Consider the following 110,461-nt stretch of genomic DNA (forward strand, 5'->3'; position numbering starts at 1 on the left):
CAGAGGCTAAAGCACTTCTCGATTTCGCGTTTTAGGCGCTGTATGCCATCGACAGGATAGTGATAGCTTCCGGACGGACCGCCCAGCCAGACGTAGAGCGCATTTCTGACAGTACGTCGATAGCGCCCCCGGGGATTGGCGTCGGGATTTCCATCGGCGCGGCCATGTCGGTGAACATCAGGGCGTTCGCCGCCAGAGACGGGCTAAGTTTGGCGAATTCGTTGGTGTTCACGGTGGAGTTAACCATCGGCACTTCCACTTCCGGGATGGTGATGACCACCGCGTCAGTGCCGCCAGCGCCGGCGCCGATCAGCGTGTCGTCGTATACCCAGTCAACCTGAACATTTGCACCGCGCAGAACCTCTTTCACAGTTCCGCCGACGGTATCAGTACCACCACCAGGACGCTGGTAAGAGGTCAGTTGAACGATCTGCTGAATCTCCATCGCGCCCAGCACACGCTGCGGCCCGAGGATAACGACACGCTGTTGGCGACCCAACTGCATGGTGCGGGTCAGTGCGGCCTGAACATGACCAAGCAGATAAACTGCCATCTGGCCATGATCGTAGGTCAGCACGGTGGTGTTGCTATTGCTGTCCGGCGGCAGGGTTTCAGTGGTCGCGCCTGCAGTGTTAAGCAATCCTTCGCCGCCCGCCGGGTTCATCCCGTACAGCAGCGCTGAGCGCAACTGCTGGAAGATACCCTGGCGCATGCCGAGGCGCTGAGCTTCTGGAAGAACCATGTTCCAGTTACCGGCTGCAGCGGTGTCGTGGTGATCGTAGATGCCACGGCAACGGAACAGATAGGTAGGGGTGGAGATCATGCGCGCTTCGAGCGCCACGCTCGGCAACTGGTTAGCGTTGCCGGACTGGCTGGAGGTTACCTGAGTGCGGATATCCAGACGGCGCATATAAACGTACTGGTCGCCTACACCAAGGCGAACCTGCGGGTTACCGCTGGCGATGGTTTCAAACGCACCGGACGCCTGCTGGTAACCGATGATCAACTCCGGCGCGATGTACGACGGGTTGACGATGGTGTAACTGGGGGTAATTGCAGCCATTTAAAGCTCCCGATTAAAGTAAGACCAGCGCGCAGGCGTCGTCGTTTTTCCAGGTAAGGAAGCCCGTCGTACTGTCATAGCTGACAGTTTTGGAATTCCCGTTCTCGATGGAGAGGACTTTCACCGGCAGCGTGATATCTGCCTGAGCCACAGCACCGATAGTGCCCTGCGTGGTCGCGGAGCCGCCCGGCGCGCTTGCCGGCGCATAGGTGAAGGTTGTCGCAGTCGGCACGGACAGCACAACGACGGTACCGTTATAGGCCGCCGGAGCTACGCCGCTAATCTTCACGTACTGGCCAGCGGTCAGTCCATGCGCTGAGGCGGTAGTGGCAGTGGCCACGCCGTTTGAGTAGGTAACCGAAGACGTCGCAATGTCAGAGCCGGCAAAAGCCGCCGCGGCTGCGGTGGTCACCCGATCATTGACAAAGTCCCACGCCAGAGCCGTTTTCACCGATGCGCCAGCGGTTCCCAGCGCGACCACCTGCACTGAAGCTTTCAGCGGAACGCGCATGTTAGAGCCAAGGCGATAGAATGAAACACTCATGCCGGACGCATACAGCGGAACCGGTGATTGTGGAGTAGTAAGGCCGTTGTGAGCCTGATTGAAGACGGTGAAGCCTTCAAGCTCAGCCAGCGACACAGCACGACGAATGGTCGAACCGCGAGGGCTGGATTTCACACCAGGCAGCAACTCGGCAACCGGCAGCCCGCCCCAGAGTGGTTTAGTTTCGGTGGCGGCGACGGTACCGGACGCCAGATTAAAGCGGTTTGCCGGATCGTCCAGGGCAACGCCCTGAATGAAGCCATCAGACTGCACACCGAAGGAACCAGCGGCATTCGTGGTCACCATCGGGTTAAGAGATAAATTAGCCATGCTTCAGAGCTCCCGTTAAGCCTGGTTGTTGAAACTGGTGACCTGACGCTTGCCAGACTGGAACGGCGCCCAGGTGACGGACGGATCGCCTTCAAAGGTACTAATCTCACGACCGGTAGCATCCTTGCGCTTAATCTCGCGCAGCATGCCCGGGCCAACCGACAGGCTGGCCGCCTTCTGGGCGTCGGCGTAGATGTGCTTTTCAGCCGCGCTCAGCAGTTGAGAGTCAGCGATAGCAGAGAGATCGACGGCTTTAAAGTCCGGCGAATGCTCCTGCAGTTGAATCATCAGCCGGCGGCGATACGCCATCGGTTTTTCACCGGACAGCGGGATCGGGGCGCGCTTGCCAAAGCTGGAGAAGACGCTATCGGCTTTCACCTGCGCTTCAGCAACTTCGTTGCGCTCTTCGTCGCTCAGTTCGGTAGGAATGCGGGAGCGAAGCTCGGCGATTTCCTGGCGCAGTTGAGAGTCGGCCTTTTCTTTTGCCATTTTCTCAGCCGCTTCGGCATCTGCCTTTTCTTTGGCTTCAGCGTCAGCTTTTTCCTTCGCGGCTTTTTCTTCCGCGCCGGCCTTGGCTTTTGCCTCTTCCGCCTCTTCATCCTCTGCGTCCGCCTTTTCTTTCTTGGCGGCTTCATCAGCATCAGCTTTGGCTTTCAGATCTGCTGCTTCTGAATCAGCCTTAGCCAAACGTGCATCGATCGCCTTATTAATCAGCGCTACGATTTTTTCCTCGTCCATCTTTTCAGCCTCTTTGGGAATGGAATCAGATTTAACACCGGTGGGGTTAAGGAGCTTGTCCCATACGCCCTGTTCACAAATTGCAACGTGGTCGAGCAACTCGGGGGATGGCTCCACCAATAGAGGCTGACCGTCGACAATGATTGATTGAGCAACCTCTGAGAACTTCACAGTAGGCGAGGTGCTCAATTGCCTTGTTGCCATAATTTCAGCAGCTTCGGCGTCGTACACACGCGCAACGGCCCACACTTCGCCCTTATCGGCAACCCAGGCATTTGTCAGGGTGCCAATAACGCGCCTTGAGAACTCGTCACTATCAAGTGTTCTTTTTTCGGGGTGAAGCCAGATAAGCGGGACGCCAGCTACCCGCTGGAGAAATTCAGGGGTGAGATAATCGTCCGGGTTACGGAAGGTCATCTCCTGATCTGCAGATCGCCAGGTAACTCCTGTTCCGGTCACTCGGATGGCGAACATCCACATGTTGTAAAAATATTGCGGGCTGCTGAGCGTTCCGTCAGCGATGAGCGCGGCCACGTCGGTTTCATTGAGCGCCTGCTGCGCCAGCATTTCAGCGAATGGCTGATGAAGCGGCTTAGGCAAATCGTCAATATGGAACCATCCGGCGGCCAGAGATTCGTCGTTTAACTTCGCTTCGAACTGCTCCGGCACGTCGGCGCGGTAGGTCAGATAGTCACCGTGTACGCTATGCGGTGTGAGCAAGCCATCGTACTGATAGCCAGTCTCCTCCAGCACCTCGCGCCGCGCGGCGTCTATGGCTAACTCTCCCGGCTCTATCGTCCCGCCCGGCTGGCACCATGTGCCATCATCCGAGCGCTGGATCAGGAAGACGAATTTCCCCTGACGGAACATTATCCCGCTGCCAAAAATAGACACGTTTCAATGCTCCTATGCTGCTTTCATGGACTCCAGAAACTTGCGGCCCTTCTGGGTTAGCATGTCCTCTGGAATGCTGCGGAGGTTATACAGATAGGTGACGTGGCACCGGCAGAAAACCTCTTCACCGGGCTGCGTGATTGCGTCGAGATAGCCGGCGGGGCCAGCCTTGACGTATCCATTTTTTTGCGCCCAGTTTCCGCGGATGAGATAGACCAGCTTATCCCGTTCCTTGTGGTCTTCCCGGTAGTCGTACCCTGCCTGGCGCCAGTGGCTATGCCACTCGGCAGCAATCGCGTTGTTGCTGGTTGCGATCACGTTGTCGATGTTGGCTATCAGTTTATGGTTTTGGTCAATCATCACGCGCCGCGCTTCATAGTCCACCTTCTCGGCAGCCTTCTGAATGTGGTCTGCCGTCTCCCGCATCGTTCCCTGAATACCGGTCAGCGCAATACTATCGGCAGAGGGTATGCTGCTGGCCCATCCGCTAAAACGAGACAGGGTAGTGTCGATGGCTTTTTTGCGGTTGAGCTGGATAAGGTCGGCACTGGCGAGGATCCTCCTGTCTAGCTCCGTCCTCATCTTCGGCTCAAGGTAGTTGAGCGTAAACCGGGATATGCCCGGGTGACGCTTCAGCGCGCCAGCACGGCCCACCTGCAGATCGTATGCTTTCGTCAGGTTGCGGGTGACCATCGCCATATAGTCATCGGCTGTTTCGCTTTCGGCTGCCTGGCGGATAATCGCCTGCCAGCGTTCCAGTTCTTCACGGGATGAATAGCCGTTGCGGAGAAAGAACTTCACCGCATCTCTCACTGTTCTGGTGAAAGTGTTCATAGCATCATCCCGCCGCCCGGCTCTTCAGCTTTCGGCGGCTCCGGTGGTGGGTTTTCTTTCAGCGATTCGTAATCGAGGTTAAGCCTCTGAGGGAAGAGGTTCTCATTGGCGTTGGCGTTTTCACACGCCCATTCGATCAGCGTCGCGCGGTTTTCCGGGTCAGCCGTGAGCTGCGGAAGCACTACCTCCAGCATGCTAACGATCGCCCTAAAGCGCGTCTCGTCGACCTTCACCTTCTCGCTTTCCGGCTCTTTCAGGGAGGACGGCCAGCGATATTCGAAGTTGTTTATCCAGCTCGCGAAATACACGCTGTGGGTGTTTTTCAGCTCCGGGAAGTCGGCACGCAGCGACTGGAAAAACTCAATGCTCCAGGCGCGGTACTGGCACACACGGATGAAGAACGCGTAAAGCTGGTCCAGCCACTCGCGGATGTTGTCGATGTACACCGCTACGGCGCGGGCATCTTCAGTGCCCTCTCCGAAACCTTGGGCGAACGTCTCCGAGTTGAGGATGATCGCCGGCATGTCAGCGGCGGCGGCCACGTTCTCCAGAATGTGCTTACGTGCAGAGTCTAGAGGCTTTTCCAGGTTGCTCAGGTCGATTGACTCGATTTCGTCGCTCTCGCCGATCTGGAGAACCTCTCCCGTCTTCCCGCGCTTCAGCATCATGCGCTTAATACCGCTGAGCTTCTGCATCATGTTGTTGACGACGGAGCTTGGCCCCTTGATTTTCGTCACCAGCAGGCCACCTTTCACCGCAACCATGTCGTCGGTGCGCATGGTCTGGATGAAAGATTTCAGCGGATAGAGCGCGCGCTGGTAAACGCTGCGCCCGGTGAAGCCGAACGCCGCGGGGTTGTATGCGAGGTAAATCGGATCCTCGTTCTGCACGACGACACAGCGCGATTTGTGATACGGCTTGCCCGCCACCTTTATGCCGTCGACTTTTTGGAAGTCATGGGCATTAGGGTCCTGATTCAGCACGATACTGCCAGCGGTGTTCAGCGGGTCGAGAATGTTGAAGCTGATGTTGTGCTTGTATAGCGTGCGGTAGTCCAGAGATTCATTCGGCGCATGGTTATCAACCAGCATTGCGATCGCTGATACACCGTAGATTCGGGCGAGGCGCGCGGCATTGGCGATGTGCTGGTTAGCACCCAGCGCTTTCCACTCGCGCTCGAACGCGTCGCGCAGGCGCTGCTCAAGTCCATAGGACTGGGCAACATGTACGGTGCGCGGCTCATTCATCGCCATTTTGATAGGGCGATCCACCATCTTTCCGCCCAGCGGGTGGTAGAGGTAAACCGTTTTGCAGGTCTGATAGCCAGCCGTTGACCCTGGCTGGATGTCGTCACTGTCCAGCAATGCCATCAACTCTGAGTGAGAGCAGCTGCCGATTTCGAAATCATCTTCGTTCATTGGTTCTCTCGTCAGATTGCGTCGCCGCTACCGAACGCGATGATCAGCCCGTAGGTGTAATCATCCAGCAAATCGTCGGCGCGCTTGTGCGCGTTCTTATCGGCAAGGTGGAATCGTGATACCTGCTTATGCAGATGATTAGCTGTTTCGCCCTTGAATACGGCTGTCTTCTCGTAGGCGTATCGGGATATTTTCGCCAGGCCGCGGTAGTGATAACCGGAGGCCATAATGGCGCGCTCGTCCTTCCCTTTGCTGGTCAGGGCGGACTCAATTTTGTTGACCGGCCATCCAAGGCTTTCACCTTTCTGCAGGAGAATGCTGCCCATACTGGCGTCTTCGATGAATACGCCCAGGCTGCCGTTGATGGATACACACTGGCTGGAAAGTTCGTTGAGGCGCTCGAATACCGATGGCATCCACGTTTCCAGCAGCGCCCCGTCGATCTGCACTACATCCCAGTCGAGTATCGTCAGGCGCTGAATGCCGGGCCTGGTATCGACGGCGTAGTAAACCACCGCCGTGCCGTCGTGCTCAGTACCGCCTTTAACGGCGGTGTCCATGACGGCGAATACGGCCTGACACATTTCAGGGTAATCGACAGGCTGATCCTGATTTTCACCCTCAAACCATTTTCGGACGTCGAACAGCGACGCAGCGGACCAGTCAACGAACTCGGCCAGAAACTCCTGGCGGAAAACACGAGGATCGTTATTCTCGCGCTCTTTCTCCAGTTCTTCGGGTGGTACGAACGGGTTAGAGGATGTTGGAGCATGATGCTCTATAAATCCCAGGGATTTGTTATTGCAGATGGCGTAAAAAAAGTTCTCTTCGTCCACACCGTCAGGCGTTGAGAACACGTAAGCCCGACCCTTTGTCGTCAGCAGCGTCGGCTTAATCGACTTCGGCCAAATCTCCTTCAGCATTTCAGGCGACTTGGTAAACGCCGCCTCATCGATCAGGATAATTTCGTATTCACGACCACGGCCAGCCAGTTTGTTGTCGTTGGTGACCCAGAAGTCAATCTTCCCACCGTTCTTCAGCAGCAGGCGTTTTTCCTGCCGGCTGAAGCTCTTTTTCAGCGGCAGCAGGATTTCTTCCAGCTTGTCGTAGATCTCCTGGTACTGGCGATACTCGGCAGTGAAGATACCGACCCGCCCGCCCAACTCAATGTCCATGCCCGGGCGGCGGAACTGTGACGTCGCATAGGTCACCGCGGCGCTCGACAGCATGAAGGTTTTACCCCAACGTCGACCGCAGCGAACCGCATTCAACTGGTGATGCCAGGAGTCAGACCAGACCGTCAACTGCCCGTCGTGTAGCGTGGGTAGGTAAATGTCGGCCATGATTTATCTTCCCGGGATAGGCAGCGAGTTATGCACGACGATCGCGGTATCCTTGTCGCCGTCTTTCAGCGCATCGATTTCGAGCTCAACCTTTTCGGTAGCAGCTTCCCGGTAAGCAGCATCGACGCGCTGTTTAATGATTGCCGCCTTGGTGTACTCCAGCGACTCAATGCGCGCGGTGTTGCGATGCATGGCTTTCTGCGCCTGAGAGATGAGGTCATGCAGGTCTTTGGCCTGCTCGCTGTCTGCTATCTCCAGCTCTGTCTGCCAGCGTCCGATATTCTCCGCGGCTGTCAGGCTCGCCGCCCGTAGCCAGAAAAGCTCATCGTCGAGCGTGAGCATCTGGGCATCTTCGGTGATGGCATCAGAGAGCAGCATCCGGCGGCCGTAGCCACCATGCTTTAATGCATTCTGGTTGCCAGGCTGGAAAGCGTTCGTCGGCGGCGCAGTGCGCGATCCGCGTATCGGTTTCGTTTCTGGAGATTTTGCGCGGTGGCCTGTTTCACTGGCGGATTTTTTCACCTTCCCGTTTTTACTGGCCCCGCCTTTCTCCTTCTGCGAATTCGCAGATTTATTCGCACTTTTTTTTTGCGAATTCGCACCGTAAGTCGTGACTTTGATATAGCGTTTCGCAGATGAGTAATTCAGTCCCTGCGCTGCGCACCAGTCTTTCGGGGATATTCCTGTTTTGGCATGCTCGGCGAGGAACTGGTGTTGCAGTGCTCCCCAGTCCGGTTTTGCCATGGTCCTTACCTCGTTGTGACATTATCGAGCCACCTCTTGAAGTGGCTCTGTAATGCCTATCGCGCGATCATTTCTTAACGCTGTCCGGCATCACCGCACCAACAACGCCAGCCAGCGCCACACCGCCAGCAATGACGGTTTCCTGAATGCCCGGAGGCATCTGATAGCCAAATACGCCAGCAATGACCAGGATGATGCCGCGCCAGGTTGACGGCTCTTTCAGCCGGTTGATGAGATAGTTCATAGGTTCCCCGTATTCACGATAAAAATACTTCTCTCTCTGCCTTGCGGCGATTGGTTAGTCCAGGCATGGATTTGCCGCCTGATTTATTCCAGCGAAGGAACTCATCAGCCGCGCCTTTCACATCCCCTGAATTCAGCTTTTTCATCAGCGTTGAGCTGGATAGCGCACGGGTTCCGATGTTGTAGGCCAGCGACACAAGCGCGTCGTACTGATTCTGAGTTACGGAAACTTTTAGCATCTTGCTTACTGCCAGGTCGAAGCTCACGATGCCAGTACGAAGCAGGCGATCCGCTGTCGCATCGTCAATCTTCATGCCGGGCTTGATGGGCCTACCGTCGACCTTGCCGGTCCAGCCAAAGCCGATAGTCCATGGGTCACCGCCAGTTCCCGGGTCCGGGTATGCGGTTAATCGACAGCCTTCGAACCCCTTAATCAGCGCGATGCCCTTATTGCTTATCTGCATTGCCACCTCCGAAGCGAATATTAATGATGTTGATAATCAGCTTTCGGAACTGTTCAACGCCAATAAAGCCGATGCCACCGCCGATGCCTACCGATAGGTTTTTGGGAATTGACAGATACTCAAGGCCAGACGCGACAGTTAATGTCAGTGCGCCGCAGAGAAGGCCCTCAAGAAGCATCTTTTTCCAGCCTCCGCCACCGTAGGCGATGCGTAGCCCAGCCATGATTACAGAAAGCAGCACAGCTCCCAGCGGCGTATCTCCGCGCCACCAACTATGCAGCAACTCCAGAAAGTCAGGCCATGAATGGGGATCGTTGTGCATTTTCATAGTCTCTCACCTCGCGTAGTTAGCGGGTGCTGTGTGAAGTGAGGAAAGGCCGCCAGATGGATTTACGACAAAGCACAGAGTGAATGACGTTCTGGCGGCACAAATAAAAAACCCGCTCAAGGCGGGAAGGAATACCAAGGGTAAAAATGACGGCGCGGTAGCCGTAAGGGTCCCAAGGCAGGGGATATGGTGGACTTTGGCGCTGTTACAGCAGCGCCCCTGATGGATTGGATTATGAGCCCGTCATCAGGTCAGCCCATTATCTGGCACTGCTGAGCTAAATCAGCAATCTGGCTCAGAGCTCTCGCGTATGAGCTTCAACGTGTAGTGCGGCACGCATTCACTCAAGAGCCCTGACCGGATTGCGGACATAAAAAAGCCCAAGGCGTTAACCTCGGGCTTGAATTTTTTTCGCCTCGGAACGACTGAACGGATTCCCAGCGTTAGAGATTAATCTAACCAGTTTTTCCGGCAATTGCAATATCTATTTTCCAAAAAAAATCTTTTTTATAGAAAATACTCATTATTTAGTCACCCGAGAGAGAATGACATCAGCGTATGATTCCTGTTTGTGACATTCGGATACCAGCTCCTCGAAGAACGGTTGCAGCTGCTCATAAGCTACCGTTTTCTTAATGTCAGTCACGGCCCTTACCCCTTCCAGCACCGTCGAAAACTTCATGCGCGCATAACCTCTTCCGCTACAGCGTTCGCATACTTTCATTACCGGTATCCCAATGCGCTCGCTGGCCTCCTTATCCAGTACCTTTCCTTTCCCATTGCAGCGACACGAATTGCTGATAACACCCTTTCCGTTACAGGTTGAGCATTTAACTTTGACAATCTCGCGGGCTTCGATCCAGCGCTCCCAGTGACTTGGGAGAACCGCGCGGGACATCTTTGCCCAATAAGGCGGCTTACCCCACGGATATGAGCATTTGTTGGTGAAAACCTGAGACTCTGTGAAGCCAGTCCCAACGCAGCAAGAGCATTTTCTAACGCTGGCAGCACTTCGTGTGTAATCCTGGTATGCAAAAGCACACAGAACTTCGAGAACTCTTTTGCGAACGTCATGGCTGAGTTCTGAAACGATGTTAAAGCGGATTGATAGTCGCTCTGCTGATTCATAAAGTAGCTCCATTGCTCGGTCAGGTGTACTTACCCCGATCTTTGCCAGATAGAGGTCGAAGCCGAATCCGCACTTGGCATTTACCAGCCCAAGAGCGGCCATGATGTCAGTGCCGGTTAGACCATCAGATGCAGTAGCCCGTGGCGAGTCGCTCAGCATTGGTGATTTAGGCGCGAAGTATTTGGCGATAGATTCGAGATTCATGCTGTCTCTCCCAAGGTCTGATAGATGCGAACGAAATTCTTGAGGATGCGGTAGTCAACCAGCACGGTGCCGCTGCTGCGTAAAAGACGGAGCTTTATCCAGCGGTCGCGGATGCGTTCGATAACGTCACGGCTCATTTGGCCTCCGCCATAAGCTGGTCATACGTCAGGTAAAGGCCCCAGCAGCTAAACAACACATATGCCTTAACGACGGCCATTTCCTCGTTGTTCCACCGACAGAACCATCTGATTGCGCCCATAACCTCGCTCTCTATCTGATGCGGTCCGTTCAGGTGGATGGGATAGACCACGTCATCAAAAACAGCAGCAGTGGACATTGGGTATTGGATTTTGCTCATGCGGCCTCCTGATGGCGGGCGCGGCGCTTCTCCAGCGCGCGGGCTCTGCGGGTGAATATGGATTTGATGCGCTGCAGGTAGGGAATATCGAACCGGCGCGGCTCGTTATCAGCCTCAAGGCGCTCTACGCGGTCCTGGCCAATGCGATCAATAAGGTGAATCCGGTACTCAACAGCGTTACCGCTCAACTGCCGGTTGCATCGGGTACAGGCGGAGTGGACATTGAATACGTTGAACTTCAGGTGCGACGCTGCACCGCGGGAACGGTAATGGCTGGCATCAATGGCGCTGCCGGTCAGGTAGTTACTTTTGCCGATGAGTGGATTGCCGCAACTGGCGCAGGGCTTACCTTCATCACGAATGCGAATGTACCGGTTAAAGGCTGACTGAGCCTCTTTATCCCATTGGGCCTTTGTCATGAATGACTCGCGCTTGGCCCGGCGACGCTGGCGCCCCTCCTTCTCGGATTCGCGCTGTAGCTTCACCGCCCTGGCCTTAGCCGATTCACGGGCTTTTGCTGTCTGTTTTTTGGCGATCGCGCTGGCGCATTCAAAGCAGCAAACTACCTGTCCATCCCGGGTAGGATGGAACCATTCGCGGCAGTGAGCGCATTTACGGCGTGCTGGTTTACGCATGTGGCCTCCTTGCTTTCAGGCAGAGCCACTTCTTATCGACCAGGCGGGCGGTATAGCCTTTCAGTGTCGGGATGTCGGAAGGCTTAACTTCGACCTTGCGCTTGCGGCGAGCGGGAGCGCGGAAGATGCCGCGATCCATTACTTTGGCGAGAAGACATTGCATACCCATCACCCCGCAAAGCTCAGCAGCTGACTGGCGGCATTTTCAGCCTCAGCCGGCGAGTGGAATTTGCGACGCAGAATGTAGTTCCAGAGCACATTCAGCACTGATTTGTAGACGCCGTTGAACTGGCTGTCGTCCATGCTGGCGAAGGAGATCGACTTTGCGACACGACGACGGCTACCGTCAGGCATCTGGTATTCGTCGTAAAAGCCAGCCTGAATGGTTGCCCACTCGCGGAAGGATTCGAAGTGTTTCAGAAGGGCCATATCTCGGGAGCGAGAAATACCGACCGATGAGAGATACATCTCGGAGGCGTTCTGGAGCGCAGCGCGCTGATCGAGGTCGGATGAAAGGAAGTCGATAAACCCGGATATGAGGGTTCGCTCCGCGGGCTCAATGAGGCCACCGGAAGGCGTCCAGTAGTGATACCCGAGAGTCAGAAGCTTGAAAAACTTCTTGTGGAATGCGTAATTCCGGGGCTTGCGGAACTCACCGCAAAGCAGTTGCCCTACGGGGATAAGTTGCAGGTATTCGCTGGTTCCCGGCTCTGCGGGAATCAGTACGTTTTGATAACTCTTCTCAAATTGCAGTGTCTGCGCCATGTGTCCCCACTTGGCGCCGGATAATCGTGTCAGTTGCTCAGGCTGACGAGGTAATTATCGCCCTTCACGGGGATAAAAGCAAAATGAGCATATACGATAAAACCCCTCAGGAGAGGGGTTTGATTTCAACTGGAGGATTTGCGTTCTGCGGGGGATTTAGGCATCAGTCGCCATCCTCTTCTGGCTCTTCCAGCGCATCATGGAACGCCACCGCGACAACCTTCCCGCCAAACACTTCCATGTGCGCGTGTACCGGCGGCTCTTTGCCATCTTCGAACTCAACGACGAAAGTTAGCCTGGGCATTACTTCGCCTCCTGCGGGGCGGCGGGCAGCGGCATCCAGTGGGTGATTACGTCATCCCACACAAAACCGGGGATAAACTGCTCGCCATCAAATGTTTGCACATCGAAATCACGACCATCAGTAACAAGATAATCCCCACGCTTTGGCATCTGCTCGCTTACCGGAATCCATTCCGGAATTACCGGAGAGTTGCCAGCCTGGAGCATGGCGGCGCGGCAGGCGTTCCATACTTCGGCAGCTATATGACGTTCGCGATTATTCAGGATAATTCCTTCTGGCTTCACCCTGCATATGATGTCGCTTTCTGGCGTAATGCGATCTGGAACTACCGGCGCTAGCTGCGCGTGGCGATAGAGCGGGATAACTTCCCCGCCCCACTGTTTGACGTTGCTTTCTGCGAAAAAAAGGTGCTCTGGGAAGTAAAATCCCGGCGCATCAATATCGTTTCTTTTGCTGTCCCACATGTACGCCACCGGCTCGCTGTCCATTGCGGCCAGCGCCATACGGGCCAGTATTTTGCTTTCGCCATGCTTCAGGAATCCATCTTCGGCGATTTCCTGCAGGCGCTCTCTGGTTATGGTTAATTTGCTGGTCATGGCCTAATCTCCGTTCTTCCGCCCAGAATTCGGATTGCGATTCTTTCCCGCAAAGTTAACTGCCGATGCTTGCCACGAGCATTTACGATTTCAGGCTTACCGGTTGGCGGGTAATTAACCCTGACTGATTGACCATCCAGTGCATGAGCCGCTTCAAGCAGCGTTGCCTTCAAATGTTTAGGGCACTCTTTCTGCACTTTTTCGCCGTCTGAAATGATGCCTGCAATGCCCTGCAGCAAGCTGGCTAAATCGCTAAGATAATTTTTCATGGTCACTCAGCCTCCACCTTGATGCCAGCGGCGTTGAGTCCATCCTGAAAAGCGCCAACAACATCAGCTACAATTCCGAAGTAAACAGTACGCGCTCCTACAGACATTGGCCCTGTAGGTTCTGGAAGCTTCACGGTGACGGTGCGGGACTCCAGCTCGGCGATGCGCTGCTGGCGCTCGAATGACTCCTGCGCCAGACCCGCATTCCATTCCCGCAATTCTTCGATATATCGCTGCGCCTTCTCCAGCGCCTCTACCAGCTCAGCGCCAGCCGCTTTCCAGGCGAAATACAGTTGGTCTTTGATGTATGGCCCGGTTTTGTCGGGATGAAATGACGACTTAAACCAAGCCTCGAATTTTTCTCTCTGCGCCAGTTCGGTGATATCAGTCATTGGCCTTTCCCTCGCTGCGGAACATCATGATTGTCAGGTCGCCTTTAGTGGCCAGGCGAACGGTAGAGCCAGGTTCCAGGCTGTTAAGCTCAAAGGCGTCATAAAACTCATTCACAGCTTTCTGGCGGCGAGATTCCTTACGACGCTTGTCCCACTTCCTCAGAGCATTTTTGGTAATCCACTGGCCTGTTTTAACCATGATGTATGCCCATCCAAGAATGGCTAAACCGGTATTGAGATAAGTGGCGATGCTCATTTCCCGGCCCCCCTCGCGTAGCTGCTTGGCGTAGTAGTCACGCAGCGCGCCGGCGGAAACGGAAATAAGCGTGTCAAAATCACAAACAACCGTATCGCCGTTGTGCTGTTCTGAATTTGCGATCACCTTAAGGGCACTAACCAGCGGTGCTGCAGCATCAGCCTTAATCCCGGCTACGATGCGATCGGTGGCTGGGGTTTTACGAGCTTGAAACTTGGCGTCCAACTCAATAAAACCAGTGTTTGGATGGTTAATTCTTGCATCAAGTGCATCATCGAATTCGTTGCACTCAAGCTCAGTGAGTTCCTCCCAACTCAACAATCCAGATTCATTATCTGATCCGAACATGTCCCTTTCTCTGATAAAACGATAACGCTGAGCATCCTTCGATAGCGCCACATTCTCCGCAGCCAACTGCTTAAACGCTTTCGCCAGCTTCAGGAACTTCTGCTCTCTGATCGACAGCTCGCCTGCGCTCTCAAGGGAGGCGATGAGCTCGTTTACTGCCTGTAGTGTGATAGTCATGCTGATGCTCTCCCGTAAACAGCCAGTACCCGCTTCATCGCCGGGCTTTGCCGACACTCGTTGAAAATCTGGTTGGTGCTCTTTCTGCCTGTAATTTCTTCTTCAGTGGCCAGCCGGTAGTAAACCGTCCGCCATACCCGAGCTTCAGCTACCAGCACGCCCTGTTTTGCCAGGATATTCGCAGCCTGGTTGATGCAGGTATGCGTCATTCCTGAAGCCGCGGCGACATCAGGCGAGCAGCAGGTTTTATGCGTTTTCAGGTAGTTCAGAATTGCGTCTTTGCCAGTCATGACCGATTCTCCCGATAGCTGTCCCAGGTAAACGAAATCGTGCAGCCGCCGCCGTCGTTCATGCGGTCGATGACGCGCTCACCGATAAACTGCGTCAGCTCATCCTTCGGGAGGTTGCTGATCAGGATCGTCGGCTTCAGGCGCTCGTAGCGGGTGTTGATGATTTCAAACATGATCATCTTCTCGGCTTCGCTGCCGAACTGAATGCCTACCTCGTCGATAATCAGCAGGTCCGGCTTGGTGAAGAAGCGGATCACGTCTTCCTCGGAGCGGGTCGCCGTCTTTGACCAGGTGGATTTAAACTCCCGGGCGATTTTCAGCGCAGTGGTGAACACGACCGGACTCTGGTGCTCTGCGATAACGCTTTTCGCAATGGCAAAGGCCAGGTGGTTTTTCCCCGTGCCGGGTTTGCCGCACATAACCAGGCCGCCACCGTTCTTCCGGCGATCTGGCCAGCGGCTGGCGTACGCTCGGCAGACTTTCAGCGCCCGCGCCGCTTCTTCGCTCACCGGCTGGTAGTTATCCAGAGTGCAGGCTTCGAACCGGGCCGGGACCTTGAGCTCCAGCATCAGGCGTTCAACATTCGCAGTGCGAGTTCTGTCATCCGTTTTAGCCTTCTCGTTTCGCAGGAAAACGAGCTCATCTTTCAGGCATCCCGGGCAGCTTGTCGGCGCCCCTGGCAGACGGACAAGGCCAGTTGATACGCGCTGGCGTTGCTCATAGTCACCGTGCTTTTCGCAGACCACTAACTGCTTAATGACTTCAGTGTTTGGGATGTCCAGCGCCGGCTGTGACAGCTCCTGCAGCTGTTTTTCGACCAGGGTGATTCGTTCGTCCAGGTTCATTGTTGATCCCTCATCCAGTCCGGAAGTTCGGTTTTTCCGTAGTCTTTGTCAGCGAATCGCTCGGTGACACGTGACTCCTGTCGGCGTTGCGGTCTGGCGCCTTTCGGCTCAAACAGGCCTTGCCAGCCATTAGCGATGCTCTGGTTAATAATTTCGTCAGGGGAGTAACCGTTCAGCCGGCAGCGGTCCAGCAGGTTGATAGCCTGGGTAACTGTCTGCTGAGACTTAATCGGCTTTTTCAGGTCACGACGGTATGCCACCCATGACGACCAGATTTCTGCAGAAAGCCAGTCAGGCAACTGAACAGCTGATGCATCGAACGAAACCGCCCGGGGGGATTTAGGGGGGTTATTAATATTGTCTTTATTGTCTTTTGTAATAGTGTCTTTTGTGTGTCCCTGTTCTGGTGACATCGCTGTAACCGTTTTGGTGACACTTTTTGTCACCGCCATAGGGACACTGTCACCACCGTGGTGACTGTCACTATCGTGGTGACAGTCTGCGTCACCACCGTAGTTACACTGAGGTCCCTTCTTGGTTTCAGGTAAAGCCCACTCATGGAGGTTTTTGTTAGGGCCAATGAGATCACCCTCTTCAACCAGAACATGCATTGAGAGAAGCTCTTTTTTGGCAACGTTGACCTTCTGACGTGGCAGCCTGGTCATCTTCGCGATCTGAGTGTCAGCGATACGGTCCATTTTTTTATTGAACCCGTAGGTTTTCCGGCAGTATGCATGAGCTACCTTGGCCTGATTTTTGGTCAGGTTCGCACCGATAAGCTCTTCATAAAGCTCGTTCGCCAGACGGGTGTAACCATCGTCTGTGTCGGCCACACGTTGCTCCTGTATCCCCATATCGGCCATGGGGAAGTTGAGTATTTCTGCGGTGTTCATGCTTCACTCTCCCAGCCGGCCTCTTTCAGGAATTCGCGATAGTTGTCCAGGATGGCGCGCGCATCAGCTGGAAGTTCAATGTCAGTCTGATCAGCGACTATCTGGAGAAACTGGCGCGCCTTTGCTGCGCTAAACTGCGGCAGCGCCGCGCTGCGGGTTAATTTCGATTTACCCGATGCTCTGGCCTTATCCATCTGGCGAACAGCTACAGAGGCCGCCTGGGGGCCGTGCTCGCGGGATAGTGCAACCGCGGTTGTCGGGGATACTTCGCCGGCACGAACCATGCTGATCAGCTCTTCTCCGCAGGTCAGCAAATGCAGGTGATAGTCGACGTCGGACAGAGAACGCTTAACCTTCTTCGCGATCTCATCCGGCTCCCACCCCTGATTTCTCAAACGCTGATATGCAGCTGCGCGTTCCAGAGCAGTGAGAGGCTTGCCCTGGTTCCGGGTAACCATGAAGGCGATCCGGTCAGCTTCGTTCCCGACGAAGTCTTTGCACTCAAGACGGATGATGTCAGCCCCTGATTTCGTCGCTTCAATGGCGCCGAAATAGCGGTGGTGACCGTCGATTACCTTCACGCCCTTCTCGGTAACCTGGACGTCCAGCGGCGGAACCGACTCGCCGGCGATAAACGCATCGCGGAACTCAGCGACGTGATCCTGGTCGATTTCGCGGATATTCAGTCCGGGTTCGACGTACAGCTCTTTCAGGGGAACGATAAACGTCCTGTTCACCTTGATGCCGGTTCCGTTTTTATCTTTTTGGTTGTAATGCTGGTAAAGTGAACTCATAATTACTCCTGTGAATTGATCCAGTTAATTCGCGAAGAAAGCCGTTAGTGTTTGCCCACTGCGGCTTTCCCTTCAAATCCAACATATCCTTCGTGCATTCTTTGCTTCGCAGCCAGATAGCAATTAATGGCCTCCTGTTTATCCAGAAATTCACCCAGTTGAATCATTCGTCCGCTCACTGATATGCGCGCAGCCCACTTCCCTGTTTTCTTGTTCTGCAGAATCCCAGGGTGCCCACTGGTGTTATGTTTTGGCTTTCTGGAGTTCTGCATGTTTACCGCATGAGTAACCAGGCGAAGATTGCTCCATTTGTTGTCAGAGCGATTTCCGTTGATATGGTCAACCTCTAGGTCGCCAGGTGGCAGCTCACCAGTCATGAAGTAAAACGCCAACCTATGCGCCTGAAATCCCATACCAAACATCATGATGCGCACATAACCTTGCTTATTAACGGTTCCCGCCTTATCACCTACCTTGAAGCGGTGACCGATTACTCTTATCCGGCTAAATTCGCCCGTCTCAGGGTCATATTTCAAAAATTCCGGTATGCGTTTTAAGTTTTGCTCTGAAAAGTTCTTAATTGCCCTCATGCCTCAAAGTCCCCCTTCTCTCCCGTTCGGTTAGAAATCAGGATGGCCAGCAGCAACGACATGTTCGGCAGCAGGCTTTCCCGCCAGCGACTTACCGTCGACTTATTCACCCCGGCCACTTTGGCGATATTCGTGGTTCCCAGTTCTGCTATCTGGCTGTGCAACCAGCTTTCTATCCTGCGAGCCTCCACTTTGTTGCGTGTCGTTGAACTCTCCATTTGTGATACTTCCTCTGGTGTTGTTTGGAATGGCCGCCGGTCAGGCGGCGCTATTGTTTGGTGGCGGAAAAATGGAAGGCAGATCAGGGCGAAACTCATGCGCCTTAATCTCTCCATTTACGGCCGCAACAAGGTCGGGAACATGCACAGGAGAAATCCTCTTTTTCCCGTTTAGCCAGTCGCAGATCGTCGACTGCGCTTTGCCGCATCGCTTGGCCAATTCTTTCTGACTGCCGGCGATGGAAATCGCTTTTTCTACTGCGGGGTTTTTCATAATCACCTCAGCTATTGGTTTTTGATGATTATGGTTATCGCAAAAGAGATTGTCAATCGCCTATGCGATTTTTTGCTAAGTAATCGCTGTGGCGATAGGATTAAAGGAGTTACTTTGAGGAGGTGTTATGGATTTCTCTGAGCGTCTTGCTCGAGCAATGTCATTAGCTGGGTATACGCAAGGCAGGCTTGCCAAAGCGGTTGGCATGGCGCAGTCGAGCGTGAACAAGCTGCTTAATGGCGCCAACGGATCTCGCAAGACAGTGGAAATAGCATCAGTGTTAGGTGTGCGTCCTGAATGGCTATCCACTGGCGCAGGTGAAATGCTTGCTGATTCCATACAGATTACGCAAGTGCAGACGCCAGTAACACCGCAAAATGGCATTTATCGTGTGGATGTCCTCGATGTAAAAGCCAGTGCAGGACCAGGTGCGCTTATCACGAACGATTTCATAGAGACGATTCGTGCGATCGAATACACATCGGAGCAGGCCAGATCTCTATTTGGCAATCGACCAGCTCATCACATAAAAGTAATCACCGTTACCGGTGATAGCATGGATACGACGATCTCACCCGGTGATGAAATTTTCGTAGACATCAGCGTTACCCATTTTGATAGTGATGGCGTTTACGTGTTTGTTTTTGGAAAAACCCTTCACGTCAAGCGCTTGCAGATGCAAAGGGACCGACTGGCCGTAATTTCAGATAACCCTATCTATGAAAAATGGTACGTAGAGCCAGGTGATGAAGACCAGTTCTACGTTATGGCCAGAGTCCTTCTCAGACAATCCATCGAATATAAACGATTCGCATAACCCGCTTCGGCGGGTTTTTTATCGCCTGCCGCCGTTAAACCATTCGTAAAAACGCCTGCCTAATTTTTTTTCTTAAAATAATCACTTTAATAATCACGCGCTTATCACTTTTCCGATTATTAATATCGTTTAAGCGATTGACCCAATCAATCGCCTTGGCTATTATCAATCCATCCAAACAACACCGGCAACGCCGGGTAATCGTAACAACGCTCAGCTGGCCGGCTTTAAGGCAAAGGTGAAGAGATGACATCAGTAAGATTGACGAATGCTTTACGCGAACAGATCGCTAAAAACGCGCTGGCAAAATCAGGGGTTATCACCGCTATTGAATCCCTTGACCTTAAACGCCAGGAAGTTGCAAGAGATGCTCGCATCGCTGCTTTTGGCGGCAAAGAAAAGGCCGACAAGGTCGATAAGCAATATGAAAAGCTTGAGAAATTAGAGGCAGAGCTTCGCAGTGCTGGCGCTTCGCTTCACATTTCCGGCAATCCGCAAAGCTCAATCAACATTGCAATTTCCGGTCGTCGTCTTGGCTGGTGCTCATACGGAAGAACCAGCGAAGGAAAAGAAATTTTTCTGGTTACTCCAAACCGTGATCTGTGTCTCTTTGGTGCCGAGCATGAAATTACCAAGCGGTTTGATTCAATTATCGACGAAGAGCAAAAGCTCAATTCCAGAAAAAAAGAAATTGAGGCGACTGTTTGGGCTGCTCTGAAATCCGTTACTACCCTGAGTCGCCTTGTAGAAGTATGGCCTGAAAGCAAAGAGCTTATACCTGAAAACGTTGACAGCGCCAAAGCTGCCCTTCCTGCGCTGAAGGTTGAGGACCTCAACCGGTTAATTGGTCTTCCAACTGAATCGGTAGAAGGCTAGCTCTTCTCTTCATGTGTTAAGGAGTGGCAAATGATCCGCGAAGAAGACAAGCCTGCATGGCGTAATTTTTGGTTAAAGGTCGTTCCGTTTTTGGTTGCAGTCCTCGTAGTTAGCATTCAGTGCTGGGGTGGAAAATGAGCAAACAAGGCATTCGTTCACTGATTTACTGCCTGCTGGTCTGCGGCTTTATCTGGGCAGCGGCGATTATCAAAATTCTGCACGTTACGGGGGTGTTCAATGGTTAGTCATCATTACGGGACACAGACCGTTAACCGCGGCGCCGTTCTGCCAGGGATGCTCGTTAAGCATCGGGAAAGTACCTGGACAGCATCAGCAAATAAACGCGGCCGCCTGTACCTGCATCGCGGGATTGAGCGGACTTACACAACCGATTTACTGGTTGAGGTTTATCTGAACGGGATTGGGCATGCTCTGAGCAATGGAGGTAAATGTGGAAATTAAAACCCCATCAAATCCAAGCAGAAAGGCAACAGCGAGAGTTAAAAATCCATTGCCAGTTCCGACGATATGCCATTTATGCGATAGCCGGATAAAGATAGCGACTCACGAAGAGGTATATGGCCGGAATTATAGCGACTGGCCTTATATGTACCTCTGCGAAGGATGCGGGGCATATGTAGGCCTTCATCCATTTACAGCAATCCCATTAGGGACGCTCGCGGATAAAAGAACCCGTGAAGCCAGAAAGCTCTGCAAAGAACCGTTTGAAAGGATCTGGAGAACTGGCGTGATGTCACGTTCTGAGGCGTATGAGTGGCTTGCGTCCAAGATGGGTATTACGCAGCAAGAATGCCATTTTGGCTGGTTCACAGCAGAACAGTGCAATTTGGCAATGGCCCATTGCAACGACTTTTTTAAACGATAAACAGCAAATTCAAACTTCAGGCAGCCATTACGGTGCCGGGCGTTTCACAACCAAATTTCAGGAGAAACCATGAGCGAAATAATGGATTTAGTCGTCATCGAGAAAAAGAACGCGATGGCGGTTTTCACCAATAACGACCAGCTCGACCCGCTTATCGAAGCGATCGAAAAAGAGGCTCGCAGCCTGGTGCCGGACGTGACCACCAAAAAAGGCCGTGACGCTATCGCATCCATGGCTCACAAGGTCGCGCGCTCTAAAACTTACATCGACAACGCAGGTAAAGACCTGGTCGCTGAGCTGAAGGCTCTGCCAAAGCAAATCGACGAAAGCCGCCGCGTTGCCCGCGAACGTCTCGATGCGCTGAAAGATGAAGTGCGGCGGCCGCTGACTGAATGGGAGGCAGAGCAGGAGCGAATTAAGGCCGAAGAAGCCATGAACGCGATGCACGCCGAAGCGCTGGAAATGAACATCAAGTTTGATCAGGAGTTGGCGGCCAAGTTCGAAGCGGACCACGAAATGGCCCTGCTGATGGATAAAGATATTGACCGCGAACGCGCAGATAAAGCAGCCGAAGCCGAACGCCAGCGCATTGCCCGCGAAGAAGAGATTAAGCGCCAGGCGGAAGAGAAAGCCAAACGTGAAGCAGCTGAAAAGGCACAGCGTGAAATTGACGCTGCGGCCGCCAGAGAGCGCGAGGCGATTTTGGCAAAAGAGCGCGCAGAACGTGAGCGCATTGAATCTCAGCAGCGGGCCGAGCGCGAACAGCGAGAAGCAGCTGAACGTGCTGAGCGTGAAAAACAGGCCGCCGTGGAGGCAGAGCGCCGCAAGGCTCAGGAAGAAGCTGACCGCATCCGCCGAGAGGCAGAGCAGCGTGAACAGGCTCGACTGGCCGAAGAGAAGCGCAAAGCCGAAGAAGAAGCGCGCCGCGCCGCTGATGTTGAGCATCGCCGCGGAATAAATACAGCAGCGGTACAGGCTCTTATCAATCAGGGCATCCCTCATGAATGGGCTAAAGCCTGCATCATTGCTGTATCTCTCGGGAAAGTCCCGGCTACAACCATCAAATACTGAGGTGGTTATGAACGCATACCGCGCATATGACGTGATCGAAGAGCGTAAGTGGGCCAAGCAAACGCTCACCGAAGAGAAGCAAAAATGGATTGACGATCGGGCGCAGGAAATTATCGACGCCCTGCCGAAAGAGCCGTCAGGCCTATTCCGCTTCTCTGTGCCGATGGACAAAAGCCCATACGAAGGCCTCCGCAGCGATGCGGCTGGCGAGGCATATAACGATCTCATCTCGGCAGTAGCTTACGCCCAGGCGGAATACGACTGGGATCACCGCACCGGCTGCCCGTTTTAACTTTGGGGAATAGCAATGGCTAACGAACTTGTGATTACAGCCAGCTCTCTTGCTGAGCGAGGCATTGACGGCGCCACCTGGAGCGCCCTCAAAAACAGTATTTACCCTGGCGCAAAGGATGAGTCGGTGATGATGGCGCTCGACTACTGCCGGGCCAGAAACCTCGATCCGCTTCTGAAGCCCGTTCATCTGGTGCCAATGAGCGTTAAGGACTCGAAGTCGGGTAAAAGCGAGTGGCGTGATGTGGTTATGCCTGGCATCGGGCTTTATCGGATTCAGGCCGATCGCTCCGGTGATTACGCTGGAGCCAAAGAACCAGAGTTCGGACCGGACGTCACTCTGACGCTTACTGGTGTTGAGGTGACAGTCCCTCAATGGTGCAAGTACACAGTCAGCAAGCGCATGCCGAGCGGGGAAATCGTCGAATTCAGCGCGAAAGAATACTGGGTTGAAAACTACGCCACCGCCGGCCGTGACACTACCGCGCCAAACGCAATGTGGAAAAAGCGCCCTTATGGCCAGCTAGCGAAATGTGCCGAGGCTCAGGCTCTGCGTAAGGCGTGGCCCGAAATTGGCCAGCAGCCCACCGCCGAAGAGATGGAAGGTAAAACGCTGGAAGTGGATGCGCGTGACGTTACTCCGCGCAGCGCTACAGAGGCGCTCCCTCTGGCGGCCAGCGATGAAACGCTGCAGGCAATCACTGACCTCTTATCGTCACTGAATAAGGACTGGGATCAGGACTTCCTGCCTCTGTGCAGCAACATCTTCAAGCGTGACATTTTCCAGGCATCACAGCTCACCGAAGAAGAAGCACAGAAAGGCTTTAGCTTCCTCCAGAAAAAAGCGCAGGTGGCAGCATGAACGCCAATCCACTTATGCCCGGTGAAAAATATGGGCACTTAACCGTCAAAGAATACTCGCACATGCTGAGAGGTAGAAGGATGTATCTATGCCTTTGTGTGTGCGGTAATTCCTGCTATAGAGCCGCAAATCAGCTTAAAAACAATTCAATAAGCAGCTGCGGATGCATGACAGGAAAAAAAGCCACTCACGGCCAGCGCAATACCCGCGTTTACAGGATTTGGAGCGGAATGAAAAACCGCTGCACGAACCCGAACAACAAAGACTTCGAAAAATACAGTAAGCGCGGTATCTGCGAAAGATGGCTGACGTTCGAGCTATTTCTTGAAGATATGGGACCACCTCCTACGCCTAAGCATCAGCTAGATCGGAAGAACAATGAAGGCCCGTATTCAAAAGACAATTGCAGATGGGCAACGGTTACCAAGCAGGCGGAAAACAGAAGTACATCGTTTTACTGGTTTATTGATGGGTTGCGTTTTGAAAGCGCCGGATCCGCTGCGAATCATTTTGGCGTGAAATCAGCAACCATCCACAAATGGTGCCATGGCTACAACGATAGAGGGATTAATATCCCGCCAAGAGCCAACTGCCGAAAGGAGAGGAAATATGGATAACAGGTGGCTCATTAAATTTGAGCAAATATTTGGGCCAATTGCACAAATTGAGCAAGGCAGCGAGACATGGGCAAGGGCGAGACTCGGAGTTATTACTGCTTCTGACGCTCACAACGTCATTTCTAAGCCCAAGTCAGGCAAGAAGTGGACTGACATGAAAATGTCTTATTTCCACACGCTGCTCGCAGAGGTTTGCACCGGCGCAGCGCCGGAGGTTAACGCCAAGGCTCTGGCATGGGGGAAACAGTACGAGGACGACGCCCGCACACTGTTTGAGTTCACCACTGACGTACAGGTAACCGAGTCGCCGATCCTCTTCCGCGACGAAGGAATGCGCACCGCCTGCTCACCTGATGGCCTGTGCAGTGATGGCCGCGGCCTTGAGCTGAAGTGCCCTTTCACCTCTCGCGACTTCATGAAATTCCGGCTTGGCGGCTTCGAGGCTATCAAATCCGCCTACATGGCCCAGGTGCAATTCAGCATGTGGGTAACCGGGAAGGATGCCTGGTACTTCGCGAATTATGACCCTCGCATGAAGCGAGAAGGCATTCACCACGTGGTTGTTGAGCGCGACGACAAATACATGTCCGACTTCAACGAAATGGTGCCGGAGTTCATCGAGAAGATGGACGAATCGCTGGCGGAGATCGGCTTCACCTTCGGGGAGCAGTGGAAATGAAAACTCACCACGACGGTATCACCGTTGGCAGTATCACCCTTCCCTATTCCATCAATCGCCGGGGATGGATCGCCCCAAGCGGCGACGTTATCAAAAACCCATTAAAGGCTCAGCGTCTGGCTGAGCTGATGAACAGCAAGAAGGTGGTGGCATGAGTAACGAAGCGATGAAAATGGCATTAGCAAAGCAGTTAACTATTGCCCTGCAAAACCTCGGGGCGCCTGTTGAATTGCTCTGCATTGTTGGTAGTTACGGGGATACCCAGACTGACGCTGACACTCTTGAAATGCTCGAACAATACAACGATAGCGGAACCTGCATGGATGTGATTATCGCTCCTGAGTTTACATGGAAGCCAAATTCTGGCGGTGAAGCATGAGCAGAAAATACTCTCTGATTTACGCCGATCCGCCATGGGCTTATGGGAACACAATCAGCAACGGCGCCGCAGTGGACCACTACTCGACGATGCGACTCATCGACCTGAAGCGTCTGCCTGTGTGGGAACTGGCTGCCGAAAACGCGGTGCTGGCAATGTGGTACACGGGCACCCACAACCAGGAGGCGATCGAGTTAGCCGAAGCCTGGGGTTTTACGGTGCGCACGATGAAGGGCTTCACCTGGGTGAAGCTGAATCAATTGGCCGAGCTGCGCATTACCAAGGCTCTGGCAGAGGGAGAGGTCGCCGACTTTTACGACTTCCTCGACCTGCTGAATGCCGAGACACGCATGAACGGTGGCAACCACACCCGCGCCAATACTGAAGACGTACTGATCGCCACCCGCGGCGCCGGGCTGGAGCGCAAGCACGCCGGCATTAAGCAGGTGGTCTACAGCCCGCTCGGAGCGCACAGCGAGAAACCGTGGGAAGTTCGGCACCGCCTGGAACTGCTCTACGGCGACGTGCCGCGGATTGAGCTGTTCAGTCGCAGCGCAGCGCCAGGCTGGAGCCATTGGGGAAACCAATGCGCCACCGCTTCCGTTGAGCTGATCCCTGGCTGCGCCATCGACGTTGTGAAGACGGAGGCAGCATGAGCAAAGGAACCATTATCTGCCTGTGCGATTTCACTGGCGTCATGGCTGAGCCATGGGTCGAAGCAGGTTATCGTGCCGTTCTGGTGGACCCGCAGCACCTTGAGACTTCGATCGACGGTCCCATTGAGCGCATATCGGCAACCATCCTTGAGGCTATGCCGCGGCTTTCTCAAATTATTCGCACCGAGAACATCGTTATGGTCATTGGTTTTCCGCCGTGCACTCACGTTGCGGTATCGGGCTCCCGGTGGTTCGAGGCTAAACGGGCCAAAGACCCACATTTCCAGGCCAAGGCCGCACTGGTCGCTGAGCAATGCCGCATGATTGGAATGGTGACAGGTTGCCCGTGGGCATTCGAAAACCCGGTGAGTGTGTTCAGCAGCATCTTTGGCTCGGCCGATTACACATTCCATCCGTACCAGTTCACCGGGCTGTGCGGGGATGACAACTACACGAAGCAGACATGCCTCTGGACGGGTAACGGCTTCAAGGCGCCGGCAGAGAATATGCACCCGATGGTTGAAGCGGCTATCGACGTCGTGAGGCTGGCCTGCGGCCGCATGGTGCCGAAGAAAAAGGCGATCGAGGCCATATCCGGAACGTCCTTTGCCGGATTGGTGACTGACTGGTATCCGGACAACCGAATTCACGAATGCCCGCCCAGCGACGAGCGCGCCAACATTCGTAGTGCAACTCCTCTTGGATTTGCAAAGGCGGTTTTCCTTTCGAATGCACCCCACCTAAACGGGAAGCGGGAGGCTGCATGACGCCAGAAGAAAAAGAAAACGCTCTCCGCGCGCAGGCTCGTCGCTGCGCAGAAGAGCTAACCAAAGCGATGAGCGCAAAGCCCAAACCGAAGTGGAACGCTGTATGCCCCCCCATCCTTCGCAAGCACTACGAGAAGGTCCGGCCGATGGGTGTCAGCCTGGTGAAATTTGTCAGTGTTATTGGCCGCATGAATGGGCGGTATGGAGTGGAATCATGAAAGAACATGGAATGATTTTTAACGGGGAAATGGTGCGGGCGCTGCTCGACGGCCGGAAGACGCAGACCCGGCGGCCTATCAAATGGAAACAGACTCGGTTCACTGAAATTGGTGAGCGCGAAGACGGTAGCAAATGGCCGTGGAGCGAAGATGCAGAGCATGCTTGCGACTTCTGGCACCCATGCCCGTTCGGCGCCGTCGGCGACCGTATCTGGGTACGCGAGACGTTTCAGGGGCCGCTGTTCGACTACGACCTAATGGATAGCTATTGCAAAGACCCCACTCCGTTTGAGAAGCCCGAATTCTGCGTTTACAAGGCTGATGGAGTGCCAGCGCCAGAGTTTTACGATGCAGATGATGAACTGCATTGCAGCTGGCGACCATCTATTCACATGCCGCGCTGGGCCTGCCGCATTCTGCTGGAAATCACCGACGTACGGGTCGAGAGACTGAACGCTATCAGCGAAGAGGACGCACAAAGCGAGGGCGTTCATACCGAGGTATGGGACCAGACAGTAGTCGCAAGGAATTACGCGGCAATTGATGAGTTTTTCCAATTTTGGACCGAGGACATGCCCCACTACGTAGAAATGAATCAACTGTATCGGTCCTCATTCAGAAGCCTGTGGGAATCCATCTATGGCGCCGAAAACTGGCAAGCCAACCCCTTGGTTTGGGTTATCGAGTTCAAGCGCGTTCAAGGTGGTGCAGCATGAGCGCAGAACTCATCGATCAGGCCAACGAGCTGGCAGAGCGCCGGCTTGAGCTGACCATCCAAAACATGCGCATCAACCATAACGCTGTTTCGTCCACTCACTGTTGTGATTGCGGTGACGAGATACCCACGCGGCGCCGGGAGCTGGTTGCGGGCTGTCAGCGCTGCGCTGACTGTCAGGAAGAAGAGGAATTGCGCGGTAAGCATCGGAGGTGATATGGCGTCAGACAAACCGATAACAGCTCAGCAGGCCGCCGACTTACTCATCGTGTCGGCGCGGGTAATCTACCGCCTGATTGAGTCAGGAGAACTCGCCGGCCGCAAGGTCGGCAACAAGTACAGAACGACCGAAGCGGCATGTATTGCGTATTTGTCATCCCCGCAGGAAACTAAACGAGCGAACGCGGGTGAGCATAAAGGAGATATTTTATGTCCATCACCCTCAGAGGCGGCATGTGGCACTGTCATTTCTTTACGCCGACAGGGAAAAGAGTTAGGCGATCTCTTGGCACGGGGGACAAAAAGCAGGCACAGGAGCTCCACGACAAGCTGAAGGCGGAAGCGTGGCGGGTTGACCAGATCGGCGATCTGCCCGTCAGAACCTTCGAAGAATGCTGCATCCGGTGGCTTCGGGAGAAAGACCATAAGCGGTCACTGGATGATGACAAAACCAAAATAGAGTTTTGGCTGCAGCATTTTTCCGGCCGTGATGTATCGAAAATAACGGTGGAGGAAATTCACGAAGCCGTTAACGGGATGATCAACCGTAAGCACCTGCAGGTGTGGGAGAGTAAACGTGATGCTGCGTTGAGGAAGGGAAGGCCGATTCCGGAGTACAAGCCACGGCAGGTTTCTCTGGCGACGAAGGCGCAGCACCTTTCCTTCATTCGTTCTCTGCTCAGGGCCGCGGCGAATGACTGGGGCTGGATAAAAACGGCCCCAGTTATCAAAACCCGCAAGCCAATCAGTAAGCGGATACGGTGGCTGACCAGAGAGGAAGCTGAGCGGTTGATCGAGTGCATGCCGGAGAGCATTAAGCCAGTGGTGATATTTGCACTGGCAACCGGCCTGCGCCGCTCAAACATCATCGGGCTTGAGTGGCAGCAGGTCGATATGCAGAGAAAGGTTGCATGGGTAAATCCGGAGAACGCAAAAGCGGGCAAGGCGATTGGCGTAGCTCTGAATGATACCGCATGCAGGGTGTTAAGGGATCAGATAGGGAAGCATTCCCGATGGGTGTTCGTTCACACCACGGCAAAACATCGCCCGGATGGAACGCTGACGCCCGCCGTGAGAAAAATGCGGGTGGATGACAATAACGCCTGGCGCGCCGGACTGAAAAAAGCGGGGATAGAGGATTTCCGTTTTCATGACCTCCGGCATACCTGGGCGAGTTGGCTTATTCAGTCCGGCGTCCCGCTTTCAGTTTTACAGGAAATGGGCGGATGGGAGAGCATCGAGATGGTGCGCCGATATGCTCACCTGGCACCAAACCATTTAACCGAGCACGCACGGAAAATTGACGCCATTTTTGGCTCTAACGACACAAATACGACACAAGGAGGAAATCAGGCTGGACTAAAACTTGCGTAAGTGACTGTTTCTTAATGGTACGCCCTACAGGGTTCGAACCTGTGACCTACGGCTTAGAAGGCCGTTGCTCTATCCAGCTGAGCTAAGGGCGCATTGAGAAGCGAGCTTCATGATGTGCAATCGCCGGAATTATACGGTCCACGCCTGATGAGTCAATGTATTTTGCCGCGAAACTGCGCTTGCCCGTGCAGGCTGGCGGCTTATGCCGCAAAAGCAGTATAAAGTTTATCCAACCTTATGTTTCTGCACATTAACTTTTCTTCGGCTCTCGAGCTCCTTTTTGCGCTATTCGCGGCGCGGTCAGGCCCATTTTTAGGCCACCGCAGCGTCAAAGCAAGATAAAATCTTAAACGAAGACTGACAGCGGGGCTGGCTTCTGACAAAATATCGCCATCCCCCTTTCGTAAAGATACAGATGGAATCCTCTCTCTGATGGCAGCAAAAATTATTGACGGTAAAACGATTGCGCAGCAGGTACGCTCTGAGGTTGCGGAAAAAGTGAAGGCCCGCGTTGCGGCCGGATTTCGTGCTCCAGGGTTAGCCGTCGTGCTGGTCGGCAGCAACCCGGCATCGCAGATTTATGTCGGCAGCAAGCGCAAAGCGTGTGAAGAGGTAGGCTTCGTCTCCCGCTCGTACGATCTCCCGGAAACCACCAGCGAAGCGGAGCTGCTGGAACTTATCGACACGCTGAATGCCGATGAGGCTATTGATGGCATCCTGGTTCAGCTGCCGCTGCCCGCCGGCATTGATAATGTCAAAGTCCTCGAGCGCATTTCGCCGGACAAAGACGTTGACGGCTTCCACCCGTATAACGTGGGTCGTCTGTGCCAGCGCGCACCGCGCCTGCGTCCGTGCACCCCGCGCGGGATTGTCACGCTGCTTGAGCGTTACAATATCGATACCTACGGCCTGAACGCGGTAGTCATTGGCGCTTCTAACATCGTTGGGCGTCCGATGAGCATGGAGCTGCTGCTGGCTGGCTGCACCACCACCGTCACTCATCGTTTTACCAAAAACCTGCGTCATCACGTCGAAAACGCCGACCTGCTGATCGTGGCTGTCGGTAAACCGGGCTTTATTCCGGGCGAATGGATTAAAGAAGGCGCGATCGTGATCGATGTTGGGATTAACCGCCTGGAAAACGGCAAAGTGGTTGGCGATGTGGTCTATGAAGATGCCGCCGCGCGCGCGTCGTACATCACCCCGGTTCCCGGCGGCGTCGGCCCGATGACCGTAGCCACCCTTATTCAGAACACGCTGCAGGCGTGCGAAGAGTATCACGATATTCAGGAGGCCTGAGATGGCGAATTTTTCTTTAGGCAAACACCCGCACGTTGAGCTTTGCGACCTGCTGAAGCTGGAAGGCTGGAGCGAAAGCGGCGCGCAGGCGAAAATCGCCATTGCCGACGGTCTGGTCAAAGTCGACGGCGCGGTCGAAACCCGCAAGCGTTGCAAAATCGTCGCCGGTCAAACGGTCAGCTTTGAAGGGCAGAGCGTTACCGTTACCGAGTAAAAAGTTAAGGCGCCGCAACCGGCGCCTTAAATTTATCCCCATCCGGGAATTAGACCCTATGGTCAGCGCCTGATGCACAGGCCTGAGTATGGGCAAAAAAATGCCGGGGATAGCCCCGGCAAAAAGAGAGAATGAGACTACTTCCGGCGCCAGGTGGTACCCTGCGGGCCATCTTCCAGCACAATGCCCATCTCGTTGAGACGGTCACGCGCGGCATCCGCCGCCGCCCAGTCTTTCGCTTTACGCGCGTCCAGACGCTGCTGGATCAAAGACTCGATTTCCGCCACTTCGCCGTCGTCCGCCTGCGCGCCGCTCTGCAGGAAGGCGTCCGGCTCCTGCTCCAGCAGACCCAGCACCGAAGAGAGCTTACGCATATGCGCCGCCATCGCGTTGGCCGCGGCGGCATCTTCGGTTTTCAGGCGGTTAACCTCACGGGCCATATCGAACAGCACCGAATAAGCTTCCGGGGTGTTGAAATCGTCATCCATCGCTTCGATAAAGCGCGCTTCAAACGCCTCGCCGCCGGACGGCTCTGCGGTTTTATCGGTTCCGCGCAGCGCCGTATACAGACGCTCCAGCGCGGAGCGCGCCTGCTTTAAGTTCTCTTCGCTGTAGTTCAGCTGGCTGCGATAGTGGCCGGACATCAGGAAGTAGCGGATAGTCTCCGCGTCATAGAACTTCAGCACGTCGCGCACGGTGAAGAAGTTGCCCAGCGATTTTGACATTTTCTCGCGGTCAACCATTACCATCCCGGAGTGCATCCAGTAATTCACGTACTCGCCGTCGTGGGCGCAGGTGGACTGAGCGATTTCGTTTTCATGGTGCGGGAACATCAGATCCGACCCGCCGCCGTGTATATCAAAATGGTTGCCCAGCTGCTTGCAGTTCATCGCGGAGCACTCAATGTGCCAGCCCGGACGGCCCGCGCCCCACGGCGACGGCCAGCTCGGCTCGCCCTCTTTCGACATTTTCCACAGCACAAAGTCCATCGGGTTATGCTTGACGTCGACAACATCAACGCGCGCGCCGGCCTGCAGCTGGTCGAGATCCTGACGCGACAGCTGACCGTAGTTCGGATCGGTCGGTACGTCGAACATCACATCGCCGTTATCGGCGACATATGCGTGGCCTTTGGCGATCAGCTGCTCGGTAATCTCAATGATTTCCGCAATATGGTGGGTAGCGCGCGGCTCCATATCCGGGCGCTGAATATTTAAGGCGTCGAAATCTTTGTGCATCTCGACGATCATACGATCGACCAGCGCCACAAAGCTCTCGCCGTTCTCATTAGCGCGCTTGATGATTTTATCGTCGATGTCGGTAATGTTACTCACGTATTTCAGTTTGTACCCCAGGAAACGCAGGTAGCGCGAAACCACATCGAAGGCAACAAAGGTACGAGCATGGCCAATGTGACAGAGATCGTAAACCGTAATACCACACACGTACATGCCGACTTCCCCGGCATGGATAGGTTTAAATTCCTCTTTCTGGCGCGTCATTGTATTAAAGATTTTTAACATCGAAGATTCCATGTAAACACGTGTGTGGTTGAAAACCGGGTATTCTACCCGTAATTCAAACCCGAATCAGCACACAATGCAAGGTGATCGCATCCTGCGGTTATGCTATAACAGCCCCCTATATCTCACCCGACTCCGGGTGCAGGCACCACAATCATCGGAACAGGATGCAAAAATGGTTACTTTCCACACCAATCATGGCGATATCGTAATCAAGACGTTTGACGACAAAGCGCCGGAAACAGTTAAAAACTTCCTGGACTACTGTCGTGAAGGTTTTTACGACAACACTATTTTCCACCGCGTTATCAACGGCTTCATGATTCAGGGCGGCGGTTTTGAGCCGGGCATGAATCAGAAAACCACCAAATCCCCCATTCAGAACGAAGCGAACAACGGTCTGAAAAACACCCGCGGTACGCTGGCGATGGCCCGTACTCAGGCGCCTCACTCCGCGACCGCGCAGTTCTTCATCAACGTCGCCGATAACGACTTCCTGAACTTCTCCGGCGAAAGCCTGCAGGGTTGGGGCTACTGCGTATTCGCAGAAGTGGTTGAAGGTATGGACGTAGTCGACAAGATCAAAGCGGTATCCACCGGCCGCAGCGGCATGCACCAGGATGTGCCGAAAGAAGATGTTGTGATCAAAAGCGTTACCGTCAGCGAATAATTCGTGGCGACGCTTTTTATTGCGGATTTGCATCTGCAAACGGAAGAACCGGCGATTACCGCCGGTTTTCTGCGTTTTTTACACGGGGAAGCCCGCCAGGCGGACGCCCTGTATATCCTCGGCGACCTGTTTGAAGCCTGGATCGGCGATGACGATCCGAACCCGCTGCATCGGCAAATTGCCGCTGCGCTCAACGCGTTAGCCGAGTCCGGCGTCCCCTGCTACTTCCTCCACGGCAACCGCGATTTTCTCGTCGGTCAGCGCTTTGCCCGCGAAAGCGGCATGATCCTGCTGCCGGAAGAAAAGCTTCTCGACCTCTACGGGCGCAAAGTGCTGATTATGCACGGCGATACCCTCTGCACCGACGACGCGGGCTATCTGGCGTTTCGCGCGAAAGTCCACAATCCCTTGATCCAGCGCCTGTTTCTGGCCCTGCCGCTGTTTATTCGCCGCCGTATCGCCGCCAGAATGCGCGCCGACAGCAAAGCGGCCAACAGCAGCAAGTCGATGGAGATTATGGATGTCAATCCGCAGGCGGTGGTTGACGTCATGGAGAAACATCACGTCCAGTGGCTGATTCACGGGCATACGCACCGCCCTGCCGTCCATTCCCTGGAAGCCAACGGCAAAACCGCGTATCGCGTAGTGCTCGGCGCCTGGCACAGCGAAGGTTCCATGGTCAAAGTCACGCCAGAAGACGTCGAGCTGATTCATTTCCCTTTCTGATAGCCTGCAGGCACTATTCCGAAAAATCCCCTCAGGCAACTGAATTGCTGTCTTTCCTTGCTCCCGCCAGGTTAATTTTCCAGCAAACCTCTCTCAAGGAACGAGCATGCAAAAATGGAGTCAGCCCCTGATTTGGGGAATGGTCATCGCCGTCATCGGCCCGATTATGGCCAGCTTTTTTGGTCTGGCGTTTACCTATCTTGGAACGCTGAGCGTAGTCTGGTTCGCCATTTTATTATGGATTCTCTATTTTTACGCGATTTATCTGCTCTGCACACGGCCGCACGATGAGCGCTTTGTGCAGGTATACATGCTGATTATGAGTATTCTTATGCTGCCCTGGGGGCTGGTGCTGATTTTTACCTTTTTCGCCAGCGCGACCGCCGCCCATAACCGCCGCGTTTCATCAAATACCGACGAGACAAAAGTCGGCTAGCCATGCGTACGCAACCGTTTTCCTTGCCGTCAGTTCATGCTATTCTCTGTGGCCTCTAAAGCAGTGTGAAACACACCCACAGGAGTTTTAAGACGCATGTCTTCCCGCAATAATTCGGCGCGTATCGCCATCGTGATGGGGTCCAAAAGCGACTGGGCTACCATGCAGTTTACCGCAGAAATCCTTGATGCCCTGAACGTTCCGTACCATGTCGAAGTGGTCTCCGCCCACCGCACGCCCGATAAACTGTTCAGCTTCGCCGAAGGCGCGCAAGAGAACGGTTATCAGGTGATTATCGCCGGTGCGGGCGGCGCGGCACATCTGCCGGGTATGATTGCGGCAAAAACCCTGGTGCCGGTGTTAGGCGTGCCGGTTCAGAGCGCAGCGTTAAGCGGCGTTGACAGTCTCTACTCCATCGTCCAGATGCCGCGCGGTATCCCGGTTGGCACGCTGGCGATCGGTAAAGCCGGAGCCGCCAACGCCGCCCTGCTGGCGGCGCAGATCCTCGCCCAACATGATGCTGAACTCCTCCAGCGCCTCAGCGCCTGGCGTCAGGCGCAAACCGATGAAGTGCTGGATAATCCGGACCCGCGGGGTGCGGCATGAAGCAGGTGTGCGTCCTCGGCAACGGCCAGCTAGGCCGAATGCTGCGTCAGGCCGGTGAGCCGCTGGGTATTGCGGTCTGGCCGGTTGGTCTGGAAGCCGACCCGGAAGCGGTGCCGGTACAGCAAAGCGTGATTACCGCAGAGATTGAACGCTGGCCGGAAACCGCGCTGACCCGCGAACTGGCGCGTCATTCCGCCTTCGTCAACCGCGATGTCTTCCCGATTATCGCCGACCGTCTGACGCAAAAGCAGCTGTTCGATAAGCTGGCGCTCGCTACCGCGCCGTGGCAGCTTCTGGCGGATAAAAACGAATGGCCAGCGGTATTCGCCCGTCTCGGCGAGCTGGCTATCGTTAAGCGCCGCGTCGGCGGCTACGACGGTCGCGGCCAGTGGCGTTTGCGGGAAAACGAAATCGCGCAGCTGCCTGATGATAACTACGGCGAGTGTATCGTCGAGCAGGGGATTAACTTCTCTGGCGAAGTGTCGCTGGTCGGCGCTCGCGCCCGGGACGGCAGCACGGTCTTCTATCCGCTGACCCGCAACCTGCATCAGGACGGTATTTTACGCGCCAGCGTCGCTTTCCCGCAGGCCAACGCCCGCCAGCAGGCGCAGGCGGAACAGATGCTGACGGCGATCATGAATGAGCTGGGCTACGTTGGCGTAATGGCGATGGAGTGTTTCGTCACCGCCGATGGCCTGCTGATTAACGAACTGGCGCCGCGCGTGCACAACAGCGGCCACTGGACGCAGAACGGCGCGTCGATTAGCCAGTTCGAACTGCATCTGCGGGCGATCACCGATCTCCCCCTGCCGCCGCCGGTGGTAAACAGCCCGTCGGTAATGATCAACCTGATCGGTACCGATCTGAACTATGACTGGCTGAAACTGCCGCTGGTGCATCTGCACTGGTATGACAAAGAGGTGCGTCCGGGTCGTAAAGTCGGGCACCTGAACCTGACCGACAGCGATACCGACCGCCTGAGCGCGACGCTGGAAGCGTTGAAGCCGCTGCTGCCGCCGGAATACGCCAGCGGCATCGTCTGGGCGCAGGCGCAGCTGGCGTAATCCAGCCCCCCATTATCCCGGCTCGCGGCGCGCTGCGCCTTAGCCGGGCTACAAAAACCGCCAGATGCCCGTCTCCTTCTGGAACTTTCCCGGAGGCGGCGCTGCGCATCTGTCCGGGCTACCAGAGAGCACTCCCCCGTAGCCCGCACAAGGCGCCGCCCTCCGGGGGAAAAGCGCACGATATTTCACAGTGTGCGCCGCTGGTAAGTTTCACCAACGCATCAGGGCTTGATACACGTTCCCGCAAGTCCAGCCAGAGTGTCATCAATGCGCGACAGCGCGCCAATCCACGCCCGCTTGCCCCGACGGCGCACGTAGCCGCTGACCGCCGCGATTTTCGGCCCCATCGCGCCATCGTTGCGGGCAAAAGGCTCGAGCTCTTCCGGCGTCGCTTCGCGGATCGGTCGCTGCATGGGCGTCCCCCAGTGTTCATATACCGCATCGGCGTCGGTGAGGATCACCAGGCCATCGGCGTTAATCTGCTCCGCCAGCAGCGCGGCGGCCAGGTCTTTATCGATCACCGCTTCCGCGCCGCGCCCGCACTCCAGCACCGGGATCCCCCCGCCGCCGCAGCAGATCACCGCATGACCTTCGCCCAGCAGGCGTTCAATCGACTCGCTCTCCTCAATCCTCACCGGAGTCGGCGAGGGAACCACCCGGCGCAGATATTTGCCGTCACGCTTCATCGTCCAGCCGTATTCGGCTTCAAGCTGCGCCTGTAGCTCAGGTTCGTAAACCGGACCAATAAACTTCTCCGGGGCCGAAAATGCCGGATCGTTCGAGGCTACCGCGATGCGCGTCATCACCGTCGAGACCGGCGGCATTTGTGATTCCTGCGCCAGACGCTGGGCCAGCATATAGCCAATCATCCCCTGGCTCTCCGCCACCAGCACGTCCAGCGGGTAAGGTTCGACATCGCCATAGGCCAGATTTTGCAGCGACAGCAGGCCCACCTGCGGCCCGTTGCCGTGAACAATCGCCAGCCGGTACTTCTGCGCCAGACGCGCCAGCGCCGGAACCGCGCTATCAATATTGCGGTACTGATTTTCCACGGTCAGCGCTTCCCCGCGCTGCAATAAAGCGTTGCCGCCGAGGGCAACCACCAGCGTTTTCATGATTTTTCCTTAGATAATGTGTTGCGCCAGCCAGAATCCCAGCAGGGTATCCGCGCCGGAGGTGTGGCCCATCGCCAGCAGGGCTTCGACGGCGGGTTCAATACGTCGTCCGCGCTGAAGCGCGTGAGAAAAATGCAGCAGCGGCGAGGCGAAGCGCCCCGCGCTGGCATAGCGTAAATAGTTGACGCTCACCTGGGTCGTCGCCGCGTGCAGATCCCCGGATGCGCGAAAGAAAGCCTGCCCGCCGTGGCGCAACATCCGCCCCGCGCGCCAGGCCGCCAGCATCATGCCGATCAGCATATCGTCCAGGCTCGGCGTCAGGCCCGGCCCCTTTCCCAGCCACAGCCGCCAGTCAACGGCGTTCCCGCGCAGCGCTGAGGCAAAACAGTGGCGTAATTGCCGCAATTCAGGATGCAGTGGTAGATGAACCGCCTGCGACAGCGGCCCGAACAGCCCGGTCTCTTCCGGGCGATCCACCAGCGCTTTCGGTAAGCGAGCGCCAGCGGGCTGATAGCAAGGCCGCAGGGAGCAGCGTCTGCGCGGCGGCGACAGCAAAAGGTCATCAACCTGAATGCCATTTTCGCCCGCCGCAGGCAGAGCGCCCGCCCGCAGCGCCCCATGCAGGCGGATAAAATCGCGATGACGTAATACCCATCCGCCGGGACTGATGCCCTGCCCATGACGATGCAGCGTCAGCAATGCGCCGCCTTCAACATAGAGGTTGATAGTGCGCTGCCAGAGGCCGCCGGTTCGCCACGGCTGGCGATGGTCCGGCGCATCAACGCTGCCTGTCAGCGGACGGATAATCTGCATCGCGCGCTCCTTAGCTTACGCCCAGCTCGTCCGCCAGCGCTTCCAGCGCCAGCTCAAAGCAGGCCAGCGGCGCTCTGACGGTCCCGGCGCCAATCTGGCCGATCCCCGCCTCTTTGTGAGCGATGCCGGTGTTGATCAGCGGCGTAATCCCGGTTTCCACCACCCGGCGAATATCCAGCCCCAGACAGGCGCCCTGGAAATCCCAGCCCGGAATTTGCAGCTGCATATTGCGTTCAAGGAAGATTTCCGCCATCTCCTCGGAAACGGATTTCGCCGCCTCCATCCCGCCCGCGCCGACAAAGCGCGTGACGCCGGGAGCGGCGATCATCGCTGCGCCGCCGATGCCGAAGGTTTCGGTAATGGCGCTGTCGCCCATATCCGGGTTGGCCTGCTCCTGAGAGAAGCCGGTAAAGAACAGTCCCTGCGGGGTGTTGACCGGCGCGGTAAACCAGCGCTCGCCCAGCCCGCTGACGCGGATACCGAACATATTGCCGTTGCGGGTCATCGCGGTGACGATGCTGCCCGCGCGAATTTGCGCCCCGGAATCCATCGCCGCTTTACAGTAGGCCATCGCCAGGTTGAGGAAGAACTGATCGGTAATGGCGAGGAAATCCATCACCTCGGCAATCTGCTGCTTATCGTGATTAAGTCGCGCCAGATAAGGGGCCAGCGTGCGCATCAGCAACGCGGAGGTGGCGATATTGCGCTGGTGGAACTCATCGCCCATGGTGATGCCCTGGGCCATCATCGCGGTCAGGTCGATGCCGCGTTCCATCTGTTTCAGCGCCGCGCTGAGGACCGGCATCAGCACATCGCGCATCCAGCGCAGGCGCTGCTGCACGTCTTCACCGTAGGCGCCGAAACGCATCACCTTGCCAATCCCTTCATTCAGGTTGCAATAGGCGCGGTTGCCTTCGGCGATGTTCTCCACCACCAGCATCGGCATATTCGGCGAGGTTATCCCGCCCATCGGGCCAACGGCGTTAACGTGGTGGCAGGGAATAAAGGTAATCTCGCCGCCTTCCAGCATCGCGTGGGCGGTTTTTTCATCCTGCGCCCAGCCTTCGAATAAGCATGCGCCGATACAGGCCCCTTTCATCGGGCCGGTCATCTCCTGCCAGCGCATCGGCGGCCCGGCGTGGAGCAGGGTTTTGTTCTGATTCAGCGCCCCGATTAAAGAACCCGCTGGCTGCACATCCAGCCAGTGCGGACGTGCATTACGAATTCGTTCTATTACTGCGTCATTGGCCTGCGCCACTGATGTAAACATAGAGACCTCTTATTGCAAACGTTCTAATAAACGAGCCAGTTTCTTATTCCCCCCGGCGATCGGCGCCCACTGATAGTGGACAACCGGCGTTCCGGCGGACTGTAAATCGAGCGCGAAGCTGCGCAGACCAGCGTTAATCACCGCCACGCCTTCCAGCAGGCTGGCGCGCGGGGCCAGTTCCGCCATCCGCTGCGGGCTAATCAGCGCGCTGGCGAGCAGCGTGGCTTCGGGGAGGCTATCGACCACCACGATCCCCGCATCTTCGAGGGAAGCAATCTGCCGGGAACGGCACTGCGGGTCGCTTTCGGTGCCGGTCACCGTGGCGATGATATGCAGCGGATGGCGCTCGTCTCTCACCGCCCACGCCCGCAGGCAGGCTTCCACCAGCGATTCGGCGGGATCGGCGGTCGCGCCATAGCCAATCACCACGTCCAGCAGCAGCACGCCGACCTGATTTTCCTCGCCCAGTTCGGCAATCAGTTGGTTGCGCAGGGAGGGGTCGATCATCGGATGCGGGCGGCCAACGGTGTAAAAATCATCGCCGAGATCGACAACCTGATGGCCCTGCGCATTGAGCATCATGCCCTGCGGATGATGAGCGTCAGGGGTGATGCCCAGCCGCTCGGCGAGCAGCCCGGCGGATTCCGCAGCCAGCGTGCCGCCGGTGTATAAACCGCGAATTTGCTTGCCCGCGACTGCGCTCAGGGTTTGCTGGTAACGCGCGACGCGCGCCAGCAGGCAGGCCAGGCGCCCGGCCTCATCCAGGGTGCGGGCGAACCAGACGTTTTCATCGCGGGCGGCGGGCGGCGCATAGCCGAGAAACAGCGCCACCACCGGCTTAGCGCTGCGCTTCATGGCGCTAATCACCTTCTGGCGCACCATCTCAGCAGGCGGCTTCGAGACAAAGGCCAGCACCTGGCTCTGCCCGTCCTGGGTCAGCATTTCCAGCGCCGTTTGCGCGCTGATGCCGCCCACCTCGGCGCTCAGGTCACGCCCGCCGAGGCCAATCGCATGGCTTATCCCTTCCCCGCCAAGGACGATTTGCGAGACCAGCTCCTGAATACCGGTGCCGGATGCGCCAATCACGCCAATGTTGCCGTCCGGCGTGACGTTGGCGAAAGCCAGCGGGGTTCCGGCAATCATGGCGGTGCCGCAGTCCGGCCCCATCACCAGCAGCCCTTTGTCGCGGGCGCGGGTTTTCAGGGCGATTTCATCTTCCAGCGTGACGTTATCGGAGAAGATCATCACGTTTTTCTCGCTGCTGAGCGCCTGCTGGGCCAGCTCCGCGGCGTACTCTCCGGCAACCGAAATTAAGGCCATATTGGCCTGCGGCAGCTTTTGCGTCGCGCTCTGCCAGCGGCGAACCACGCTAAGGCTCTGACTCTGCCCGCTCCCCTGCGCCAGGGCGGCGAGGGCCTCATCAAGACGGGCGATAATCATTTCCGCCACCGACGCATCGGCGCAATCGGTACGGATCGCCACGCAAATATCATTCGGCGTCGCGGTGGTAAAATCGTCGTGCCAGAAACCGGTGGTTTCCAGCAGCGATTTATTTGCCGGTGTGCCCATCATCACCGAAACATCGTCGACATTTTCTGACTCGCTCAGCTTACGCGAAATAATCATTAAGCTGACTGAATCCTGAAAACAGCCCTTTTTTATAAAGGCATGGATCATAATAACTCCCCAATAATTGCACCCATTGCAATTGAATGAGCATGAATAATCTGCAATCAGGCTAACGAGATAAAATTATCGGCGGCGTGAGCCATATCACATGGAAATTATTACAAGACGCTTTCAAATAAAGCCGAAGGCATTAGCCCGGAATTTTCAATGAATAGATTAACCGGGTCCCTTCTGATAAACCCGCGGTGATTATTAAATAAAATCTAACTAACTATTTTTACCAATGCAGATCACAATTTAAGTTTATTTTCCCCGTATTTTAATCGTCAGTCAGGCTCTACACCGTCGTTAAAAGGAAGACAGATGAAAGTCAGTCGGGAAACACTTCATCAGCTTATTGCCAATAAGCTGAACAAAGCAGGGCTTACTCATAATCACGCGGATATTATTGCCGATGTGCTGGTTTATGCCGATGCAAGAGGCATTCATTCGCACGGCGCGGTCCGCGTTGAATATTATGCGGAACGTATTGCAAAAGGCGGAACTAACCGTCAACCCAACTTTACCTTTGAAAAAACAGGTCCCTGCAGCGGCATTTTGCATGCCGATAATGCCGCTGGTCAGGTCGCTGCCAAAATGGGCATGGAGCACGCGATAGAGATTGCCCGGGAAAACGGCGTCGCCGTGGTCGGCATTCGGCGCATGGGCCACAGCGGCGCGATCTCTTACTTCTCCCGGCAGGCGGCCCGCGCCGGATTTATCGGGCTTTCGCTGTGTCAGTCGGATCCGATGGTCGTGCCTTTCGGCGGCGCGGAAATCTATTACGGCACTAACCCGCTGGCCTTCGCCGCCCCCGGCGAGGGCGACGATATCATTACCTTCGATATGGCGACTACCGTGCAGGCCTGGGGGAAAATTCTCGACGCCCGCTCGCGCCATGAAACCATCCCCGACAGCTGGGCGGTGGATAAAAACGGCGCGCCGACCAGCGACCCCTTTGCCGTCCACGCCCTGCTTCCGGCAGCCGGTCCGAAAGGCTACGGCCTGATGATGATGATCGACGTGCTCTCCGGCATTTTGCTCAACCTGCCCTTTGGTCGCCAGGTCAGCTCGATGTACGACAACCTCAGCCAGGGACGCGAGCTGGGCCAGCTACATATCGTTATCAACCCGCAATTTTTCTCCTCCAGCACGCTATTTCGCCAGCATATCAGCGACACCATGCGCGAATTAAACGCCATTACGCCAGCGCCCGGATTTAACCAGGTTTATTACCCGGGGCAGAACCTGGATATCAATGAGAAAAACAGCGCGGTGGACGGTATCGAAATCGTTGATGAGATTTATGACTATCTGGTTTCTGACGCTTTATATAACCGCTCTTATGAAACCCATTCCCCTTTTGCTCAATAAATTAAAATACAGGAGTTGCGTATGGCTCATTATTTTCGACAGGCAATAGAAGAGACCTTGCCCTGGCTTTCCTCTTTCGGCGCCGACCCGACCGGGGGAATTACCCGCCTGCTCTATTCGCCGGAATGGTTACAGGCGCAGCAGGCGTTTAAACAACGGATGAGCGAAAGCGGGCTGGAAACGCGCTTTGATGAAGTCGGCAACCTTTATGGCCGCCTGCCCGGTACGCGCTTTCCCGACGAAGTTATCCTCAGCGGTTCGCATATTGATAGCGTGGTCAACGGCGGTAATCTTGACGGTCAGTTCGGCGCGCTGGCGGCCTGGCTGGCGGTACGCTGGCTAAAAGAGACCTACGGCGCACCGCTGCGTACCGTCGAAGTGCTGGCGCTGGCCGAGGAAGAAGGCAGCCGCTTCCCTTATGTCTTCTGGGGCAGCAAAAATATCGTCGGCATCGCCAACCCGGCGGACGTGCGCGAGATTAAGGACGCCAAAGGCGTGGCGTTTGTCGATGCCATGAAGCAGTGCGGATTCACGCTGCCCGCCGCCCCGCTGGCGCCGCGCCGGGATATTAAAGCCTTCGTCGAGCTGCATATCGAACAGGGCCGGGTACTGGAAACCAATAAGCAGTCCATCGGCGTGGTCAATGCCATCGTTGGACAGCGCCGCTACACCATCACCCTCACCGGCGAGTCCAACCATGCCGGTACCACACCAATGGGCTACCGCCGCGATACCGTTCATGCGTTTAGCCGTATCTGCTGCGAGTCTATCGCCAAAGCGAAGGCCCACGGCGACCCGCTGGTGCTCACTTTCGGCAAGGTCGATCCGCAGCCGAATACCGTTAACGTGGTACCGGGTAAAACGGTCTTCACCATGGACTGCCGCCATACCGATGCCCGCGAATTAACGGCCTTTACGGAAGTGATTGAAGCCGATATGCGGCGGATCTGCCGGGAAATGGAGATTGGCATCGAGATCGATCTGTGGATGGATGAAGCCCCGGTTCCCATGGATAAAACGCTGGTGGCCCGACTCACCGCGCTTTGTGAGAAAGAGAAGGTGAATTTCCGCGTGATGCACAGCGGCGCGGGCCACGACGCACAAATTTTCGCCCCCTGCTTCCCGACCTGCATGATCTTTATGCCGAGCATTAAGGGCATCAGCCATAACCCGGCGGAAAGCACGCATATCGACGATCTGGCGGAAGGCGTAAAAACGCTGGCCTTAATGTTGCATCAACTGGCCTGGACTGAATAAGGAAAAGATAATGGGTTATTTAAATAATGTGGTTGGCTATCGCGACGATTTACTGGCCAGCCGTTCCATCGTGCGCCACGGCAATTATGCGCTGCTGACGCCGGACGGTCTGGTCAAAAATATTATTCCGGGTTTTACTAATTGCGATGTGACCATTCTGTCAACGCCGAAATTAGGCGCGACCTTTGTGGATTATCTGGTGACGCTGCATGAAAATGGCGGTAATCCGGGCGGTTTCGGCGGCGAAGGGATTGAGACCTTCCTGTATGTGATTGAGGGGGAAATCACCGCCGGGGCGCAAGGCAAAAGCTTCCCGCTAACCAAAGGCGGCTATATTTACTGCCCGCCGGGCGAGAAACTTACCTTCATCAATAACCGCTCAGGCAACAGCCAGCTGTTCCTCTACAAGCGCCGCTATATTGCGGTTGAGAATCACGCCCCTTATCTGGTTACCGGCAACGTCAGCCAGCTGGAGCGAATTCATTATGAAGGAATGGAAGACGTTATCCTGATCGATTTCCTGCCGAAAGAGCTGGGCTTCGATATGAACATGCATATTCTCTCCTTCGAGCCGGGAGCCAGCCACGGTTATATCGAAACCCACGTCCAGGAACACGGTGCCTATATTCTCTCCGGCCAGGGCGTTTATAACCTCGACAACAACTGGGTGCCGGTGAAAAAAGGCGACTATATCTTTATGGGCGCTTATTCACTACAGGCCGGATACGGCGTCGGGCGCGAGGCGTTTAGCTACATTTACTCGAAAGATTGCCATCGCGACGTTGAGATCTGATTGTCGCCGATGAAGTTCACCTTTTTTGTTTAGCTATGTTGGATTTTGCCACGGTGAAAACCGTGGCATTTTTTATTCAGACGGGGATTTGCTGACCTAATTTTATTGCGCAGGCAATATTACGCGCGCAGGCATAGAGATTCTGCTCGCCGCGATCCAGCACCTCGGCCAGCGGCGCCAGCGCGGGTAAAATACTGAATACCGCATCAATACCGTGCTGATGCACCGCTTCAACGCCGTCGCCCAGCACGCCCGCGATACCGATAACCGGGATGTCGTACTTTTTGGCGATCCGCGCCACGCCGATCGGCGCTTTGCCGCCAACGGTTTGCGAATCCATTCGTCCTTCGCCGGTGATCACCAGGTCCGCATCGCGCAGCGCCTCCTCCAGATGAACCGCTTCCAGCACAATATCGATACCTGATTTCAGCGTAGCGTTAAGGAAAACCCGGGCCGCCGCGCCCATTCCGCCGGCCGCGCCGCCGCCGACCATCGGCGCGACATCCTGACCGGTAGCCGCCAGCATAACCCGAGCGTAGTTTTGTAACCCGCGCTCCAGAACGGCAACCATTTCTATGCAAGCCCCTTTTTGCGGACCAAAAACCGCCGCCGCGCCGCGTTCGCCGAGCAGCGGGTTATCGACGTCGCAGGCCACCTCAATCCGGCAATCGTGAAGGCGCGGATCGAGGTCGCTTAGGTCTATTTTTACCAACCGCTGTAACGCCCCGCCGCCAAGGCCGACGCTCTCGCCGCGCTCATCCAGAAAGCGCGCCCCCAGCGCCTGGGCCATACCCATCCCGCCGTCTACCGTGGCGCTACCGCCAATACCGAGAATAATATGGCGAACCCCGGCGTCCAGCGCATGGCGAATCAGCTCGCCGGTGCCGTAGCTGGTAGCCCGCAGGGGGTTACGCTCCCCGGCGGGAACCAGCATCAGCCCGCTGGCCGCCGCCATCTCAATAAATGCGGTTTGCCCGTCGCCGCTCAGGCCGTAGAAGGCGCCGACAAAATCGCCCATCGGCCCCATGACCGGCAGCATCACCATTTTGCCGTCAGTGGCCTCGACCATCGCCTCAACCGTTCCTTCGCCGCCGTCGGCGATCGGCAGGCAGACGCACTCCGCCTGCGGGAAAATTGAGACAAAGCCCGCTTTTATCGCCTGGGCGCAGCGGCTGGCGCTAACGCTCTCTTTGAAAGAGTCCGGTGCAATAATAATTTTCATTGTTGATCCTTTTTGCTGTCATGACTTAATACGATCCCAGGGAATGAGATTTTCCATCACTACCGCCAGCAGCACGCCGATTAATAAGCCGTTGCCTAATAGCGGTCGAATTATCAGGGGTAGCGTCTGGAGATAAACTGGCGGCAGACCCATTAAAAAAATACCGATAAAGAGCGGCAGCGCCAGCCGGTAGATATTTCGCGCGGTGAAGGTAATTTGTTTACTGAACGATAAGCTGGAATATAACAACGGCAGATAAGAGACCAGCATGACCGCGCTGCTAATCGGCAGCGGCAACGTGGTAAAAAAGTGGGTCAGCGGCGTAAACAGGCCAACTAAAAGACAACACAGGCAGCCGATAATAAACGGCTGGCGCGAGGTTTCTCCGGTTTGGGTTAATAAGCCTATCGACGAAACAAACGGTGAAAACGGCACCACGCTAAGAGGAACTGTTATTAAGGTCATCAGGCCGGAGATAATAAAGCTGCGTCGGTAGCGGCTATTACTGGCGCCCTGTTGGGGATAAAAAACGTCGGTGCCGCGAATGGCGCCGTAGGTATTGGTGATATTCACCAGCCCGGCCAGCAGCGCCGTCAGGATAATGCCTGGGCGTAGTTCTTCGCCGTAGCCGAGCGGAAACCATTGCCAGTGAATCGGCCCGGATGCCGCCGTGGCGGGCGGCGTGCGAAACAGCAGGTACCAGCTCGCCCATCCCGCCAGGGTTCCTGTCAGCAGAGCGTAGCGGGCGATGCCGTCCGGGAGAAAAATAATCATCCCCAGCACCAGGATCATCACCGCCAGCGCGAGGCCAAAGGGCGCCAGTTGAATGGCGGCGTTGGCCTGGGTCGAACTAAAGGGCAGCCCGAGCATGCCTTTAAAAAATATGGTCGTCAGCTGCGCGCCGAGCAGCAGCATAAAAAAGACCATCACCGTCGGGCTAAAGAGCTTCGCCAGGCGATGGCCGATGCCGCTGACGCCAATAATGATGGTCAGAACGGCTGAGAGAAAGATACCCACCGCCAGGCTGGCCGCAATGCTGTCGAACGCGGTGCCGCGCGCGGCTTCGCCGACGGTGACGGTCAGAATGGTGCTCCACCATAGCCCCGTCGGCCCCTCCATAATCGCGCGACGGTGGCCCAGCAGCGCCTGCGCCAGACACGCCAGCCCGGTGGTAATAAAACCGTATTGGGTAAGCGTAATCAGCGCGCTGGCGGGAAGCTGAAAAGCAGATTGTAATGTCGGCGGCACCACCACGGTGTTGCAGAAGATAAAAAAGAACCATTGAAATCCCGCCAGGGTGTTTCGTTGATTTAGCGGCAATACCACCATGATAAAATCCTGACAAAGCGCCTGACGTTGAACTGGCGCTAAACATTGAACGGTGTGGGTTATGCCCCGGATCGCGGCTTGCGCCTTACCCGGGCTACAAAACCCGCGCACGACGTCAGGTTCGTAGCCCGGATAAGGGGTTTACGCCGCAATCCGGGAATGCAACGGTTACCCGTTACTGCTGATGCTTAAGGATAAATTTCCCCTTCGGCGCCTGCGGGAAACCCTGCTCGATGTCATAAATCACCTCGCCGCGCAGGATGGTTTTAGTGATACGCGCGCCAATCTTCCGGCCAACGTACGGGCTGACTTTATGCCGGTATTCGAGGTCTTCCGCCTGCAAAACGTAGCTGCTGTTCGGCTGAATAAACACCAGGTCGGCGTCTTTGCCCGGCGCGATGCGCCCCTTGTGCTTGAGGCCGAAAATATCGGCGGCGTTGGTCGCCATCAGGCGGGCGAACTGCGGCAGAGACATACCGCGCTTCTGCACCGCTTCGTCGAACATCACGTCCATGCAGCTTTGCAGACCGGCAATCCCGCCCCAGGCCTGCATGATATTGCCCGCCTTCATTTCCGGCGGACACGGAGAGTGGTCGGAGACCAGGCAGTCTATTTCGCCGTTGAACAGCTTCTCCCACATTCCCTTCTGGTTCTCCGCGTCGCGGATCGGCGGAGAGCACTTCGCCAGGGTGCCAATCGCTTCGAACTGCTCGGTATCCAGCACAAAGTAGTGCGGACAGGATTCGCAGGTGACGTCCTGACCCTCCTGACGCGCGCGGGTCACTTCGGCGACCCCTTCCGGGCTGCTGACGTGGCATACGTGCAGGCGGCAACCGGCGACTTTCGCCAGATAGAGAACGCGGCGGATCGCCTCGACTTCGGTGAAGACCGGACGCGACGCGACATAATCATGTGCCGTCACGCGGCCCTCTCTTTTTGCTTCTTCGCCGAGCTCATCGCAGATCAGCGCATTTTCACAGTGCACCAACACGGTCTGCTTCATTTCGGCCAGCTTTTGCGCGCCTTTGAAAAACTGCCAGTCGTTAACGTCGCGGAAGTCGTTGTCGATCCCGCGATCGCCGCAGGTGGCGACAAAGCATTTGAAGCCCACCACGCCCACTTCATCCAGCTCATGCAGGCGGTCCAGATTATAGGAAACCAGGCCGCCAAGCTGCGCGGCGTCGATGGTTAGCTTGCCCTTCGCGGCATCGAATTTCAGCTCGATGGTTTCGCGGTCGGTGGTCGCCGGGAGCTGGTTCAGCGGCATTTCGATCATCGTGGTGATGCCGCCTTTTGCCGCTGCGCGAGTGCCGGTTTCGTATCCTTCCCAGTGGGTACGCCCCGGCTCAGAGATATGGGTATGCGCATCGACCATCCCCGGCGACACGATCAGGCCCGAAGCATCCATCACCTGCTTCGCTTCGCCCAGGTTTTCACCGATCGCGGCGATTTTGCCGTTAGCAACCGCGATATCCACCACCCGCGATTCGTTTTCCAGAATAACGGTGCCGTTTTTAATAATTAAATCAAAAGACATATAAAACTCCTTGTATGTGTACAGACGATTAACCCGCCATACTTCTGCTTGTGGCTTTGGGTATTGATGCTTCATCCCTGAAATAAATCTTCCTCTTGATAAGAAAATCAGCTAACAACATCCGGGTGCGAAATATTATTCGGCAGCGCCCGTTTTTTTAGTAAAGCGTATGCGGCAAAAGCGACGATGACGCCGACAAACCACGACACCCGGGAGAATGGTTCGAGCAGCGGAATAAATTTTCCGCCGAGCGATAAAATCACCGCCACGATGGTGACCAGGAATGCGGTAACGTTAAAACCATTATCAAAATACTTATAATCACCCGGCGCGGTATACAGCTCATCAAGATTAATTTGCCCGCGCATGACGACAAAGTAGTGCGCCATCATTACCCCAATAACCGGGCCCAGCATGCCGCCGATAATATCGAGAAAAAGATAAATACTGTCCTGATTCTCCATTAATTTCCATGGGCAGATCAGCAGGCTAATAATACTGGCGATCAGTACGCCGTTTTTATAGGTCAATTTAGTCGGCGCAATTGCCGCGATTTGATAGCCTGCCGGAATAATATTACCGGTGGCGTTGGTGGAGATCGTGGTCATTAATATCACCAGCACCGCAAAGAAAGAAGCAAACAGGCTGTCCCATTTCTGCACGATATCCAGCACGTTCCAGGTATCCATGTCGTAATGGATACTGGCCCCGGCGATAATGCACACCCCGGCCACCGCGAAAAGAATATAAGCCACGACTAAACCAAGGGTTTGCCCAAGCGCCTGATCGCGAAACGAGCGCGCGTTCTGGGTAAAGTCCGAGGCGCTGACAGCCGGCGCCGCCCACACGGCGACCACCGCGTTAATCACCACCAGGAACAGGAAACCGCTATGTTCCGCTTTCTCCACTCCGGTCGGTAGGTAGTCGAGGATCGGGCCGATCCCCACCAGCGAGATAGCCCAGATGGCCATGCCGCCGAACACAACATAGATACAGGGGTTGAGGATCGCGGTGAATTTATTGAGAACTTTTCCGCCGCCGAAACCAATCCCCACATTAATCAGCCAGAAAACCAGAAAGGCGATCAGCCCCGGCAACGACAGTCCCAGCAGCTTAAAATCGCCGCCAAGGGTCAAAAACGCTGGCCACAGTTTGCCTAATAAGATCAGGAATGCCAGCGAACCGGCATAGCATTGCAAACCAAACCACATAATCGCCGCAATACCGCCTCTGAGCAGGCCAGGTAATAATGCCCCGCGCACCCCATACGAGGCTCTTAAAATCATAGCGAAGGGTACGCCGTATTTACTTCCGGCAGCGCCATTAAACACCATAACCGCGGCAATAATAAAAGCACTCAATATTATTGCCATCATTATACTGAACGTTGATAGTCCAAGAATAAAAAAACCACCAACCATGACATAATTAGGTACGTTGTGTACGGATCCCATCCATAAGGTAAAATAGTTAAATGTCTTCCAGTTACGCTGCGATTCTATTTTTGGTAATAGATCGTCGCTATAACCTCTGGATTTGTACAGGTCTTGAGCTTGTTCCATAATTCCCTCTTAATACGCATCGGATTACGTTTACAGGTTTAGCTATGTGGAACAACAAATTATTATAATTATTTATTTTTATTATACGGGGATTGTCTTTGACTGTATTTTGTTCTTACGCAAGGTAATCAATGCAAACAGTATCGTTCCGGTAATAACTAGCCCGGCAGACATCACAAAACTAATTTCTTTTGACCCAGTCAGATCGGAAATAAAACCGGTGAGCGTCGGGGCAACGACCGCTGAACTCATACCAAAGAAATTAAATAAGCTGAAAGCGCGGCCTAATGTTTTCGCTGATGCCTGCTCGGAGACAAACGAAATAAGAATCGGGTCAACGGCCATTTTGCCCAGCAGTCCGTACAGCACGAGGCTAATCATCAGCATGGTGGTATTCGGCGACAGGACGGTAAACATCAGCATGGCCGCGGCGACAATCTCCAGCCCGAGAATAACTTTGACTTTACTGTCGCGGAATTTATCCGACAGATGGCTAAAGAACAGCGCCCCCGGCACCCCGACAACCGCCACCAGCGCCGAAGCAAAACCAATGGCCCCGCCGTCAAAGCCGCGTTCGGTCTGGAGATAGGAAGGCAGCCAGGTGACGATCAGGTAGTAGCCGTAGCAGGTGCAGAAATAGAGGAAGTAAACGCTGCACAGCAGCGGCGAAAACAGCGGCGCTGACTTCTCTTCGACCGGTGCTGACGCCGTGGCGCTATTTTTATTGACCGCTGCGGCTGGCTCTTTAAGCTTGCGACGAATCACCAGGGTAAACACGCAGAGCATCACCACCAGGATCGCGGCGACAATAAACAACACGTTTTGCCAGGCCATATGCATGCTTTTGACCAGAATGCTTGAGCCAATCAGGCCAATCCCCATCCCGATAGCCGAGCCGCTGTTAATAATGGCGTTCGCCAGCGCCCGACGCTCCTGCGGCACGTTGGCCGAGGAGAGCGAATAGGCGGAGCTGAAGAAGGACGCGCAGCCGGCGCCGGCCAGCAGCGAGCCGATATAAATCAGCGTCAGGTTTCCCGCATTAGCGATGCTTAGCGTGCCGATAATAAACAGCGAGAAACCACACATCAGCATAATTTTCTGCCCCAGTTTATCAACCAGAATACCGCAGGGGATCTGCATTCCGCAGTAGGCAAGAAAATAGAAGCTGGCTATCGCGCCAATTTCAGCGTTACTGACGTTGCCTAAGGACGCCTGAATTTCCGGGTAAATCGGCGTTAATACGGTACGATAAATCCATATTGCCACCCAGCCCAGACTCATTACCACGACTATTTTCTTCCAATAGTCGATACCCGTTTTATTGATAGTATCCATAAATTCACCCGTGAGGTTTAAAAAACGCTGCCGGAATCGGCAGCATTTTCTCATTACGATATTTTATGATTCGCCATTAATTCCAGCGCCTGAACTAAAGACGAGTGATCTAATTCGCTACCGCCGTTGGCGACGCAGGTATTAAATAGCTCCTGACAGGTTGCCGTATTTGGTAAATTAAGCGCCAGCGCTTTCGCGCTCTGCAATGCCAGATTAAGATCCTTCTGGTGCAGGGAAATTTTAAAGCCGGGATTAAAAGTCCGGTTCAACATTCTTTCGCCATGTACTTCCAGAATACGCGAGGAGGCGAAGCCGCCCATCAGCGCCTGACGAACGCGAGCGGGATCGGCTCCGGCTTTAGACGCGAAAACCAGCGCTTCGGAGACCGCTTCAATATTCAGCGCGACGATAATCTGATTGGCGACTTTACAGGTCTGCCCGTCGCCGTTACCGCCGACGAGGGTGATGTTTTTACCCAGGATATCAAACAGCGGCTTCACGCGAGCAAACACCTTTTCGTCACCGCCGACCATAATCGAGAGCGTGCCTTCACGCGCGCCAATTTCGCCGCCGGATACCGGCGCATCGAGATAATCCGCGCCCAAATCCCGCACCTGCTGTGCAAAACGCTTGGTTTCAATCGGCGATATAGAACTCATATCAACGATGGTTTTGCCCTTCAGGGCCGCTTTGGCGCAGCCGTGTTCGCCAAACAACACGTCGGCAACCTGCGGGGTATCCGGGACCATGATAAAAATAATCTCGGACTGCTCCGCGACCTGCTCGGCGGTAGCCAGATGCTGCGCGCCCTGCTTGAGCAGTTCTTCAGCAACCGGACCGATGGTGGTCACGTGCAGCGCGTGGCCCGCTTTGGCAAGTCGGAGCGCCATCGGGGTGCCCATAATACCTAAACCAATAAATCCCAGTTTCATACGTTTCCTCTCAAAATTTCTGTTTCGATTTATTTGGGCAATAGTTATCCCTTCCCCGAAATGGAATAATAAATAGTGCCCAACGATAAATTAAAAATTAGCGGTAGCGATTAAACCATGTCAGGCCCGCTTCGGTGGTAGTCAGCGGTTTATATTCGCAGCCGACCCAGCCGTCATAATTTGACTTGTCGATAAATTTAAAAAGATAATCGTAATTAATTTCTCCGGTTCCCGGCTCTCCGCGCTCCGGGTTGTCGGCAATCTGTAAATGACCAATTCGGTTGGCATAAGTTTGCATCGTATGGGTTAATTCACCCTCCATGCGCTGCATATGATAAATATCGTACTGGATTTTCAGATTATCGCTGCCGACCTCATCAATGAGCGCTAGCGCCTGATGCGTGGTATTCAGATAGAACCCCGGCATATCGAAATAATTAATCGGCTCAATCAGCAGCAGAATCCCCTCCTGGGCCAGCGCGGCGGCGGCAAAACGTAAATTCGCCACCAGCGTGGCGCGAATATGATCTTCGCGATAGCCCACCGGGGTTTTACCGACCAGGCAGTTGATTTTACGATTGCCCAGCGCTTTGGCGTAGCGGACTGCGGCGTCAACGCCCTCGCGGAACTCCGCTTCGCGACCGGGAATACAGGCGATGCCGCGCTCCCCTGCCGCCCAGTCGCCAGCGGGTAAATTATGTAAGGTATGCTCCAGCCGGTTGTCGCTCAGCTTTTGCTTTAATACCTCGGGCGCATAGTCATACGGGAACATAAATTCAACGGCGCGAAAACCGCAGGCCGCCGCTTTATCAAAGCGCTCGAGAAAATCATATTCCTGAAATAACATCGAAAGATTGGCAGAAAAGCGCAACATAGGTTCACCTCATTTATTCATATTTCATAAAGCAGGTTTCGGTTGGCGCATCGATGGCGTTGTCGGCAACGTCTTCGAACTCCATGACGTTATCCAGCTCGCTGCCCATCGAGATATTGGTCACGCGCTCAAGGATCACTTCCACCACCACCGGCACGCGATACTCTTTCATCCACGCTTTCGCCTGTTCAAATGCGGGCGCGATATCTTCAGGTTTAAAGACGCGAATCGCTTTACAGCCGAGACCTTCGGCGACCTTCACGTGATCGACGCCGTAGCCGTTCACTTCGCTGGAGTTAATGTTTTCGAACGCCAGTTGGACGCAGTAGTCCATATCAAACGCGCGCTGCGACTGGCGGATTAAGCCCAGATAGGCGTTGTTCACCAGCACGTGAACGTAAGGAATATTGAACTGCGCGCCTACCGCCAGCTCTTCAATCAGGAACTGGAAGTCGAAGTCGCCGGAGATCGCCACCACGTTACGCTCGGGATCGGCGGCGCAAACGCCCAGCGCGGCGGGCAGCGTCCAGCCCAGCGGCCCCGCCTGGCCGCAGTTGATCCAGTGGCGGTCTTTAAATACGTGCAGCATCTGCGCGGCGGCGATTTGCGACAGACCGATGGTGGTGACGTAGCACACGTCGCGGCCAAAGGCTTTGTTCATCTCTTCATAAACGCGCTGCGGTTTGACCGGCACGTTATCGAAGTGGGTTTTACGCAGCAGCGTGCGTTTGCGCTCCTGACACTCGGCAACCCAACGCTCGCGGCGAGGCAGGCGGCCCTCTTTTTGCATCTGCTGCGCGATATCCACCAGTTGGGTCAACGCCGCTTTCGCATCGGAGACAATCCCTAAATCCGGGCACAGCACGCGGCCAATCTGCGTCGGTTCGATATCGATATGGATGATTTTGCGGCCTGCGGTGTACTTCTCGACCGAACCGGTATGACGGTTGGCAAAGCGGTTGCCAATACCGAACACAAGGTCGGAGGCCAGCAGCGTGGCGTTGCCGTAGCGGTGCGCGGTTTGTAAGCCGACCATACCGGCCATCAGCTCGTGGTCGTCCGGGATACAGCCCCAGCCCATCAGCGTCGGGATCACCGGCACATGGGTGATTTCGGCAAATTGCTGCAACAGCGCCGCGGCATCGGCGTTAATTACCCCGCCGCCGGCGACTATCACCGGGCGTTCGGCCATCAGCAACATCGCCAGCGCGCGTTCAATCTGCGGGCGCGTGGCAACAGGTTTATACGCTGGGAGCGGCGCATACAGCTCAGGATCAAATTCGATTTCCGCGACCTGGACATCATAAGGCAGGTCGATTAGAACCGGTCCCGGTCTGCCGGAGCGCATCAGATGGAAAGCCTGTTGCAGCACGCCCGGCACCAGCGCCGCTTCGCGCACGGTCACCGCCATCTTAGTGACGGGCTTAGCAATGGACTCTATATCGACCGCCTGGAAATCTTCTTTATGCAGACGCGCGCGCGGCGCCTGGCCGGTGATGCACAAAATAGGAACGGAGTCAGCGGAGGCGGAGTACAGCGCGGTGATCATATCCGTTCCCGCCGGGCCCGATGTTCCCAGGCATACGCCGATATTGCCGGCCGTGGCCCGCGTATAACCTTCCGCCATATGCGACGCGCCTTCCACGTGACGCGCCAGAATATGACGGATCCCGCCGTGCTTGCGCATCGCCGAATAGAACGGGTTAATCGCCGCGCCGGGCACGCCAAATGCGGTGGTAATCCCTTCTTTTTCCAGTACATACATTGCCGCGTCGACGGCTCTCATTTTTGCCATTTTTTACTACCTCGCTATATTGGAAAAATTTTCCAAATTTGAAAAAAGCCAAAAAAGTCCCGCTCCGCAGAGCGGGTCGGTTCGGCTATCAATCAGCCTGGGGTTTGAGTCCCAGCGCGGTGCTGATATTCCTTGCCGTCTCCCTTACCAGCTCTCCCTGGCTGATAAAACGATCCGGGGTTAAGCGGGACGCCGGCCCGGAAATCGAAATCGCCGCGACCACGGACCCCACATCATCGTAAACCGCTGAAGCAATACAGTTTAATCCTGTCACGTGCTCCTCCTGGTCAATGCTGTAGCCGCAGGCTCGCGCTTCATCCAGATTCCGCTGCAGGACCGGCAAATCGACGATCGTCGCCGGCGTAAACCGCTGTAGTCCGGTCTTCACAATGACATCCACCAGCTCTTCCGCCGACAGCGGATACAGCAGCGCTTTCCCGGCGCCTGAAGCATGCAGTGGTAGTCGGCTGCCGAGCGGCGCGCACATCCTCACCATCGACTTGCACTCCTGCTGGCCAATCAGCACCGCTTCGTTGCCGTTGCGAATCGCCACGTTGACGGTCTCGCCCGACATCAGCATCAGCCGGCGCATAAAGGGTCCGCCGACGGATAAAACATCCCGGTTGTGGATGTACGCCGAACCGATATTGAATGCGCCAAGTCCGATGTGCCACCAGCCTAACTGCGCGTCCTGATACACAAAATCCGCGCCTTCCAGCACCTTGAGCAGACGAAAGGTGGTCGACAACGGTAAGTCCAGATTCAGGGAAATATCGCTGACCGACGAGCTGCCGCCGCTCTTTTCAAGGTATTGCAGTATCGCGATCCCTCTCTCCAGCGCCTGGGCGCCTTTTTGCGCGGAAGGCTCCTGCTGGCCCGGCCTTCCCCGCCTTCTCACTTCTGTCATACCTCGATTATCTCCGGCTCAAAACCTGAGCATAAATAGTGTGTAAGCGCCCACATGTTATGCAAGATAATCGATAGCGTCACGTGCAACCTCACGCAAAGCTCAACTCCACGGTCGGGATCTCTACCACATCGCAGTTATCTTTTCCGCCGCGATCGACGGTTAAAAAATCGGTTTCACTCTGCCAGGCAAACAGCGGGTGATGCCAGACGTTACGATGGTAATTGACCCCCTGACGGCCATTGGAGATAAACGCGCGCAGCGTGGTCATGTCCGGTTGATCGCCTCCTGCCGCGACCACCACGACAAAGGCTTCACCGTTCATCGGCACAAACGCCTGGGTGCCCAGCGGATGACGTTCCAGCTCGGTGACCACAATCGGTAGCGCCGCCGGCTGGGCGCGGTTAATGCTGATCAGCGTGCGCTCCTGCTGCAGGGTTTCCACCATCGCCAGATCGTGAAAACGCTGGACTTTGCCATCGTTGATGTGGAAAAAATCCTGTCCTTCCGTTTCGATAACGTCCCCATAGGGGCGGAAGGCTTCGCGCGTCAGCGGCAATACTTCTAGCTTCATTGCATATTCCTTAGTCATTAAAAACCGTTCCCCTCCTCATACCTTGAGGGTAAGAGATGTACCGGTCAATTCATGGCCATCTCAAAGTGGTATTAACTATAAGTTGGAATAATTTTCCAAAACCTGATTTAAGCCACATAATTGAAATGGTTATTATGAAAAAATACTTAAAAATCATGGGGGAATTATTAAATTACGAGGAATGAGGCGATGCTAGACCCCGAAACACTACGTACCTTTGTCAGCGTAGCGGAGAGCGGCAGCTTCTCCAGAGCGGCGGAAAAACTCTATAAAACAACCGCCACTATTAGCTATCGCATCAAATTACTGGAAGATAACACCGGCGTCGCGCTCTTTTCCCGCACCACGCGCAGCGTACTGCTGACCCCGGCCGGGATGCACCTGCTGGCGCAGGCCAGAGAATGGCTTGGCTGGATTGACAGTATGCCCGGAGAGCTACAGCAGATAAACGACGGCGTGGAGCGCCAGGTCAATATTGTAGTAAATAACCTGATGTATGACCCGCAGGCCATCGCCCGGCTGCTGGCCTGGCTCAGCCAACGTTACCCCTTTACGCAGTTTCATTTTTCGCGACAAATTTATATGGGCGTCTGGGATACGCTTCTGCACGATGACTTTTCGCTGGCGATTGGCGTTACCGGCACCGAACCGTTAGGCGAAAATATTGCGGTCACCCCGCTGGGCGAAGTGTCCTGGCTGTTCGTGATGTCGCCGCATCACCCGCTCGGCCAGCAAAGCGATCCGCTATCGGAGGCCCAGCTACGTCGCTATCCTGCGGTCAATATTGAGGACAGCGCCCGGAGATTGACCAAGCGCGTCGCCTGGCGTCTGCCGGGGCAAAAAGAGATTGTGGTTCCCGATATCGAAACTAAAATCGCGGCGCATATCGCCGGCGTCGGTATCGGCTTTTTACCCGAGCCGCTGTGCCAGCCGCTTATCGCTCGCGGTGAGCTGATCGCCCGACAGATCCCGGCGATGCGTCCCCCCTCTCCTCTGAGCCTCGCCTGGCGCAAAGATCATCATGGTAAAGCGGTGCAGGATATCGCCTCGCTGTTCGTCCATTCGGCCCCGGAAATCCAGGGATTCCTGACACTATTCAGCGATACACCGTGAAAAATCAATTCAGCCTACCGCTCACCGCGTACAATAGGAGGATTATCGCGTCGAGCGACGCGTCTGGATGGCTTAACGGTTTAAATGATGCAATTAGTCCCACAGAATATTCGGCAGATCCTCGCCAGCGATACGCCGCTGATTGACGTACGCGCCCCGATTGAATTCAGGCAAAGCGCCATGCCCGCGGCGGTCAACCTGCCGCTGATGAACGACGACGAACGCGCCGCCGTCGGCACCTGCTATAAACGTCAGGGGCCGGAAGCCGCTCTCACGCTGGGTCATCAGTTGGTCAGCGGCGAGATTCGCGCCAGCCGCCTCGCCGCCTGGAAAGAAGCCTGCGCGCGTTATCCCGAGGGCTACCTGTGCTGCGCCCGCGGCGGCCAGCGTTCGCATATCGTGCAGCAGTGGCTGAAGGACGCAGGCGTGGATTACCCGCTGATTACCGGCGGCTATAAAGCGCTGCGCCAGGCGGCTATCCAGCTGACCGAAGAGCTGGTGCAGCGCCCTATCGTGCTGATTGGCGGCTGTACCGGTAACGGTAAAACCCTGCTGGTCTGCGCCCAGCCCGACGGCATCGATCTCGAGGGCCTCGCCCACCATCGCGGCTCTTCATTTGGCCGTACCCTGCAGGAGCAGTATCAGCAGGCAACCTTTGAAAATCATCTTGCCGTGGCGATGCTCAAAAAGTCAGAGCGGCAGACGCGCTGGGTGCTGGAAGATGAGGGGCATATGATCGGCGCCAATCACCTGCCGGAATGTATGCGTCTGCGCATGGCGCAGTCGCCGCTGGCGGTAGTGGAAGATCCGTTTGAGATCCGTCTTGAACGGCTGCGCGAGGAGTATTTTACCCGGATGCATCGCGATTTCCTGGCGGCCTACGGCGAAGAGCAAGGCTGGCGGGCATATAGCGAATATCTGCACCACGGCCTGTTCGCTATCCGCCGCCGCCTCGGGTTACAGCGTTTTGCCCAGCTCACTGCCAGGCTTGATGAAGCCCTGCTGGAGCAGCAGCGCAGCGCCAGCACCGAAGCCCACTTCAGCTGGCTGGTTCCCCTGCTGAACGAGTATTACGACCCAATGTACCGCTACCAGCTCGGCAAAAAAGCGGAGAAGATTATTTTTCGCGGCAGCTGGCAGGACGTCGCCGCCTGGCTGGCGCAGGCGCAGTAGTCACATCCTCCCTTGTCCCGGCTTGCGGCGTAAACGCCTTAGCCGGGCTACGGGTCCGCAAACGGCGAGCCCCGGAAGCGCAGCGCCGCCGGGGAAGTGTTTCAGCTTAGAAGTCGTAGCGCAGACGCACCAGGTTCATATCGCCCAGGTTGTCGGTGCTTGACGTGAAGACGTGTTCGTAGTCAACGCGGAAACCGTAATCCAGCTGGAAGCTCACGCCGACGCCGTTATCAATCCGCTGATAGTTACGGCCGTTCACGTACTGCAGGCGGTCGCCCATAAAGTACGGCTGAATAGATTTCACCGCATACTGACCAATCGGGAATTTATAACCGGCAAAGTACTCAATACCCCAGGCATCGCCCGCGAAGTAGTTATGAACATCGGTTTTTTTGGTGGTCAGGAAGTTCTGATACCAGCCGCCGCCGAAGGAGAAGGTCCAGTTATCCGGCGTCCAGCTTAGGGCGGTACCGACGATATTCTGGTCGTATGATTTGCTGTCTGAACTCGAGGGGTTACGCATATCGGCGCGGGTATAGTTCCACGCGGCACCCCAGGTCAAATCCTTCATAATGTGGTAATCGGCGCCGATGGAGCCACCGCCTTTACGCTTGTAGCGCAGGCCGTTGCCCGGCAGATATTCGCTGTCTTCGAATAAGTAAGAAGCGTAGAGATCGACATCGCCAACGGTTTTCTTGTATTTCAGCATATTGCGTGAGCGATAGGAACCATCGTAGTCACCGTTGATGCCGTTACCCGGCGCCTGGCCTATCATGTCGTAATCCCAGATATCGGTTTTTACCCCGACCACGTCGTAATAAACGCTGTTCTGCTGACCGTAGGTTAACGTCCCCCAGGTATCGCTTTTCAGGCCGGTATAGAGCATACGGCGGCTGGTGTTATTCGCGCCTTCGGCATAGTGGTTATCCCAGTCGAAAAGCGCCGGAATATTGACGCCCAGCTCGTAGTAGCTGATCCAGCTAATATCATCGAACAGATAGTAGTCGGCGGCGAAGCGGAAACGGGTGCCGCCATCGAAACCGTTACGTTTATAAGAGCCTTTGTCTCCGTCGCCGGACATCATATTGAACTGGGGACGGATGCTCCCGCCGACGGTGAAGTTAAGCCGGCTTAACGGATCGCCCGCCTGCGGATCTTGTTTTAAAAGCGTAATTTCCGCCTGGGATGCAAAAGAGGTTAACGCCAGGGCTGCGCCGATCGTTATCGCCAGCGCTTTTATTTTATGTGCCATACTTTTTCCTTGATTAATAAGCAACCTTATATTTGCCAGTTGAATATTAACTGCGATTGAGTATGACGTGTTGTTGAGTTTTTAATGTTTCGTGCGGTTAAAAATCAGTGACTTACCATTTTGTGCCGTTAAAAAAACAGTGGTTATCTTTTCATCGCCATGTCATTAAAATGGTCTATTACCGCGCAAACTTCATCCATGGAGGAACTATGTCGAAAAAACTACTGCAGCTGCACTTTGCCTTTAATGGCCCCTTCGGCAGCGAGATGTCCCGTCAGCTCGTGGAACTGGCCGAGTCTATCAATCAGGAACCGGGGTTTATCTGGAAGGTCTGGACGGAAAGCGAAAAGGATCAGGAAGCGGGCGGGATCTATCTTTTTGAGAATGAAGAAACCGCGCTCGCTTATCTCAACAAGCATACCGCACGCCTGAAATCTCTCGGCGTGGATGACGTTATCTGCAAAATCTTCGACGTCAACGAGCCGCTCACCGTCTTGAACCACGGTCATCTGTAATAGCCACTCTCATCCGTACCGGCCCCCCCCAGGGTTGCGGCTAACGCCTTACCCGGGCTATTTTCCCGTAGACAGCTGTGAAACGGTAGCCCGGCTAAGCGCAGCGCGAGCCGGGTGAAAACCCCGGGTCGCGGCTGACGCCTTACCCGGGCTACATCACTCACGCTATCCCTGACTAAACTGGCGGAACAGCGCCTTCCCTTTCAGCAAACGCAGCCCCAGCCAGCCGCCGCACAGCGACAGCAGTATCGCCCCGCACAGCGGCAGCATCACCCATAGCCGCCAGTCCGGAGACCACGGGAAGTCAAAGATTTTGCTTTGCAGCAGCGCCAGCGCTACCTCTGCGCCAATCGCCGCCACCACGCCTGACACCACGCCCAGCAGGGCGAACTCCGCCCACAGCGTGGTGCGCAGCAGAGACTTACCGGCCCCCAGCGTGCGCCAGACCACCAGTTCCTGATAACGCTGGCGCATCCCGACCTGCACCTGCGCCAACAGCAGCAACACGCCGCAGGCGGTGACCAGAATCACCATCACCTCAAGGGCGCGGCTTACCTGTGTCAGCACCTGGCCAATCTGCTGCAAAATCGCGCCGATATCCAGCAGGCTGACGGTGGGGAATTCGCGGTTGAGCTGCGTTAGCATCCCGTTGCCGTTATCCCAGCGGAAGCTGGTGAGCCAGCTTTGCGGCTGCCCGTCGAGCGCCCCCTGCGGGAAGATAAAGAAGAAGTTTGGCCGCAGGCTCTCCCAGTCAACTTTGCGCACGCTGGACACTTTCGCGCTAAAGTCCTGGGTATCCCCGGTAAACGTCACGCTATCGCCGAGCTTGACGCCCAGCCGCTGCGCCAGCCCCTCTTCAATCGAGACCTCGCCCGCTTTCGGCGGCCAGGTTCCGGCCACCAGCGGATTATGATCAGGCCGCTCGCGGCTCCAGGTGAGGTTAAGCTCGCGGTTCAGGGCTTCATCTTTATTGCCTTCCGTCGCCTGGCCGTTGATTTGCGTCAGGCGGGCGCGCACGATGGGATAGAACTCGGTGGCGCGGGTCTGATGTTCGGCAAGGAAGGTTTTCACCGGCACCACCTGCTCCGGGGCGATGTTGATCAGAAAGTAGTTAGGACTTTCCGGCGGCAGCTGCTGCTGCCAGCGATCGAGCAGATCGCCGCGCAGCACCAGCAGCAGGGCCAGCAGCATAAACGACAGCGAAAAGGCCGCCAGCTGGCTCAGGGTCGACCACGGCTGACGCAGCAGACGATTCACCGCCAGGCGCAGCGGCAGCGCTTTTAACGTCAAACGCTTCAGCAGCCACAGAACGCCCCATCCCGCCAGGCCGCACACCAGCGCCAGCACCACGGCGCCCGCCAGCACCGCCCATAGCAGAGGGCTGCCGCCCATCAGCAGCGCCAGCAGCGCCACCACGACCAAGCACACCACGGGAATATAGAACTTAAGCGGCCAGACATTAGCGACAACATCCTGGCGCAGCACTCGCAGCGGCAGGGTCGCCAGCAGCAGTCGATAGGGTCGCAGCCCGACCAGCAGGGAAATCACCACCATCGCGCCGATCGCCCACAGCCACGGCCAGCCGCTCGCCGCCGGCAACGCCGCCGGGAGCACCGGTTTAAGCATCACCAGCAGAATATTTTCTAGCCCGACGCCCATCGCCCCGCCGGCAACCACCGCCATCGCCAGCAGCATCAGCCACTGGCCGACAATCAGCTTGCGCAGCTGCGCCCGCCCGGCGCCGAGGGTTTTGAGGATCGCCACCAGATCGTAACGGCTGCGGCAGTAATGGCTCATCGCCACCGCCACCGCGGCGACCGCCAGCAGCAGCGTTAACAACGCCGACAGCAGTAAAAACTGCTGCGAGCGTTCCAGCGATTTGCCCAGCGCGCTGTCGTCCTGCTCCAGGCCGATCCAGCGATGTTCCGGCCCCAGCTTCGGCAGCAGCCATTTTTCATAATCCGCCAGCTGCTGCGGGGTTCCGGCGAACTTATAGCGCCAGGAAACGCGGCTGCCTGGCTGTACCGCGCCGGTTTTCGCCACGTCGGCGGTGTTCATCATCAGCCGCGGCGCCATCTGGAAGGGGTTAAAGCCGGCATCCGGCTCCTGAATCACCTCGCCGGCAATGCGCAGCGTAGCGTCGCCGACATCAATAGTGTCGCCGGTTTTCAGATTCAGCAGCGCCATTAATCGCGGCGCCAGCAGCACGGTCCCGGCGTGCGGCTTCAGCCCCGGCGGCTGGGTCTGCAGCTGACCATACAGCGGATAACGCTCGTCAACCGCTTTGACGTCCGCCAGCTGCGGCGTATCGCCGGAAAAGGTCATGGTGGCGAAGCCCAGCTGTTCGCCGACGGTTAAGCCAAGGCGACGCGCTTCGTCAATCCATGCGCCAGGGACTTCGCGTGAGCTGCGCAGCGTGCGGTCGCCAGCCATAAATTCCCGGCTCTGCTGGCTGAGTCCTTTCTCCATGCGGTCGCTTATCGAGCCCAGCGCCAGCACGCAGGCCACCGCCAGGCTTAGCGCCAGCCAGACAATCAGCAGCGACGGCGAGCGCCATTCGCGCCAGAACCAGCGGGCAATCATGCTTCCTCCCGCAGCTGGCCATCTACCAGCCGCAGCCGCCGGTCGCAGCGCGCCGCCAGCAGCGGATCGTGGGTGACGAGGATCAGCGTGGTGCCGTGCTCGCGGTTAAGCGAAAACAGCAGATCGGCAATTTTATCTCCGGTATGACGGTCGAGGTTGCCGGTGGGTTCATCGGCAAACAGCAGCTCCGGGCGGCCGTTAAACGCGCGCGCCAGCGCGACCCGCTGCTGCTCGCCGCCGGAAAGCTGCACCGGCAGGTGATGCAGGCGTTTACCCAGCCCCAGCTGCTCCAGCAGGGCCCGGGCGCTGCCGCGGCTCTGGCTGTCGCTTTCGCCGCGCAGCAGCGCCGGAAGCTCGACGTTTTCCAGCGCATTGAGGGTGGGTATCAGCATAAAGGATTGAAACACAAAGCCGACATGCTTTGCGCGCAGCTTCGCCCGCGCCTCTTCGTCCATCTGATGCAGCGGCTTGCCAAGCAGCGAGACTTCTCCGCTGCTGCCGTCGTCCAGCCCGGCCAGGATCGCCAGCAGCGTCGATTTACCGGACCCCGACTCGCCAATCAGGGCGATGGTTTGCCCTTGTTTGACAACCAGCTCAACTCCGGTAAGGATGGACAGCTGATGCTCACCCTGACCGACGGATTTCTTAAGATGATGAACTTCAAGTATGTTTTCCGCTGGCATTTGCCTTTCCTGTTTCTGGTCCTGTTTACCTGCCGCGCGATGGCGGCCGACACGCTGTTGGTTCTCGGCGACAGTCTGAGCGCCGGTTATCGTATGGCGGGCAATACCGCCTGGCCTGCGCTGCTTAACGATAAGTGGCAGACCAAAACGCCGGTGGTGAACGCCAGCATCAGCGGCGATACCTCGCAGCAGGGGCTGGCAAGGCTTCCGGCGCTGCTTAAGCAGCACCAGCCGCGCTGGGTGCTGGTGGAGCTCGGCGGTAACGATGGACTGCGCGGTTTCCCCCCGCAGCAGACGGAGCAGACGCTGCGTACCATTCTTGAGCATATCAAAGCGGCGAATGCCCAGCCGCTGCTGATGCAAATTCGCCTGCCCGCCAACTATGGCCGCCGTTATAATGAAGCCTTTAGCGCAATCTATCCGGCACTGGCCAAAGAGTTTGATATTCCTCTGCTGCCCTTTTTTATGGAAGAGGTTTATCTGAAACCGCAGTGGATGCAGGACGATGGAATTCACCCCAATCGAGACGCCCAGCCGTTTATCGCCGACTGGATGGCGACGCGTTTGGCTCCCTTAGTTAATCATGACTCCTGATAACAGCGAGTCATTCGCAGGTAAAGTTATGCAAAAATCGGTTTTAGTTACAGGATGTTCCAGCGGAATTGGTCTTGAAAGCGCCCTGGATTTAAAGCGCCAGGGCTTTAACGTGCTGGCCGCCTGCCGCAAAGCAGAAGATGTCGCGCGGATGCACGAACTGGGGCTGAGCGGTGTTCTGTTGGATCTTGACGATCCGCAGAGCGTTGAACGCGCCGCCGCCGAGGTGATTGCCCTGACCGATAACCGCCTGTATGGCCTGTTTAACAACGCGGGCTACGGCGTCTACGGCCCGCTGCCGACCATCAGCCGCCAGCAGATGGAGCAGCAGTTTTCCGCCAACTTTTTCGGCGCCCATCAGCTAACGATGCTGCTGCTTCCGGCCATGGAGCCGCACGGCGAGGGGCGTATCGTGATGACCTCATCGGTGATGGGGATCATCTCCAGCCCCGGCCGTGGCGCCTATGCCGCGAGTAAATACGCGCTGGAGGCCTGGTCCGACGCGCTGCGCATGGAGCTGCGCCACAGCGGTATTAAGGTCAGCCTGATTGAGCCGGGCCCCATCCGCACCCGTTTCACCAACAACGTTAACCAGACCCAGGCCGATAAGCCGGTGGAAAACCCCGGCATTGCCGCCCGCTTTACTCTCGGACCGGAAGCGGTGGTGGAAAAAGTGCGCCATGCTTTTGTCAGCGATAAACCGAAGCTGCGCTACCCGGTAACCCTGGTGACGCACGCGGTCGCCCTGCTGAAACGCCTGCTGCCGACCCGCGCGATGGACAAAATTATCCAGGGCTAAGTTGAAGCGCCTGCCGTCGCCCCCATATATCTATACAAGTATCGACTAAAGAGACTCGCTCATGTCCGCACAGAATATTGTCAATATTACCGAAGCTAACCTACACCAGACGCTGCAGCAGTCCGCAGCGACGCCGGTGCTGTTCTATTTCTGGTCCGCGCGCAGCCAACATTGCGAGCAGCTGACGCCGGTGCTGGAGAGCCTGGCCGCCCAGTACAACGGTCTGTTTACCCTTGCTAAGGTTGACTGCGATGCCGAACAAATGCTGGCTTCGCAGTTTGGCTTGCGCGCTATCCCTACGGTTTACCTGTTCCAGAACGGTCAGCCGGTCGACGGCTTCGAAGGCCCGCAGCCGGAAGAAGCGGTGCGCGCGCTGCTGGATAAGTTCCTGCCGCGCGAAGAAGAACTCAAGGCGCAGCAGGCGCTGGCGCTGATGGAGGAAGAGAACTATGCCGAAGCCCTGCCGCTGCTGAAAGACGCCTGGCAGCTGTCGAACCAGGAGAGCCAGATTGGCCTGCTGCTGGCGGAAACGCTGATTGCCCTGCACCGTTCCGATGAAGCGGAAACCGTGCTGAAAGCCGTGCCGCTGCAGGATCAGGATACGCGCTATCAGGGGCTGGTGGCGCAGATCGAGCTGCTGAAAAAAGCCGCCGACACGCCGGAAATTCAGCAGCTGCAGCAGCAGGTAGAGCAAAACCCGCAAGACGCGGCGCTGGCCTCCCAGCTGGCATTACAGCTGCATCAGGTAGGGCGTAACGAAGAGGCGCTGGCGCTGCTGTTCAGCCATCTACAAAAAGATTTAGGCGCCGGAAACGGCGAAGTGCGCAAGATGCTCCAGGAGATCCTCTCCGCGTTGGGCACCGGCGACGCGCTGGCCGCGAAGTACCGCCGCCAGCTCTACTCTCTGCTTTATTAATCGCAAAAAACCCGGCTCGCGCTGCGCGTAGCCGGACTACAGACTGGATGATCTTGTAGCCCGGGTAAGGCGTTTACGCCGCAACCCGGGAAACGCTTATGCCCGTTTTTTCAGCTGCGTCACCACCAGCTGATGGCGAGCGTTAAAGAACTTCAGGTAGGTCAGATACCCGGCGATAATCGTTGACAGACTGGCGGTAGAGAGCAGCATGAACGTCACCATAATCTGATACTTAATCGCTTTTACCGGATCAATCCCGGCGAAAATCAGCCCCGACATCATCCCCGGCAGGCTCACCAACCCTACCGTTTTCGCCGAATCCACCGTCGGGATCAGCGCGGCGCGAATGCTATCGCGGATCAGCCTCGCGGAAGCCATCTTCGGCGTTGCGCCCAGGCTCAGCTTCTCCTGAATCTGCTGCTGCTCGCTGCTAAACCGCTGCACCATATTGTTGTAGCACAGCCCGACCGCCACCATCGCGTTGCCGGCCACCATCCCGGCGATTGGAATGACCTGCATCGGCACAAAAGCAATCGACCCGGAAAAAACCAGCACCGCCAGGGTTAACCCGGCGCCGGTGGTTATCGCGATAAATGAAGAAACAAAGGCTTTATCGATATATTTGCTGCGTTTTTTCGCATTCCACGCCGCGTTAAAGCAGATAAACAGCACCATCAGCAGCGTCAGCACGGCGTGATTAACGTTAAAGATATATTTCAGCACGTAGCCGACGATAATCAGCTGCACAATCGCCCGGCAGATACTCCAGATAATATCTTTTTCCAGCGCCAGCTTTTCCCGGTAGCTGACCACAATCGCCACCAGCACCAGAACCATGGATAACGCCAGCGACTCGTTGGTAATATTATGCCCGTTCATTTTTTTGCTCCTCCTGCGCTTTGCCGCCGGCAGGCTGGAGCGTAATCACTTCATCCGCATGGGCAATTTCATTGCTATCGTGAGTGACCCACAGAACGGCGATATTTTTTTCGCTCGCATAGCGGTGAATAATCTCATTCACATTTTTTTTATTGCTCTCGTCCAGCGCGCTGGTTATTTCATCGAGCAGCAGCACCTGCGGTAAAAACTGCAGATTGCGAATCAATGAAACGCGCTGCTTTTCCCCGCCAGACAGCTCGTTAATGGATTTTTCCAGCGTATTTTTCGCCAGACCGAAGCGGGCAAGATCGGCCACCAGCGCCTTAGGATCCGGCTGTTTTTGACGGATCTGCCACGGGAAGATCAGGTTGTCATACACCGAATCGCCGAACAGCGCCGGGGTTTGCGCGCAGTAGGAAACCTGCTGGCGATAGGTTTCCGGCGTTAAGTCATTAATATCTTTACCGGCGAAGAAAATGCTCCCCGAGGTGGGGCTTTGCAGCGAAGCGATTATTTTTAATAACGTGCTTTTTCCGCAGCCGGAAGGGCCGGTAATCAGCTTAAATTCCCCTGCTCTGAGCTGAAAATTAATCTCATTAAGGATGGTCACCCCATCGGCCTGAAAACCCACGTTCTCCAGGCGCAAAATAGCGTTACTTTCGGTCATTATTATTCCCAGTTTTTCGACAACGCCTCTAGTTTACTCCACTTTTCTTTCACCCGGATGCGCGGAAAGATATACTCTGGTTAAACGCGCGCCGCTCTTCCGGCGCATCAACAGGCAACAAGACAGGAGGTTTTTGATGCTGATTTTTATCCCCATTCTTATTTTCGTCGCGCTGGTTATCGTCGGAGCGGCGGTAAAAATTGTTCCTCAGGGCTACCAGTGGACGGTAGAGCGCTTTGGCCGCTATACGCAAACGCTGCAGCCGGGTATGAGCCTGGTGGTGCCCTTTATGGATCGTATCGGGCGCAAAATTAATATGATGGAGCAGGTGCTCGATATCCCTTCGCAGGAGGTGATTTCGCGCGATAACGCCAACGTCACCATTGATGCGGTGTGCTTTATTCAGGTCATCGACGCGCCGAAGGCCGCCTATGAAGTCAGCAACCTCGAGCTGGCGATCATCAACCTGACCATGACTAATATTCGTACCGTGCTGGGCTCCATGGAGCTGGACGAAATGCTCTCCCAGCGCGACAGCATCAACACCCGCCTGCTGCATATCGTCGATGAAGCGACCAACCCGTGGGGGATCAAAATTACCCGCGTTGAGATCCGCGATGTGCGTCCGCCAGCGGAGCTTATCGCCTCAATGAACGCCCAGATGAAAGCCGAGCGAACCAAGCGCGCCTATATTCTTGAGGCCGAAGGGATACGTCAGGCGGAAATTTTAAAAGCCGAGGGCGAGAAGCAGTCGCAGATCCTCAAAGCCGAAGGCGAGCGTCAGTCGGCGTTTTTACAGGCAGAGGCGCGCGAACGTTCCGCGGAAGCGGAAGCGCGCGCTACGCAGATGGTCTCATCCGCTATCGCCTCCGGCGACATTCAGGCCATCAACTACTTTGTCGCGCAGAAATATACCGATGCGCTGCAGCAAATTGGCGCGGCCAGCAACAGTAAAGTGGTGCTGATGCCGCTCGACGCCAGCAGCCTGATGGGCTCCATCGCCGGGATCGGCGAGCTGCTTAAAGAAGGCGCCGGCGCGCAGAAAAAATCATGATCGCGCTAATTCTCGCCCACCCGCATATTTTCTGGCTCAGCCTCGGCGGACTGCTGCTGGCGGCGGAAATGCTCGGCGGCAACGGTTATCTGCTGTGGAGCGGCATTGCCGGCGTCGTAACCGGGCTGCTGGTCTGGATGCTGCCGCTGAGCTGGGAGTGGCAGGGCACGCTGTTTGCCGTCCTGACTCTGCTGGCGGCCTGGCTATGGTCGCGCTGGCTGCGTAACCGCGTTAAGCGCCAGAAGCCGGCGGACGCTCAGCTTAATCAGCGCGGGCAGCAGCTGCTTGGCCGCCGCTTTACGCTGGAAACGGCGCTGGTTAACGGTCGCGGACACGTCCGCGTGGGTGATAGTTCATGGCCGGTCATTGCCGATGAAGACCTCGCGGCGGGCAGCAAGATTGAAGTGGTCGCCGTTGAGGGGATTACCCTGCGGGTCAGGGAGCTCCCCGCCGGGCGTTAAGCCTGCGCTTTGCGGTGACAGCAGCCCGAAAGATTATCGATGATCGGGCAATCCGCGCTGTCATCGCCGGGGCAGGAGTCCGCCAGCGCCAGCAGATGTGCGCGCATCCCCTGCAGCTCGCTGATATGGCGCTCAATGTCCGCCACTTTCTCCAGCGTCCGGCGTTTCACGTCAGCACTGTGCCGCGACGGATCGTTAAACAGAAATATCAGCTCACGGCACTCTTCCAGATTAAACCCCACCTGGCGCGCCTGGCGCAGCAGGGTCAGTTCATCCAGATGCTGCTGGCTGTAGCTGCGGTAGCCATTTTCGCTACGCAGCGGCGGCGTCACCAGCCCCTTCTCTTCGTAAAAACGGATCGCTTTACTGGTTAAACCGGTTTTTTTCGCCACATCGCTAATATTCATCTTTCCCCCTTGACCTTCCCCTTGCTGGAAGGTTTAACCTTGCTAATACTCGATGAAAGAGTGTGTTCGGTCAATCATTAACCGGAAATTATTCAGGAGTTATTTATGTCTAACACTATCGACCTTGCGCTTGATGGCCTCTCCTGCGGCCACTGCGTTAAACGGGTAAAAGAGAGCCTGGAACAGCGTCCCGACGTTGAGCAGGCGGAAGTGACCGTTACCGAAGCTCACGTGACGGGCAGCGCCAGCGCGGAAGCGCTGATTGAGACCATTAAACAGGCCGGATACGGCGCGGAGCTCAGCCACCCAAAGGCTAAACCGCTGGCAGAATCATCAATCCCGCCGGAAGCGCTGACAGCGGCCACCACTGAGCTTCCGGCAGCCCGTGACGAAGATGACAGCCAGCAGCTGTTGATCAACGGCATGAGCTGCGCCAGCTGTGTTTCTCGGGTACAAAACGCGCTTGCGGCGGTACCGGGGGTCTCACAGGCGCGGGTTAACCTGGCGGAACGCACTGCGCTGGTGATGGGCAGCGCGTCCGCCGCAGAATTAGTCCAGGCCGTAGAGAAAGCGGGCTACGGCGCGGAAGCCATCGAAGACGACCTCGAACGCCGCGAGCGTCAGCAGGAAACCGCTGTCGCCACCATGAAGCGCTTCCGCTGGCAGGCGATCGTCGCCCTGCTGGTCGGTATCCCGGTCATGGGCTGGGGGATGATCGGCGACAACATGATGGTCAGCGATGATAACCGCTCCCTGTGGCTGGCTATCGGTGTTGTCACGCTGGCGGTGATGGTGTTTGCCGGTGGCCATTTCTACCGCAGCGCGTGGAAAAGCCTGAAGAACGGCACCGCGACAATGGATACGCTGGTGGCGCTGGGTACCGGCGTCGCCTGGCTCTACTCGATGAGCGTCAATCTGTGGCCGCAGTGGTTTCCGATGGAAGCACGCCACCTCTATTATGAAGCCAGCGCGATGATTATCGGTCTGATTAACCTCGGCCATATGCTGGAAGCCCGCGCGCGCCAGCGCTCTTCGAAAGCGCTGGAAAAACTACTCGATTTAACCCCGCCGTCAGCGCGGGTGGTCACCGACGAAGGCGAAAAAGATCTGCCGCTGGCGGAGGTTCAGGCGGGAATGACCCTGCGTCTGACCACCGGCGATCGCGTACCGGTCGACGGGGTCATTAGCCAGGGCGAAGCCTGGTTCGATGAAGCGATGCTCACCGGCGAACCGGTGCCGCAGCAAAAAGGCGACGGCGACGCCGTTCATGCCGGGACCGTGGTGCAGGACGGCAGCGTGCTGTTTACCGCCAGCGCCGTCGGCAGCCAAACCACGCTGGCGCGCATTATCCGTATGGTGCGCCAGGCGCAGAGCAGTAAACCTGAAATCGGCCAGCTGGCGGACAAAATCTCCGCCGTGTTCGTCCCGGCGGTCGTGGCGATAGCCCTGTTCAGCGCCGCAATCTGGTACTTTTTTGGCCCGGCGCCGCAAATTGTCTACACCCTGGTGATCGCCACCACGGTGCTGATTATCGCCTGTCCGTGCGCCCTGGGGCTGGCGACGCCGATGTCGATTATCTCAGGCGTGGGCCGCGCAGCGGAGTTCGGGGTACTGGTGCGCGACGCCGATGCGCTGCAGCGCGCCAGCACCCTCGATACGCTGGTCTTTGATAAAACCGGTACCCTCACCGAGGGTAAACCGCAGGTGGTGGCGATAAAAACCTTTACCGCTATGGATGAATCCGCCGCTCTGCGCCTGGCGGCGTCTCTGGAGCAAGGCTCCAGTCACCCGCTGGCGCGCGCCATCCTCGACAAAGCCGCAGACCAACGCCTGCCTGCGGTAGATAATTTCCGCACGCTGCGCGGGCTGGGCGTCAGCGGCGAAGCCGAAGGCCACCGTCTGCTGCTCGGTAACCAGGCGCTGCTGAATGAGCACAAGATTGCAACGGCTGAAATAGAAGACGAAATGACCGCCCAGGCGTCACAGGGCGCGACGCCGGTACTGCTGGCGGTGGATGGTCAGGCGGCGGCGCTGTTCGCCATCCGCGATCCGCTGCGCGAAGATAGCGTGGCGGCATTAGCCAGGCTGCACCGCCAGGGCTATCGGCTGGTGATGCTGACCGGAGATAACCCCACCACCGCCAACGCTATCGCCAAAGAGGCGGGCATTGATGAGGTGATTGCCGGAGTGCTGCCGGACGGTAAAGCCGATGTGATTAAACGCCTGCAAAGCCAGGGGCACCAGGTGGCGATGATCGGCGACGGTATCAACGATGCGCCCGCGCTGGCGCAGGCCGATGTGGGCATCGCCATGGGCGGCGGCAGCGATGTCGCCATTGAAACGGCGGCTATCACCCTGATGCGCCATAGCCTGAACGGCGTCGCCGATGCGCTGGAAATCGCTAAGGCCACGCTGCGTAATATGAAGCAGAACCTGCTGGGGGCGTTTGTTTATAACTCGCTGGGCATTCCGATTGCCGCCGGGATCCTGTGGCCGCTGACCGGAACGCTGCTCAACCCGGTGGTAGCGGGCGCGGCCATGGCGCTCTCTTCGATTACCGTCGTGAGCAACGCCAACCGTCTGCTGCGCTTTAAGCCCAAAGCATAAGGCAGCCTCTGACGAGGGCGAAAACAGGTTTCCCCTCTCCCCCTTCGGGAGAGGGGAAGCCTCAGCCGATTTATCTATTCGAACTCACGGCCAGGATGCGGAACCGGATAATCAAAATCGACCTTGATCGGTGCCGCATAGCGGCTATTCCACAGCTGGCTGTAAAGCGCGTCCACGCGCGCGGCCATCGACGCATTATTCAGCACCAGCTCAAGGTTACGTGAGTTATCGAAATAGCCTCCGCTCCAGTTGCTGGTTCCGACCCACGCCGTCGTACCGTCGATGGTCATCAGCTTACTGTGTACCACCCTGGCAAAGGGGATAAACCCTCGGCTGGCGGGAGGTATGGTCACCACTTTTAGCTGAACGTTTGGCACCAGAGAGAGACTCTTCAGCCAGAATACCTCCGGCTTTTTCAGGTTCCAGTTCGCCACCATCAGCTCCACCTGTACGCCGCGGGCCGCCGCGCTGCGCAGGGCGTTATCAATGGGCGCATAAAAGGGCCGGCTCCCCTTTTCTCCCCACGCCAGCGGCGCATAGTCCATCACCTGCACCCGGATCCGCGATTTGGCGCTCGCCAGCAGCTGCGGCAGCGCCACCTGCGAATCAATCACCCCGCTCGGGTTATAATCGCGCGGGCTGGCAACCAGATAATTGCCCTGCGGGGCCGACGCTACCGCCTGCCGCGCCGGCTTCGGTACCGGCTTACTCTCCGCCAGCAGAGCTTGCGCCTGCCAGTCCTGATCGAAAATAGCCTGAATCTGCTGCACCGTTTGCGGATCGCTGATGCGCAGACCGGTCTCCTGGATCTGTTCCAGCGCGCGCCAGTCAAAATTCTGGCTACCGACAAAAGCCTCTTTGCCATCCACCAGCAGATACTTGGCGTGAACAATACCGCCGGTCAGCCGATGGAACGGAATCACCCGCAATTCCAGGTTCGGGATCGCTTTCAGGGCCGTCAGCGTTTCCGGCGTTGAAAGGCCCACGCCCTTCTCCTCCATCAGAAAACGAATTTTTACTCCACGCTCCCCGGCGGCCCGCAGACGTGCCAGAACCCCATCCAGCAGAGAGCCTTTTTCATTCGCCACATAAAACTGCGCCAGATCGATATGGCTGCGCGCCGCATCGAACATCTGCTGCCAGACTTCGGCGGCATGACGTAAATCATTATCCTGTAAGGTGGTTTCCTGCGGCGCGTTATACACCAGCTCGTAGCCGGGTATAGAGAACGCCGCCCATACCGGCTGGCTTAACAGCATCCAGCTCCCCGCCAGCGCGCTCATCAGGCAGCCTGCCGGCCACCCGCATTGACCATGTTCAGGCATAGCGCTGCGCCTCGTGGCCTTCCCAGCGTTTGCCGCCCTGCACCGGACGGCTGACCGGGCTGCCGGCGCGGATCAGCAGCACCTTCAGCAGTTCGTTGATTCGCTCCATGCGGCTTTGCAAATAGTTATTGCCCACCAGGCACAGCAGCGCAATCGCAATGCCCAGGCCGGTGGCATACAGGGCGGTCCCCATACCCGCAGAAACCATGCTGGCATCGGAGACGCCGGAGGCGGAAAGGGCCTTAAAGGTATCCATAATACCGAGGATCGTCCCCAGCAGGCCCAGCAGCGGCGCGGCGGTGACAACGGTTTCAAGCATCCACAGCCCACGCGACATCTGCGGTTTGCTGAGCAGATACTGAGCGTCGATCAGATCGCTCATCGCCTCACGGTCTTCCGCCGTCTGCTTTTTCTCCAGCACCGGCAGAATGAGGGTCAGCGGGAGGCTACTGCGGCCGGTCAGCGATTCTGGCAGATCCGACGCGCGACGAACGTCCGGCGTCAGCGCCTTTTCAAAGCGCAAAGCCTGACGCTGGGCCCACGAAAAATAGAGGCCGCGTTCAACCAGTATCACCACGGCGATCGCCAGCGCGGCGTACATAACGTAGAAAATAATATCGTGAATCAGATTGGCATCCATCAGAGTGCCCTCCGGTTAATTAAAAGGTTGCTTCCAGCGAGACGCTAAAGGTGCGCTCTTCGCCAACGTTGTAGTACGGGGTACTGGCCTTCACGCCGTCGTAAGCCGCCGCGTTAAAAGTCGTCGAGCGGACGGAGGTCAGGTACTGTTTATCGAACAGGTTATCGATGCCAAAGCGCAGGGTGGCACTTTTGACAATCTTTTTATCCACCGGCAGATGCACGCCCGCGGCGACATCAAAGACCGTGCGCCCGCCGATTTTTTCGTCGTTGGTCAAATCGCCGTAGAACGAACTGACGTATTTGCCGCCGAAGCTGCCGTAGTAGAGACCATCGTCATAGCCCAGCGACGCGTTAAGCATGTTTTTCGGTACGTTTGGCACCGTTTTGCCCGCTGTTGGCAGCGGATGTCCGCCGTTGCTCACAATGTCGTCTTTTTGTTCGGAATGGGTGTAGGTATAAGAGGTGTAGTAGTTGAAGTTGTACGGCAGCTTACCGCTCCACTCCAGCTCCAGACCTTTACTCTCCACGCTGCCGATGTTCATCATTTCGTAGTCACCATCCGCATTGGTGGTCGAAATCTGCCGGTCGGTATAGCGCATATAGAAGAGCGTCGCGCTCAGCAGCATATCTTCGCGCTGAAAACGCCAGCCCAGCTCGTGGTTCCAGCTCAGCTCAGGTTTGGTGCTGATCGAATCGCCGACGTTGTAGAGCACGTAGTTGGGTGGCGTACGCATGTTGCGCGTCAGGTTATAGAACAGCTGATTTTCGCTATCCGGCTTATAGCTGATGCTAAAGTTCGGCAGGAATTCATGGTAGGTCGCCTGGCGTTTTTCCGCAGCGCTATACAGGCTGCCTTTATTATCGCCTTTACGTTCTACATACTGATAAGCCAGCCCGCCCACCAGCGTCCAGTCTGGCGTCACGAACCAGCTGTCCTGAAGCCATACTTTGTGCGCAGGAGTCACCGTGTACTGGTTACGCCCCTGTACCGTATTGCCGTTCGCATCTTTAACCTGATCGGAACCACCCGGTTTGCCGGAAACGTTCGCCGGGTTGCCATCGTCCTGAATGCTAATAAACGGCTGGGTCTGCGACTGACGCGCGCGCTCGTACCAGTAGCCAATATCCAGGCTGTGTTCGTCGTTAATATCCCACTTCAATTTCGTGGTAACGCCCGGCCGCCAGGTCTGGGTCCACGAAGGCCGGTAGTAGGTATTGGAAGTCAGGTTGCTGAGATCGTACTGTCCGGCGGTATCAGACGTATTGGACAGCACCGAGGCCGTTTGTCCGGTAAAGCTGCCGCCGTTACCCCAGTAGTAATAGGGCTGAACGGTCAACGCGAGGTTATCGCGCAGCTGTAAGCGCTGGCTAAAAGAGAGGGTGAAGGTTTCAAACGGATTACGGTTCAGCTTGTAATATTTGCTCAGTTGACCTTTGCTGTTGTAGACCTGGGTGGTCGAGTAGTCCTGACGCGGGTCTTCTTCGAACTGCGCTTTACTCAGGGTATTATAGTTGCTGTTATCCTGACGGTTATACTTCATGATCAGGTTGCTACTGTTGCCGTTGCCATCCTCGTACAGCGAGTTCATTTCGAACTTATCGGAATAATTACGCCCCTCCCCGCGCCATTTTTTGGCTTCAGTATGCGAGTACGAGAGCCAGTTGCTAAAACCGTTGTACTCCCCGGTCTCCAGACGAGCGAAAGTTTTGCTGAGGTTATGGCTGCCGAGCGTTTGTTTGACGAAGCCGCCAAACTCCTTTGAGGGACGCTTTGTCACAAGGCCAATATTACCGCCGCTGGAACCAATATGCGGGCCGTCAGCCTCGGAAGAGCCTTGGGTGACAAAGATCTGCTCAAGGTTTTCCGCGTCGCCCAGCAGGTTGGGGTAGACAGCATAGTTGCCCGAGTCGTTAATCGGGATGCCGTCCATCGACAGGCCGATCTGATCCGAGTTCATCCCGCGCATGGTGTAGTCGATACCGCTCAGGCCGCTGGCGTCATTGCTGTTGACGTTCATTCCCGGCGTATATTTCAGCATGTCGATAGCGTTGCTGGCGCCGGGGGCTTTTTCCATCGCCTCTTTGGTCAGGGTGGAACGCGCTTTGCCGCTGTCTTCCTGCACCATCAGACCGCCGCCGAGCGATTGCCCCTTAACGTTAATCTCCCCCACGTCGCTGCTTTCCGCCGCCAGCGAGGCCCCCGATAACAGGGCCGACACCACGGCTAACGCAATCCCAGAATAATTAAAGTTTTTCATTTCTTTTCCTGTAAAAACAAATGATTAATTAGGCTTATGGCGCCTGATAATTAAACGTCGCGGTAAATTTTTTGCTGCTTTGTCCGGCAAAAGCCTCTTCAGGGAAGGGCTTCAGCTGGCTGATGCTTTGCAGGGAACTAAGCGCAGCGCGATTGAGCAGCATGTTCGGCGCCCTGCTGGCAATACCGGAAGCCAGCACTCTGCCGCTGCGGTCAACCTCCAGCCAGACCTCCACGTTGCCCTGCGGGCGCTCCAGCGAAGCCTGACGGCCGCTCGGGTAGCGCTTGCGCTGCTCCAGCTCCCGGCGCAGCGCCTGCAGATAGCCGTTTTCCACCGCCTGCGCGTTCGCCTTCGGCGCCGGGGGAGAAGGCGGCGGGGCCGGTTTACTCGCCGGGCGACGAACGGCGGCGGGCTGCGGAGCCGCGATCGCCTGCGGTTTCGGCGCTTTTTCCTTCACAACCGGTTTGGGCCTGGGTTTGGCTTTCGGTTTAACAACCGGTTTGGCCTGGATAATGGGTTCTGGCGCAGAAACGACGGGTTCAGCGACCGCCTCCGGTTCCGGCTCAGGTTGAATTTGCGGCGGTATTTCCGGCTGCGGTTCCGGGACAGGCTCCGGCTGCGGCGGTTCGGGTTCAGCCAGCGACAGTTCCATGACCGTATCGTCGTAATGCGGTTTGACCTGCAGCACTGCCTGCTGGCTGACAAACAGTAAACATCCGGCGACGACAAGGGCGGGTAGCCAGCTAACAACGTGACGTGAGCGATAAAGCAGGTACATATCACTGCTTCCGTGTGGCAATGGAAATGGAGAAGAAACCACCCTGACGCAGGGTATCCATCACGGCGATCAGGCGTTCCACCGCAACCTCTTTATCGCTGTTCACGATAATGGTGGTGGTTTGGTTTTCCTGCTGCTGCTTCAGGGTATTGACCAGCGCATTCAGGGGCAGCGGCTGGCCATCAAGCTGCAGCTGGTCGTCGGCGCCGAGGGTGATAATGGCTTTTTTTTGCGGTTTAAGCTGTTGGGCGCTGCCAGCCGACGGCAGCTGCGTTTTCAAGCCCAGAGCCGGGATCACATTCAGGCTAATCAGGACAAAGAAAACCAGTAGAAACATCATCACATCGATCATCGGGATCAGCTCGATATGGGCTTTATTCTTTTTAGGCTCACTCCAGTTACGCATGTCACTCCCCCCAAAAATTGAAGGGGCCAATATAGAAGCGTTTTGTTTATTTTTTGTTACAGATTTTTTATTTTATTATCACAATCGAGGAATATTTGAGAAAAAAACACCATATCAATTCACGTTATAAATAGTCATACCATTGTTTTTTAAGTGATAATTAATTTCAAAACGCCATTACAGAAATGACAAAAAAGAGAACATCAAATTTTTTTGTTATTTTCGTGACATTGCAAAACGCCTCTTCCGTCGCGCACGTTGAGTCCCCTTGCGCCCCAGCCCCCCGCGCGCTAGCATGGATTCCTCACACTACGGAGCACGTATGGGCCTGTTAAACCGAATAAAAATGCTGTGGCAAGCCGCCGTCGGCTCGTCTTATTCCTGGCCCGCGCTGGACATCACCCTGCCCGGCGAGCGCTATCTACACCTGGTCGGCAGTATTCATATGGGCACCCGCGACATGTCGCCGCCGCCCGCCAGGTTATTAAAAAAGATCCGCCAGGCCGATGCGCTGATTGTGGAAGCGGATATTAGCGGCAGCGAAACGCCGTTCAGCAACCTCCCCTCCTGTCCGCCGCTGGCGGAACGCCTGAGCCCATCCCAGCTTGCAGAACTGCAAGATCGTGCGGGAGAAATGGGTCTGTCTATCGCGTTGTTCGACAACCAGCCGCTGTGGCAGGTGGCGATGGTATTGCAGGCGACTCAGGCGCAAAAATTAGGGCTAAGAGCAGACTACGGCATTGATTATCAGCTGCTGATGGCAGCGCGCGAGAGCCATATCCGCGTGATGGAGCTGGAGGGCGCCGATAGTCAGATTGCGCTGCTGCGGGATCTGCCCGACGGCGGGCTGGCGCTGCTGGAAGATACCCTCACCCACTGGCGCACGAATGCGCGTCTGCTGCAGGTGATGATCGGCTGGTGGCTGGAACAGCCGCCGTCACAAGGAACAACCTCGCTACCGACCACCTTTAGCCAGTCGCTGTATGACGTGCTGATGCACCAGCGCAACCTCGCCTGGCGCGAAACGCTGCTGGCGCTGCCGCCGGGGCGCTACGTGGTTGCCGTCGGGGCGCTACATTTATACGGGGAAGGGAATCTGCCGGATATGCTGACGTAAAAAAATGGCCAATATTTCTATTGGCCCGTCAAAGAGGAATTTCATCATTATTATTATTCCGGGGTTCGCGCCCCGGATCGTCTGATTGTCGCTCAAAGTGACCATCACTGCCAACACTATTGCGCAAGATGATACTATTTTTTAGACAGCCGTCGGGCGTATGCTTATGTCACATTTAATCGGTTGGTAAGAAGGATAACGATGACTCCCGCCGTAAAATTACTCGAAAAAAACAAAATTAGTTTTCAAATCCACAGCTACGATCACGATCCGCACGAAACCAATTTTGGCGATGAGGTGGTGCGCAAGCTGGGGCTCAACGCCGACCAGGTCTATAAAACGCTGCTGGTCGCCGTTAACGGCGACATGAAGCATCTGGCCGTCGCAGTGACGCCGGTAGCGGGTCAGCTGGATTTGAAAAAGGTGGCGAAAGCCTTAGGCGCGAAGAAAGTGGATATGGCAGACCCGATGGTCGCGCAGCGGGTCACCGGTTATCTGGTGGGCGGTATCAGCCCGCTCGGGCAGAAAAAACGTCTGCCGACGGTGATAGACGCGCCGGCCCAGGAGTTCGCCACCATCTATATTTCCGGCGGCAAACGCGGCCTGGATATTGAGCTGGCGGCCAGCGATCTGGCGAAGATCCTTGCGGCGAAATTCGCCGATATCGCGCGGCGCGATTAATTTACGGATTTTCGTCAGAGGACAATCCCGGAGGCGGCGCTGACGCGCCTTGTCCGGCTATAAAATCCACAACCGCTCAGACCTGTAGCCCCCGCCACCGGGGGCTACTCTGACGTTACTGCCAGCTCACCTCGCCTTTCGGCTCATAGGCTGCCGCGTCGAGCGGTGAGTTTTTCTGGATATACTCTTTCAACACTTCGGCGTCGATAAAGCCGGTATTCACATAGCCGGGCTTAGTATCGATATGCGGGTAGCCGTCGCCGCCGGTGGCGTTAAAGCTCAGGGTCGCCATACGGTAGGTCTTCGCCGGATCGACCGGTTCACCTTTGATGGTCAAATTGTTAAGCTTGCCGTCTTTGGCCACAAAACCGACGTTGGCAAACTGCGGATAGGCGCCGGAGTCGGGTTTCATCTGCGCCACCGCGGTCAGATACTCCGTCACTTCCTTACCGCTCATATCGACATACACCAGCACGTTGCCGAAGGGTTGTACCTTCATCACGTCTTTATAGGTGATATCGCCCGCTTCAATCGAGTCACGTACTCCGCCGCCGCTCATCACCGCGAAATCGGCATTGCTACGCGCCATCTGCGCCGCCAGCAGCAGACGTCCCATATTGGTTTGCACAAAACGCACTTTGCTGCGATCGCCCTCCAGATGCGCGTTCACGCTACCAATTTTCACCTGCAGCTGCGCTTTGCCTTTATTCTGGTACGGCGTCAGCAGAGAGAGCATCTGCGGGCTTTCAGGGATTTGCGGCGTATAGAGCACGCGCTCGCTCTCGCCGTTGTCGTAAGTGACCTTTTTCTTCAGGTTGACCGGGATCAGCTGATAGTGCACCAGCTTCATTTCGCCGTTGCGGAATTCGAAGTCGGCGCGGCCCACGTATTTGCCCCACTCGTGGGCCTGCACGATCCAGATACCGTTCTGCTTGTCCGGCGCGCACGGGCTGCCCGGGACATAATCCACCTGCTTTTTATTCTCCGATGCCATGCATACCGGGTCCTGCGAGTGGCCGCCGACGATCATCGCCAGCGATCCCGCAGGCAGGCTGCGCGCCATCTCAACGTCGCCAGGCGCATTAGAGCCGTGGGCGCCGTTGTCATAATGACCCATATGGGTGGTGGCCAGAATCACATCCGGTTTTTCGTTCTGCTGCAGTTCCTGGATAACCAGTTTGGCCTCTTCCGCCGGCTTTCGGAACTCGATATCGGTAAAGAACTCGGGATTGCCGATTTTAGCCGTATCGTCGGTCGTCAGGCCGATAACCGCAATATTCAGTCCGCCGCGCTTGAACAGCGCCCACGGCTTAAACAGACGCTCGCCGGTGCTTTTCTGGTAAATATTGGCGGAGAGGAAGGGGAACTTCGCCCATTTTTCCTGCTGACGCAGTACGCTAAGGGGATTATCAAACTCGTGATTGCCTACCGCCATCGCATCGTAGCCAATCAGGTTCATCCCGCGAAAATCGGGTTCCGCATCCTGTAAGTCGGATTCCGGCACGCCGGTATTGATATCGCCGCCGGATAACAACAGCACGCTGCCGCCCTCGTCCGCCACCTCTTTGCGGATACCGTCCACCAGCGTTTTTTGTGCCGACAGCCCGTATTCGCCGTAGTCGCTGCGCCAGAAGTGACCATGATGATCGTTCGTATGCAGGATGGTAATTTTATAGGTTTTATCCTGCTCATAAGCCTGCGCTGACAGGCTCCCCAGCGATAACGCGGTAAATAGCGCCAGCGCGACGCCTCGTTTAATAAGGTGCATATTTCTCTCCCTGACAAAGTAACAAGTGCCGAAAGTATAGCGAGATAGCGAATTAGACAAATATGTTTTCAGAATTGCGACTTCCTTCAAACCTTAGCGGCAGGTATGTTAGGCAGATAACGGTTTCATTTAAACAAATATAACAAACATGATATAATTCAATGGATAAATGAAAAAATGAGTGTTAATCAGCATGATCGAAGCCTTCAGTTATGTACGATTTAGTACCAAATCTCAAGCAACAGGTACGTCATTAGAACGTCAGTTAAATGCATCCCGTCTATTTTGCACACAGCACGGATTGAGGCTTTCAAACCAGTCTTATCATGATCTAGGGATTTCAGGATTCAAAAATGTGCGTCGTCCTGAGCTTGAACAGATGTTCGAAGCGATTCAAACTGGTGTTATACCAGCAGGTAGTTTTATACTTATTGAAGCTATCGACCGTTTAAGTCGTAAAGGAATTAGCCATACACAAGATATTCTAAAGAAAATTCTTCAGCACGACATCAAAGTAGCTTTTGTTGGCGAGGATGCAAAGACACTACAAGGCCAAGTGCTTAATAAGGACTCCCTAAATGATCTAAGCTCAGTCATCATGGTTGCATTAGCAGCAGATTTGGCCCATAAAGAGTCGCTTAGAAAATCAAAACTAGTCAGAGAGTCTAAAGCGATAGCAAGAGAAAAAGCGCAAAATGGTGTTATACTCCCCGGAAAATCTATGTTTTGGCTTGATTACGATAAGGAGCAAAGGCATTATGTCTTAAACGACCGCGCAACCATAGCTAAAGAGATAATTGAACTAAGATTACTAGGACATGGGCCAAGAAAAATAGCAAAAATATTAAATGAAAGACAAATCCCGGGACCTACAGGAAAAGAGTGGTATCAACCCTCAATTAAAAGAATAATCACAAGCCCCGTACTTTACGGAGCATATCAGTCACACCAAGTAATTGAAGGGCAATATATACCGGTAGCTCTTGTCGAAAATTACTACCCAGCTCTTATTGATTATAATTTATTTTCTCAGATTCAGTTTGACAATAAAAATGCATCAAAAGGACGCCCATCTCGTGTTAATCCATTCGGAGGTGTTTTCTACTGTGAATGCGGAAACGCAATTTGTTTTAAAAAGAGTTATAGTAAAACTGCAAAAAATGATAAACATGAATACCATTATCACTATTGCATAGCAGCGAGAGAAGGACGCTGTAAAAACACAAAATCCATACCCAACTTGACGCCGATACTAATTAATTTATTAGATAAACTTGAAATAAAGAACACATCAACCAAAAACATCAGGAGTGAATCAATAATAACAAAAAGAAATAAGATAGAACAACTTAACGAAATGCTTCTGAAACTAGATACCCCTCCAGTTTCAGTACTAAAGACTATTGGCAATTTAGAAAAAGAACTACAAACTTTGCTTGAACAACCAGAAGTTATTGCGCCAAGACAAGAAGACATTGTGGTGCTAAGTACAATAAATGATCCTTCAAAATATAACATGCATCTAAAACGACTAGTTAAACGCATTACTGTTTACCAAATCAATGGTCCAAAAAACTTACGTATAAAAGTAGACAAAACAGATGGACACCATCAGAATTTTTTAATAAAAGATGGACAGACTATATTTAAGTCAGATACTGAGCGATTAAAAAAATCACTTGCAGGATTTAAAGATGGATTTTGAAGAAATTAAAAATATGTATTACCTTGCATCTAAAAAGGTATTTTTTCTCATAAAGGACCTTATGAATAGGTAATTATTCACTATGATGAACTTACTGCTGATAAAAACATAAAGGATTTTATTGATCTCTGGATTGAAAGTGATAAGTGCAAATTTGTCCACAGATTAAATTTCGATAAAGACTTCTCCAAAGACCCAAATGTACTAAATTTTTTAGATAACAAATTGTTCAAAGGGGCCAAGTGCCCCTTTCATTTTATCCATATTTTTCCAGAATCCACTACGACAGTTTATAATATTCTATTGTATATACAGAGTTAGAGCCTATCCCAGTAGGTAATAAACACGGAGTGAGCCTGGTGCTTAGGTCTTTGCAGAAACGTTGCTTCTTATGGCCTTGAGCGTCAAACAGAACTATTTAGAAGTCTATTTTTATCGCTTATTGAGATAGGATCTTAGCTTACATACCCGTCATACTTCAAGTTGATTATGTTTTGGCTGAGTTCACTCACCCCAGTCACTTACTAAAGTAAGTGACTGTCGGCCCCACTTTGTTATCGCCTTCAAACAATTATATCATTTTGAATAAAAAATATAATTAAGATTCATTCCAAGGTTTGCAATACTCATATCAGTTATTAGTAAACCATTAAAATGGTTATTATATCCAGTTGGATTATGTATGGATTAATTGATATCGTTTTTTGGTAATATTATCTTTTCATCATTTTCTTTTTTAAGAGTAAGAGGCGAACTAATATTTGATACATGAAAGCGTTCTAAATGATTCTCAATGAATCTTTGACCTTGATTTGTTAGTCTGTTAATACTTTCATTGAGATTAACAATGTCTCTATTGAGTTCCTCTAAGAAGCGTGTTGACGTTGCGATTATATTTCCCATTTTAGTATCAACTGCTTTAGTAAGGATATCTTTTGCCCTTTCATTATTCCCAAATTTCTCTTCAATTCTTAGAAAATCATGAATAGCATCCTCCATAGCAATATCCTGGAGTTCCTTATACTGTTTAGCTTTATCATAAACGAGTTGCTGTGCACGTGCTTTTAGTTCGAGTTGCATATTTCCAATAGCGTTTATAGTCTCTACATTTAACTTCGTTAGTTGTTCAAGATAAAGAGCTATTGCAGCAGTAGTACGCTCCATACGTTCAAATTCTTTTTCTTTTTTCCACTCTTGAATTTCAGCTACAGTTTTTTCGATTTCCCGTACCCTACGAACTTCAAGATCTACCTCAAGTTCCTTTTCTTGATTTTTTAAATTATGTTCGAACTCCTTTTCTTGAATTCTTATTTCATACTCTGCTTTGGATTGAGCTGTTAGTATTTCAATGTTACGTTTATGTTCAGAGTCTTTTTCTGATTCACTTCTATCATGAGCCCTTGTTTTGAGTGGCTCTGAAGCCCAATCACATAAAACATCAATTGGTTTACTTACACAATCTAGAACTGCACTGCCAAATTTACTAAACCAACTCATATTATTCCCCTAATAATCTGAACTGTCTATCAAAAAGAACTTGATCTTTATTCTTTATGTAATTTAACTCATCCAATCTATCTTTAGATTTATCAAAGATGGAAAAAATTTTTTCAATCTGATTTATTTTATCAATAAGGAAAAATGAGTCTATAACTGAGGTACTTCTGGACTCTTTGAAGCAGATAAACTCTTCCACAATGTATTTTATTTTCTCTTTAGAGTAATTGCCATCAAAATCAGTAACATAGTTGGAAATTTTCTCTAAATTACAGTTTATGAAAATAGAGTATTCTCTTTCAAAAGAAAGTAATAATAGATTTTCTTGATCTTCATATTGAAACAAGCAAGAAAATAGCCGTGAATCTTCATTAACAGTGCGCGAGACAAGATCTTTTCTTGCTTCATACAAAGCCATCAATAACTCAGTCAGTGCTCTTTTCATTGATTTGCGGTACATGTTAATCTTTTGCATTTTCGATGGCGAGACTAAATAAAAAGTGTTCAATAAGTATTCATGTGTATTTTTATACAAAGTATTATATAAAATCTTACACTACTTCACCAAATACAGAATATCAATCAACTGGATAATTTGAACACTCTTTCCTATTTTAGTTATCAACAGATACACTTGGTTTATTTAGTTTAGCCTCTGATCGAATAATCCCTATGGTATCTAGAGTATGTTCTTCAATTAAATTACCGCTTAAGTCCAAACTTTTAGTATAGCTATCGACCAGCTCTTTTAACCATTTTGAAGCAACTTGATTATCAACCTGAGATTGATTAAGCGTTTCAGAGACTTCTTTTAATGTTTCAGAAAAGAATTTAGATCTCTCTTTTCTTAGATCTTCTTGAAGAGTACTCGCAAACTTGATTTCCTCTTTGTATTCCTTGATGAGTTCAAGATAGCTTTTCTCGTAGTTATATAAAACTTCAAGCTTGGATTTAAGAAGTTCAAAATTTACATAACTACTAAGCTCTTTATGTAAAATTTCTGTTAACCTATCATTAATAGAAGCATCTGCCCCTGACTCTTCAACAGCTGATAGTATCACTTGATATAGTTCATTCATTTGTCAACACCCTCTAATTTTAACATAAGTACATCATAATATTTTATACATGTTAATATTCATAAAAATCAAGAAAAACATAGTTTTTTTCAAAAGCGAAAGATGAATTGTACGGATATGACTGCTATCAAGGGAAGGTTCAGAGCTGCTTCTATTAAAAATAGTATCTCTACGGAGCAATATCACTCGTCCCTCCCCTCTTTCAAGGTGATACAATCTGAGATATTTCTTATGCTGAAGTTGGTATACGGATTTACTTAGTTGCAGTCCTTTAAGTATTAGGTTAATAATTTCTCTCAAAAATCATTAAAGTGAAAAGTAAAAGCGAACTTGTTTGCTATGCTTTCAGAATTAGTTAAATAAGATTACATTACAGAGATAAGTATCCTTATCTATATTTCAATAGAATTTCTTTTTTATTCAACTCGCTTAAGGAACCAAACAGAAGTATAAACTGAGCCAAGTCATCTTCAGGTGTGTACAAAAAAGAAACAGGTACATTTAATGCTTTTGCCAGGTTGCAGACTGTTTCGAAATTTGGCGCGTGCTTCCCCTTTTCATACTGGTTAATCCTTGTACTAGCAGATGCTTCATCCAGCCCAGCAAGGATGCCTAGTTTTTCCTGAGTCAGCCCTGCTCGCCGCCGGGCTTCTTTCAACCGTGTAATCAGCATAGTACCAACCCCAATGAACTACGCTGATTATGTTTTTTATTGGTGTACAATTTACTAAGAATTACTTAGTATTTATTACCAAGAGAAACTATGTGTCTGTTGTGACATTGTCCACCGAGTACCTAGTGTCACTCGGTGGACAACATCTCTGTAAACAAGCTACAGGGGCAATGCAGGCATAGTTTTAACAAATTTTATACAAGGAGTTTTCAACGTGTTACAAACAGAATTTTTCCACAAAGCTAAATCAATCTTCTCTTTAAAGCTGACTCTGGCTTTGATACTAACGTTTCCATCAATCGCGATGAGTGCGCAAACAACACAGGCTGATATCGACAGGTTGATGAATTTCAACCCGAGGGCAGAGATAGAACAGGCGATAAGAAATCGAGAAGCTCTGGAGCAACAGAATGCACGAAGAGATCCAGCTAACCCGCGCTGGACATGCAATGGAAAACTAACGAACGAGCAGACAGGAACCTGGAAAAAAGTGACTGTACCAACTTTTGGTACAGGTGTTGAAACAACTCAAACTGCTACTGAGTATCACTTTGAAGAGCAAGACGATACAGGAGCTACTTCATTAACCATTAATAAACGAACCAGAAAAGGCTCTGTGACGATTTTTGATGCGAATGGTAGGGTTACTCATACTGGTGCGTTAAGTAATTGCCGTTAACTCTATGATAACGATGGGGCATCGCCCCATCTGTTTTAGTTAATTAGATAAAATATTATTACGCCTACGGCGTAAGCAGCAAGCTGCTATCTATCTTTTTCTGATTAGTTAGTATTAGTAGTAAGGACTTAGATTCATTATAACACTGATTATTTAAAGCATTTATTCATGCTAATAAAATATTACGCCTACGGCGTAAGCAGCAAGCTGCTATCTATCTTTTCTGGTTAGTTAGTATTAGTAGTAAGGACTTAGATTCATTATAACACTGAATTTTTTAAGCATTTACTAATCAGTAATATATTCTTAGTTAGTTTAGGTTTGAAATCCATTATACACATGATAGCATACTTTTCTTGAAGCAAACTGTATGCTTTATGAGCAATTATTTACCTAAAGCCTTACGCAAAGTATTCCTACTCACCGGAATCCCGGCTTGCTCCAAGTGAGCAAGCATAACTCGTTCAGATGGTTTTTTAGCGGGTAATTTTCTGAGACATTCCAGTATTGATTCATACCGAAGTTGAGTTTCGATTTGTCTTTTTGAGTTTCTCTTTATAACACCAGCTTTTGTATTCTTATTATTATAACCATACTTTTTTCCTTTGCTACGACCAGCACTGAAACCGTCTTTTATTCGTTCAGCGATTCTTTTTCTTTCAAAAGTTGCAACTGAAGCCATGATAGTAAGAATCATCTCACCAATTGGGGAGGATAAATCTAAGGAAATATCTAATACTTTAAGAAATATTTTTTTCTTCTTCAATAAGTTTACTGTATTCAAACAATCAGCGGTATCTCGAAAACCTCTGTCTAATTTCGCTATAACAACGGTATCACCCTTGTTGAGATAGCTTAAGAGTTTTTTTGCTTCTGGACGTTCAATGAAGGGCATTGAACCTGAGATATTGACATCAGAAAAGACCATATCAATATCCAGTTGTGAACGAATTAAATGAATCTGATTATCGGTAGTGCCATTCTCAGAATCTGCTTTTGATACTCGAGTGTATGCATATGTATTCATTATTCTCTCCTTCTAGTTATTATATCTAAAGGAAAGTTAATGTACACAATAATTCTGAAATATAAAAAACACCCTCCTATCTGTTATTACCAATACTACTATAATCGATTTTAGCAGTATTGTCTGTAAATACAGTCAATAGCCTTATAAAAACCTCTTAAAATCTATTTAAAAATACCTTCAAACAGCTATTTTTGATATATTGAACTAACTCTCTTGTATAGATTTTGCATTCTTTCACAGTCAAGGTTGAGTATCTCAGAGAATAAACTCCCAGAGCAGCAAGAATATTGACATTTGTAAAAAATATTTTACAATAAGAGGTGTCTCATGGCTTATTGAAATTTATTCATACAAAATTTTACATCTATAGGATTGGGTTGTGGCTAAACGTATAATTAGCAGAAAAGGCTCATTAATTCAAAGGCTTAAGCTGGAAGAAAAACCAATAACTTTAGTACTGGGTTCAGCTATCTCCAGAAAGCATAATGGCGTAGGTATAGCAGATGTTAATGAAATCAACACGCATATTGGTGATTTTTTAACCAAGAAGGGCTTGAAATCAAATTATAATGAATTTTTGGATGATAATGAATTAAGTGATAACTACCAATCAGGTTTTGAATTTATTGCATCTGTACTTGGTCAAGATTCGATTAATGCCATTATTACTGAAATAGTATTAAGTAATGTAGATCCTGTTAATAATAAGCACAGAATAACGAAAGCAATAAATGATTTGGCTCTATATATTAGAAGCGGCGAAATTAATATTAAAAATATTATAACAACAAATTTTGATACTTTGTTAGAGGAATCATTTAGAGAAAATCTAATACCAAAAACTAGTTTAAGTATTGTGTCCGATTCTCATATAAATGCGATAAGTAGTGATGATATAAAAATTGTTCATATCCATGGAGTCTGGGATAAAAATGACACAATGCATTCCTACAGCCAATTAAATGCAGAAAGAATTAAAATCGAAGCATCTCTTCAAGATTTATTTTTAGATACTTCGGTTTATATAATGGCGTATAGCGGTTGGGAAGATAGTTTTACTAGAGCATTGAGCAATATAGTAAACGTGCAAAGCGCTAACTATTCCATCGCGTGGTGTTTTTACTCTGACTCAAACTCATCTATAGAAGATGATTTTGGTGATTGGTTTAAGGAGCTTAATCCCGCCATAAGCAGAGGGAGAATCCAATTTTTTAAAGGGATAGATTGCAATGTGCTATTTGAAGAAGCTAACTCGGCTTTTTCTGAAAAAAAAAAGTAATAGCCATTGAGAATGAGAATAAGGCACAAATACTTAATCACAGCTATTTTGAGAAAAGAACGGAATACTTATCAACCAGACTTAAAGAGCAAAATTTAGCAGTTTCATATCTTTCTTCATTGAAAAATGTATTTGTTGAGTCCGGCCTAGGATATGGCCTGACTGACTTCATTTATTCAGTTGCACTCCAAATGGGCTACGACAACTCATCAATTTTACGTATTGATCTATCTGATGTAATATCTAAAAAACAACTTGAGACAAAGATAAAAAAAGATGCCGGGTTAGATATTTCTCAGATAATTTATCATTACATAATAAATTATGATGAACATGTTATAATACACTTTGATAATATCTCAAACGACTTGGACTTAGATGCTATTTCTTATATTAGAAATCTTCCATCAATGCTAACGCAAAGCAATAGTATGGCTCTTTTCTTTTTTTCATCTAATGCATTCATTCGTAACTTCAAAGATATTTACGTCAAATTGGAGTGTTTAACTGTTCAAGAAACTTTTGTTGTTTTAAAAAACAGGTTCGATGAGCGTCATTTCACGCAAAGTCAGATTCTTGATTTCCATGATTTGTCTGAAGGAGTAATAAAAAAACTTGATAGAATCATTTATTATCTGGATGATGCATCTGCACAAGATGTTTTAGATAAGAAAAATATTTTCGAAGGGATATCATACTTTAATAATATTTCCGAAAAAACTTTGAGGCAAATAGAACTACTTAAAGACACTCCAGATTATAATCTAACTTATTTACTCGTAAAAATATTAGCAGTATTAAAAAATGGTGAATCACTAAGAAATATCCGTAAAAGTAAAATTGGAGTTAAACTCGATCTTGATCATATAAAACAATTAGTAGATATGGGGATTGCCAAAACCATTGTTATTGATAATATAACATCAATTGCCAAAATAAATCCTATCATAAAAGACTATATACTTTCGCTAATGTCTCATGATGAAATATTTAATATATCAAAAGAATATTTAGGCATTACAATTATTGAAACAAAAGATGGTCTCAAAATAAATTCTACTAACAGAAAAGTTTTAGAAAAAGGCTTTAGTACCGAGGAAGATAATGGGGGGTATTTACTTGTCAATAATATTAATAATTGTATGCATACTTTTGAACTAAAAAGCCAAGATCAAGAAACAATAGAGATTAATACGCGAAGATTAAATAAATTGCTCTTCCTATCAAGAGGTTATGTGTACGCACTTAAAAATGCCTCAATGTATAACGAGGTGATCTCTACTTCTGTTTCTTTACTGAAAACACTCGATAACATTGAGAATGCAGACTGTTATCAATATTATTATTTTATGGCAACATCATTCAGGATGCTAGGTAAATACGATCTAGCACAAAAGCACCTAACACAATGTTTAGAATTATGTTCCTCTGACGATAAATCTATGTTAGCGGATTGCTATATTGAGCAACTGTATATCTACGAAAAAACTGATAAGAACAAAGCTATCGAATTAGCTAAAAGAAGAAAAAAAGAGTTTAGCAGCAGTAGTCTCGCTTATATTATCTCTGATCAAATGATGTCTATCAAAAAAGATCGTAAAGAAAGAATCAAATCATTAAACACATTGATAAAAAAAGCAAGGAAATTAGAATTCCATACAACTGCAAATAATATGGTTCTCGAACTGAGCGCAGATAAAAGCCATGAAGAAAAAGTTGCATCTTTAGATAGCGTACTATCTTCTGAAACCAGTGTCTACAACCAATGCAGAGCGATCATTCAAAAATATGAATCTTATATCGAAAACAATTCATTTGAAAAAATAAAAGAAGACGATATACGTAAACTAAAAAATGTTTACAACTATCTATTCAATCAACGTTTTGATTACCTCTTCCAGAGATGCCATTCTATTCTATGGAATATAGCCGAATACAGAAAAAATAACGATATCATAGCCATGATCTACTTTAAGGGGAGAATAATTTGGATTCTCAATGATGATACAGAAAATGAATTGAGGTACAGTGAAAGGTTCAACTCCTTTTTTAGTGCATGATGGTTTACAAAGGAGATCGGGGTTAATATAACCCCGGGACCTCTTTGAACACCACAAAAAAACCAACAAATTATTAACATAAATTTGATACCTGTGTAGTATCAGTGGTCAGCAATACAAATGTGTATTTTCTAGAGTCTATTGCATAGAGATAAACATGTTCGATAATTTGTTGCTCTCCAGTTTACTGAGTCTTAGTGAGTCCAGCTTTGGTTGGTTTTGAGTCAGTTAGTGCTCTTAACTCGACATTTTCAGATACTGCTTTTTTGACTAAATGAAATTGTTATACAGATAATAATTCCACCTGCATCCTCTATAAAAAACACTTAAGCGAACCTATGGCAATGAATCAGACCGCACAACCCTTATCCGGCCCTGCTGCTGCGCCGCAAAAAGCACGCACTTCGTTTCGCATTCTCGGGGCCATCAGCCTCTCGCATTTGCTGAACGATATGATCCAATCGCTTATTCTGGCTATCTACCCGCTGCTTCAGGCCGAGTTCTCGCTGACCTTTGTGCAGATTGGGATGATCACCCTCACCTTCCAGCTGGCCTCATCGCTACTGCAGCCGGTTGTCGGCTACCTGACCGACAAACACCCGATGCCGTGGTCGCTGCCAATTGGCATGTGCTTTACCCTGAGCGGTCTGGTGCTGCTGGCGATATCCGGCAGCTTCGGGATGGTTCTGCTCGCTGCCGCGCTGGTCGGGACCGGATCGTCGGTCTTTCATCCGGAGTCTTCTCGCGTGGCGCGCATGGCCTCCGGCGGACGTCATGGCCTGGCGCAGTCGATATTCCAGGTCGGCGGCAACTTCGGCAGCTCGTTAGGTCCGCTGCTTGCGGCCCTGATTATCGCGCCTTACGGCAAAGGGAACGTCGGCTGGTTTGTCCTGGCGGCGCTGCTGGCGATCGTCGTGCTGGCGCAGATCAGCCGCTGGTATGCCGCTCAGCACCGTCTGAACAAAGGTAAACCGAAAGCGGTGGTGGTTAATCCGCTGCCGAAAAATAAAGTCATTCTGGCGGTTAGCATCCTGTTAATGCTCATTTTCTCGAAATATTTCTATATGGCGAGCATCAGTAGCTATTACACCTTTTATCTGATGCAAAAGTTCGGATTGTCGGTACAAAATGCCCAGTTCCACCTATTTGCCTTTCTTTTTGCCGTCGCGGCAGGAACGGTGATTGGCGGGCCTGTTGGTGACAAGATTGGGCGTAAATATGTAATTTGGGGCTCTATCCTTGGCGTAGCGCCGTTTACCCTCGTTTTACCCTATGCATCGCTGGAGTGGACCGGTATTTTGACGGTGATTATTGGTTTTATTCTCGCTTCGGCCTTTTCCGCTATTCTGGTCTATGCCCAGGAGCTGCTCCCGGGGCGGATCGGCATGGTTTCTGGTTTGTTTTTCGGTTTCGCCTTTGGCATGGGCGGCCTTGGAGCCGCGGTGCTGGGGCTTTTAGCTGACCATACCAGTATCGAACTGGTCTATAAAATCTGTGCTTTCCTGCCGCTTCTCGGCATTCTGACGATATTTCTTCCTGATAACCGCCAAAAGTCGTGATTATCCGGCAGCCAAAGTGCAACTTTGGCTGCCGCAATCCCTTACTCCATCGGCATTACCCCGCATAACCTGCTGCCATTTGGCTGTCCGTGCCTTTTTAGGCGTCAATTCCATTTTTCTGCAAAATTCAATAATTATTCATAAACAAAACCACTGAAATTGTCATAAACTATTATTCGGTTTTTTGGTTTTTGTGCCGAAAATGGATCAGCTCACCACTGCAAGGAGACGGAATGCACCACGCAACACCGCTAATCACCACCATTGTCGGCGGCCTTGTGCTCGCCTTTATTCTCGGCATGATTGCCAATAAGCTACGTATTTCTCCTCTGGTGGGATATTTATTAGCGGGCGTGCTGGCCGGACCTTTTACCCCGGGTTTTGTTGCTGATACCAAGCTGGCGCCGGAGCTGGCCGAGCTTGGCGTGATCCTGCTGATGTTCGGCGTGGGTCTGCATTTCTCCTTAAAAGATTTGATGGCGGTCAAGGCCATCGCCATCCCGGGCGCTATCGCCCAGATAGCCGTGGCGACGCTGTTGGGCATGGCGCTCTCTGCCATGCTGGGCTGGTCGTTAATGACCGGCATCGTCTTTGGTTTGTGTCTTTCTACCGCCAGTACCGTGGTGCTGCTGCGCGCGCTGGAAGAACGACAGCTTATTGATAGCCAGCGGGGGCAAATCGCCATCGGCTGGCTGATTGTTGAAGATCTGGTGATGGTGCTGACGCTGGTGCTGCTGCCAGCGGTCGCAGGCATGACGGAGAAAGGCGACGTGGGTCTGGCTTCCCTGGCCCTCGATATGGGCATTACCATTGGTAAAGTCGTCGCCTTTATCGCGATTATGATGCTGGTGGGCCGCCGCCTGGTGCCGTGGATTATGTCACGCAGCGCGGCAACCGGTTCGCGCGAACTGTTTACCCTGTCGGTACTGGCGTTAGCGCTCGGCATCGCCTTCGGCGCCGTTGAGCTGTTTGACGTCTCCTTCGCCCTCGGCGCCTTTTTCGCCGGTATGGTGCTCAATGAATCCGAACTCAGCCATCGCGCGGCCCACGATACGCTGCCGCTGCGCGACGCGTTCGCCGTGCTGTTCTTTGTCTCCGTGGGAATGCTGTTTGATCCGATGATCCTGCTTGAGCAGCCGCTGGCGGTGCTCGCGACGCTGGCCATCATTATTTTCGGTAAATCGGCCGCCGCTTTCTTCCTGGTGCGGATGTTTGGCCACTCGCCGCGCACTGCCCTGACCATTGCCGCCAGTCTGGCGCAAATCGGTGAATTCGCCTTTATTCTTGCCGGTCTGGGAATGGCGCTGGATCTGCTGCCGCAGGCCGGGCAGAACCTGGTGCTTGCCGGCGCCATTATCTCCATCATGCTCAACCCGGTCCTGTTTACCCTGCTGGAAAAATACCTCGATAAAACGGAGACGCTGGACGAACAGACGCTGGAAGAAGTGCTGGAAGATGAGAAACAGATCCCCGTTGATATCTGTAACCATGCGCTGCTGGTCGGTTTTGGTCGCGTAGGGAGCCTGCTTGGTGAAAAACTGATGGCTCAGGGGATACCGCTGGTGGTTATCGAAACGTCGCGCACCCGCGTTGACGAACTGCGCGCGCGGGGTATTCGCGCGGTATTAGGCAACGCCGCCAATGAAGAGATTATGAATCTGGCGCATCTGGACTGCGCACGCTGGCTGCTGCTGACCATTCCTAACGGCTACGAGGCCGGGGAAATCGTCGCTTCCGCACGAGAAAAATGCCCAAATATCGAGATCATCGCGCGCGCGCATTACGACGATGAGGTGGAGTATATCGTCGAACGCGGCGCCAACCAGGTGGTGATGGGCGAACGAGAAATCGCCCGCGCCATGCTTAAGCTGCTTGAAACGCCGCCAGCCGGCGAGCTTATTACCGGTTAATGCTTCGGCCCCGGATGACCGGGGCCAGCTTTATCCGGCCGCTTAACGATCCCAGTAGGCCTCTTCCAGGCTGTCTTCACGCTCCGGCAGGCCGCGGGTCAGACGCGGTGAATGCTGGTTCAGCACCTGATAGCTCACGCGGTTAGCGTATTTACACACCTGCGCCAGCGAGGAATAGGTTAGCCATTTGCATTTGTGCTTGCTGGAGTTCGGCACGTTATTGCGATGATAATTATTAGCGGTGATGTCGTGCAGCAGCGCCGCCAGCGCGCCGTCGCCCGCGCCGTTGGTATTCATGATCTTCTCCGGCCCGCCCATATAGGGTGCGATATGGGAATAAATACGCAGCGGATTTTCGCAATCCTGATGACGCATCGCGCGGCTGAATTCATACTGGTTAAACTCGGCAATCGCGCCCGGCAGCAGCGGATGCTGCGTTTTGCGCTTAGCCTCATCCTCGGTAAAGCTGGCCATATACAGCCCGGCAGGCCCGGCGGTGCACAGCACCAGGTCAACCCATTCCAGCGCCTTGTCGGAAGCCAGCAGCGGATCGGACAGCCCGGTCAGCGCTTCCGCCTCCTCTTCATTCATCGCCAGAATGGAAACGTGCTCTTTGAGGAACGCCTGCCACCACGCCGGATTATCGGCGATGACGTATTTAGTCCCCAGGGTCAGGACCACCGGTACATCGTGCTTTTTCGCATATGCGATGGCCTGCATCGTCGCGTCCTGCATCGGCTCGCCCGGCTTGCAGCGGACGAGATAGGAGGTCAGCACCAGCGCGGAAGCGCCGGCGATTACGCTTTCCGGAATGCTTTCCGGGCGGAGCTTATTCATATGGCCGGGGCTGATCGCAAAGGTGCGCTCGCCGGAGTCGCTAATAAGGGTAAAGCAGCGACCAATCGCGCCATCCACCCCTTGCAGATAGTTCAGATCGGTACGGCTGGAGGTGTTGCACAGGTAGCGATAGGCGTAGCCGCCGATTTCAATATTGCTGCACATCACGCCAAGCAGAACCGAGCGGTCATCCGCCAGCACCGAGTAGTTGTGCATGGTGTTTCCGATGGTACCGCCGGCAAACTGATGGGTAATCAGGTCGTTGCGGACCAGTTCCTGGTACAGCGCCTCGGCGACGTCATCTTCAATCACCAGCGAATGCCCGGCGCTCAGGCCGTAGCGTACGATAAACGCCTCATCCACTTTCGCTTCGATATCAACGAGGGTTTGATCGATGCCGACGACCCAGGCGACGTTAGATTCATTATCCGGCTGAATTTGCTGCAGCAGCGGATCGCGAGCATTGACGGGAAAGTAGTGTTTGGATTTGCGTTTACCGGGAAATTTCATAGTGGCGATTTATTGGCAGTGAACAAGCGGGGAATAGTAGCATACTCCCCGCCGCACGCGCGATCAGCGATATTTCGCCGTCAGGTTGACCATCATTTCAATATGCGCGGTGTCCGCATTAAGCGCCGGAATGTACTCATATTGCTGGCCGCCAGCCTCGAGGAAGATTTCCCGATTTTGCACGGCAATCTCCTCCAGCGTCTCCAGGCAATCGGCGGCAAAGCCGGGACAGATAACCTGGATATGCTTCACCCCTTTCTCACCGAGCATTTTCAGCGTTTCGTCGGTATAAGGCGTCAGCCAGGGCTCACGACCAAAGCGCGACTGGAACGTCATCATCACCCGGTCATGCGGCAGACCCAGGGCGGAAACCAGCTCACGGGTGGTATCGCGACAGCGCTGAGGATAGGTATCCCCCTGCTGCGCGTAACGCTGCGGGATCCCATGATAGGAGAGCAGCAGTAAATCCGGCTCGCCGTGCACCGCAAAGGACGCGCGCACGCTGGCGGCCAGCGCGTGAATATAGTCCACGTCATCGGCGTAGTCGCGAATAAAAGAGATTCCGGGGATCGCGCGCTTTTTGGCAAGAATACGCCCCAGCTCATCCCACACCGCCGCCACGGTGGAGCAGGAGTATTGCGGATAGAGCGGTAGCACCACGATGTGATCCACGCCCTGCGCCAGCAGTTCATCGACCGCGCTCTCCAGCGACGGCGAACCATAGCTCATCCCCAGCGCCACCGGCGTATCCGCAAGCCGCGCGGCCAGCGCCTGCCGCTGCTGCTGGCTGTAGACCATCAGCGGCGAGCCTTCTTCCATCCAGATGGACTGATAGAGCTTAGCGACCCTGGGGGCGCGCAGGGGCAGTATCACGCCGCGCAGCAGCGGCCACCACAGTAGACGGGAGGTATCCACCACGCGCTTGTCGCTGAGAAACTGTCGCAGATAGCGCTTTACCGCGTCGGGCGTGGGCGCATCGGGAGTGCCTAAATTGGCTAATAAGATACCTGTTTTCGTCTGATGCATTACCGCCTCTTAACCATTTGAATCGCTGACAATTGTAGCTGAAATGGCGCTAAACGGAACCAATCATAGAAAAAGGTAAAATGAGAGGAGTTCTCACCCCGCCGCTGCGGGATGAGAACTAACGGAATTAACCGAGGATTTTTTCCAGTTCAGCGCGAACGTCGGCCACCGCTTTGGTGCCATCGACTTTCGCGTATTGGGTGTTGCCCGCTTCCGCTTCTTTCTGATAGTAGCCGATCAGCGGAGCCGTCATCTGATGGTATTCAACCAGACGCTTACGCACGGTCTCTTCCTGATCGTCTTTACGGGTGGTCAGCTCTTCGCCGGTCACGTCGTCTTTGCCTTCAACTTTCGGCGGATTAAATTTAATGTGGTAAACGCGTCCGGAAGCTGCGTGAACGCGACGGCCGATAATGCGGTCAACGATCAGTTCGTCAGGAACGTCGAATTCCAGCACGTAATCCACGGCGATGCCCGCTTCTTTCATGGCGTCAGCCTGCGGAATGGTGCGCGGGAAGCCGTCCAGCAGGAAACCGTTGCGGCAATCTTCCTGAGTAATACGCTCTTTAACCAGGGCGATAACCAGTTCGTCGGTGACCAGCTTACCGGCGTCCATAATATCTTTCGCCTGTTTGCCCAGCTCGGAGCCTGACTTCACCGCGGCACGCAGCATGTCGCCGGTGGAGATTTGCGGAATACCGTATTTCTCCATGATGAACTGAGCCTGAGTTCCTTTACCCGCGCCCGGAGCGCCAAGCAGAATAATACGCATTACGAAAATCCCCTCAAAAGTTGATTCAATTTTTCAAAAAACGCTAAACCATACCACCAGAACGCGGATGGCTCAAGGAAGGCGGGGCGGCTGAAACGGTTAATGGTGAGATATTTTACGTATCGTGCGGTTTGATACCCTCTCCCAGCGGGAGAGGGTTAGGGTGAGGGTAAAGATTACGACGCCAGCAGCTGGTTCATACGGCGGATAAACTGGTTTGGATCTTCCAGCGTACCGCGCTCGGCCAGCAGCGCCTGATCGAGCAGCAGCTCAACCCACTCGCCGAACTGCGCATCATCCTGGGTATCCGCCGCGCGTTTTACCAGCGGATGCAGCGGGTTCAGCTCAAAGATGTATTTCACTTCCGGCGCGGCCTGGCCCGCAGCGGCAAACAGTTTCGCCATCTGGGTGCTCATCTCGTCCGCGTCGGTGGTGACGATGGCCGGCGTATCGGTCAGACGATGGGTCAGACGAACCTCTTTCACCCGGTCGCCGAGCAGGGTTTTGGCACGCTCAACGAACGGCTCCAGCGCCTTCTCGGCTTCTTTGGTGGTTTCATCCACTTCGTCCGTCAGCTTATCCAGCGACTCATCGGCTTTCGCCACCGACTGGAACGGCTTGCCGTCGAACTCGGTCAGATAGCTCATCATCCACTCGTCGATGCGATCGGAAAGCAGCAGCACTTCGATGCCTTTCTTACGCAGCAGTTCCAGATGCGGGCTGCTCTTCGCGGCGGCGTAGCTGTCGGCGGTAATATAGTAAATCTTCTCCTGCCCTTCTTTCATGCGGGAGACGTACTCTTCCAGCGACACGGTCTGCGCGGCGGAGTCGGTATGGGTACTGGCGAAGCGCAGCAGTTTGGCGATGGCCTGCTGGTTGGCCTGATCTTCCGCCGGGCCTTCTTTCAGCACGAGGCCAAACTGCTGCCAGAAGGTCTGATATTTTTCCGCGTCGTCTTTCGCCAGTTTCTCCAGCATCTGCAGGGCGCGCTTGCTCAGCGCGGTACGCAGATTGCGGGTGACGCTGCTGTCCTGGAGAATTTCACGCGACACGTTCAGCGGCAGATCGTTGGAGTCGACCAGCCCGCGGACGAAGCGCAGATAGTTGGGCATAAACTGCTCGGCGTCATCCATGATGAAGACGCGCTGCACGTACAGCTTCAGGCCGTGTTTATGATCGCGATTCCACATATCCCACGGCGCCTGCGACGGGATATACAGCAGGCTGGTGTACTCCTGCTTACCTTCAACGCGGTTGTGGCTCCAGGTCAGCGGATCGCTGTAATCGTGGGCAATATGCTTGTAGAACTCGTTGTACTCGTCGTCTTTGATTTCCGACTTATTGCGCGTCCACAGCGCCTGGGCTTTGTTGATTTTCTCCCAGGAGATCACGCTTTCGCCGTCCACTTCTTCGCGTTTTTCAATTTCCACCGGCAGCGCGATGTGATCGGAGTATTTGCTGATGATCGAACGCACGCGCCAGTCGTTGAGGAAATCATCCTCGCCTTCGCGCAGGTGCAGCGTGATCTCGGTACCGCGATCGGCTTTGTTAATGTCGGCAACGGTATATTCGCCTTCGCCAGCGGATTCCCAGAATACGCCGTTTTCGGCGCTGTCGCCCGCCGCGCGGGTACGGACGGTGACTTTATCGGCAACAATAAACGCCGAGTAGAAACCTACGCCGAACTGGCCAATCAGCTGGCTGTCTTTCGCCTGGTCAGAGCCCATGGATTCAAGGAACGCCTTGGTGCCGGACTTGGCGATGGTGCCGAGATGGTCGATGACTTCATCGCGGTTCATACCGATGCCGTTATCGGCGATGGTCAGGGTGCGGTTGTCTTTATCAAATGAAACACGCACGCGCAGTTCGCCGTCGCCTTCGTACAGATCCGGCTGGGACAGCGCGCGGAAGCGCAGCTTGTCGGCCGCATCGGAGGCGTTGGAAATCAGCTCACGCAGGAAAATTTCTTTATTGGAGTAAAGAGAATGGATCATCAGGTGCAGAAGCTGTTTGACCTCTGACTGAAAACCACGAGTTTCTTGTCCTTTCATCTAAATCAACCTCAACAATGCCATTGTTAATGGTAAAAAAACCGTTGAGGGTGAGATGGGGACAGAGGGAGAGGTTTTCAAGCGGAGGCCCCGAAAAGCGCCTCCGTTTGATTAAAAACGAATCTTATGCCGCCCGGCGAGAGAGTGGGACAGCGTTGTGCCGTCAACCATTTCCAGCTCGCCGCCAACCGGAACGCCATGGGCGATACGGCTCGCGTCTACGCCATACTGCGCGCAGAGCTCGGCGATATAATTCGCCGTCGCCTCTCCTTCCACCGTTGGGTTGGTCGCAAGGATCACTTCCTGCATTGATTCGTCACGCAGACGCTGCTCCAGACGATCGAGCCCGATGTCATCCGGCCCAATCCCGTCAAGCGGCGACAGGTGGCCCATCAGCACAAAATAGCGACCGGAAAACTGCCCGGTCTGCTCGATAGCGTAGATATCCGCTGGGCTCTCTACCACGCAAATCTGGCCGTTTTCCTTGCGCCGAGGGTTGCTGCAAATATTGCATACCTCCTGCTCGGTGAAGGTGCGGCAATCGGCGCAGTGGCCGATTTCCGACATCGCGCGCGTGAGCGCCTGCGCCAGGCGCATCCCGCCGCTGCGGTCACGCTGCAGCAGGGTAAACGCCATGCGCTGCGCCGACTTCGGGCCAACGCCCGGCAGGCAGCGCAGTGCTTCCATAAGCTGCGTTAACAGCGGACTGGTCTGCATCAGAACGGCATCTTAAAGCCTGGCGGCAGCTGCATACCGGCGGACACGGACGCCATTTTTTCTTTCTGCGTTTCTTCGATGCGGCGGGCGGCGTCGTTAAACGCGGCGGCCACCAGATCTTCCAGCATGTCTTTGTCGTCTTCCAGCAGGCTCGGGTCGATCTCAACGCGACGGCAGTTGTGCGCGCCGTTGATGGTGACTTTTACCAGCCCAGCGCCGGACTCACCGGTCACTTCCAGACGGGCCACTTCTTCCTGCATCTGCTGCATTTTTTCTTGCATCTGCTGGGCCTGCTTCATCAGGTTACCCAGACCGCCTTTTCCACCAAACATAGGCTTCTCTCTCAGTAAGTCATCGTTAAGGATGCTGACCGCAAGTCAGACTTGCAATCAAATGGGGCGAATACTCTCTTCATCCAGGTCCGCATCGAAGAATCGACGCAGGGTCTGAATGTTATTATCCGCAATAATCGCTTCACGCGCCTGCGCGAGCTTTTCTTCATAAATTGCCTGCCGCCACTCAAGCGGCGTGCGCATCGCGGGATTATCATCTTCCACGATGGTCAATTCAACCGGCGTACCGTACAAAATGCCGAGCGCTTCCGCCAGCTTTTGCTGCGCGCCCGCCGAATTCAGGTGACGCTGGCTCGGACGCAGATGCAGACAGACGCGATTGCCCTCCTGCTCTTTCCAGGCGTTAAGGGCCACCTGCTCCACCAGTTTTGGCACCGCGAGCTGGCTGACTTCCGCCGCCCAACTATCGCGCTCGACCGCTTCGACTGCCAGTTTCGCCGCCAGTTCCGGCGTTTTTTCATGCTCCAGCGCTTTTTTCAGCGCCTTCGGCGTCGCCACTTCTTCTTTTACGGTTTCAACAACCGTCGTCGATTTCCAGCGATAGGCTTCTTTTTTCGCCGGGGCTTTTTCCAGCGCAGCCGCAGCCGGACGCGCCTGTACGCGCTCGGTAATCGAACTCAGTCGTTCCAGCGCAGCGTTATTCACCGGCCGCGCGCGGGAAGCGGCTGCCGGTTCACTCTTTTTTGGGGTGGGCGCTCCCTGGCTACGCTGCAGCTGGCTGCGCGCCGCCAGCACCTGGCTGGTGGTCTGCGGCAAATTCGGCGGCGGCGCGGATTCCGGAACGGCCTGCTGGACAGGTGCGGCCTGAATGGCCGGCATCGGCGGCGCCTCCGGTTCCGGTAATGGCATACGCGGATGGAAAGCCAGCGCACGCAGAAGCGTCATTTCGACCCCCATTCGTCTGTCCGGGGCGTACGGGAGCTCTTTACGGCCAATCAGTAGCGTTTGATAGTACAGCTGAACATCGGTTGGCGGCACCGTCCGCGCCAGCTCGCGCATACGCAGCTCAATCGCGGCCATATCCGCGCCCAGCGCCGACGGCGAGAGCTGAACCATCGCAATACGGTGCAGCAGGCTCTGCATCTCCACCAGCAAGGCCTCCCACTCCACGCCGCGGGCGGCAGCCTCATTCACACCAGCCATGACCCGCTCGCCATCGGCAGCCACCAGCGCTTCAATCAGCGATAGCGCCTGATCGTCGTCAAGGGTGCCGAGCATGGCGCTAACGGACTCTGCCGTCAGACGACCGTCGCCGCTGGCAATGGCCTGATCGGTCAGACTTAACGCATCGCGCAAGCTACCGTCCGCCGCGCGCGACAGCAGCTGCAGCGCGCGCGGTTCAAAAGCAATCTGCTCGGCGCCGAGAATATGCTCCAGCTGATGGCGAATCTGTTCGACGTCCAGCGCCTTGAGATGGAACTGCAGGCAGCGGGAAAGAATCGTTACCGGCAGCTTCTGCGGATCGGTCGTCGCCAGCAGAAATTTAACGTGCGCCGGCGGCTCCTCCAGCGTTTTTAACAACGCGTTGAAGCTGTGGCGCGAGAGCATATGAACTTCATCGATCAAATAGACCTTGAAGCGGCCGCGGGCCGGCGCGTACTGGACGTTATCCAGCAGATCGCGGGTATCTTCGACTTTGGTACGCGAGGCGGCATCGATCTCTATCAGATCGACAAAGCGCCCCTGTTCTATTTCACGGCAGTTATCGCAGACGCCGCAAGGCGTGGCGGTGATGCCGGTTTCGCAGTTTAATCCTTTTGCCAACAGGCGCGCGATAGAGGTTTTACCCACGCCGCGGGTGCCGGAAAAAAGATATGCGTGATGAATGCGCCCTAACGACAAGCCGTTCGCCAGTGCGGTCAGCACATGTTCCTGGCCGACGACGTCAGCAAAGGTTTGTGGGCGCCATTTACGGGCTAAGACCTGATAACTCATGGGCTGGCTCTGAAACGCTGGAAGGTGAAATCACGAGGGGTCATGCTATCACAGCCCCGCTCAATCAGCGAGGCTATGTGGCGGGATTTGCTTAGTGGCCCGGGAAAGGGACCAGGCTGTAGCAGTTGATTCCCAGTTTTTCCAGGCGCTGCTCGCCGCCCAGATCGAACAGATTGATAATAAAGGCCGCGTCATGCACTTCACCGCCCAGACGACGGATGAGCTTCACGGTGGCGTCGATGGTGCCGCCGGTCGCCAGCAGATCGTCAACCACCAGCACCTTATCGCCTGCTTTAATGGCATCAACATGGATTTCCAGCTGATCGGTGCCGTACTCCAGCTCGTAGCTTTCCGCGATGGTTTCACGCGGCAACTTACGCGGCTTACGTACCGGAACAAAGCCTACGCCCAGCGCCAGCGCAACCGGTGCGCCAAACAAAAAGCCGCGCGCCTCGGTGCCCACCACTTTGGTAATACCCGCGTCTTTATAACGCTCGGCCAGCAGCTCAATGCTGAGCGCATAGGCCTTCGGGTCTTCCAGCAAGCTGGTGACATCACGGAAAAGGATGCCAGGTTTCGGATAGTCCTGGATGCTTTGGATGCTGTTCTTCAGATATTCAAGCTGCTGTGCTGTTGCGGTCATAAGTTTATGCCTGATTAAAACGGTGTTACTCGCGGACATGCAAAATGGGCCAAGGAAACTTTTGTTTAACCTTTGACCAGGCTTACCCGCGCTCGAAAACGCCAGAATTTACTGGCTGTCAGCGACAATTGCAACCATCATTATTGCGCATCAGTGCTTTTGTTGCTTTGCATCAACCACCGGAATGCGCCACATAAATATCAGCAGACAGGCCAGAACGATCAGCAGCAAGATGCGCACCCAAGTAAGATTAACCAGCCACAGGGAAATAGCAAAGGTCAGTAAAATCATCACCACCGCCCGCGGCTTAGCGCCCGGTGGCATAGCACGGTATTGCTGCCAGTGGCGCAGGTAGCCGCCAAACCATGAGCGGTACAATAGCCACTGGTGAAAGCGCGGCGACGAGCGGGCGAAACACCAGGCGGCAAGCAGGATAAACGGCGTCGTCGGCAGTAGCGGTAAAAAAACGCCCAGCGTTCCCAGCGCCACCGACAGCCAGCCAATGATGATCAAAATAATACGTGGCATAATGCGAATCGTTATCAAGAAGATAACGCTAATGTAGCACAGTTGCTTATCAGGGGATGGAGGAGTTATTTGAAAACCACCCGGCTTTTACATTCGCTGGAAAATCAGCTTGCGGAACTGGCCGCTCAGGTAGCGCCGATGGCGAATCACGCGACCCTCAGCCCGCGTTTCGATCGCCAGCTGTTCCGAACCCGCAGCACGCAGATGCAGGCTTATCTTGATGAAGCCAGAGATCGCTTTACGGAATTAAAACAGGCGGTCGAGCGCCAGCAGCTGGCGCAGGTTGCCTGGCTGGCGGAACGTCTTGTGGCTCAAATCGCCGCGATTAGCCGGGAAACGGCGACCTGGTCATTACGCGCCTGGGATAGCGCGTCGCCGACGCTTACCCGCTGGCAGCGGAGTCGGATACAGCATCAGGAGTATGAACGGCGCCTGCTGGCCATGCGCAACGATCGCCAGAGACAGCTGGCGCAAGCCATCAGCCTTGATGACCAGCAGCGGCTGGCAAAGGAAGTTGAGGCGTATGCCGGACGCCTCGCCCGCTGTCGCGATGCGCTGGAAAAAATTGAAAACAGGCTGGCCCGCTTAACACGCTAACTGGAGGGAGAAGTATGTCGCTGGAAAATGCGCCTGACGAGATCAAGCTGGCGGTCGATTTAATTATGCTGCTTGAGGAAAATAAAGTCCCTGCGCAAACCGTGCTAGCCGCGCTGGAAATTATCCGTCGTGACTATGAAAACAAAGTAAAAAGTGCGGAAGGGGCCTCGCAAAACGCGCCAGAGTAGTCTGTTGCCGAATCGGTGGGGGTGGCAGAGTCATCGCCTGCCCCTTACCACCACGGATAGATGCTCATGGAAAGATTCTCACGTACGCCGCACGATGCCATTTTTCGTCAAATGCTGACCCAGAAAGAGGTCGCTCGCGATTTTTTACAGCTTTACCTTCCCGCGCCGTTTTTAAGTATCTGCGATCTCAATACGCTGCAGCTGGCGTCCGGCAGCTTTATCGAAGAGGACCTGCGATCCAGCGACTCCGACATTCTCTACTCCCTGCAAACGCGGCACGGCGCTGGGTATATCTACGCGCTGATTGAACATCAAAGCTCGCCGGATAAGCTGATGGCTTTTCGCCTGATGCGCTATATGCTGCAGGCGGGATCCACGGAAAAACCCGGGCCACTCATTCGCGAACTGGCGAAGCAGTCACCCAGGCACAAGGAGCTAATGATGACGATTGCCGAATGGCTGGAAGAGAAAGGTCGTAAAAAAGGTAGAAAAGAAGGAAGGCTGGAGGGGCGTAAAGAAAACTCGCGCAGCATTGCCCTGAAAATGCTCGCCAGCGGGCTGGATCCAAAGATGGTGATGGAGCTGACCGGCCTGAGCCAGGAAGAACTCTCCTCGCTCAGCCCTTAAAACCTGCGGGGCGGCATACCCACCGCCCCATTATGCTTAGCCCATCGTCGGCGAGGCATCGCCGCCTTTATCCCGCTTCACCTCTGTGACTTCATCGCCTTTCTCATTGCGCAGATGAACCTCAAGCTGGTTAAAGGCGATATCAATATTGTTCTCGCGACACAAGCGATCGATAGCGCGGTTAAGCTCATCCACCGCGTAGCTGCGATCGCGAAGTTCACGCACGTACAGGCGCAGTTCATGATCGAGCGTACTGGCGCCGAAGGTGGTAAAGAAGACCGCTGGCGCGGGCTCTTGCATGACTTTCGGATGCTCATGCGCGGCCTGGAGCAGCACTTCTTTGACCTTATCCAGGTCAGAACCATAGGCCACGCCAAGGCGGATGACCACGCGGGTGACGGTGTCGGAAAGCGACCAGTTAATTAAGCGTTCCGTCACGAAGGCCTTATTCGGAATAATGACCTCTTTACGGTCAAAATCCGTAATGGTCGTGGCGCGAATGCGGATTTTGCTGACGGTACCGGAGAAGGTACCAATGGTCACCGTATCGCCAATGCGCACCGGGCGCTCAAAGAGAATAATCAGACCGGAAACAAAGTTACCGAAGATCTCCTGTAAGCCAAACCCTAAACCAACCGACAGGGCGGCCGCCAGCCACTGAAGTTTGTCCCACGAAACGCCCAACGAGCCAAATACCGTCATCGCGCCAATAACAATAATGGCGTAATTAAGAATGGTCGTAATCGCATACGACGCCCCCTGGCGCATATTGAGCCTCGATAGCACCAGCACTTCCAGCAGGCCCGGCAGGTTGCGAATCAACGCCCAGGCGACCATCGACGCGACAATCGCGAACAGCAGGCTGCCCATGGTGACGCTTTTCACGGCGCTGACGCCGGCCTCCGTACCGTTGTAATGCCACAGCGTAATACTGTCGAGATAGGCGAAGACGGTGATCAGATCGGACCAAATCGCCCAGAACAGCACGGCAAATAGCGCGATCATCACCAGCATCGTAATACGTAGCGTTTGTTGGTTAACCTGCTCCAGGGCAATGGTCGGTTCTTCCTGGGGTTCGGCTCCTTCTGCCCCCTCTTTAACCAGATGCTGACGACGCGCCAGCGCCCGGCGCCAGGCAATACGCCGGGCGGCCACGCTCAGGCCGCGCAGAACGGTCTGGTAAAGCAGGTTCCACAGCATCACCAGATAAACGGTTTCAATCCAGCGGCCTGCCAGACGCAGCGTGGTGTAGAAGTAGCCGGTTGCCGTCAGCACCATCAGGGCGATGGGCACTATCGATAGCACGGTGACGGTGATAAGGCGCAGGCTATGGGATTCTTTATCGCGCCAGCTTTCGCGGCACATCGGCAGGACAAGCACCGCGATCAGCAGCAGGTTGAGGAAAATCACGAACTGCCCGAGCACGTCATCCATCAGATGCAGCGGCGACAGTTCCGACATCACGGACCAGAAGTTCAGCGGCAACAGGGCAAGGCTTACGCGGACAATCTGCCGCCGCCAGTGGCTGGTCAACTGCGACGGCATATTAAAGTGGCTCACCGCCACACCGTCTTTTTCCAGCACCTTCCAGCACAGGCCAAACACCAGCCAGAACAGCGCCAGCTTCTTGCTATAGGCCCACAGCAAATCGCTGATATTCAGCTGCATCGTCAGCAGAATCAGACCAATGGCCAGAATCACCAGTACCACAGGCAGCGCGCGGATCAGATCGATCAGAATCGCTTTCGGCGTGTGGAGCTGAGTATCATTGCGCAGCTGCCCCACCTGTGAAGCCAGCTTCGCCTGATACGCTTTCAGCCAGTTAAGGCGCCAGCGAATCAGACCGGCAATCAGCAGCAACGGCAGGCCGGCAAGGAAAGCGATAAATACCGCAGGCCAGGCTTTTTCCCAGTTAACGGTGATTTTCATCGCCTTAAACTGTCCTTTCAGCGCTTCCGGGAAGGATTTAACCCACTCCCAGTCCATAGGACGGTTGCTGTTTACCCAAAAAATCTGCTGCGTCAGAATGGCTTTCAGGTTGGTCGACACGCTCATTAACTGCTGCTGATTGATCTGCAGGTTAATGGCCATCATCAGCTGGTTACCCAGCTGTTTGTTAAACTGATCGAGCAGCTCACGGCGCATATCAACGATTTCGAGAAGCGCGTCATGCACCTCGGGATTCACCTCGCTGCTATGCCCCTCCTCCAGCTTCGCGACGTACGCATCGCTCTGGAACAACGCATCGCGCTGCTGGTTAACCTCAAACTGCTCGAGGCGCAGGTCAGCGATGCGGTTTGTCATGTCGCTCAGCTCCTCCGCAGAGGGCAGCGTTTGCTGCTGCTGATAAAGGATACGCGACAGCAGAAGGCTACCTTTCAGCACGGAGATCTGCTCTTTTATATCACGCTCGGATTGCAAAGCGCGATCGAGCCAGGTCTTCACTTTGATATTGCGCTGAACCAGCTGATTACCATTTTCCGTCGCTGAAATAAGCCTTTCGCTAAGCTGGTGGTTAATATCCAGCTCCTGCTTCACCAGCGGATTGGCCTGAATACGCGCCGTTTCGTCCGGGGACACGGCTTCCTGAGCCGTCTTTTCCGTCAGCGTCAGGCGCTTGCTATTCACCGCTTCCTGCAATAACTGCAGCTGGTGTTCCAGGCGATTGCTGTAGGCGGTGACGTAATCACGCTGCTTTTGCAGGGTATCCTGCAGCACCGTGTTGCCTTCCAGGCTTTTGCGCTGTTGGTCTATCTGCGCATTCAGCAGAGCCTGCTGCGCCAGCAGCAAATTCTGCTGGGTAGGACGCAGCGTCTCCTCGCCCGTCGAGGTGCCGTTCAGACGATTACGGATCTGCTGCAGCTGCTGCGAAGCGGAATACATCGCATTCTGCACGCGTTCCGGCTGCGTCTGTAGAGAAACGAGCTGGCTGTTGTAGGTTGCCAGGTCGTTCTGCGCGTTTTGCAAATCGTCCAGGGTCTGGGAGACACGCGATTCCAGTTGACGTAGCGATAACGTGCTCAGCGTTTTACGCGTCGCCTCATCATCGGGAACATCGCTTAGCGCGTTCAGGCTATCGATAGCCTGATTCATTTTCGCTGGCGCCTGAGTCACCTGCTGACGCAGCTGCGTCGTTTCCGACTTAATGCGTTCAATTTTATCGAGGGTTTCCAGGGTCTGGGTCAGGTCCTGCTGAACCAGCTTGTCCTGCGGGGTCAGATCCTTTTGCTTATTCAGCGTCGCGAGCTGGCTTTGGACCTCAGAACGTTCAGGTAAATCAGCCGCCAGCGCCGGGTTAACGCTAATACAGCCAATAAAAAACATCAGGGTAAGAACAACAGCGGATATGGCGTTTCGCCAACGGATAGTATGCAGCATAGTGTTAACATGAGTGATTGCAAAAGCCGGAGAATACCGGGGATCGTCGCAGCGCGAAGAATAGCACTTCTGTTATCGCGCGAATAGCGGCGGACAGCAGGAAAAATGTCCCTGATGTCCGCAAGGAGACTTAAGCTTCCCGTTCTTCGGAACCGCGTAAGGAGGGGCAAAATTGATACATTTCAAGCAGCGTTTCGACATAAGCCCGCGCCTCTTTGCGCAGATCGAAGGCGTTCGGCGCCAGCAGCCAATTTTCCATTAGGCCAGAAAGGTAGCTGCGCATTAAAATCGCCGCCCGGCGGGTCAATAAATTCGCGGGCAGCATCTTCGCCGCAATGCACTCTTTTAATGTTTGTTCAATACGATCGTAGCTATCAAGGCATAAACTTCGCTGCGCTTCCTGCAGCGTGACCATCTCACCGACGAATTCACATTTATGGAAGATGATTTCCATCATCAGGCGTCGGCGTTCCTCTGTCACCGTTGCTTCAAGGATATACACTAAGATCTCTCTGATAACTGACAGTGGATCGTTGGGGAATTTTGCCCGATACTCAACTTCGAGATCGTTGATGTTGGCTTCAGAAAGTACCCATATTTCATTAAATAAATCTGATTTATTTTTGAAATGCCAATAGATAGCGCCCCTCGTCACACCGGCCTCTTTTGCAATTGCGGCCAGCGAGGTGGATGATACCCCTTGCTGCGAAAACAAACGCAGAGCAACATCCAAAATATGTTGCCGGGTCTCAAGCGCCTGTTGTTTGGTTTTTCGTGCCATAGGTCGATGAGTTTACAGAGGTTACGTTTACATACATTTATGAATGTATGTACCATAGCATGACCATAATAGAAACACAGCAGTGGGTTTGTGGTCGATTGAGCCACTGAACAATTTGAAATTGGACACTCGAGGTTTACATATGAACAAAAACAGAGGGTTAACGCCTCTGGCGGTCGTTCTGATGCTCTCAGGCAGCTTAGCGCTAACAGGATGTGACGACAAACCGGCTCAGCAAGGGGCCCAGCAAATGCCGGAAGTCGGTATTGTGACGCTCAAATCCGCTCCTCTACAAATTACTACCGAACTGCCAGGCCGTACCAGCGCCTATCGCGTTGCGGAAGTTCGTCCTCAGGTCAGTGGCATTATTCTTAAACGTAACTTCACCGAAGGGAGCGATATCCAGGCGGGCGTGTCTCTTTATCAAATCGATCCGGCGACCTATCAGGCCACGTATGAAAGCGCGAAAGGCGATTTAGCCAAAGCGCAGGCAGCGGCAAATATGGATCAGTTAACGGTTAAACGTTATCAGAAACTGTTGGGCACTAAGTACATTAGCCAACAGGATTACGATACTGCCGTGGCGACGGCTCAGCAGAGCAACGCTGCCGTAGTCGCCGCCAAAGCTGCGGTTGAAACCGCGCGCATTAATCTGGCCTACACCAAAGTCACCTCGCCAATCTCCGGCCGCATTGGTAAATCCGCCGTCACGGAAGGCGCTCTGGTGCAAAACGGGCAAACCACCGCGCTGGCGACCGTGCAACAACTGGATCCTATCTACGTTGACGTGACGCAATCGAGTAACGATTTCCTGCGTCTGAAACAAGAGCTGGCCAACGGCAAGCTGCAGCAGGAAAACGGTAAAGCGAAGGTTGAACTGGTCACTAACGACGGTCTGAAATACCCGCAGAACGGTACGCTGGAGTTCTCTGACGTCACCGTTGACCAGACCACCGGTTCTATCACGCTGCGCGCTATTTTCCCGAACCCGGATCACACTCTGCTGCCCGGCATGTTCGTCCGCGCACGTCTGGAAGAAGGGGTAAACCCTGATGCGTTGCTGGTTCCTCAGCAGGGCGTAACCCGCACTCCGCGTGGCGATGCCAGCGCTATGGTTGTCGGCGAAGGTGATAAAGTCGAAGTTCGCCAGATTACCGCCACTCAGGCTATCGGTGATAAATGGCTGGTCACCGAAGGGCTGAAAACGGGCGATCGCGTCATCATAACCGGTCTGCAAAAAGTCAGACCTGGTGTGCAGGTTAAAGCGCAGGAAGTCGTTTCTGACGATAAACAGCAAGCCGCAGGCAACGCTCAGTCAGAACAACCCAAGTCTTAACTTAAACAGGAGCCGTTAAGACATGCCTAATTTCTTTATCGATCGCCCCATATTTGCGTGGGTGATCGCCATTATCATCATGCTGGCTGGGGGGTTGTCGATCCTCAAGTTGCCGATAGCGCAATATCCGACGATTGCGCCGCCGGCAATTTCCATTACAGCCATGTACCCCGGTGCCGATGCTGAAACCGTGCAGAACACCGTGACCCAGGTTATCGAACAGAACATGAACGGTATCGATCACCTGATGTACATGTCTTCTAATGGCGACTCCACCGGTACAGCAACCATTACGCTAACCTTTGAATCCGGTACCGATCCGGATATTGCCCAGGTACAGGTGCAGAACAAGCTGGCGCTGGCGACACCGCTGCTGCCGCAAGAAGTTCAGCAGCAGGGTATCAGCGTTG

At 54.0% G+C, this 110,461-nt stretch carries 122 protein-coding genes, 1 tRNA gene, 1 pseudogene and 1 other annotated feature (1 of these 125 only partly in view); of the genes and pseudogenes, 51 read left to right on the plus strand and 73 right to left on the minus strand.

Annotation, left to right across the window (positions count from 1 at the left end):
* Positions 1-31: 31 nt before the first annotated feature.
* The 29 genes and pseudogenes from CMQ96_RS07065 to CMQ96_RS07190 form a co-directional block, all read right to left on the minus strand.
* The gene (locus CMQ96_RS07065) at positions 32-1,063 is read right to left on the minus strand and encodes a DUF2184 domain-containing protein (protein ID WP_098066433.1); all 1,032 of its coding nucleotides are present in this window, start codon (positions 1,061-1,063) and stop codon (positions 32-34) included.
* A 13-nt stretch (positions 1,064-1,076) separates the two neighbouring features.
* Positions 1,077-1,937 (minus strand): hypothetical protein, encoded by an 861-nt coding sequence (locus tag CMQ96_RS07070; protein WP_098066436.1) that lies wholly within the window; start codon positions 1,935-1,937, stop codon positions 1,077-1,079.
* Between the two features lie 15 nt (positions 1,938-1,952).
* Positions 1,953-3,569 (minus strand): NUDIX hydrolase, encoded by a 1,617-nt coding sequence (locus CMQ96_RS07075; RefSeq protein WP_098066439.1) that lies wholly within the window; start codon positions 3,567-3,569, stop codon positions 1,953-1,955.
* 12 nt (positions 3,570-3,581) lie between these two features.
* The gene (locus CMQ96_RS07080; RefSeq protein WP_098066442.1) at positions 3,582-4,403 is read right to left on the minus strand and encodes a hypothetical protein; all 822 of its coding nucleotides are present in this window, start codon (positions 4,401-4,403) and stop codon (positions 3,582-3,584) included.
* Complete coding sequence (locus tag CMQ96_RS07085) at positions 4,400-5,821, minus strand: anti-CBASS protein Acb1 family protein (RefSeq protein ID WP_098066444.1); 1,422 nt, start codon at positions 5,819-5,821, stop codon at positions 4,400-4,402. The genes CMQ96_RS07080 and CMQ96_RS07085 overlap by 4 nt, the downstream gene beginning before the upstream one ends.
* Before the next feature lie 11 nt (positions 5,822-5,832).
* Positions 5,833-7,164: a terminase large subunit domain-containing protein gene (locus tag CMQ96_RS07090; protein WP_098066446.1), complete on the minus strand. Its 1,332-nt coding sequence runs from the start codon at positions 7,162-7,164 to the stop codon at positions 5,833-5,835.
* 3 nt (positions 7,165-7,167) lie between these two features.
* Positions 7,168-7,908 (minus strand): hypothetical protein, encoded by a 741-nt coding sequence (locus CMQ96_RS07095; RefSeq protein WP_098066448.1) that lies wholly within the window; start codon positions 7,906-7,908, stop codon positions 7,168-7,170.
* Between the two features lie 67 nt (positions 7,909-7,975).
* Positions 7,976-8,152, minus strand: a complete 177-nt coding sequence (locus tag CMQ96_RS28620) for a hypothetical protein (protein WP_012967894.1) — start codon at positions 8,150-8,152, stop codon at positions 7,976-7,978.
* 13 nt (positions 8,153-8,165) lie between these two features.
* Complete coding sequence (locus CMQ96_RS07100; protein WP_098066450.1) at positions 8,166-8,615, minus strand: lysozyme; 450 nt, start codon at positions 8,613-8,615, stop codon at positions 8,166-8,168.
* Positions 8,599-8,943 carry a phage holin, lambda family gene (locus CMQ96_RS07105; protein ID WP_047724171.1) on the minus strand — a complete coding sequence of 115 codons (345 nt, stop codon included), beginning with the start codon at positions 8,941-8,943 and terminating at the stop codon, positions 8,599-8,601. The genes CMQ96_RS07100 and CMQ96_RS07105 overlap by 17 nt, the downstream gene beginning before the upstream one ends.
* 523 nt (positions 8,944-9,466) lie before the next feature.
* Entirely contained in the window at positions 9,467-10,276 is an 810-nt protein-coding gene (locus CMQ96_RS07110) for an antitermination protein (protein ID WP_098066452.1), read from the minus strand.
* Positions 10,273-10,413 (minus strand): YlcG family protein, encoded by a 141-nt coding sequence (locus CMQ96_RS07115; RefSeq protein ID WP_032693618.1) that lies wholly within the window; start codon positions 10,411-10,413, stop codon positions 10,273-10,275. The genes CMQ96_RS07110 and CMQ96_RS07115 overlap by 4 nt, the downstream gene beginning before the upstream one ends.
* On the minus strand, positions 10,410-10,634 hold the full coding sequence (locus CMQ96_RS07120) for a protein ninY (RefSeq protein ID WP_098066454.1): 225 nt from the start codon (positions 10,632-10,634) through the stop codon (positions 10,410-10,412). The genes CMQ96_RS07115 and CMQ96_RS07120 overlap by 4 nt, the downstream gene beginning before the upstream one ends.
* The gene (locus tag CMQ96_RS07125; RefSeq protein WP_098066456.1) at positions 10,631-11,269 is read right to left on the minus strand and encodes a recombination protein NinG; all 639 of its coding nucleotides are present in this window, start codon (positions 11,267-11,269) and stop codon (positions 10,631-10,633) included. Before CMQ96_RS07125 ends, CMQ96_RS07120 begins: the two co-directional genes overlap by 4 nt.
* The gene (locus tag CMQ96_RS07130; RefSeq protein ID WP_098066564.1) at positions 11,262-11,432 is read right to left on the minus strand and encodes a NinE family protein; all 171 of its coding nucleotides are present in this window, start codon (positions 11,430-11,432) and stop codon (positions 11,262-11,264) included. The genes CMQ96_RS07125 and CMQ96_RS07130 overlap by 8 nt, the downstream gene beginning before the upstream one ends.
* Positions 11,433-11,437: 5 nt before the next feature.
* Positions 11,438-12,034 carry a DUF1367 family protein gene (locus tag CMQ96_RS07135; RefSeq protein ID WP_023283341.1) on the minus strand — a complete coding sequence of 199 codons (597 nt, stop codon included), beginning with the start codon at positions 12,032-12,034 and terminating at the stop codon, positions 11,438-11,440.
* A gap of 163 nt (positions 12,035-12,197) precedes the next feature.
* Positions 12,198-12,338 carry a hypothetical protein gene (locus CMQ96_RS28625; RefSeq protein ID WP_176518980.1) on the minus strand — a complete coding sequence of 47 codons (141 nt, stop codon included), beginning with the start codon at positions 12,336-12,338 and terminating at the stop codon, positions 12,198-12,200.
* Positions 12,338-12,934, minus strand: a complete 597-nt coding sequence (locus CMQ96_RS07140) for a DUF551 domain-containing protein (RefSeq protein WP_098066458.1) — start codon at positions 12,932-12,934, stop codon at positions 12,338-12,340. Before CMQ96_RS07140 ends, CMQ96_RS28625 begins: the two co-directional genes overlap by 1 nt.
* Positions 12,931-13,203 (minus strand): hypothetical protein, encoded by a 273-nt coding sequence (locus tag CMQ96_RS07145; protein ID WP_098066460.1) that lies wholly within the window; start codon positions 13,201-13,203, stop codon positions 12,931-12,933. The genes CMQ96_RS07140 and CMQ96_RS07145 overlap by 4 nt, the downstream gene beginning before the upstream one ends.
* Positions 13,204-13,205: 2 nt before the next feature.
* On the minus strand, positions 13,206-13,595 hold the full coding sequence (locus CMQ96_RS07150) for a hypothetical protein (RefSeq protein WP_098066462.1): 390 nt from the start codon (positions 13,593-13,595) through the stop codon (positions 13,206-13,208).
* A complete protein-coding gene (locus CMQ96_RS07155) occupies positions 13,588-13,851 on the minus strand; it encodes a DUF4752 family protein (RefSeq protein WP_080876469.1) in 264 nt (87 codons plus the stop codon). The genes CMQ96_RS07150 and CMQ96_RS07155 overlap by 8 nt, the downstream gene beginning before the upstream one ends.
* Positions 13,852-14,007: 156 nt before the next feature.
* Positions 14,008-14,376 (minus strand): annotated as a pseudogene (locus CMQ96_RS28850) (hypothetical protein); the annotation flags it as partial.
* Positions 14,373-14,666 (minus strand): protein ren, encoded by a 294-nt coding sequence (locus tag CMQ96_RS07160; RefSeq protein WP_098066464.1) that lies wholly within the window; start codon positions 14,664-14,666, stop codon positions 14,373-14,375. The gene CMQ96_RS07160 and the pseudogene CMQ96_RS28850, both read right to left, overlap by 4 nt.
* On the minus strand, positions 14,663-15,511 hold the full coding sequence (locus CMQ96_RS07165) for an ATP-binding protein (RefSeq protein WP_098066466.1): 849 nt from the start codon (positions 15,509-15,511) through the stop codon (positions 14,663-14,665). Before CMQ96_RS07165 ends, CMQ96_RS07160 begins: the two co-directional genes overlap by 4 nt.
* A complete protein-coding gene (locus tag CMQ96_RS07170; protein WP_098066468.1) occupies positions 15,508-16,404 on the minus strand; it encodes a replication protein in 897 nt (298 codons plus the stop codon). Before CMQ96_RS07170 ends, CMQ96_RS07165 begins: the two co-directional genes overlap by 4 nt.
* Positions 16,401-17,198, minus strand: coding sequence for a DNA-binding protein (locus CMQ96_RS07175; protein WP_098066470.1), 798 nt, complete (start codon positions 17,196-17,198; stop codon positions 16,401-16,403). Before CMQ96_RS07175 ends, CMQ96_RS07170 begins: the two co-directional genes overlap by 4 nt.
* A 44-nt stretch (positions 17,199-17,242) precedes the next feature.
* Positions 17,243-17,788 (minus strand): HNH endonuclease signature motif containing protein, encoded by a 546-nt coding sequence (locus CMQ96_RS07180; RefSeq protein ID WP_098066472.1) that lies wholly within the window; start codon positions 17,786-17,788, stop codon positions 17,243-17,245.
* Entirely contained in the window at positions 17,785-18,006 is a 222-nt protein-coding gene (locus tag CMQ96_RS07185; RefSeq protein ID WP_004178813.1) for a CII family transcriptional regulator, read from the minus strand. Before CMQ96_RS07185 ends, CMQ96_RS07180 begins: the two co-directional genes overlap by 4 nt.
* A 40-nt stretch (positions 18,007-18,046) precedes the next feature.
* Positions 18,047-18,280 carry a helix-turn-helix domain-containing protein gene (locus CMQ96_RS07190; RefSeq protein ID WP_047684213.1) on the minus strand — a complete coding sequence of 78 codons (234 nt, stop codon included), beginning with the start codon at positions 18,278-18,280 and terminating at the stop codon, positions 18,047-18,049.
* Positions 18,281-18,407: 127 nt separating this feature from the next.
* On the opposite strand from CMQ96_RS07190, the gene CMQ96_RS07195 reads away from it, so the two are divergent.
* The 19 genes from CMQ96_RS07195 (at position 18,408) to CMQ96_RS07280 (ending at position 28,707) form a co-directional block, all read left to right on the plus strand.
* Entirely contained in the window at positions 18,408-19,097 is a 690-nt protein-coding gene (locus CMQ96_RS07195) for a helix-turn-helix transcriptional regulator (protein ID WP_047684208.1), read from the plus strand.
* Between the two features lie 246 nt (positions 19,098-19,343).
* Positions 19,344-19,973, plus strand: coding sequence for an Nmad5 family putative nucleotide modification protein (locus CMQ96_RS28630; protein ID WP_050885296.1), 630 nt, complete (start codon positions 19,344-19,346; stop codon positions 19,971-19,973).
* A gap of 119 nt (positions 19,974-20,092) precedes the next feature.
* Positions 20,093-20,218 carry a hypothetical protein gene (locus tag CMQ96_RS28635; protein ID WP_176518981.1) on the plus strand — a complete coding sequence of 42 codons (126 nt, stop codon included), beginning with the start codon at positions 20,093-20,095 and terminating at the stop codon, positions 20,216-20,218.
* Positions 20,211-20,435, plus strand: coding sequence for a cell division inhibitor protein (locus CMQ96_RS07205; protein WP_098066474.1), 225 nt, complete (start codon positions 20,211-20,213; stop codon positions 20,433-20,435). The genes CMQ96_RS28635 and CMQ96_RS07205 overlap by 8 nt, the downstream gene beginning before the upstream one ends.
* On the plus strand, positions 20,413-20,859 hold the full coding sequence (locus CMQ96_RS07210) for a zinc-finger-containing protein (RefSeq protein ID WP_098066476.1): 447 nt from the start codon (positions 20,413-20,415) through the stop codon (positions 20,857-20,859). The genes CMQ96_RS07205 and CMQ96_RS07210 overlap by 23 nt, the downstream gene beginning before the upstream one ends.
* 69 nt (positions 20,860-20,928) lie before the next feature.
* Entirely contained in the window at positions 20,929-21,930 is a 1,002-nt protein-coding gene (locus tag CMQ96_RS07215) for a hypothetical protein (protein ID WP_098066478.1), read from the plus strand.
* Between the two features lie 7 nt (positions 21,931-21,937).
* A complete protein-coding gene (gamL, locus tag CMQ96_RS07220) occupies positions 21,938-22,222 on the plus strand; it encodes a host nuclease inhibitor GamL (RefSeq protein WP_098066480.1) in 285 nt (94 codons plus the stop codon).
* A gap of 15 nt (positions 22,223-22,237) precedes the next feature.
* Positions 22,238-23,083, plus strand: a complete 846-nt coding sequence (bet, locus tag CMQ96_RS07225) for a phage recombination protein Bet (protein ID WP_098066482.1) — start codon at positions 22,238-22,240, stop codon at positions 23,081-23,083.
* The gene (locus CMQ96_RS28305) at positions 23,080-23,700 is read left to right on the plus strand and encodes a hypothetical protein (protein ID WP_141522378.1); all 621 of its coding nucleotides are present in this window, start codon (positions 23,080-23,082) and stop codon (positions 23,698-23,700) included. The genes bet and CMQ96_RS28305 overlap by 4 nt, the downstream gene beginning before the upstream one ends.
* Complete coding sequence (locus tag CMQ96_RS07235) at positions 23,693-24,379, plus strand: lambda exonuclease family protein (protein ID WP_098066486.1); 687 nt, start codon at positions 23,693-23,695, stop codon at positions 24,377-24,379. Before CMQ96_RS28305 ends, CMQ96_RS07235 begins: the two co-directional genes overlap by 8 nt.
* Complete coding sequence (locus CMQ96_RS07240; RefSeq protein WP_046878446.1) at positions 24,376-24,534, plus strand: DUF1317 family protein; 159 nt, start codon at positions 24,376-24,378, stop codon at positions 24,532-24,534. The genes CMQ96_RS07235 and CMQ96_RS07240 overlap by 4 nt, the downstream gene beginning before the upstream one ends.
* On the plus strand, positions 24,531-24,758 hold the full coding sequence (locus tag CMQ96_RS07245; protein WP_004135665.1) for a hypothetical protein: 228 nt from the start codon (positions 24,531-24,533) through the stop codon (positions 24,756-24,758). The genes CMQ96_RS07240 and CMQ96_RS07245 overlap by 4 nt, the downstream gene beginning before the upstream one ends.
* A complete protein-coding gene (locus CMQ96_RS07250) occupies positions 24,755-25,414 on the plus strand; it encodes an MT-A70 family methyltransferase (RefSeq protein ID WP_004135664.1) in 660 nt (219 codons plus the stop codon). The genes CMQ96_RS07245 and CMQ96_RS07250 overlap by 4 nt, the downstream gene beginning before the upstream one ends.
* The gene (locus CMQ96_RS07255; RefSeq protein ID WP_082236603.1) at positions 25,411-26,181 is read left to right on the plus strand and encodes a dcm methylase; all 771 of its coding nucleotides are present in this window, start codon (positions 25,411-25,413) and stop codon (positions 26,179-26,181) included. The genes CMQ96_RS07250 and CMQ96_RS07255 overlap by 4 nt, the downstream gene beginning before the upstream one ends.
* The gene (locus CMQ96_RS07260; protein ID WP_098066488.1) at positions 26,178-26,399 is read left to right on the plus strand and encodes a hypothetical protein; all 222 of its coding nucleotides are present in this window, start codon (positions 26,178-26,180) and stop codon (positions 26,397-26,399) included. Before CMQ96_RS07255 ends, CMQ96_RS07260 begins: the two co-directional genes overlap by 4 nt.
* A complete protein-coding gene (locus tag CMQ96_RS07265; protein ID WP_098066490.1) occupies positions 26,396-27,115 on the plus strand; it encodes a hypothetical protein in 720 nt (239 codons plus the stop codon). Before CMQ96_RS07260 ends, CMQ96_RS07265 begins: the two co-directional genes overlap by 4 nt.
* Positions 27,112-27,330 (plus strand): TraR/DksA family transcriptional regulator, encoded by a 219-nt coding sequence (locus tag CMQ96_RS07270; protein ID WP_098066492.1) that lies wholly within the window; start codon positions 27,112-27,114, stop codon positions 27,328-27,330. The genes CMQ96_RS07265 and CMQ96_RS07270 overlap by 4 nt, the downstream gene beginning before the upstream one ends.
* 1 nt (position 27,331) lies before the next feature.
* Positions 27,332-27,667, plus strand: a complete 336-nt coding sequence (locus CMQ96_RS28855) for a helix-turn-helix domain-containing protein (protein WP_141522379.1) — start codon at positions 27,332-27,334, stop codon at positions 27,665-27,667.
* The gene (locus CMQ96_RS07280; RefSeq protein ID WP_255256984.1) at positions 27,568-28,707 is read left to right on the plus strand and encodes a site-specific integrase; all 1,140 of its coding nucleotides are present in this window, start codon (positions 27,568-27,570) and stop codon (positions 28,705-28,707) included. The genes CMQ96_RS28855 and CMQ96_RS07280 overlap by 100 nt, the downstream gene beginning before the upstream one ends.
* Positions 28,708-28,722: 15 nt before the next feature.
* Here the strand turns inward: CMQ96_RS07280 and CMQ96_RS07285 are convergent.
* Positions 28,723-28,799 (minus strand) — tRNA-Arg (locus CMQ96_RS07285).
* A 340-nt stretch (positions 28,800-29,139) separates the two neighbouring features.
* Here CMQ96_RS07285 and folD point away from each other — a divergent pair.
* Together folD and ybcJ are read left to right on the plus strand one after the other, a co-directional pair.
* Positions 29,140-30,006, plus strand: coding sequence for a bifunctional methylenetetrahydrofolate dehydrogenase/methenyltetrahydrofolate cyclohydrolase FolD (gene folD / locus CMQ96_RS07290; RefSeq protein ID WP_004137856.1), 867 nt, complete (start codon positions 29,140-29,142; stop codon positions 30,004-30,006).
* Between the two features lies 1 nt (position 30,007).
* Entirely contained in the window at positions 30,008-30,220 is a 213-nt protein-coding gene (ybcJ, locus tag CMQ96_RS07295) for a ribosome-associated protein YbcJ (RefSeq protein ID WP_004099787.1), read from the plus strand.
* Positions 30,221-30,357: 137 nt separating this feature from the next.
* Here ybcJ and cysS read toward each other — a convergent pair whose 3' ends face one another.
* Positions 30,358-31,743 (minus strand): cysteine--tRNA ligase, encoded by a 1,386-nt coding sequence (cysS, locus tag CMQ96_RS07300; protein WP_024358988.1) that lies wholly within the window; start codon positions 31,741-31,743, stop codon positions 30,358-30,360.
* 175 nt (positions 31,744-31,918) lie between these two features.
* Between cysS and ppiB the strand changes: the two genes are divergently transcribed.
* From ppiB to purK, 5 genes are all read left to right on the plus strand, one after another.
* Positions 31,919-32,413 carry a peptidylprolyl isomerase B gene (ppiB, locus tag CMQ96_RS07305; RefSeq protein ID WP_004130079.1) on the plus strand — a complete coding sequence of 165 codons (495 nt, stop codon included), beginning with the start codon at positions 31,919-31,921 and terminating at the stop codon, positions 32,411-32,413.
* Positions 32,414-32,416: 3 nt separating this feature from the next.
* Positions 32,417-33,139, plus strand: coding sequence for a UDP-2,3-diacylglucosamine diphosphatase (gene lpxH / locus CMQ96_RS07310; RefSeq protein ID WP_024358989.1), 723 nt, complete (start codon positions 32,417-32,419; stop codon positions 33,137-33,139).
* 106 nt (positions 33,140-33,245) lie between these two features.
* On the plus strand, positions 33,246-33,575 hold the full coding sequence (locus tag CMQ96_RS07315; protein ID WP_004137860.1) for a hypothetical protein: 330 nt from the start codon (positions 33,246-33,248) through the stop codon (positions 33,573-33,575).
* A 96-nt stretch (positions 33,576-33,671) separates the two neighbouring features.
* A complete protein-coding gene (gene purE, locus CMQ96_RS07320; RefSeq protein WP_004137862.1) occupies positions 33,672-34,181 on the plus strand; it encodes a 5-(carboxyamino)imidazole ribonucleotide mutase in 510 nt (169 codons plus the stop codon).
* A complete protein-coding gene (gene purK, locus CMQ96_RS07325) occupies positions 34,178-35,245 on the plus strand; it encodes a 5-(carboxyamino)imidazole ribonucleotide synthase (protein WP_024358990.1) in 1,068 nt (355 codons plus the stop codon). Before purE ends, purK begins: the two co-directional genes overlap by 4 nt.
* Before the next feature lie 221 nt (positions 35,246-35,466).
* Here purK and CMQ96_RS07330 read toward each other — a convergent pair whose 3' ends face one another.
* The 4 genes from CMQ96_RS07330 to CMQ96_RS07345 are packed head-to-tail and all read right to left on the minus strand — an operon-like array spanning position 35,467 to position 40,120.
* A complete protein-coding gene (locus CMQ96_RS07330) occupies positions 35,467-36,360 on the minus strand; it encodes a carbamate kinase (protein ID WP_024358991.1) in 894 nt (297 codons plus the stop codon).
* A 9-nt stretch (positions 36,361-36,369) separates the two neighbouring features.
* Complete coding sequence (locus CMQ96_RS07335) at positions 36,370-37,173, minus strand: DUF2877 domain-containing protein (protein WP_098066496.1); 804 nt, start codon at positions 37,171-37,173, stop codon at positions 36,370-36,372.
* A gap of 10 nt (positions 37,174-37,183) precedes the next feature.
* The gene (locus tag CMQ96_RS07340; RefSeq protein WP_098066498.1) at positions 37,184-38,443 is read right to left on the minus strand and encodes a DUF1116 domain-containing protein; all 1,260 of its coding nucleotides are present in this window, start codon (positions 38,441-38,443) and stop codon (positions 37,184-37,186) included.
* A 9-nt stretch (positions 38,444-38,452) separates the two neighbouring features.
* Positions 38,453-40,120 (minus strand): acyl-CoA synthetase FdrA, encoded by a 1,668-nt coding sequence (locus CMQ96_RS07345; RefSeq protein WP_098066500.1) that lies wholly within the window; start codon positions 40,118-40,120, stop codon positions 38,453-38,455.
* Between the two features lie 315 nt (positions 40,121-40,435).
* Here CMQ96_RS07345 and allD point away from each other — a divergent pair, with 315 nt between their 5' ends.
* Genes allD through allE form a run of 3 tightly spaced genes read left to right on the plus strand, consistent with a single transcriptional unit; the run spans position 40,436 to position 43,535 of the window.
* The gene (allD, locus tag CMQ96_RS07350; protein WP_064342297.1) at positions 40,436-41,485 is read left to right on the plus strand and encodes an ureidoglycolate dehydrogenase; all 1,050 of its coding nucleotides are present in this window, start codon (positions 40,436-40,438) and stop codon (positions 41,483-41,485) included.
* A 21-nt stretch (positions 41,486-41,506) separates the two neighbouring features.
* The gene (gene allC / locus CMQ96_RS07355; RefSeq protein WP_064342296.1) at positions 41,507-42,742 is read left to right on the plus strand and encodes an allantoate deiminase; all 1,236 of its coding nucleotides are present in this window, start codon (positions 41,507-41,509) and stop codon (positions 42,740-42,742) included.
* Between the two features lie 10 nt (positions 42,743-42,752).
* A complete protein-coding gene (allE, locus tag CMQ96_RS07360; RefSeq protein WP_004137879.1) occupies positions 42,753-43,535 on the plus strand; it encodes a (S)-ureidoglycine aminohydrolase in 783 nt (260 codons plus the stop codon).
* Positions 43,536-43,611: 76 nt separating this feature from the next.
* Here allE and glxK read toward each other — a convergent pair whose 3' ends face one another.
* From glxK to allA, 10 genes are all read right to left on the minus strand, one after another.
* Entirely contained in the window at positions 43,612-44,757 is a 1,146-nt protein-coding gene (gene glxK / locus CMQ96_RS07365; RefSeq protein WP_024358998.1) for a glycerate 3-kinase, read from the minus strand.
* An 18-nt stretch (positions 44,758-44,775) separates the two neighbouring features.
* On the minus strand, positions 44,776-46,086 hold the full coding sequence (locus CMQ96_RS07370; RefSeq protein WP_024358999.1) for a uracil/xanthine transporter: 1,311 nt from the start codon (positions 46,084-46,086) through the stop codon (positions 44,776-44,778).
* Positions 46,087-46,261: 175 nt separating this feature from the next.
* On the minus strand, positions 46,262-47,623 hold the full coding sequence (allB, locus tag CMQ96_RS07375) for an allantoinase AllB (RefSeq protein WP_049088819.1): 1,362 nt from the start codon (positions 47,621-47,623) through the stop codon (positions 46,262-46,264).
* Positions 47,624-47,730: 107 nt separating this feature from the next.
* Positions 47,731-49,185 carry a putative allantoin permease gene (locus CMQ96_RS07380; protein WP_004137887.1) on the minus strand — a complete coding sequence of 485 codons (1,455 nt, stop codon included), beginning with the start codon at positions 49,183-49,185 and terminating at the stop codon, positions 47,731-47,733.
* A gap of 81 nt (positions 49,186-49,266) precedes the next feature.
* Complete coding sequence (locus CMQ96_RS07385; protein ID WP_004137889.1) at positions 49,267-50,520, minus strand: MFS transporter; 1,254 nt, start codon at positions 50,518-50,520, stop codon at positions 49,267-49,269.
* Positions 50,521-50,573: 53 nt separating this feature from the next.
* Complete coding sequence (glxR, locus tag CMQ96_RS07390) at positions 50,574-51,452, minus strand: 2-hydroxy-3-oxopropionate reductase (RefSeq protein ID WP_049085205.1); 879 nt, start codon at positions 51,450-51,452, stop codon at positions 50,574-50,576.
* A gap of 97 nt (positions 51,453-51,549) precedes the next feature.
* A complete protein-coding gene (hyi, locus tag CMQ96_RS07395; protein ID WP_004137893.1) occupies positions 51,550-52,326 on the minus strand; it encodes a hydroxypyruvate isomerase in 777 nt (258 codons plus the stop codon).
* 13 nt (positions 52,327-52,339) lie between these two features.
* Positions 52,340-54,121, minus strand: a complete 1,782-nt coding sequence (gcl, locus tag CMQ96_RS07400; RefSeq protein ID WP_049131939.1) for a glyoxylate carboligase — start codon at positions 54,119-54,121, stop codon at positions 52,340-52,342.
* A gap of 88 nt (positions 54,122-54,209) precedes the next feature.
* Positions 54,210-55,028: an HTH-type transcriptional repressor AllR gene (gene allR, locus CMQ96_RS07405; RefSeq protein ID WP_049088818.1), complete on the minus strand. Its 819-nt coding sequence runs from the start codon at positions 55,026-55,028 to the stop codon at positions 54,210-54,212.
* A gap of 91 nt (positions 55,029-55,119) precedes the next feature.
* A complete protein-coding gene (gene allA, locus CMQ96_RS07410; protein WP_004137898.1) occupies positions 55,120-55,602 on the minus strand; it encodes an ureidoglycolate lyase in 483 nt (160 codons plus the stop codon).
* A 210-nt stretch (positions 55,603-55,812) separates the two neighbouring features.
* Between allA and allS the strand changes: the two genes are divergently transcribed.
* Both allS and mnmH read left to right on the plus strand, forming a co-directional pair.
* Positions 55,813-56,736: an HTH-type transcriptional activator AllS gene (allS, locus tag CMQ96_RS07415; protein WP_004137900.1), complete on the plus strand. Its 924-nt coding sequence runs from the start codon at positions 55,813-55,815 to the stop codon at positions 56,734-56,736.
* A gap of 87 nt (positions 56,737-56,823) precedes the next feature.
* Complete coding sequence (gene mnmH / locus CMQ96_RS07420) at positions 56,824-57,909, plus strand: tRNA 2-selenouridine(34) synthase MnmH (protein ID WP_098066566.1); 1,086 nt, start codon at positions 56,824-56,826, stop codon at positions 57,907-57,909.
* A gap of 106 nt (positions 57,910-58,015) precedes the next feature.
* Here the strand turns inward: mnmH and CMQ96_RS07425 are convergent, their stop codons facing one another.
* Entirely contained in the window at positions 58,016-59,161 is a 1,146-nt protein-coding gene (locus CMQ96_RS07425; protein ID WP_004130005.1) for a porin, read from the minus strand.
* A 209-nt stretch (positions 59,162-59,370) separates the two neighbouring features.
* Between CMQ96_RS07425 and CMQ96_RS07430 the strand changes: the two genes are divergently transcribed.
* A complete protein-coding gene (locus CMQ96_RS07430; RefSeq protein ID WP_049085210.1) occupies positions 59,371-59,676 on the plus strand; it encodes a monooxygenase in 306 nt (101 codons plus the stop codon).
* Between the two features lie 165 nt (positions 59,677-59,841).
* On the opposite strand, the gene ybbP is transcribed toward CMQ96_RS07430, so the two are convergent.
* Positions 59,842-62,259 carry a putative ABC transporter permease subunit YbbP gene (gene ybbP / locus CMQ96_RS07435; RefSeq protein WP_024359005.1) on the minus strand — a complete coding sequence of 806 codons (2,418 nt, stop codon included), beginning with the start codon at positions 62,257-62,259 and terminating at the stop codon, positions 59,842-59,844.
* Positions 62,256-62,942 (minus strand): putative ABC transporter ATP-binding protein YbbA, encoded by a 687-nt coding sequence (gene ybbA / locus CMQ96_RS07440; protein WP_024359143.1) that lies wholly within the window; start codon positions 62,940-62,942, stop codon positions 62,256-62,258. The genes ybbP and ybbA overlap by 4 nt, the downstream gene beginning before the upstream one ends.
* On the opposite strand from ybbA, the gene tesA reads away from it, so the two are divergent.
* The 3 genes from tesA to CMQ96_RS07455 all read left to right on the plus strand — a co-directional run bounded on the left by tesA (position 62,910) and on the right by CMQ96_RS07455 (position 65,251).
* Complete coding sequence (tesA, locus tag CMQ96_RS07445) at positions 62,910-63,536, plus strand: multifunctional acyl-CoA thioesterase I/protease I/lysophospholipase L1 (RefSeq protein WP_098066568.1); 627 nt, start codon at positions 62,910-62,912, stop codon at positions 63,534-63,536. The genes ybbA and tesA overlap by 33 nt on opposite strands.
* Complete coding sequence (locus CMQ96_RS07450; RefSeq protein ID WP_162685301.1) at positions 63,526-64,335, plus strand: SDR family oxidoreductase; 810 nt, start codon at positions 63,526-63,528, stop codon at positions 64,333-64,335. Before tesA ends, CMQ96_RS07450 begins: the two co-directional genes overlap by 11 nt.
* A 61-nt stretch (positions 64,336-64,396) precedes the next feature.
* On the plus strand, positions 64,397-65,251 hold the full coding sequence (locus tag CMQ96_RS07455; RefSeq protein ID WP_004137910.1) for a co-chaperone YbbN: 855 nt from the start codon (positions 64,397-64,399) through the stop codon (positions 65,249-65,251).
* 96 nt (positions 65,252-65,347) lie between these two features.
* Here CMQ96_RS07455 and fetB read toward each other — a convergent pair whose 3' ends face one another.
* Positions 65,348-66,130, minus strand: coding sequence for an iron export ABC transporter permease subunit FetB (gene fetB / locus CMQ96_RS07460; protein WP_098066502.1), 783 nt, complete (start codon positions 66,128-66,130; stop codon positions 65,348-65,350).
* A complete protein-coding gene (gene fetA / locus CMQ96_RS07465) occupies positions 66,117-66,797 on the minus strand; it encodes an iron ABC transporter ATP-binding protein FetA (protein ID WP_024359007.1) in 681 nt (226 codons plus the stop codon). Before fetA ends, fetB begins: the two co-directional genes overlap by 14 nt.
* Positions 66,798-66,933: 136 nt before the next feature.
* On the opposite strand from fetA, the gene CMQ96_RS07470 reads away from it, so the two are divergent.
* Together CMQ96_RS07470 and CMQ96_RS07475 are read left to right on the plus strand one after the other, a co-directional pair.
* Complete coding sequence (locus tag CMQ96_RS07470; RefSeq protein ID WP_024359008.1) at positions 66,934-67,851, plus strand: SPFH domain-containing protein; 918 nt, start codon at positions 66,934-66,936, stop codon at positions 67,849-67,851.
* Positions 67,848-68,312: an NfeD family protein gene (locus CMQ96_RS07475; protein WP_049085213.1), complete on the plus strand. Its 465-nt coding sequence runs from the start codon at positions 67,848-67,850 to the stop codon at positions 68,310-68,312. Before CMQ96_RS07470 ends, CMQ96_RS07475 begins: the two co-directional genes overlap by 4 nt.
* On the opposite strand, the gene cueR is transcribed toward CMQ96_RS07475, so the two are convergent.
* Positions 68,309-68,719 (minus strand): Cu(I)-responsive transcriptional regulator, encoded by a 411-nt coding sequence (cueR, locus tag CMQ96_RS07480; protein WP_004129970.1) that lies wholly within the window; start codon positions 68,717-68,719, stop codon positions 68,309-68,311. The two genes, CMQ96_RS07475 and cueR, sit on opposite strands and share 4 nt — an antisense overlap.
* Positions 68,720-68,824: 105 nt before the next feature.
* Here cueR and copA point away from each other — a divergent pair, with 105 nt between their 5' ends.
* Positions 68,825-71,326 (plus strand): copper-exporting P-type ATPase CopA, encoded by a 2,502-nt coding sequence (gene copA / locus CMQ96_RS07485; RefSeq protein WP_049085214.1) that lies wholly within the window; start codon positions 68,825-68,827, stop codon positions 71,324-71,326.
* A 74-nt stretch (positions 71,327-71,400) separates the two neighbouring features.
* Here copA and CMQ96_RS07490 read toward each other — a convergent pair whose 3' ends face one another.
* Genes CMQ96_RS07490 through CMQ96_RS07510 form a run of 5 tightly spaced genes read right to left on the minus strand, consistent with a single transcriptional unit; the run spans position 71,401 to position 76,735 of the window.
* A complete protein-coding gene (locus tag CMQ96_RS07490) occupies positions 71,401-72,651 on the minus strand; it encodes a phospholipase D-like domain-containing protein (RefSeq protein WP_049088814.1) in 1,251 nt (416 codons plus the stop codon).
* Positions 72,644-73,291, minus strand: coding sequence for a MotA/TolQ/ExbB proton channel family protein (locus CMQ96_RS07495; RefSeq protein WP_098066504.1), 648 nt, complete (start codon positions 73,289-73,291; stop codon positions 72,644-72,646). The genes CMQ96_RS07490 and CMQ96_RS07495 overlap by 8 nt, the downstream gene beginning before the upstream one ends.
* A 19-nt stretch (positions 73,292-73,310) precedes the next feature.
* Entirely contained in the window at positions 73,311-75,551 is a 2,241-nt protein-coding gene (locus CMQ96_RS07500) for a TonB-dependent receptor (RefSeq protein ID WP_049088813.1), read from the minus strand.
* A 34-nt stretch (positions 75,552-75,585) separates the two neighbouring features.
* On the minus strand, positions 75,586-76,329 hold the full coding sequence (locus CMQ96_RS07505) for an energy transducer TonB (RefSeq protein WP_004137935.1): 744 nt from the start codon (positions 76,327-76,329) through the stop codon (positions 75,586-75,588).
* A gap of 1 nt (position 76,330) precedes the next feature.
* Positions 76,331-76,735 (minus strand): biopolymer transporter ExbD, encoded by a 405-nt coding sequence (locus CMQ96_RS07510; RefSeq protein ID WP_024359012.1) that lies wholly within the window; start codon positions 76,733-76,735, stop codon positions 76,331-76,333.
* Between the two features lie 322 nt (positions 76,736-77,057).
* On the opposite strand from CMQ96_RS07510, the gene CMQ96_RS07515 reads away from it, so the two are divergent.
* Positions 77,058-77,852, plus strand: coding sequence for a TraB/GumN family protein (locus CMQ96_RS07515; RefSeq protein ID WP_024359013.1), 795 nt, complete (start codon positions 77,058-77,060; stop codon positions 77,850-77,852).
* 201 nt (positions 77,853-78,053) lie between these two features.
* On the plus strand, positions 78,054-78,533 hold the full coding sequence (gene ybaK, locus CMQ96_RS07520; RefSeq protein WP_049085218.1) for a Cys-tRNA(Pro)/Cys-tRNA(Cys) deacylase YbaK: 480 nt from the start codon (positions 78,054-78,056) through the stop codon (positions 78,531-78,533).
* A gap of 115 nt (positions 78,534-78,648) precedes the next feature.
* Here ybaK and ushA read toward each other — a convergent pair whose 3' ends face one another.
* On the minus strand, positions 78,649-80,301 hold the full coding sequence (ushA, locus tag CMQ96_RS07525; RefSeq protein ID WP_049085219.1) for a bifunctional UDP-sugar hydrolase/5'-nucleotidase UshA: 1,653 nt from the start codon (positions 80,299-80,301) through the stop codon (positions 78,649-78,651).
* A gap of 193 nt (positions 80,302-80,494) precedes the next feature.
* Between ushA and CMQ96_RS07530 the strand changes: the two genes are divergently transcribed.
* Positions 80,495-82,006: a recombinase family protein gene (locus CMQ96_RS07530; protein WP_071889569.1), complete on the plus strand. Its 1,512-nt coding sequence runs from the start codon at positions 80,495-80,497 to the stop codon at positions 82,004-82,006.
* Positions 82,007-82,693: 687 nt separating this feature from the next.
* On the opposite strand, the gene CMQ96_RS07535 is transcribed toward CMQ96_RS07530, so the two are convergent.
* From CMQ96_RS07535 to CMQ96_RS07550, 4 genes are all read right to left on the minus strand, one after another.
* Positions 82,694-83,503: a hypothetical protein gene (locus tag CMQ96_RS07535; RefSeq protein WP_038423290.1), complete on the minus strand. Its 810-nt coding sequence runs from the start codon at positions 83,501-83,503 to the stop codon at positions 82,694-82,696.
* A gap of 1 nt (position 83,504) precedes the next feature.
* Positions 83,505-83,963, minus strand: a complete 459-nt coding sequence (locus CMQ96_RS07540) for a hypothetical protein (RefSeq protein ID WP_255256983.1) — start codon at positions 83,961-83,963, stop codon at positions 83,505-83,507.
* Positions 83,964-84,117: 154 nt separating this feature from the next.
* Positions 84,118-84,582 (minus strand): hypothetical protein, encoded by a 465-nt coding sequence (locus CMQ96_RS07545; protein ID WP_038423293.1) that lies wholly within the window; start codon positions 84,580-84,582, stop codon positions 84,118-84,120.
* 388 nt (positions 84,583-84,970) lie between these two features.
* Positions 84,971-85,255 carry a helix-turn-helix domain-containing protein gene (locus CMQ96_RS07550; RefSeq protein ID WP_038423294.1) on the minus strand — a complete coding sequence of 95 codons (285 nt, stop codon included), beginning with the start codon at positions 85,253-85,255 and terminating at the stop codon, positions 84,971-84,973.
* A 214-nt stretch (positions 85,256-85,469) separates the two neighbouring features.
* Here CMQ96_RS07550 and CMQ96_RS07555 point away from each other — a divergent pair, with 214 nt between their 5' ends.
* Complete coding sequence (locus CMQ96_RS07555; RefSeq protein ID WP_071889571.1) at positions 85,470-85,934, plus strand: hypothetical protein; 465 nt, start codon at positions 85,470-85,472, stop codon at positions 85,932-85,934.
* Between the two features lie 385 nt (positions 85,935-86,319).
* On the opposite strand, the gene CMQ96_RS07560 is transcribed toward CMQ96_RS07555, so the two are convergent.
* Complete coding sequence (locus CMQ96_RS07560) at positions 86,320-86,961, minus strand: recombinase family protein (protein ID WP_038423296.1); 642 nt, start codon at positions 86,959-86,961, stop codon at positions 86,320-86,322.
* A 382-nt stretch (positions 86,962-87,343) separates the two neighbouring features.
* On the opposite strand from CMQ96_RS07560, the gene CMQ96_RS07565 reads away from it, so the two are divergent.
* From CMQ96_RS07565 to ybaL, 4 genes are all read left to right on the plus strand, one after another.
* Positions 87,344-88,243 carry an SIR2 family protein gene (locus CMQ96_RS07565; RefSeq protein ID WP_098066506.1) on the plus strand — a complete coding sequence of 300 codons (900 nt, stop codon included), beginning with the start codon at positions 87,344-87,346 and terminating at the stop codon, positions 88,241-88,243.
* A 191-nt stretch (positions 88,244-88,434) separates the two neighbouring features.
* On the plus strand, positions 88,435-90,303 hold the full coding sequence (locus CMQ96_RS07570) for a hypothetical protein (protein ID WP_141522380.1): 1,869 nt from the start codon (positions 88,435-88,437) through the stop codon (positions 90,301-90,303).
* A 338-nt stretch (positions 90,304-90,641) separates the two neighbouring features.
* Positions 90,642-91,862: an MFS transporter gene (locus CMQ96_RS07575; RefSeq protein ID WP_024359016.1), complete on the plus strand. Its 1,221-nt coding sequence runs from the start codon at positions 90,642-90,644 to the stop codon at positions 91,860-91,862.
* A gap of 233 nt (positions 91,863-92,095) precedes the next feature.
* Positions 92,096-93,772, plus strand: a complete 1,677-nt coding sequence (gene ybaL / locus CMQ96_RS07580; RefSeq protein ID WP_024359017.1) for a YbaL family putative K(+) efflux transporter — start codon at positions 92,096-92,098, stop codon at positions 93,770-93,772.
* A 42-nt stretch (positions 93,773-93,814) separates the two neighbouring features.
* Here ybaL and CMQ96_RS07585 read toward each other — a convergent pair whose 3' ends face one another.
* From CMQ96_RS07585 to CMQ96_RS07625, 9 genes are all read right to left on the minus strand, one after another.
* Positions 93,815-95,119 carry an inosine/guanosine kinase gene (locus tag CMQ96_RS07585; RefSeq protein ID WP_098066510.1) on the minus strand — a complete coding sequence of 435 codons (1,305 nt, stop codon included), beginning with the start codon at positions 95,117-95,119 and terminating at the stop codon, positions 93,815-93,817.
* A 63-nt stretch (positions 95,120-95,182) separates the two neighbouring features.
* The gene (gene hemH, locus CMQ96_RS07590) at positions 95,183-96,145 is read right to left on the minus strand and encodes a ferrochelatase (protein ID WP_004137949.1); all 963 of its coding nucleotides are present in this window, start codon (positions 96,143-96,145) and stop codon (positions 95,183-95,185) included.
* A gap of 127 nt (positions 96,146-96,272) precedes the next feature.
* Positions 96,273-96,917, minus strand: a complete 645-nt coding sequence (gene adk / locus CMQ96_RS07595; RefSeq protein ID WP_004137951.1) for an adenylate kinase — start codon at positions 96,915-96,917, stop codon at positions 96,273-96,275.
* Positions 96,918-97,093: 176 nt separating this feature from the next.
* Complete coding sequence (gene htpG, locus CMQ96_RS07600; RefSeq protein ID WP_024359018.1) at positions 97,094-98,968, minus strand: molecular chaperone HtpG; 1,875 nt, start codon at positions 98,966-98,968, stop codon at positions 97,094-97,096.
* A gap of 111 nt (positions 98,969-99,079) precedes the next feature.
* A complete protein-coding gene (recR, locus tag CMQ96_RS07605) occupies positions 99,080-99,685 on the minus strand; it encodes a recombination mediator RecR (RefSeq protein ID WP_004129946.1) in 606 nt (201 codons plus the stop codon).
* A complete protein-coding gene (locus CMQ96_RS07610) occupies positions 99,685-100,017 on the minus strand; it encodes a YbaB/EbfC family nucleoid-associated protein (RefSeq protein ID WP_004129943.1) in 333 nt (110 codons plus the stop codon). The genes recR and CMQ96_RS07610 overlap by 1 nt, the downstream gene beginning before the upstream one ends.
* A 57-nt stretch (positions 100,018-100,074) precedes the next feature.
* On the minus strand, positions 100,075-101,973 hold the full coding sequence (dnaX, locus tag CMQ96_RS07615; protein ID WP_098066512.1) for a DNA polymerase III subunit gamma/tau: 1,899 nt from the start codon (positions 101,971-101,973) through the stop codon (positions 100,075-100,077).
* Positions 100,678-100,742 (minus strand) — a sequence feature (DnaX frameshifting element). (Overlaps the previous gene by 65 nt.)
* 91 nt (positions 101,974-102,064) lie before the next feature.
* Positions 102,065-102,616, minus strand: a complete 552-nt coding sequence (gene apt, locus CMQ96_RS07620) for an adenine phosphoribosyltransferase (protein WP_004129935.1) — start codon at positions 102,614-102,616, stop codon at positions 102,065-102,067.
* 150 nt (positions 102,617-102,766) lie between these two features.
* Positions 102,767-103,144, minus strand: coding sequence for a DUF454 family protein (locus CMQ96_RS07625; RefSeq protein ID WP_049088810.1), 378 nt, complete (start codon positions 103,142-103,144; stop codon positions 102,767-102,769).
* Positions 103,145-103,213: 69 nt separating this feature from the next.
* Between CMQ96_RS07625 and priC the strand changes: the two genes are divergently transcribed.
* From priC to CMQ96_RS07640, 3 genes are all read left to right on the plus strand, one after another.
* Positions 103,214-103,741, plus strand: coding sequence for a primosomal replication protein N'' (priC, locus tag CMQ96_RS07630; RefSeq protein ID WP_098066514.1), 528 nt, complete (start codon positions 103,214-103,216; stop codon positions 103,739-103,741).
* A 14-nt stretch (positions 103,742-103,755) separates the two neighbouring features.
* Positions 103,756-103,929: a pleiotropic regulatory protein RsmS gene (gene rsmS, locus CMQ96_RS07635; RefSeq protein ID WP_004136059.1), complete on the plus strand. Its 174-nt coding sequence runs from the start codon at positions 103,756-103,758 to the stop codon at positions 103,927-103,929.
* Positions 103,930-103,995: 66 nt separating this feature from the next.
* Positions 103,996-104,556 (plus strand): Rpn family recombination-promoting nuclease/putative transposase, encoded by a 561-nt coding sequence (locus CMQ96_RS07640; RefSeq protein ID WP_064371474.1) that lies wholly within the window; start codon positions 103,996-103,998, stop codon positions 104,554-104,556.
* Positions 104,557-104,592: 36 nt separating this feature from the next.
* Here the strand turns inward: CMQ96_RS07640 and mscK are convergent, their stop codons facing one another.
* The gene (mscK, locus tag CMQ96_RS07645) at positions 104,593-107,934 is read right to left on the minus strand and encodes a mechanosensitive channel MscK (protein ID WP_004136058.1); all 3,342 of its coding nucleotides are present in this window, start codon (positions 107,932-107,934) and stop codon (positions 104,593-104,595) included.
* 130 nt (positions 107,935-108,064) lie between these two features.
* Positions 108,065-108,715, minus strand: coding sequence for a multidrug efflux transporter transcriptional repressor AcrR (gene acrR / locus CMQ96_RS07650; RefSeq protein ID WP_004136056.1), 651 nt, complete (start codon positions 108,713-108,715; stop codon positions 108,065-108,067).
* A gap of 142 nt (positions 108,716-108,857) precedes the next feature.
* On the opposite strand from acrR, the gene acrA reads away from it, so the two are divergent.
* Positions 108,858-110,051, plus strand: coding sequence for a multidrug efflux RND transporter periplasmic adaptor subunit AcrA (acrA, locus tag CMQ96_RS07655; RefSeq protein ID WP_004136054.1), 1,194 nt, complete (start codon positions 108,858-108,860; stop codon positions 110,049-110,051).
* A 22-nt stretch (positions 110,052-110,073) separates the two neighbouring features.
* On the plus strand, positions 110,074-110,461 hold the beginning of the coding sequence (gene acrB, locus CMQ96_RS07660; protein WP_004848339.1) for a multidrug efflux RND transporter permease subunit AcrB. Its footprint extends 2,759 nt past the window's final position; the window shows 388 of its 3,147 coding nt (coding positions 1-388); it begins with the start codon at positions 110,074-110,076; its stop codon lies beyond the right edge, outside the window.

Origin of the sequence: Klebsiella sp. MBT K-1, assembly GCF_002556465.1 — a bacterium.
GTDB classification, from domain to species: domain Bacteria; phylum Pseudomonadota; class Gammaproteobacteria; order Enterobacterales; family Enterobacteriaceae; genus Klebsiella; species Klebsiella grimontii.

Excerpts from the sequence above, each read along its gene's own strand:
- acrA (WP_004136054.1), top strand. The coding sequence starts at position 108,858 with ATGAACAAAAACAGAGGGTTAACGCCTCTGGCGGTCGTTCTGATGCTC.
- bet (WP_098066482.1), top strand. The coding sequence starts at position 22,238 with ATGGCTAACGAACTTGTGATTACAGCCAGCTCTCTTGCTGAGCGAGGC.
- CMQ96_RS07160 (WP_098066464.1), bottom strand. The coding sequence starts at position 14,666 with ATGACTGGCAAAGACGCAATTCTGAACTACCTGAAAACGCATAAAACC.
- recR (WP_004129946.1), bottom strand. The coding sequence starts at position 99,685 with ATGCAGACCAGTCCGCTGTTAACGCAGCTTATGGAAGCACTGCGCTGC.
- allD (WP_064342297.1), top strand. The coding sequence starts at position 40,436 with ATGAAAGTCAGTCGGGAAACACTTCATCAGCTTATTGCCAATAAGCTG.
- CMQ96_RS07150 (WP_098066462.1), bottom strand. The coding sequence starts at position 13,595 with ATGACTGATATCACCGAACTGGCGCAGAGAGAAAAATTCGAGGCTTGG.
- allE (WP_004137879.1), top strand. The coding sequence starts at position 42,753 with ATGGGTTATTTAAATAATGTGGTTGGCTATCGCGACGATTTACTGGCC.
- CMQ96_RS07430 (WP_049085210.1), top strand. The coding sequence starts at position 59,371 with ATGTCGAAAAAACTACTGCAGCTGCACTTTGCCTTTAATGGCCCCTTC.
- allR (WP_049088818.1), bottom strand. The coding sequence starts at position 55,028 with ATGACAGAAGTGAGAAGGCGGGGAAGGCCGGGCCAGCAGGAGCCTTCC.
- CMQ96_RS07145 (WP_098066460.1), bottom strand. The coding sequence starts at position 13,203 with ATGAAAAATTATCTTAGCGATTTAGCCAGCTTGCTGCAGGGCATTGCA.
- folD (WP_004137856.1), top strand. The coding sequence starts at position 29,140 with ATGGCAGCAAAAATTATTGACGGTAAAACGATTGCGCAGCAGGTACGC.
- CMQ96_RS07490 (WP_049088814.1), bottom strand. The coding sequence starts at position 72,651 with ATGCCTGAACATGGTCAATGCGGGTGGCCGGCAGGCTGCCTGATGAGC.
- CMQ96_RS07065 (WP_098066433.1), bottom strand. The coding sequence starts at position 1,063 with ATGGCTGCAATTACCCCCAGTTACACCATCGTCAACCCGTCGTACATC.
- ybbP (WP_024359005.1), bottom strand. The coding sequence starts at position 62,259 with ATGATTGCCCGCTGGTTCTGGCGCGAATGGCGCTCGCCGTCGCTGCTG.
- CMQ96_RS07125 (WP_098066456.1), bottom strand. The coding sequence starts at position 11,269 with ATGCGTAAACCAGCACGCCGTAAATGCGCTCACTGCCGCGAATGGTTC.
- mscK (WP_004136058.1), bottom strand. The coding sequence starts at position 107,934 with ATGCTGCATACTATCCGTTGGCGAAACGCCATATCCGCTGTTGTTCTT.
- CMQ96_RS07265 (WP_098066490.1), top strand. The coding sequence starts at position 26,396 with ATGAAAGAACATGGAATGATTTTTAACGGGGAAATGGTGCGGGCGCTG.
- CMQ96_RS07135 (WP_023283341.1), bottom strand. The coding sequence starts at position 12,034 with ATGGCGCAGACACTGCAATTTGAGAAGAGTTATCAAAACGTACTGATT.
- CMQ96_RS07530 (WP_071889569.1), top strand. The coding sequence starts at position 80,495 with ATGATCGAAGCCTTCAGTTATGTACGATTTAGTACCAAATCTCAAGCA.
- CMQ96_RS07495 (WP_098066504.1), bottom strand. The coding sequence starts at position 73,291 with ATGGATGCCAATCTGATTCACGATATTATTTTCTACGTTATGTACGCC.
- allB (WP_049088819.1), bottom strand. The coding sequence starts at position 47,623 with ATGTCTTTTGATTTAATTATTAAAAACGGCACCGTTATTCTGGAAAAC.
- CMQ96_RS07115 (WP_032693618.1), bottom strand. The coding sequence starts at position 10,413 with ATGAGCCGTGACGTTATCGAACGCATCCGCGACCGCTGGATAAAGCTC.
- CMQ96_RS07175 (WP_098066470.1), bottom strand. The coding sequence starts at position 17,198 with ATGAGTTCACTTTACCAGCATTACAACCAAAAAGATAAAAACGGAACC.
- CMQ96_RS07110 (WP_098066452.1), bottom strand. The coding sequence starts at position 10,276 with ATGAATCTCGAATCTATCGCCAAATACTTCGCGCCTAAATCACCAATG.
- CMQ96_RS07570 (WP_141522380.1), top strand. The coding sequence starts at position 88,435 with ATGGGCTACGACAACTCATCAATTTTACGTATTGATCTATCTGATGTA.
- glxK (WP_024358998.1), bottom strand. The coding sequence starts at position 44,757 with ATGAAAATTATTATTGCACCGGACTCTTTCAAAGAGAGCGTTAGCGCC.
- CMQ96_RS07235 (WP_098066486.1), top strand. The coding sequence starts at position 23,693 with ATGGATAACAGGTGGCTCATTAAATTTGAGCAAATATTTGGGCCAATT.
- ybbA (WP_024359143.1), bottom strand. The coding sequence starts at position 62,942 with ATGCCAGCGGAAAACATACTTGAAGTTCATCATCTTAAGAAATCCGTC.
- CMQ96_RS07455 (WP_004137910.1), top strand. The coding sequence starts at position 64,397 with ATGTCCGCACAGAATATTGTCAATATTACCGAAGCTAACCTACACCAG.
- adk (WP_004137951.1), bottom strand. The coding sequence starts at position 96,917 with ATGCGTATTATTCTGCTTGGCGCTCCGGGCGCGGGTAAAGGAACTCAG.
- CMQ96_RS07280 (WP_255256984.1), top strand. The coding sequence starts at position 27,568 with ATGTGGCACTGTCATTTCTTTACGCCGACAGGGAAAAGAGTTAGGCGA.
- rsmS (WP_004136059.1), top strand. The coding sequence starts at position 103,756 with ATGTCGCTGGAAAATGCGCCTGACGAGATCAAGCTGGCGGTCGATTTA.
- CMQ96_RS07170 (WP_098066468.1), bottom strand. The coding sequence starts at position 16,404 with ATGAACACCGCAGAAATACTCAACTTCCCCATGGCCGATATGGGGATA.
- copA (WP_049085214.1), top strand. The coding sequence starts at position 68,825 with ATGTCTAACACTATCGACCTTGCGCTTGATGGCCTCTCCTGCGGCCAC.
- cysS (WP_024358988.1), bottom strand. The coding sequence starts at position 31,743 with ATGTTAAAAATCTTTAATACAATGACGCGCCAGAAAGAGGAATTTAAA.
- CMQ96_RS07575 (WP_024359016.1), top strand. The coding sequence starts at position 90,642 with ATGGCAATGAATCAGACCGCACAACCCTTATCCGGCCCTGCTGCTGCG.
- ybcJ (WP_004099787.1), top strand. The coding sequence starts at position 30,008 with ATGGCGAATTTTTCTTTAGGCAAACACCCGCACGTTGAGCTTTGCGAC.
- tesA (WP_098066568.1), top strand. The coding sequence starts at position 62,910 with ATGATGAACTTCAAGTATGTTTTCCGCTGGCATTTGCCTTTCCTGTTT.
- CMQ96_RS07095 (WP_098066448.1), bottom strand. The coding sequence starts at position 7,908 with ATGGCAAAACCGGACTGGGGAGCACTGCAACACCAGTTCCTCGCCGAG.
- dnaX (WP_098066512.1), bottom strand. The coding sequence starts at position 101,973 with ATGAGTTATCAGGTCTTAGCCCGTAAATGGCGCCCACAAACCTTTGCT.
- CMQ96_RS07085 (WP_098066444.1), bottom strand. The coding sequence starts at position 5,821 with ATGAACGAAGATGATTTCGAAATCGGCAGCTGCTCTCACTCAGAGTTG.
- CMQ96_RS07545 (WP_038423293.1), bottom strand. The coding sequence starts at position 84,582 with ATGAATGAACTATATCAAGTGATACTATCAGCTGTTGAAGAGTCAGGG.
- CMQ96_RS07180 (WP_098066472.1), bottom strand. The coding sequence starts at position 17,788 with ATGAGGGCAATTAAGAACTTTTCAGAGCAAAACTTAAAACGCATACCG.
- cueR (WP_004129970.1), bottom strand. The coding sequence starts at position 68,719 with ATGAATATTAGCGATGTGGCGAAAAAAACCGGTTTAACCAGTAAAGCG.
- CMQ96_RS07070 (WP_098066436.1), bottom strand. The coding sequence starts at position 1,937 with ATGGCTAATTTATCTCTTAACCCGATGGTGACCACGAATGCCGCTGGT.
- hemH (WP_004137949.1), bottom strand. The coding sequence starts at position 96,145 with ATGCATCAGACGAAAACAGGTATCTTATTAGCCAATTTAGGCACTCCC.
- ushA (WP_049085219.1), bottom strand. The coding sequence starts at position 80,301 with ATGCACCTTATTAAACGAGGCGTCGCGCTGGCGCTATTTACCGCGTTA.
- CMQ96_RS07210 (WP_098066476.1), top strand. The coding sequence starts at position 20,413 with ATGGAGGTAAATGTGGAAATTAAAACCCCATCAAATCCAAGCAGAAAG.
- CMQ96_RS07140 (WP_098066458.1), bottom strand. The coding sequence starts at position 12,934 with ATGACCAGCAAATTAACCATAACCAGAGAGCGCCTGCAGGAAATCGCC.
- ybaL (WP_024359017.1), top strand. The coding sequence starts at position 92,096 with ATGCACCACGCAACACCGCTAATCACCACCATTGTCGGCGGCCTTGTG.
- CMQ96_RS07510 (WP_024359012.1), bottom strand. The coding sequence starts at position 76,735 with ATGCGTAACTGGAGTGAGCCTAAAAAGAATAAAGCCCATATCGAGCTG.
- CMQ96_RS07475 (WP_049085213.1), top strand. The coding sequence starts at position 67,848 with ATGATCGCGCTAATTCTCGCCCACCCGCATATTTTCTGGCTCAGCCTC.
- CMQ96_RS07470 (WP_024359008.1), top strand. The coding sequence starts at position 66,934 with ATGCTGATTTTTATCCCCATTCTTATTTTCGTCGCGCTGGTTATCGTC.
- CMQ96_RS07130 (WP_098066564.1), bottom strand. The coding sequence starts at position 11,432 with ATGCAATGTCTTCTCGCCAAAGTAATGGATCGCGGCATCTTCCGCGCT.
- CMQ96_RS07340 (WP_098066498.1), bottom strand. The coding sequence starts at position 38,443 with ATGTTTACATCAGTGGCGCAGGCCAATGACGCAGTAATAGAACGAATT.
- ybaK (WP_049085218.1), top strand. The coding sequence starts at position 78,054 with ATGACTCCCGCCGTAAAATTACTCGAAAAAAACAAAATTAGTTTTCAA.
- ppiB (WP_004130079.1), top strand. The coding sequence starts at position 31,919 with ATGGTTACTTTCCACACCAATCATGGCGATATCGTAATCAAGACGTTT.
- CMQ96_RS28305 (WP_141522378.1), top strand. The coding sequence starts at position 23,080 with ATGAACGCCAATCCACTTATGCCCGGTGAAAAATATGGGCACTTAACC.
- CMQ96_RS07245 (WP_004135665.1), top strand. The coding sequence starts at position 24,531 with ATGAGTAACGAAGCGATGAAAATGGCATTAGCAAAGCAGTTAACTATT.
- CMQ96_RS07385 (WP_004137889.1), bottom strand. The coding sequence starts at position 50,520 with ATGGATACTATCAATAAAACGGGTATCGACTATTGGAAGAAAATAGTC.
- CMQ96_RS07255 (WP_082236603.1), top strand. The coding sequence starts at position 25,411 with ATGAGCAAAGGAACCATTATCTGCCTGTGCGATTTCACTGGCGTCATG.
- CMQ96_RS07550 (WP_038423294.1), bottom strand. The coding sequence starts at position 85,255 with ATGCTGATTACACGGTTGAAAGAAGCCCGGCGGCGAGCAGGGCTGACT.
- allA (WP_004137898.1), bottom strand. The coding sequence starts at position 55,602 with ATGAAGCTAGAAGTATTGCCGCTGACGCGCGAAGCCTTCCGCCCCTAT.
- glxR (WP_049085205.1), bottom strand. The coding sequence starts at position 51,452 with ATGAAACTGGGATTTATTGGTTTAGGTATTATGGGCACCCCGATGGCG.
- CMQ96_RS07185 (WP_004178813.1), bottom strand. The coding sequence starts at position 18,006 with ATGGAGAGTTCAACGACACGCAACAAAGTGGAGGCTCGCAGGATAGAA.
- CMQ96_RS07540 (WP_255256983.1), bottom strand. The coding sequence starts at position 83,963 with ATGTACCGCAAATCAATGAAAAGAGCACTGACTGAGTTATTGATGGCT.
- CMQ96_RS07380 (WP_004137887.1), bottom strand. The coding sequence starts at position 49,185 with ATGGAACAAGCTCAAGACCTGTACAAATCCAGAGGTTATAGCGACGAT.
- htpG (WP_024359018.1), bottom strand. The coding sequence starts at position 98,968 with ATGAAAGGACAAGAAACTCGTGGTTTTCAGTCAGAGGTCAAACAGCTT.
- CMQ96_RS07560 (WP_038423296.1), bottom strand. The coding sequence starts at position 86,961 with ATGAATACATATGCATACACTCGAGTATCAAAAGCAGATTCTGAGAAT.
- CMQ96_RS07585 (WP_098066510.1), bottom strand. The coding sequence starts at position 95,119 with ATGAAATTTCCCGGTAAACGCAAATCCAAACACTACTTTCCCGTCAAT.
- CMQ96_RS07250 (WP_004135664.1), top strand. The coding sequence starts at position 24,755 with ATGAGCAGAAAATACTCTCTGATTTACGCCGATCCGCCATGGGCTTAT.
- CMQ96_RS07165 (WP_098066466.1), bottom strand. The coding sequence starts at position 15,511 with ATGAACCTGGACGAACGAATCACCCTGGTCGAAAAACAGCTGCAGGAG.
- CMQ96_RS07370 (WP_024358999.1), bottom strand. The coding sequence starts at position 46,086 with ATGGTGGTATTGCCGCTAAATCAACGAAACACCCTGGCGGGATTTCAA.
- CMQ96_RS07640 (WP_064371474.1), top strand. The coding sequence starts at position 103,996 with ATGGAAAGATTCTCACGTACGCCGCACGATGCCATTTTTCGTCAAATG.
- CMQ96_RS07450 (WP_162685301.1), top strand. The coding sequence starts at position 63,526 with ATGACTCCTGATAACAGCGAGTCATTCGCAGGTAAAGTTATGCAAAAA.
- allC (WP_064342296.1), top strand. The coding sequence starts at position 41,507 with ATGGCTCATTATTTTCGACAGGCAATAGAAGAGACCTTGCCCTGGCTT.
- allS (WP_004137900.1), top strand. The coding sequence starts at position 55,813 with ATGCTAGACCCCGAAACACTACGTACCTTTGTCAGCGTAGCGGAGAGC.
- apt (WP_004129935.1), bottom strand. The coding sequence starts at position 102,616 with ATGACCGCAACAGCACAGCAGCTTGAATATCTGAAGAACAGCATCCAA.
- CMQ96_RS07260 (WP_098066488.1), top strand. The coding sequence starts at position 26,178 with ATGACGCCAGAAGAAAAAGAAAACGCTCTCCGCGCGCAGGCTCGTCGC.
- purE (WP_004137862.1), top strand. The coding sequence starts at position 33,672 with ATGTCTTCCCGCAATAATTCGGCGCGTATCGCCATCGTGATGGGGTCC.
- fetA (WP_024359007.1), bottom strand. The coding sequence starts at position 66,797 with ATGACCGAAAGTAACGCTATTTTGCGCCTGGAGAACGTGGGTTTTCAG.
- CMQ96_RS28620 (WP_012967894.1), bottom strand. The coding sequence starts at position 8,152 with ATGAACTATCTCATCAACCGGCTGAAAGAGCCGTCAACCTGGCGCGGC.
- CMQ96_RS07335 (WP_098066496.1), bottom strand. The coding sequence starts at position 37,173 with ATGCAGATTATCCGTCCGCTGACAGGCAGCGTTGATGCGCCGGACCAT.
- hyi (WP_004137893.1), bottom strand. The coding sequence starts at position 52,326 with ATGTTGCGCTTTTCTGCCAATCTTTCGATGTTATTTCAGGAATATGAT.
- acrR (WP_004136056.1), bottom strand. The coding sequence starts at position 108,715 with ATGGCACGAAAAACCAAACAACAGGCGCTTGAGACCCGGCAACATATT.
- CMQ96_RS07270 (WP_098066492.1), top strand. The coding sequence starts at position 27,112 with ATGAGCGCAGAACTCATCGATCAGGCCAACGAGCTGGCAGAGCGCCGG.
- CMQ96_RS07190 (WP_047684213.1), bottom strand. The coding sequence starts at position 18,280 with ATGAAAAACCCCGCAGTAGAAAAAGCGATTTCCATCGCCGGCAGTCAG.
- CMQ96_RS07535 (WP_038423290.1), bottom strand. The coding sequence starts at position 83,503 with ATGAGTTGGTTTAGTAAATTTGGCAGTGCAGTTCTAGATTGTGTAAGT.
- gamL (WP_098066480.1), top strand. The coding sequence starts at position 21,938 with ATGAACGCATACCGCGCATATGACGTGATCGAAGAGCGTAAGTGGGCC.
- CMQ96_RS07080 (WP_098066442.1), bottom strand. The coding sequence starts at position 4,403 with ATGAACACTTTCACCAGAACAGTGAGAGATGCGGTGAAGTTCTTTCTC.
- fetB (WP_098066502.1), bottom strand. The coding sequence starts at position 66,130 with ATGAACGGGCATAATATTACCAACGAGTCGCTGGCGTTATCCATGGTT.
- CMQ96_RS07515 (WP_024359013.1), top strand. The coding sequence starts at position 77,058 with ATGGGCCTGTTAAACCGAATAAAAATGCTGTGGCAAGCCGCCGTCGGC.
- CMQ96_RS07625 (WP_049088810.1), bottom strand. The coding sequence starts at position 103,144 with ATGCCACGTATTATTTTGATCATCATTGGCTGGCTGTCGGTGGCGCTG.
- CMQ96_RS07215 (WP_098066478.1), top strand. The coding sequence starts at position 20,929 with ATGAGCGAAATAATGGATTTAGTCGTCATCGAGAAAAAGAACGCGATG.
- CMQ96_RS07100 (WP_098066450.1), bottom strand. The coding sequence starts at position 8,615 with ATGCAGATAAGCAATAAGGGCATCGCGCTGATTAAGGGGTTCGAAGGC.
- CMQ96_RS28625 (WP_176518980.1), bottom strand. The coding sequence starts at position 12,338 with ATGCCCAGGCTAACTTTCGTCGTTGAGTTCGAAGATGGCAAAGAGCCG.
- CMQ96_RS07315 (WP_004137860.1), top strand. The coding sequence starts at position 33,246 with ATGCAAAAATGGAGTCAGCCCCTGATTTGGGGAATGGTCATCGCCGTC.
- CMQ96_RS28855 (WP_141522379.1), top strand. The coding sequence starts at position 27,332 with ATGGCGTCAGACAAACCGATAACAGCTCAGCAGGCCGCCGACTTACTC.
- CMQ96_RS07345 (WP_098066500.1), bottom strand. The coding sequence starts at position 40,120 with ATGATCCATGCCTTTATAAAAAAGGGCTGTTTTCAGGATTCAGTCAGC.
- CMQ96_RS07505 (WP_004137935.1), bottom strand. The coding sequence starts at position 76,329 with ATGTACCTGCTTTATCGCTCACGTCACGTTGTTAGCTGGCTACCCGCC.
- CMQ96_RS07195 (WP_047684208.1), top strand. The coding sequence starts at position 18,408 with ATGGATTTCTCTGAGCGTCTTGCTCGAGCAATGTCATTAGCTGGGTAT.
- CMQ96_RS07105 (WP_047724171.1), bottom strand. The coding sequence starts at position 8,943 with ATGAAAATGCACAACGATCCCCATTCATGGCCTGACTTTCTGGAGTTG.
- CMQ96_RS07330 (WP_024358991.1), bottom strand. The coding sequence starts at position 36,360 with ATGAAAACGCTGGTGGTTGCCCTCGGCGGCAACGCTTTATTGCAGCGC.
- CMQ96_RS07610 (WP_004129943.1), bottom strand. The coding sequence starts at position 100,017 with ATGTTTGGTGGAAAAGGCGGTCTGGGTAACCTGATGAAGCAGGCCCAG.
- CMQ96_RS07240 (WP_046878446.1), top strand. The coding sequence starts at position 24,376 with ATGAAAACTCACCACGACGGTATCACCGTTGGCAGTATCACCCTTCCC.
- mnmH (WP_098066566.1), top strand. The coding sequence starts at position 56,824 with ATGCAATTAGTCCCACAGAATATTCGGCAGATCCTCGCCAGCGATACG.
- gcl (WP_049131939.1), bottom strand. The coding sequence starts at position 54,121 with ATGGCAAAAATGAGAGCCGTCGACGCGGCAATGTATGTACTGGAAAAA.
- CMQ96_RS07120 (WP_098066454.1), bottom strand. The coding sequence starts at position 10,634 with ATGAGCAAAATCCAATACCCAATGTCCACTGCTGCTGTTTTTGATGAC.
- CMQ96_RS07425 (WP_004130005.1), bottom strand. The coding sequence starts at position 59,161 with ATGGCACATAAAATAAAAGCGCTGGCGATAACGATCGGCGCAGCCCTG.
- CMQ96_RS28630 (WP_050885296.1), top strand. The coding sequence starts at position 19,344 with ATGACATCAGTAAGATTGACGAATGCTTTACGCGAACAGATCGCTAAA.
- CMQ96_RS07500 (WP_049088813.1), bottom strand. The coding sequence starts at position 75,551 with ATGAAAAACTTTAATTATTCTGGGATTGCGTTAGCCGTGGTGTCGGCC.
- CMQ96_RS07205 (WP_098066474.1), top strand. The coding sequence starts at position 20,211 with ATGGTTAGTCATCATTACGGGACACAGACCGTTAACCGCGGCGCCGTT.
- CMQ96_RS07155 (WP_080876469.1), bottom strand. The coding sequence starts at position 13,851 with ATGAGCATCGCCACTTATCTCAATACCGGTTTAGCCATTCTTGGATGG.
- purK (WP_024358990.1), top strand. The coding sequence starts at position 34,178 with ATGAAGCAGGTGTGCGTCCTCGGCAACGGCCAGCTAGGCCGAATGCTG.
- CMQ96_RS07090 (WP_098066446.1), bottom strand. The coding sequence starts at position 7,164 with ATGGCCGACATTTACCTACCCACGCTACACGACGGGCAGTTGACGGTC.